This window comes from Alloyangia pacifica (genome assembly GCF_003111685.1).
GTDB lineage: Bacteria > Pseudomonadota > Alphaproteobacteria > Rhodobacterales > Rhodobacteraceae > Salipiger > Salipiger pacificus_A.
On the sequence record NZ_CP022189.1, the window covers coordinates 504,602 to 616,705 of the forward strand.

Consider the following 112,104-nt stretch of genomic DNA (forward strand, 5'->3'; position numbering starts at 1 on the left):
CGGCGAGGCCCATCTCGTGCAGATCGCCCGTGGACAGACCGAGGCGCCGAACCTCTGCCGCCTGCTCGAGGATCCACAGGTGCTGAAGCTCTTCCACTTCGGCCGCTTCGACATCGCCGCCATGTACCATGCCTTCGGCGCTCTGGCCGCACCGGTCTATTGCACCAAGATCGCCAGCCGGCTGGTGCGCACCTATACAGACCGCCACGGGCTGAAGAACCTCACGCATGAATTGCTCGGGGTCGACATCTCGAAGCAGCAGCAGTCGAGCGACTGGGGTGCCGCCGAGCTCAAGCCCGCGCAACTCGACTATGCCGCCTCGGACGTGCTGCACCTGCACCGCCTGCGCGCGGTTCTGGACGCGATGCTGGAGCGCGAGGGGCGCCGCGAGATCGCCCAGGCCTGTTTCGAGTTCCTGCCGACCCGTGCGAAGCTCGACCTCGCCGGCTGGCCGGACACTGACATCTTTGCCCATGTCTGACCGATGGTGCAGCGCGGGGACACATACTCACGGCTGATCGCCTGGCTGAAGCTGCTCCTTCCGCTGGTGGCGTTGGCGTCGCTTTCGACGCTGTTCCTGCTGTCGCGCGGCTCGCAGACTTCGCAGGATCTGCCCTTCGCCGAGGGCAGCGTGCCGGATTCGGAAGTGGTGATGGCGCCGCAATACGCCGGGACCACGGCGCGCGGCGATGCCATCACCATGACCGCACAGCGCCTCCGCCCAACGGGCAAACGCGAGGGTGAACTGGAGGCGGATGGCTTTTCCGCCACAATGGACATGACCGACGGCAGCCATCTGACGCTCGACGCCGACCTCGCCACGATCCGCGAGGAGGAGAAGGGCGCACTGCTGCAGAAGAGCGTCCGCATCACCAGTTCCGCGGGCTACGAGATGGTCACCGAGAAGATGCGCACGGCGCTCGACCGGATCGAGGCGGAGACGCTGGCTCCGGTCAGCGGAGAAGGGCCGGCCGGCCGTTTCACTGCCGGTCGGCTCAAAATCACCTCTTCCGGCGAAACCGATGACGTGCAACTGCTTTTCACCGATGGCGTGAAGCTGATATACGATCCGAAAAAGAAGTGAGATCCCGATGGTCCGCAGTGTCGCCCTGATGATTGCCCTCTTCGCCTGGAGCGGGCTTGCCGCTGCCCAGGGCACGCAGGTGGCCTTTGGCGGCATGACGCAGGACACCAGCGCGCCGGTCGAGGTCACCGCCGATCAGCTCGAGGTCAACCAGACCGACGGCACCGCGCTCTATACTGGCAATGTTGTCATCGGACAGGGCGAGATGCGCCTCGCCGCGCCGCGGGTGCTGGTGGTCTATGCCGAGGGACAGGACGGCGGCCAGGGTCGGATCCAGCGCATGGAGGCCAGCGGCGGTGTCACGCTGGTCAGCGGCGAGGAAGCCGCCGAGGCCGAACGCGCCGATTACGACATTGATGGCGGCACCGTGGTGATGTCCGGCAATGTCCTGCTGACACAGGGCGGCAACGCGCTGACGTCCGAGCGCATGGTGGTGAACCTGACAAACGGCACGGCGCAGATGGCCGGGCGGGTGAAGACGGTGATCAATCAGGACGGCAGCGGGCAGGGACAGAACTAATGGCCCGCCCGACGCTCACCGTCACCGAAGGCAGCCACGGCCTGCGGATCGATCACCTGCGCAAGAGCTACCGCAAGCGCACGGTCATCCGCGACGTCTCACTCAAGCTCGACCGCGGCGAGGTCGTCGCGCTGCTCGGGCCAAACGGCTCCGGCAAGACCACGACCTTTTATTCCATCGCCGGCCTTGTGAACCCCGAGGGCGGGCAGGTCACCATTGACGGGCGCGACGTGACCTACCTGCCGATGTACCGCCGCGCGCGGCTCGGCATCGGCTACCTGCCGCAGGAGAAGTCGATCTTCCGCGGCCTCTCGGTCGAGGACAACATCGCCGCGGTGCTCGATATCGCCGAGAGCGATCGCCACCGCCGTCGCGAGCGGCTCGAGGAGTTGCTCGGCAGTTTCTCGATCGAGCATCTGCGCCGCGCGCCGTCGCTGGCGCTGTCGGGCGGCGAGCGGCGCCGGGTCGAGATTGCCCGCTGCCTCGCAGCCAACCCCAAGTACCTGCTGCTCGACGAACCCTTCGCCGGTGTCGACCCGATCAGCGTCGGCGACATCCGGCATCTCGTGGCCGATCTGAAGAAGCGCGGCATTGGCGTGCTGATCACCGACCATAACGTTCGCGAGACGCTCGAGATCGTCGACCGGGCCTACATCCTGCACGACGGGCATGTGCTCATGTCGGGCACGCCGGCCGAGGTGGTGCAAAACGAAAACGTGCGCCGCGTTTACCTTGGTGAGAATTTCCGCATCAGCTGACGCGATTCTCCGAGCGAATCCGCCTATCATGGGCTCACCCGTTCGCGACAGATCATTGACAAATCGGGGGCTGCTGACCTCAAATGAGTGTATGACGCACCGTTATTCTGCAGCTCCGGAACTCGCGTCCCCTGAGGAGAGGGACCCCCGGATCCATTCTGCAGCGGGCTTGCGTCACCCCTGATCCGCACCACATCTGAGGCAGCCCTAGGGCTGGATGCGAACGGATCCAAAGAGAGAAGGAACAAAGATGCGCTATCAGATCACAGGAAAGCAGATCGATATCGGCGACGCACTTCAAACCCATGTCAAACAAGAGCTTGGCACGGTGTTTGGCAAGTACTCCGGGCGTCCGACCGATGCGACTATCACCTTTTCCAAGAGTGCGCATGAATATGTCTGCGAGGTCACGGTTCACCTCTCTACAGGGCTGACCACCTCGGCCAAGGACAAGGCGACCGAGATCTACTCTGCCTTCGACGGCTGCGGCGAAAAGATCGACAAGCAGCTGCGTCGCTACAAGCGGCGGCTGAAGGACCATCACAAGGATCGCGCGGAGCCCGTTGAACTCCACAACGCGGCCTCGTATATCCTCGCCCGCGAAGAGGACTCGCAGGACTACGACGAGCCCGACACGCTGCAGCCGATCATCGTGGCTGAGATGGAAACCAAGATTCCCTCTCTGACCGTCGGCGAAGCCGTTATGCAGATGGAACTGGCCGGAGCTCCCGTGCTGGTCTTCCGCAATGATAAGAAGGATGGCGTGAACGTCGTTTATCGGCGTGAAGACGGCAATATCGGCTGGATCGATCCGTAAGGGATGGGGCAGTCGGTGGATCGGCGCCTTCGAGCAGACAGTAAAGGGCGGTCAATGACCTTTCTTGAACTCCTGAAACCGCAGGCCGTGAAGGTCGTCGGGGCGGCAAGCAGCAAGAAGCGGCTGATGCATGACATCGCTGAGCTGGCCGAATCCGCCTATGGCATTCACGCGGCCTCGGCCGTGGAGGCTCTGATGGAGCGCGAAAGCCTCGGACCCACTGGTGTGGGCCACGGCGTGGCGCTGCCGCATGCCCGTATCACCGGTATCGACCGGGTGCACGGCGTGTTCATCCTGTTGGATAAACCCGTCGAATTCGAGGCGGTGGACCGGCAACCGGTGGACATCGTCTTTGCTCTCTTCGCGCCGGAAGACGCGGGCGTGGAGCACCTGAAGGCACTGGCGCTGGTGTCGCGTTCGCTGCGCGACGCGGCGCTCTGCACCAAGCTGCGGGCGAACCCCGATCCGTCGACGCTCTACGCTGTGCTGACCGAGGACCGCTCGTCGCAGGCGGCCTGAGCTGGACAGACAGGACATTCCAGAGGAGCGGGCCGAGAGGTCCGCTCCTTGTCTTTTCCGTGTCCGGTTCGGGGGAGACCGGTTCAACCCAGATCGCCAAAGCCGAACATCAGGTAGTCGCGCTGGTAAGCCTCGCGGGCGAGCTCTTCCAGAGAGGCGTCGTAGATGTCCGCCAGCGCGTAGGGCGCGGCATCCTGCTGCGACTCCGCCTCCGGTTCAGGGGGCGCGGCGTGGCCAACCTGCATCGCAAGAGCCGGCAGGTAGATGGCCATCTCTTCCTCGCGGACGATCATGTCGGGCAGGGTGAATTCGGCCATTCCCTGCAGGCATTGCGCCTGCGAAGCCCAATGGCCGTCGACCCGCACCGCGGTCTGCCCGGCGAGGTTGGCCTTGAGGAAGACCAGGAAGGCGGCAAAGGCGTCGCGGTGCTGGGCGAGGCTGTAGTCAGCACCGGGCGCACCCTCGGGCAGGGGCAGGCCATTGGCGCGGCGCAGGGTCTTGCGGATGCGCCCGAAGCTGCCGGGACCGGTCGACAGGATGCGGCTGCAGAAGGCCTCATGAGCGCGGGCGAGGGGATGGCGGATCACCGTGAAGCTGCGGTGCCCGGGACGCGCGCGTTTCCATTGGCGCAGGGACTTTTGGCTGAAGTCACCGGTGAGGGCCTCGTCCTCGACCAAGTCGAGGGCGCAGAGCCAGCGGCGCACGGCGCGGGTCGGGCCGGAGTGGATCGGCATGTAGAGCAGCGGCGTCTCGGCGGCAGCGACGTAGCCCGGCACCACCGGCCCGCGCCTCGGCTCGAAATTGGGGGTGCGGGACAAGTTGAACCGGTCGAGCCGGGTCAACGCCCGCTCCATCTCGCCAGCATTGGCGACCTTCTCGACCACCGGCTCGGGGTTCTGCCGCTTGAGCTTGCCGTCCAGCGACTCGAGCCGCGACGGGACGCCGAGCCATTTGGCCAGCCCGTTCATTACCTCGAGGCTCTGCAGGTCCTCGTAGCCCACGTAAAAGGCCGTCTGCCCGCTCACCTGCAGCGCGGTCATCAGCCTGAGCTGGAAGTCCTGTAGACGCGCCAGATGCGTTTCGAACTCCGCGCCGTCGAAGGTTACCTGCGCGTCCTTGCGCTTGCTGACGTTGGTCAGCTTCCACTGACCAGTGGTCTGGGCGATCTTCCAGCTGACGTAGCTTTCCACTGGGTTGCGGGTCAGCACGATCTTGGCGACGCGCTCGTCGTCCAGCAAAGGCTGCAACACCCGAGGGTCATGGTCGTGGAAGAAACGGAAACCGCCCATCCCGGGCGTCTCCTGCCGGATCGCTTGCAGGAGACGGACCGGATCGGCCTCGCGCTCGGGCTGGGTGATCCCGAGGATGTCGCTCGCGTTGGGATAGCCAATGAAATGCGGGTTGAAGGCCTCGCCGTGGCAGGTGACGCCGTCCAGCGCGTTGAGGTTGGCCTCGAGGAAATTCGAGCCGGTGCGCATCTCGGCAAAGACGACGAAACTGTCGAAACGATCGGACATGAAAACTCAGTTCTTCACGAGGTAGGACTTGCGGGTGGGTGCGGCGGTGGGGCGCAGGGCCGGCTCGACCGGGAAGTCGCCCATGAGGTAGGGGTGCATCCCTTGGTTCTTGAGGTTCTGCAGGAAGCGCCCGAAGCCGCCGAGGTCCCGCAGCACCGGTGCTTCGGCAAGCCGGCGCGGTTCCTTCTGGCCGATCTCATCGAGGATCAGCTGAAGCGGCTCCATCGGCGCCTCGATGAACTCGGCCATTGTCCAGATGCGGATGCGCGCCTTGGCCTCGGGCGAGCGCAGCTCGTCGAGCAGCAGGTGCTCGGCCCTCTGCAGCGCGGCCGCCTCGGCGCGGAGGGTGGAGAAATCCCCGCCCGCGCGGAACAGGGGCACGGCCCAGGCGCCCGAGATGACGCTGATCTGCGCATTGGGATCGCGTGCGAGGTCCCACATGATCTCGGGAGCATCGTGTGGGCCGAACTGGAAGCACTGGCGGGTGCCACGGGTGTTCCAGATGAGGTTGGTCAGGAAGGCCCGGTGGTTCCAGTCGCGCAGCGCGGCGCCGTCCGAAAGCGCGCCGCTCAGCACGGGCTGCCCTTCGGCGAACTCCGCCCGCTCGGGGGCGAAGAGGTGGCCATGCACCTGCGCCCCGGTAGCGCGGGCGAGCCAGGGCTCGAATTCCTCGAAGAGCTCGGAAAACCCCTGAAAGACCGAATACGGCCCGGCGGTCATCCCATTTTCCCAACCGAAGTTGGGGAAGCGCGACTGCATGTAAAGCCCGGCGCGGCCCCGGGTCCGCCGGTCCACCGCCTTGGCAAAGACGCGGTCGATCTTGCCCGGCTTCGGCTCTTGCCGGTTGGCGAGGCTTTCGGGGTGGTTGAGGAAGGCGTCATAGAGACGCCTCGCATGCGGCCAGATCTTGCGCGCCACGAAACAGTCGGAGCGGCGCAGGAGCTGCAAGTGGTCGTCGTAGAAGGTGTGCGGCTTGCCCTGGAAGTCGAACTTCGACAGCGTCAGCGACCGGCTCTCGATATTGCGCGAATGCAGGCGGGCGAGGGACTGGAAGTAGCTCTCGTCTGGGATCCAGACGCGGCGGAAATAGCGCTCGTGCCAGCGTCGCTCCGGCGAGGAGAGGATCGCCGACAGTGTGTGCCGGGTCAGACACCACCATTGGCTGCCCATGTGCGGCACCACGCCCCTGGGGATACGGCGGCTCACGCGGAGCACACGCTGCACCTCGACCAGCCGGTCGAAGAGATAGCGGTTTCGGCGCCAGGAGAAGGGGAAGAAGAGGGTGAAGCGCTCATGGTCCAGCCCGCCCACGGTCCAGGGCACATCGGCGGTGGTGGCGCTTTCGATGAAGTCGGTCTGCGGGCGCGCGTCGAGGTAGTCGATCAGCTCCTCCACCGGGCGAAGCGGCAGGCAGGAGCCCGAGGTTAGATAGACATGGCGCACGCCCTCGAAGCGCTCGAGCATCAGCTCGGCGGCGTCCTGGCTGGCGGCGACAAGCCCCCAGGTGCCCCAGTCGCAGCGATGGCGGCGCGAGAACAGTATCTGCGGCAGGTCCGACAGCGCCTCGGTGAAGGCGGTATAAGTCTTCTTTGCCACCTTCTCGTCGACATGGATCACCACGGGGCAGCCGGCCTTCGCCCAGTGCCGGGCCACCTGCTCGGCGCGGTCGAAGGCGGTGTGCACCAGCATGACGATCCCGACGCTCATGCCCAGTTGCCCTTGGACATGAGGCCGAGGATCTCGAGCTGGCGCCAGTTGATGTACTTCTCGGACCACTTGCACCAGAGATCCGGGTTGTCGCGGATGCCGTCCGCGTAGGCGATGTATTCGGTCGAGCCCGCGTAGTGCTGTTTGCGGCTCAGCTCTTCCTCGGCCTTGGCGTTGAACGTGTCGAGGAACTTGGTGTGCAGCAGCAGGCCCGAGGCCTTCTCTCCTCCCCATTCGTCGTAGACGAGGTTCAATCCGCGCGGCAGCAGCATGTGTGTAGAGCTGACGTAGGCGTAGCGCCGGTCCCATTTCACAAGCGGCACCTTGTTCAGCGCCGGGGCGCGCTCGGGCTGGTCCGGAAAGAACACCCGCGCCCTCGGCCCGCCCTGGATCCAGAGGTTTCCGAAGCGCTTGTTGCGCTTCACCGAGTAGTTGCCCGAGTCGAACCACGACGCGATCTCCAGCGGGTCCTGCCCAGCGGTGTAGGGCTGCGCGTCGAGCCGCCCCTTGGGATACATGTCGAGCAGCATGGCCGAGAAGCTCTTGATCGACGAGGCGTCGAGCCAGTCGGTCAGGGCACGCAGCGGGCGGGTGTCACAGAACGGGTAGAGGAAGAGCTCGTCGGGATCGACCACCAGCACCCAGTGCCCGTCACCATAGGTGCGCAGCAGCCAATTGATCCAGTCCATGCCGAAGCGCGCGCGCTTGTAGCTGGCCCGCGTGTGCCAGACCGACACGTCCTCCTGCCGGGCGAGATAGTCGAGCGAGCCATCGGTGCTGTCGTTGTCGACCATGACGAAATGGTTCACGCCCATGTCGCGATAGTACTTGAGGAACCACGGCAGGCGCACACCCTCGTTCCGGGCAGTGCAGAAGACAATAAGGTCAGAAGGACGGATGCGGTCGGTGCGGTCGGAGACGCAGCGCAGCTCGCGTCGCTTGCGCAACGCCCGGATCAGCCACCGCTTGCGCTGCAGCCGAAGCCTGTATGACTGCCATGCACCCACAACACTTCCCTCGTTCGGGGCAGGGCCCCGGAGCCGGCCCCCCGGCATCGGCTCGGGCACCGGCTATCAGATCAGGGTTAACACGGCTTTGAAATGGGAGTCCCACGTCGGCGGGAGATACCCTGCCTGCGTGGCATCCGCCTCGTCCGGTTGCGCCCGATACCCCTTGGCCATTTGCCTTATTCTTGAGGCCCAAAGATATCGGTCCGATTCGTCTGCGTAAATGGGTATATCGCCAAGCACTTCGCGCAGGACCGGAAGTGGCGCAGCGAGCACGGGCACGCCGAGCGCGGCGGCTTCGACCGGGGGCAGGCCGTAGCCTTCGGCATGGCTGGGGAACAGCAGCCCGGCGCTCCGGGCGAGCAGACCTGCGATCTCGGCGTCGTTGAGGCCCGGGAGCTCGTGCACATTCGTGATGCCGGCGTCGAGGGCGGCGAAGACCTCGGTATTGTTCCAGCCGCGTGCGCCGCAGATCAGCAAATGCGCGGGCGGCGTCAACTCGCGCCAGATATCCAGAAGTAGAGCGTGGTTCTTGCGCGGCTCGATTGTGCCGAGGACGACGAAGTAGGGCGCGTTGGCCCACGGCCCCTCGGGCGGAATGCCGATGGCCGGCGGCTGGACGCCCAGATGCGCGACGACAGTCTTGGGCAGAAGGGGTGGGCCAAGGTGCCGGGTCATGTCGGCGCGGGTCACCTCGGAATTGCAGATCACCAAATCGGCGTTTTCAGCGACACGTTGCAGGAAACCGGCGAAGCGCTGGGCGCTGCCCGCGTGCTGGAACTGCGGCCAGTCGAGCGGAATGGTGTCGTGCAGCAGCACCGCGATGCGGCTGTCCTCGACGCGGTTCAGCGCCGCGACGACCTGTTCCGAGAAGTTGGAGTGCCCGGTATTAAGATATACCGATCCCGCGGGCAGGTGGCGCCGGAGCATGCGTCCCAGCGTTGCGGGAATGGCGCGCGCAAGGGCGCTGGCTCGGAGCGCGGTCTCAGCTCCGGCGCGGCGAGGGTCTCTGCGCCGGGCAAGTCGGCCCAGCACGTCTGGTTCAGGCCAGTCCCCCGCATCCAGCCGCCGCTTCAGCGCGCGGCACCCTGCGCCGTCGAGCAGCAGGTAGCCCAGCGAGGTTCTCACCAGGCCAAAAAGCGGAACCGGCTCCTGAAGGAGCCGGTTCAGATAGGCGTATTCCACACGGTCCACCCCGGTTCTAACCCGGCCCGCGCGGCTGACCAGTCGGGTCAGGTCGAGCAGCCGGGCAGGGGGTGCGGTGTCAGTGATCGTAGTGCCCATTGAGATGCCAGTTCCAGGCATCGGCGATCATCTGCGGCATGGTCGAGCGCGACGGCTCCCAGCCCAGCTCGGCCAGCGCCCGCGTCGAGCCCGAGACCAGCTTGGTCGCATCCCCCGCGCGGCGCGGCCCTTCGGAGTGCGGCACCTCGCGGTTGGTCACCGCGCGCGACGCGTCGATCACTTCGCGCACCGAGAAGCCCTTGCCCGTGCCGAGGTTGAAGACCGAGGACGGCTTGCCCTGCTCGAGCCATTTCAGGCCCAGCACATGCGCGTCGACAAGGTCCATCACGTGCACGTAGTCGCGGATACAGGTGCCGTCGGGCGTGTCGTAGTCTGTGCCATGGATGGTCAGCGCCGGGCGCTTTCCGTCGATGGCCTCCAGCATGACCGGAATCAGGTGCGTTTCGGGGCGGTGGTGCTCGCCCACCTCGCCCTCGGGATCGGCGCCCGCGACGTTGAAGTAGCGAAAGATCACGTGGTTCAGCCCGTCAGAAGCGGCGAAGTCGCGCAGGATATTCTCCACCGCGCGCTTCGAGGCGCCATAGGCGTTGAGCGGGATCTGCGGCGTTTCCTCGTCGAGCACCACGTTGTCATGCTCGCCGTAGGTGGCGCAGGTCGAGGAGAAGACGAAACTCTTGCAGCCAGCGGCGCAGGCGGCCTCGATCAGCGTCAGCGAGCCCTCGACGTTGTTGCGCCAGTAGAGGCCGGGCTGGGACATCGCCTCGCCGACCTGGCTGAGCGCGGCGAAATGCATCACCGCGACCGGCTGGTACTTTGCGAAGACCTCGTCGAGCCGCGTGCGATCCGAAAGGCTGCCCTTTTCGAAGGGGCCGAATTTCACCGCCTGCTGCCAGCCGGTGACAAGATTGTCGTAAGCAACGGGCGTGTAGCCCGCCGCCTTGAGTGCCTTGCAGGCGTGCGAGCCGATGTAGCCCGCGCCGCCGGTAACCAGAACGTTTGTCATGAAATGCTCAGGTGTGCCTTATTATTGCGCGGCTTTTCGCGCGGACATGACCTCGTGCAGGTAGCCTTCGAGATCGTCGCGCAGTTCGTCGCGGCTGAGGCCGAAGGAAACGGTGGCCTGCAGGAAGCCGGCCTTGGAGCCGCAGTCGAAGCGCTGGCCGTTGAAGCGGAAGCCGTAGACGCCCTCGTCGGTGCCGATCTGCTTGGCGATGGCATCGGTCAGCTGAATCTCGCCGCCGGCGCCGACCTGCTTGTCCTCGAGGTTCTGCAGGACCTGCGGCGACAGGATGTAGCGGCCGATCACCGCCAGGTTCGACGGCGCCGTGCCGGGCGCGGGCTTTTCGACCATGCCTTTGACCGAGACCAGCGAGCCCATGTCTTCCTGCACGTCGAGGACGCCGTAGGACGAGGCCTTGTCGGCGGGCACTTCCATCGCGGCGACCATGTTGCCGCCCACTTCCTCGTAGGCCTCGACCATCTGCTGCAGGCAGGGCTTGTCGGCGGCGATCACGTCATCGGGCAGCATCACCGCGAAGGGCTCGTCGCCGATCAGCCGGCGCGCGCACCAGATCGCGTGGCCGAGGCCGAGCGCCTTATGCTGGCGGATGTAGGCGATCTCGCCCGAGTCCATGTTGGTGCCCTGCAGGATTTTCAGCAGCTTATCCTTGCCCTTGGCTTCAAGCTCGCGCTCGAGCTGCGGGGCGTGGTCGAAATAGTCCTCGAGCGCGCCCTTGCCGCGCGAGGTGACGAAGATGAATTCCTTGATGCCGGCGGCGCGCGCCTCGTCGATGGCGTATTGAACGAGCGGGCGGTCGACCAGGGTCATAATTTCCTTGGGCACCGACTTGGTTGCCGGAAGAAAACGGGTGCCGAGACCGGCGACGGGGAAAATGGCTTTGGTAACCTTGCGGGACATGGGAGGTGCTCCTGGTACTTTCTCTGGGCCTCGGGCCCGAGAGTGAATCAATTAATCAACAGCATATTGCTGCGATAGCGTAAAAGTAAATCTAGCGTCTATGGAAGAGCAAAGACCCGATTGAGCCACGGACTTTCTCGGTGCGAGAGATTTCTTTGCTCGTGCGGGATGCGAAACTCTGGAAACGGAGAATTTTTCCTGTCCTTTCGCTGCGCCCGAACAGCCCGCCGGCCTGTTCCCAGAATCCGCCGGGATGGAAGCGCAGTTGGTGGAAAATCGCCGTCCGCGAGAAACGGTAGACTGTGACAATGTGCTGCTCTTCGGCGTATTGTTTCGCCTGCATTCGCAGCGCCCGGCGCTGCGCTGCGCGGCCCGCGAGGGCGATGCGCTTTGCGGCGTGGCGCCCGGGGTAGGGCAGAAATGGCGCGACCGGGGCAGAGAGTGGCGTCATTGCGCTGCCCGCGGGACGCTGGGCGCCGTCCTGCCAACCACGGTCCAGTCCCCGCAGCAGCCGCGCCACGTCGTCCGCGCCGAGCGGGCCGCGCTGCATGCACCGCAGAAGACGCGCGCGCTGCGCTTCGCGGAGTCGCACCCAGGCGGCCCTGCGTTCGGCTTGCGGGCAATGCCGCTCGAGAAAGCAGCGAATCGAGGCGCCGATCTCGGTCAGGTCGCGCGGCGTGCGGTCCGCGCCCCGGCGCGGGCTTGCGGCGTAGCCGTGATGCACTTCGGCCAGCGGAGCGACGGCAACAAGATGGCCCGCCGCGGCATGGCGCAGGTCGAGGTCGGTTTCATCGAGGTAGAAGCGGAAGGCCGAATCGAAGCCCCCCAACGCGGCGAGCGGCGCGCGCCGGTGCGCCATGTTGGTGCCCTGCAGCTTCACCGTCTCGCCGGGCGGAAGTTCGGGCAGGTGCGGGCCGGGGGCGTCCAGCCCAAGGTCGCGCTCGCGCAGATCGCGCGTCACCGAACGGGCGCGCCACTGGAAAGAGATGCCGTTGCGCCCGCGCACGAAGCCGCCACAGGCGGCGACCCGCGGATCGCTGAAGGGGGCGCAGAGGTGATGCAGCCAGAGCGGCTCGGGCACCGCGTCGTCATCGAGGAAGGCGACGATCTCGCCCGCCGCCTGCGTGATGCCGAGATTTCGGGCCGCTGAGATGTTGCCCTCGTCGAACTGCACGAGCTTGATGTGCGGCCGGTCGGCCCGGGCCGCGACGACAGCGGCCCCGGCGGGGCAGGCGACCACCACCACCTCGAAGGCGGGGTGGTCGAGCTGCGAGATGCCGGTCAGGCAGAGATCGAGCGCCGCGGGGCGCCCGCGGCTCACGACAACCACGCTGACCGGCAGGGCGGTCATGCCCGCCTCAGCCCTCTTTCAGTGCGACGTCGGGCGAGTAGGCGATGAAGAACGGGTTGGCGAAGCCGGGCTTGCCGTAGGCCAGCGGGGTGTGATCGTCGAAACGCACCACGCGCCCGCCCGCGCCTTGCAGCACCGCCTGGCCGGCGGCGGTGTCCCATTCCATGGTCCGCCCGAGACGCGGGTAGATGTCCGCCTCGCCGGTGGCCACGAGGCAGAATTTCAGCGACGAGCCGGCGCTCTTCATGTCTGCGGTGCTGTACTTGTTGATGTAATCGTCGGTCGCCTGATCGCGGTGGGATTTCGAGGCGACGACCAGCAGAGCCGAATTGTCGGGGGTCGAGACCCTGATCGGCTTGGTCTCGCCGGGGGTCTCCTTGTCGAAGGGGCCCAGTTCCTCGACCGAGTTGCCGACGCTGTCGGTGTAGAACATGCGCTCCTTGGCCGGGGCGTAGACCACGCCGAAGGTCGGCACACCGTCCTGAACCAGCGCGATGTTCACGGTGAAATCGCCGCGGCGGTTGACAAATTCCTTGGTGCCGTCGAGCGGATCGACGATGAGGAAGGTCATCGCCTGCACGTCGTGGCTGTCGGCCTGTTCCTCGGTGACCAGAGGCATGTCGGGGAACGCCTCGCGCAGGCCGGCCGAGATCAGCGCGTCGGCGGCTTCATCGGCTTCGGTGACCGGGCTGGAGTCGGACTTGGACTTCACTTCAAAATCGTCGGAGTTGTAAATTTCCATGATCTTGTCCCCCGCTTCGAGCGCGAGACGACGGATCACGGCAACAAGATTTTCATAATTCAAAGAGCTACTCCTTTGCGCAGCGCGGATTTATTGATTTGAAGGCCTGCGACTCTTATGCTGCGCAGCGTGAAGATGGGCAAGCAGACCCGTCTGTTTGAGCCCGTACCGGAGCCGAGTTGCCATGTTTCAGTCCACAAAGCCGCGCTCCCGGCTCGGGTCCGCCGTCTACATTTGCGAGCTGATCTACCACAATTCGGTGCGCGCCGTGCGCAAGAGCCACGGAAATGCGTTCATCGCGATTTTCATGAACATGCTGCAGACGGTCATCTTCGTGCTCGCCTTCTACTTCATGTTCCATGTTTTGGGGATGCGCGGCTCGGCGATCCGCGGCGACTTCATGATTTACATCATGACCGGCGTCTTTCTCTACATGACCCATTCCAAGACCTTGGGGGCAGTCGCGGGCTCCGAGGGACCGGCGAGCCCGATGATGCAGCACGCGCCGATGAACACGGCGATCGCCATCGCCTCGGCCATGCTCTCGACGCTCTACATCCAGGTTCTGTCGCTCTTCGCGATCCTCTTCGTCTACGACGTGGCGTTCAATCCCTTCGTCATGAGCGAGGTTCACGATCCCATCGGCGCGTTGGGGATGCTGCTGCTGTCCTGGTTCTCCGGAGCGGCGATAGGCATGGTCCTGCTTGCGGCAAAGCCCTGGTTCCCGACGCCGGTGTCGATCGTCACCACGGTCTATCAGCGTGCAAACATGATCGCTTCGGGCAAGATGTTCGTGGCCAATTCGCTGACGCCGGGCATGCTGGCGATCTTCGACTGGAACCCGCTCTTCCACACCATCGACCAGTCGCGCGGCTATGCCTTCGCCAACTATTTCCCGCGCAACTCAAGCTGGGAATACGCGCTGTGGGTTTCGATCGTGCTGTTGATGATCGGGTTGATGGGCGAATTCTACACCCGCAAGCACGCCTCGGCCTCCTGGTCGGCGCGGCGATAGGCAGCGCTCCCAGGCGGTGCTGGACGCAGCGCGACCGTCTGCGCATGATGTGGGGTGATGGACCCCGGGAAGGAGCCTTTCATGCGCTATGTCATCACACTGACCGCCCTTTTGCTCACGACATCTGCCGCGGCCCAGGAGTTGCCCGCCTTCTACGCGGTCACCGGCGTTGCCCTGGATGACGTGTTGAACATCCGCGCGGCGCCCGATCCCACGGCGGCGGTGCTCGGAACCCTCGCGCCCACCTCGGTGGCGGTGCAGGTCGGCGCGCTGAACGAAGCGGGCACCTGGGGGCGGATCACCTCGGGAGAGGGCGTGGGCTGGGTCTCGATGGAGTTCCTCGCGCCAGAGGAAAACGGCAGCCTTCCACAGGTCGAGGGGCTGCGCTGCTTCGGCACCGAGCCCTTCTGGAGCTACGAGGTCCGGCAGGGCGAGACGGCGACCTGGACAACGCCCGAGGATCCCGAGGAGGTTCTGCTGGCCGGCACTTTCGGGACTGCCAGCGGTCAGCGCTGGCCGTTCAGCTCGGTGGCTGGAGCGGACCAACTGCAGGCGGTGCTGGTCACCAGCTCGGATGCACAGTGCAGCGACGGCATGTCCGACCAACTCTACGGGCTCTCGGCGGTTCTGGTGCTGACCGGCCGGGTCCATCGCACGCTGTCGGGGTGCTGCGAGTTGATGCGCTGAGCCTCAGGTGACCACACGCAGGGTGAGGTTGATCCGCCCGCCCTGCGGCAGCAGCGTCGACGAGCCGAAGCGGATGCGGTCGACGCCGTGGTGTTTCAGACGCGCCGCGCCGCCCATCACCACCACATCCCCGGACTTCAGCCAGACCGACTCGGTCTTACCGCCCCGCGTCTCGTTGCCCATGCGAAACAGACCCTCGTCGCCCAGCGAGACCGAAAGCACCGGGCAGGAGAAATCCGCCTCGTCCTTGTCCTGGTGCAGCCCCATGCGGGCGCCTTCGCCGTACCAGTTGATCAGGCAGCATTCGGGATCGCGCGCTACGCCCGAAAGCGCGCGCCAGATCGCCAGCACTTCTTCCGGGATCGGCGGCCAGTCCATGCCGCCGGGGTGGCGCGGCTCGTAGCGGTAGCCACGCCGGTCGGTGACCCAGCCGAAGCGGCCGGCCGCGCTCATCCGTACCGACATCTTCTGACCGCGCGGGGTGACCGGCTGATAGAGCGGCGCAACGCGCAGCAGATTGCGCAGCGCGTCGACAAGCGACTCCTGCGCCGGGCGGTCGAGGAAACCCTGGAAGAGCTGGAAGCCACGGATGTCGAGAGGGGCCGTCATGGCCTTCTTGTCGTGTATTCCGTGGCGACGCGCAAAGAAAATTGCCGGAAATGCAGGCAAAGCCCCGCCAAGGCCGCTTGCAGGGCTCAAACCCCCTCCTTATATACCCTCCGAACGCCGCGAGGCCCCCGCCGGACGGCTTCTTCAACAAGCGGGGCTGGATGCCGTAACGGGTCCGTATGCCTCGCGTCATCGCCTTGAATTGGAAAAGGGATCGAATCATGGGCAAAGTGATCGGTATCGACCTCGGCACCACGAACTCCTGCGTCGCCATCATGGACGGCAGCCAGGCTCGCGTGATCGAAAACGCCGAAGGCGCACGTACCACCCCGTCGATCGTCGCCTTCACCGACGACGAACGCCTCGTCGGCCAGCCCGCCAAGCGGCAGGCCGTGACCAACCCGGAAGCCACCATCTTCGCCGTTAAGCGTCTGATCGGTCGCCGCACCACCGATGCGGAAGTGACCAAGGACCAGAACATCGTCCCCTACAAGATCGTGGACGGCGGCAATGGCGATGCCTGGGTTGAAGCCAAGGGTGAGAAATACTCCCCGTCGCAAATCTCTGCCTTCATCCTCGGCAAGATGAAGGAAACCGCCGAGAGCTACCTCGGCGAGGAAGTGACCCAGGCCGTCATCACGGTCCCGGCCTACTTCAACGACGCCCAGCGTCAGGCCACCAAGGACGCCGGCAAGATCGCTGGCCTCGAAGTGCTGCGGATCATCAACGAGCCGACCGCGGCTGCGCTGGCCTACGGCCTCGACAAGAAAGAATCGAAGACCATCGCGGTCTATGACCTCGGCGGCGGCACCTTCGACGTGACCATCCTCGAGATCGACGATGGCCTCTTCGAGGTGAAGTCCACCAACGGCGACACGTTCCTCGGCGGTGAAGACTTCGACATGCGGATCGTTAACTACCTGGCGGACGAGTTCAAGAAAGAGCACCAGGTCGACCTGACCAAGGACAAGATGGCCCTGCAGCGTCTCAAGGAAGCTGCCGAGAAGGCCAAGATCGAGCTGTCCAGCTCGAGCCAGACCGAGATCAACCAGCCGTTCATCTCGATGGGCTCGAACGGCCAGCCGCTGCACATGGTCATGAAGCTGACCCGTGCCAAGCTGGAAAGCCTCGTGGGCGACCTGATCAAGGCCTCGCTGAAGCCCTGCGCCGCCGCGCTGAAGGATGCCGGCATTTCGAAGGAAGAGATCGACGAGGTCGTTCTGGTCGGCGGTCAGACCCGTATGCCGAAGGTCATCGAAGAGGTGACCAAGTTCTTCGGCAAGGAGCCGCACAAGGGCGTGAACCCGGACGAAGTGGTTGCCATGGGCGCCGCGATCCAGGCCGGTGTTCTGCAGGGTGACGTAAAGGACGTGGTCCTGCTCGATGTGACCCCGCTGTCGCTGGGCATCGAGACGCTGGGTGGCGTGTTCACCCGCCTGATCGACCGCAACACGACGATCCCGACCAAGAAGTCCCAGATCTTCTCGACCGCCGAGGACAACCAGGGCGCCGTGACGATCCGTGTCTTCCAGGGTGAGCGCGAGATGGCGGCCGACAACAAGCTGCTCGGCCAGTTCAACCTCGAGAACATCCCGCCGGCGCCGCGCGGCATGCCGCAGATCGAGGTGACCTTCGACATCGACGCCAACGGCATCGTTTCCGTGTCGGCCAAGGACAAGGGCACCGGCAAGGAACAGAAGATCACCATCCAGGCATCGGGTGGCCTCACCGACGCGGACATCGAGCGCATGGTCAAGGACGCCGAGGAGAACGCCGAGGCGGACGGCAAGCGCAAGGAGCTCGTCGAGGCCCGTAACCAGGCCGAGAGCCTCATCCACTCGACCGAAAAGTCGATCGAGGAGCATGGCGACAAGGTCGATCCGTCGACCATCGAAGCCATCGAGCTGGCGATTGCCGCGCTCAAGGATGATCTCGAGAAGGACGATGTCACCGGTGAGAAGCTGAAGTCCGGCATCCAGAACGTGACCGAAGTGGCCATGCGTCTGGGCGAGGCGATCTACAAGGCGCAGGCCGAGGCGGGCGACAGCGCTCCCGAAGCCGACACCGGCGACTCCGGCGACAAGTCGGGCCCGTCGGATGACGACAACATCGTGGACGCGGACTTCGAAGACCTCGACGACCGCAAGCGCAGCTAAGCCATAGCGGAACCAGACGGGGGCCGGTCCGGATGCCGGACCGGCCCTTTTCTGTTCCGGGCCAAGGAGGGCATGTATGTCCAAGCGTGACTATTACGAGCTGCTCGGCGTCGCCAAAGGGGCCTCCGCGGACGAGATCAAGAAGGGCTATCGCAAGAAAGCGAAGGAACTTCACCCCGACCGGAACGCGGACAACCCTGAGGCGGAAGCCCAGTTCAAGGAAATCAATGAGGCCTACGAGGTTCTCAAGGACGCCGACAAGAAGGCGGCCTATGACCGCTACGGCCACGCGGCCTTCGAAGGCGGCATGGGCGGCGGGGGACGTCCCGGCGGCGGCTTCGGCCAGCAGGGTGATTTCGCCTCGGCTTTCTCCGACGTCTTCGACGATCTCTTCGGCGACTTCATGGGCGGCGGCCGTGGTGGCGGCGGACGCCAGCGCGCGGCGCGCGGCGCGGACCTGCGCTACAATCTGCGCGTGACGCTGGAGGACGCTTACGGCGGCCTGCAGAAGACCATCAACGTGCCGACCTCGGTGCAATGCGGCGAGTGCCATGGTTCGGGTGCCGAGGGCGGCGCCGAGCCGGTGACCTGCCCGACCTGTTCGGGCATGGGCAAGGTCCGCGCAACGCAGGGCTTCTTCACAGTCGAGCGCACCTGTCCAACCTGTTCGGGTCTCGGCCAGATCATCAAGAACCCCTGTTCCTCCTGTGGCGGCCAAGGCCGTGTGCAGAAAGAGCGTTCGCTGTCGGTCAACATCCCTGCGGGGGTCGAAACCGGTACCCGCATCCGTCTGGCCGGTGAAGGCGAGGCGGGGATGCGCGGCGGTCCTCCGGGCGATCTCTACATCTTCATCGAGGTCAAGAAGCACGGCATCTTCGAGCGCGAGGGCACCGAGCTGCATTGCCGCGTGCCGGTATCGATGACCACCGCCGCACTTGGCGGCGACATCGAGGTGCCAACCATCGACGGCGGCCGCAGCCGGGTGAAAATCCCCTCTGGCAGCCAGTCCGGTCGCCAGATGCGCCTGCGTGGCAAGGGCATGCCCGCCCTGCGCGGCGGCCCGGCCGGGGATATGTTCATCGAGCTGGCGGTCGAGACCCCGGTAAACCTCACCTCGCGCCAGAAAGAACTTCTGCGCGAGTTCGAGGATCAGTCCGAGGACAACAACCCGGAATCGAAGAGCTTCTTCTCTTCGGTGAAGGGGTTCTGGGATTCGATGAAGGGCTGATCGGCCCTTTCACAAGGATCGGACACGGCGCGGGATGGTCCGCGCCGTTTTCTTTTGGGGCACTGCGGCCACGGGTGCGTTTCGGCCTGCGCTATGTCTCGCGCTTGGCTTAACGCTTTTCTAACCGTGATTCCGTCACCCTGACGCGATGTGCCCGCCCCGCCATTTCTCCGACATTCAGCCCTCGCTCTTTGCCGGCGACGAGGCACCGGTTCGCCCTGCGCCCGATGGGCGGCCGCTCCCGTCCTACATCCGCGATCACCGAAGGCGGCTGCGCGATCGCTTTCTCACCGGGGGGGCCGATGCCGTGCCCGACTACGAGCTGCTCGAGCTGCTGCTGTTTCGTGCCATCCCCCGGCAGGACATGAAGCCGCTCGCCCGCCGCCTGCTCGAGCATTTTGGCGATTTCAACGCCGTTGTCTCAGCCCCGCCCGCCCGGCTGCGCGACGTTGACGGGGTGGGGGAGGCCGTGGTGACGGAGCTGAAGATCGTCGAGGCGGCGGCGCATCGTTTGGCACGCAGCCGGGTGCTGCAGCGGCAGGTGGTCACCTCTTGGGAGGCGTTGCTGGACTATTGCCAGACGGCCATGGCGCATCGCGACACCGAGCAGTTCCGCGTGCTCTTCCTCGACCGCAAGAACGTGCTCATCGCCGACGAGCCGCAGGCGCGTGGCACGGTGGACCATGTCCCGGTCTATCCGCGCGAGGTGGTCAAACGGGCGCTGGAGCTGAACGCCAGCGCGCTCATTCTCGTGCACAACCATCCGTCGGGCGATCCCACGCCCAGCGGTGCCGACATCGAGATGACCGAGCAGATCCGGTTGGCGGCGGAAGCTCTGGGCATCACCTTGCACGACCATCTGGTGATCGGCCGCTCGCGCGAATTGAGCTTCCGGGCCGAGGGGCTGCTCTGAGCCCTAGCGCAGCCAGACCTCGACGCGGCGGTTTACCTGCCGGCCCCAGACCGTGTCGTCGCAGGCCATGGGCATGGCCTCGCCGAAGGCGTCGGTGAGCAGGGTAATGCCTGCAAGGTCATTGGCCTCGGCAGCCGCGATCACCGCGTCGCGGACCGAGGCGGCGCGCTCGGCGGCGATTTGCAGATTGCCCTCGCTTGGCCCCTCTCCGTCGGAGAAGCCGACGAAGACCAGCGTGCGCCCATCGTACTCGCCCAGCTCCAGCGCCCGGGCGAGCTGCTGAACATTCGAGCGGGACTGCGTGTCGAGCCCTGCCGAGCCCGCTTCGAAGCGGAAGGAGGTGGTCAGGCGCCGCATCGGCGCGAGCGCGGCCACGAGCCGTTTCAGTTCGCTCAGGCCCGCGTCGCCCTCGGCAATGGCAATGGCGTTGGCCAGCCGGTCTCCTTGCGCGTCGAGTGGTAGCTCTTCGGGGCTCTGGTCGACGAAGCCAGCGCGTCGGATGACGATCTGCGCGGGCGCCGAGCGGGTGAACTCGAGGAACTCGCGCGCCAGCTTGGGCAGGCGGCGGGCGGGCATGTAGACGAAGACCGGCATGGTGAGCGGGTAGTCCTCGGTCTTGATCGCCTGCCGCGTGCCACGCAGGTGGAAGCCGCAGCTGCCGGTGAGCACGACGGGGCGACTGTTGCCAACCTCTGCCGCGCTAACAAAGCCGAGCCCCAGAGCATCTTCGGAGACCGCCGCGGCGAGCGCCGAGGCGCTGTCATGTCGGACGGTTTCCGAGTTGCGCAGGGTTAGGGTGGGGGGCTGAAGGAGATGGTCTTCGAGCGCCTGCACCAGCCCCGACCCCTCGCGCGGGAGGTGCAGCACGATTGGCGCATCCGGGCCACCCAGGTCCTGCCAGTTGTCGATCTCGCCAGAGAGCACCGCCGCCAGGTTGGGCAGCGAGACCTTGGTGACCGGGTTGGCGGGGGCCACAACCGGTACCAGCGCGTCGAGCGCCAGCACGCGGCTGCGGTTGGGCTGCGTCAGATCGCCAAGCCCCGCCTGCCACGCAAGCTCCTGCTCGGCGGGACGGACCTCGCGCAGGGCGACGACGATATCGGCCTCGGCGGCGAGCAGGTCGGCAAAGCCCTCGTCGGTGCTGGAAGGGGTGATGTCAAAATGGCCGATCTCGCGCTCGCCGTCGGTCAGCGCGTAGCGTGTCCCGCCCCCGGCCAGCGTGCCCGGCTCGGCGCCGTAGCCATTGCGCTGCGCGAAGCTCTCGATCAGCGCAGGCATCAGCAGCGCGCCCAGGGAGGTGGCTCCGGAAATGCGCAGCTCGGCGACGAAATCGGTCAGCGAGGGGCAGCCGACGCCCTCGCAGAGCACGCCCGAGCTGTCGACGGTCAACTCGCCGTAGCGGCTGTCGATACGGTAGAACTCGCCGTCGAAGCCAAGCATGGTGCCGCTCAGCTCGATGCCGCCGTCGCGCGAGCGCAGAGTCACATCCTGAGCTTCGGCGCGTGTCGGCAAGAGGAGGCCTGAAAGGGCGCCCGGAATGAAAAGTGCGACGATGATCGCCGCACGGACCTGTCGCATCGGGGCCTCTTGACCGCTCGTTCTAGTTGGCGGCGATCTTCAGGTCTTCGAGCAGGTTTTTCAACACCAGAAAGTCACCGGTGGCGCTGCAATCTGGCATGGAAAGCGTGAGATCGCGGGCACGCAGGCTGCCGCCCAGGCGGAACTCCAGCGTCTGCGCCTCGATCCCTCGGCCGCAATTGGCCTTGGTGATCTCTGCCTCGATGGTGAGCGCGACCGCGCCGGCGGTCTTTGCCGCGGCGGCGGGGAAGGTGTAGACCTCGGCCATGCGCGCCTCGGGGCTGGCGGCATCGCCAAGGCGGGTCATGAACCCGCCCTCGCCGCGCGCGGTCCGGGTCAAATCTCCGGCGGCGGCCGCCCAGACGTGGCCCGCTTCGTCTCCGGCCGCGCCGAATTCATTGGCATGAAGGGCAAGCCCGCTCTCGCCACGCCATTGCAGCGCGACCCTGTCGTAGAAGGGCAGGGCCGGGACATCGGCCATGGCGGTCGCCCCCGCGCCAGTGGCGAAGGAGGCGATAAAGAGCGCCTTCTCCGCCAGCGCGGGCACCTCGACACGGAGTGTGCCGTCGGGCTGGGTGACCTCGGTGAACATCAGCCCGTTATGGTGGATCGTCACGCGCTCGGAAGCGAAGCAGGGGGCCACGATGTCGAGCGCGACCATCGCCCCGGCACCGGAACGCGCGGACATGGTGACCGAACAATCTGAGGCCGTGATCTCGGTCTCCTCGGGAAGGACCGCCGGGCGTGTCCCTGCCTCGGAGAGGGCGGCGGTGCGGATTTTCTGTGGCGCAGGCAGGCTGGCCTCGGCGGCGCGATCAGCGGGAAGCTCTGGAAGCCGGACCGAGGAGGTGTCCTCGATCTGGGCGATCTGCATGGCCCCGGCGCGTTGGCCGCGGGCGTCGAGCTGCTGCATCGCGAAGCCGATGATGACGGCCGCGCTGAGGGTCATAATTGCAAGTCTGTAGCTCTTGATCCGTCCCATGATCGTCCCCGACAACTGAACTCGTACCGGAAACAATCTGAGTCTCAAAAGAGGCATGGTTGCGGCAGTGCGGAGGAGTCATCGGGGCGGGCCCGGGGCATAGGCGCCCCGGGCCCGCCCCGGAAAGTCGGTCTGCGATGTCAGCGGCGCCTGATCAGGCGAGGCTACCATGGCAATGCTTGAACTTCTTGCCAGAGCCGCAGGGGCAGGGATCGTTGCGGCTCGGATTGCCCCAGGTTGCCGGCTCGTTCTCGTCGAAGCCGTCGACCAGAGGCTCGTGCGATTCCGGCACGGCCGCGTTCTCGCTCGGGCCGACCGCATGCGCCTGCTCGGCGAGCTTCTGCTGCTGCGCCTGTTGTTCGGCCATCTGCTGCAGCATCTTCTGCTGCTCTTCCTGGGTCATCGGGCGCACCCGGCCAAGCTGCTCGGTCACGCGCTCGCGCAGGGATTCCAGCATCGACTCGAAGAGCTGGAAGGCTTCGTTCTTATACTCGTTGAGCGGGTCACGCTGCGCATAGCCACGGAAGCCCACGACCGACCGCAGGTGCTCGAGCGTCAGAAGGTGCTCGCGCCACTTGGTGTCGATTGTCTGCAGCAGCACCTGCTTCTCGATCTGGCGCATGGTCTCGGGACCGAAGGCCTCGGCCTTCTCGGCCATCTGCTTGTCGGTGGCCTCTTCGATGCGCTCGCGGATGGTTTCTGCGTCGACGCCCTCTTCGTCGCCCCAGGCGATGACCGGCAGGTCGATGCCGAGCTTCTCGATGCACGCGGCGTAAAGACCCTGCATGTCCCACTGATCGGCATAAGCCTTCGCGGGCACATAGGTTTCGACCAACTCGTCGATCACCTCGTGGCGCATGTCCTCTGCGATCTCCGAGAGATCCTTGGCTTCCATGATTTCCAGACGCTGCGCGAAGATCACCTTGCGCTGGTCGTTCATCACGTCGTCGAATTTCAGCAGCTGCTTGCGGATGTCGAAGTTGCGGCCTTCGACCTTGGCCTGCGCGCGCTCCAGCGACTTGTTCACCCAAGGGTGGATGATCGCCTCGCCTTCCTTCATGCCGAGCTTGGTCAGCACCTTGTCGAGCCGCTCGGAGCCGAAGATGCGCATCAGGTCATCTTCGAGCGACAGGTAGAAGGAGCTGCGACCCGGGTCACCCTGGCGGCCCGAACGGCCGCGCAACTGGTTGTCGATGCGGCGGCTCTCGTGGCGCTCGGTGGCCAGCACGAAGAGACCGCCGGCCTCCTTCACCTCGGCCTCGGCCTTGGCGTGCTCGGTCTCGATGCGGGCGCGGATTTCTTCAGGGTCGGCCTCGGGATCGGCGGCGATGGCCTCCATCACGAGGAATTCGAAGTTGCCGCCCAGCTTGATGTCGGTGCCGCGGCCAGCCATGTTCGTCGCGATGGTGACCGCGCCCAGCTTGCCGGCGTCGGCGACGATCTGCGCTTCCTGCTCGTGCTGGCGGGCGTTGAGCACATTGTGCGTCAGCCCGGCCTTGCTCAGCAGCTGCGAGAGCAGCTCGGATTTCTCGATCGAGGTGGTGCCGACGAGGACCGGCTGGCCCTTCGCATGCGCCGTCTTGATCTCTTCGGTGATCGCCGCGTATTTCTCGGCGGTGGTGCGGTAGACCTTGTCGTCGTCGTCGATCCGCGCGATCGGCCGGTTGGTCGGCACTTCGACCACGCCCAGCTTGTAGATCTCGGCAAATTCCTCGGCCTCGGTCAGCGCGGTGCCGGTCATGCCCGACAGCTTGTCGTAAAGGCGGAAGTAGTTCTGGAAGGTCACGCTGGCGAGGGTGACGTTCTCGGGCTGGATCTGGCAGCCTTCCTTCGCCTCGATCGCCTGGTGCAGGCCATCCGACAGACGGCGGCCGGCCATCATCCGGCCGGTGAATTCGTCGATCAGCACGACCTGCCCGTCTCGGACGATGTAGTCCTTGTCACGGGTGTAAAGCTTGTGCGCGCGCAGGCCCTGGTTGACGTGGTGCACCACGGTGGTGCTTTCCGGGTCGTAGAGCGTCTGGCCCTCGGGCAGGATGCCGCGGCGGTGGAGCATGTCCTCGAGCGCCTCGTTGCCCTCGTCGGTGAAGGTGACGTTGCGGCTCTTTTCATCGAGCGTGTAGCCGTCCTCGGGCAGTTCGGGGATCAGCCGGTCGATGGCGACATAGAGGTCCGAGCGGTCCTGGCTGGGACCGGAGATGATCAGCGGGGTGCGCGCCTCGTCGATGAGGATCGAGTCCACCTCGTCGACCACGGCGAAGCCATGGCCGCGCTGCATCATCTGATCCAGTTCGGACTTCATGTTGTCGCGGAGGTAGTCGAAGCCCAGCTCGTTGTTGGTGGCATAGGTGATGTCGCAGGCATAGGCCTGCTTCTTCTCGTCCTCGGGCTGCTGCGGGTAGACCACGCCGGTGGTCATGCCGAGCGCGGCGAACACCTTGGACATCCACTCGGCGTCACGGCGGGCCAGGTAGTCGTTCACCGTCACCACGTGCACGCTCTTTCCGGAAAGGGCGTTGAGATACGACGGGAAGGTGGCGACCAGCGTTTTGCCCTCGCCGGTCTTCATCTCGGAGATGTTACCCTGGTGAAGGAAAATCCCGCCCATCAGCTGCACATCAAAGGCGCGCAGGCCGAGCGCGCGCTTGGCCGCCTCGCGGCAGTTGGCAAAGGCCTCGGGCAGCAGCGCGTCGAGGCTTTCGCCCTCGGCAAAGCGCTTGCGGAACTCCTTGGTTTTGGCGATCAGCGCGGCATCGTCCAGCGCCTCGTACTCGGGTTCCAGCGCGTTGATTTGAGCGATCAGAGGTCGGGTGGCCTTGATCTTGCGGTCGTTCGGGGTGCCGAACACCTTCCGCGCGAGTTTTCCCATTCCGAGCATGTGGCCTGCCTGTCCTGTCTGACAAAGTCGTGTTCCGCGTGAGGCATCCGCTTGCCCGCCTCGCACTCAACCCATATGACACAGGGGAACGACCGGCCTTGCAGAGCCTTGTGGCGATGTAAGCGGCAGGTTGGTAAGTGTCAACGCCGCCCGGTGGCGGGCGGCCAACTGGAAGGACGCCTAGATGCCCAAAACCCTCACCACACTGGGGGCGGCCGCGCTCGCCCTGACCCTCGCGCTGCCCCTTCACGCCCAGGATCAGGCTGCGGAGCAGACCGAGGCGCTGAGCGCCGACACCGTCGTGGCGACGGTGAACGGCACGGACATCACCCTCGGCGAGATGCTGGTCGTGCGCGCCAGCCTGCCCGAGCAGTACCAGCAGCTTGGCGATGACGTGCTCTGGGACGGCATCCTCGACCAGCTGGTTCAGCAGGAAGTGCTCGCACAGGACGAGAAGGCGGTCGAGACCAAGCGCGTGGACCTGTCGCTGAAGACCGAGCGCCGCACGCTGCTCGCCGCCGAGACCGTGTCGGCCGTGGCCGACGCCGCGGTGACCGACGAGGCGCTGCAGGCCGCCTATGACGCGCAGTTCGCCGATGCCGACCAGGGCCAGGAATACAACGCCTCGCACATCCTCGTGGAGAGCGAGGACGAGGCCAAGGCGATCATCGAAGAGCTGAACGGCGGCGCCGATTTCGCCACTGTGGCCAAGGAGAAATCCACCGGCCCGTCCGGCCCCAACGGCGGCGAACTCGGCTGGTTCAGCAAGGGCATGATGGTCGAGCCCTTCGAGACCGCGGTCGCGGACATGGAGCCGGGCGCGATCTCCGAAGCGCCGGTGCAGACCCAGTTCGGCTGGCATGTGATCAAGCTCAACGAGACTCGCGCCAAGGAAGCGCCGAAGCTCGACGAGGTGCGGGATCAGCTCGCCCAGCAGGTGCAGCAGGAAGCCGTCGCAGCCTATATGGACGACGCCGAGGCTGGCGCCGAGATCACCCGCAAGTCCTCGGGGGATATCGATCCCTCCATCCTGTCCAACCTGCAGCTGCTGGAGGACTGAGTGGCCAAGACCCTCGCCGTTTCCCCGCTAGCCCCTGCGGCCTTTCCCGTCCTGCCGGTGATCGACGGGGTGCGTTTTGCCTCTGTCGCGGCGGGGGTGCGCTACGCGGGGCGCACCGACGTCATGCTGGCCCTGCTCGACGCAGGCAGCACCATGGCGGGGGTCTTCACCCGCTCGGCCACGCGCTCGGCCCCCGTGCTCGACTGCCAGGCCAAGATCGGCGCCACCTCTGACGAGGGCGCGGCGATCATCGTCAACTCGGGCAATTCCAATGCCTTCACCGGCCGCAACGGCATCGAGTCCACCCGCGCGGTGACCTCGGCGGTGGCGGCGGCGACGGGCCTGCCCGAGGCGCGAGTCTTCTCCTCCTCGACAGGGGTGATCGGCGAGCCGCTGCCGCATGAGCGCATCACCGCCAAGGTGGACGAGCTGGTGAATGCGCTTGATGCCACCGGCATCTCCGGCGCGGCCAAGGCGATCATGACCACCGACACCTTCCCCAAGGGCTCGACCGTCACGGTCGACCTGCCGGGTGGGCCGGTGAAGATCGCCGGGATCGCCAAGGGCTCGGGGATGATCGCGCCCGACATGGCGACCATGCTGGTCTACATCTTCACCGACGCGAAGGTGCCGCAGACCCTGCTGCAGAAACTGGTCAGCCAGATCAACGACCGCAGCTTCAACTGCATCACCGTCGACAGCGACACCTCCACTTCCGACACGCTGCTCATGGGCGCCACCGGCGCCTCGGGCATCGAGGTGACCGAAGCGGACACGGCCTTCGCCGAGGCGCTCGAGACCGTCTTCCTCGATCTCGCGCACCAGGTGGTCAAGGACGGCGAGGGGGCGACCAAGTTCGTCACAGTCGAAGTGACCGGCGCCGCCAGTGACGCCGACGCGCGCACCCACGCCATGGCCATCGCCAACTCACCGCTGGTCAAAACCGCCATCGCCGGCGAGGACCCGAACTGGGGCCGCATCGTGATGGCGATCGGCAAGTCCGGCGCGGCGGCGGATCGTGACCTCCTGACGATCCGCTTTGGCGACGTGCTGGTGGCGGAAAAGGGCTGGCGCTCGCCGGACTACCGCGAAGAAGACGGCGCCCGGCTGATGAAGGCGCCCGAGATCACCGTCTCGGTCGATCTTGGTCTGGGGCAGGGCAAGGCCACCGTCTGGACCTGTGATCTGACCCACGGCTACATTTCGATCAACGCCGATTACCGGTCGTAACAGCCTTGCCCCTCTTTGTGGGGGCACATATCCCGGAGAGCGCGAGGGGCTCCGCCCCTCGCGTTTCTGCATCTACGGAAAGCCCCTCGCCATGAAAAACATCGTCCTCGTCTCTGCCGTTGCCCTCATCGACGTCGAGGGGCGCGTGCTTTTAGCGCAGCGGCCCGAGGGCAAGTCGATGGCCGGGCTCTGGGAATTCCCGGGTGGTAAGGTCGAGCCTGGGGAGACCCCCGAAGCGGCGCTCATCCGAGAACTGCACGAGGAGCTTGGGATCGAGACCTGGGACAGCTGCCTTGCGCCGCTGACCTTTGCCTCGCATGCCTATGACGATTTCCACCTGCTGATGCCGCTTTTTGCCTGTCGCAAATGGCAGGGCGTGCCCCAGGCGCGCGAGGGGCAGGTGCTGAAATGGGTGCGGGCGCGCGAGCTCACCGACTACCCTATGCCGCCCGCCGACGTGCCGCTGATACCGATTCTCAGGGATTTGCTCTGATCAAGGATTTCTTGATGCTTTGGGGCGTATGATCAGAAAATCATCGCAAAAACAGGCAGTTTTGCTCATTATTGAAACAGTTTTGTGCAAGATTTGTGTAGTTTTGGGCGGCCCACTGGCGTAATAATGGTTCGCACAGAGTTTTAGTTTAGGACACAACATGTTGCGCACCATCATCATGGGTAGCTGCATTTCGGTCCAGGGCTTTCTTGAGAAGACCCTTCCCGATGGGCGTCTCGTCGTCCGCGTCGGCCAGCAGGTTTTCACCGGGCGCCCGGTCTGATTGTACGCCCCGTAGAAGTCAACGACATGCGAGTCGCCTGAAAAGGCGGCTCGTATTTTTTTGCCCCAAGCTGACGTCGGCAAAGATCGCACGGTCCACGATGCAGGGAAGATGAACGCTCCAAGGGCAAGCCATAGGCCCAAGCAAAAAGGCCGGCGAGGTGATCGCCGGCCTTTTCAAATTTTGCTGCCGCAGGAGGGCAGGGCGATCAGAGCGACCGCTCGACTTCCTCGCGCTCGAAGATCTCGATGACATCGCCGGGGCGGATATCATCGTAGTTCTCGAAGGCCATGCCGCATTCCTGGCCGGATTGCACCTCGGCAACCTCGTCCTTGAAGCGCTTGAGGGTCTTCAGCGTGCCTTCGTGGATCACAACGTTGTCGCGCAGCAGGCGAACACCTGCGGAGCGGCGGGCGATGCCCTCGGTGACCAGGCAGCCGGCGACCTTGCCGACGTTGGACACCTTGAAGACTTCCTTGATCGCCGCGTAGCCAATGAAGTTCTCGCGGATTTCGTTCGACAGCAGGCCCGAGGCCGCCGCTCTCACATCGTCCACGAGGTCGTAGATCACCGAGTAGTAGCGGATCTCCACGCCCTTCTGGTTGGCCGCGTTGCGGGCCGGAGCGTTGGCACGGACGTTGAAGCCGATGACCGGGCAGCCCGAGGCTTCGGCGAGGCCGATGTCGGTCTCGGTGATCGCGCCCACACCGGAGTGGATGACGCGCACGCGGACCTCGTCGTTGCCCACCTTCTCGAGCGCCTGGACGATCGCTTCGGTCGAGCCCTGCACGTCCGCTTTCACGATGACGGGCAGTTCCGAGACGTTCTCGTCGTCCTTGGCCTTCTGCATCAGCTGTTCCAAGGTCGTCGCGGCACCGGCTGCGGCGCGCTTGTCCTTGGTCACATGTGCGCGGTACTCGGCGATCTCGCGAGCCTGCGCCTCGGTCTCGGTGACGTTGAGAACGTCGCCGGCCTCGGGCGTGCCGTTGAGACCCAGCACCTCGACAGGCACCGAGGGTCCAGCTTCCTGAACGCGCTCACCCTTGTCGTTGATCAGCGCACGGACTTTGCCGTACTGCTCGCCCACGACGAAGATGTCGCCCTGCTTGAGCGTGCCGTTCTGCACGAGCACCGTCGCCACCGGACCACGGCCCACGTCGAGCTGCGCTTCGATGACAGCACCCTGTGCGGCGCGGTTCGGGTTGGCCTTGAGCTCAAGGATTTCCGCCTGCAGCGCGATGGCTTCGAGCAGCGTGTCGAGACCCTGGCCGGTCTTGGCCGAAACCTCGACGTCCTGCACATCGCCCGACATCTCCTCGACGACGACTTCGTGCTGCAACAGGTCGGTGCGCACCTTGGTCGTGTTCGCGGACGGCTTGTCGACCTTGTTGATCGCCACGATCATCGGCACCTTGGCCGCTTTCGCGTGGCTGATCGCCTCGACCGTCTGCGGCATCACGGCGTCATCCGCGGCAACCACCAGCACGACGATGTCCGTCACCTGCGCGCCACGCGAGCGCATCGAGGTGAAGGCGGCGTGACCCGGGGTGTCGAGGAAGGACAGCACGTCGCCGTTCTTCGTCGTCACCTGGTAGGCGCCGATGTGCTGGGTGATGCCGCCGGCTTCGCCGGAGGTCACACTGGTGTTGCGGATCGCGTCGAGCAGCGAGGTCTTGCCGTGGTCGACGTGGCCCATGATCGTGATGACCGGCGGACGCGGCAGGAGGTCTTCCGGCTTGTCGTCCACGGTTTTGATCACGTCCTCGACGTCAGCATCGGACACGCGGGTCACGCGGTGGCCGAACTCCTCGATGATCAGTTCCGCCGTGTCGGCGTCAATGCTCTGGTTTTGCGTCGCCATGATGCCGCTCTGCATGAGCGACTTCACCACGTCAGCCACGCGCTCGGCCATACGGTTGGCGAGTTCCGCCACCGTGATCGCCTCGGGCAGCTGAACGTCGCGCACGACCTTCTCGCGCGACTGTGCACCGCCCATGGCCTTCTGACGCGCACGCTCCTGCTTGCGCTTCATCGCGGCCATGGATTTCTGCCGGCCACCTTCGCCGCCCAGAGCCTGGTTCAGCGTCAGTTTGCCGGAGCGGCGGTTGCCATCGTCGCGGGCACGCGCCGAGCGGCCACGCTCTTCGCGCTCGCGTTCGGCCTTGCGCTGCGGCTGAGCCGCCGGCTTGGCCCCGGGCGCACCGCCCGCGCGGGCCGGAGCCCCTGCAGCGCTGTCGTCCTTGGCCGCAGCAGCGGCTTTCTTGGGCGCGGCTTCTGCCTTCTTGGCCGCTTCCGCGGCCTCGGCAGCTTCGCGGGCCTTGCGCTGTTCTTCCTCGGCTTTCGCCTTGGCACGCTCTTCGGCCTCGCGCTGCTCGCGCTCTTTCTGTTCCTTTTCGGCGCGCATGCGCTCACGCTCCTCGGCGCGGGCCTTTTCCACGGCCTCGCGCTGAGCAGTCTCTTCGGCTTCGCGCGCCTTAGCGGCCTGCAGCGCGCGCAGCCGGCGTTCCATCTCCGAGTCGGTGATGCCCGCCGGGCGCTTGCCCGATCCGCCATGCGATCCGCCGCCCGAACCCTTTGCACCGCCTGCGGCGCCCGCTTTCGGGACCACGACGCGTTTGCGCTTGGTTTCTACCACGACGTTCTTTGTGCGGCCGTGGCTGAAGCTCTGCTTCACGTTCCCCGAGTGGGAGCCGCCGCGCAAACCCAAAGTCTTCTTGCCGTCGTTATCGCTCATTAAGATTCTCTTATCCTTTCCGGCGGCCCTTGCCGCCCGCGGCAGCCCCTGCTGCCGTTTTCGCGTCTGCCGATGCGACGCGCAGGCCCTTCAAACGTTGGGCCTCCTCTACAACACGTTTGGTGAGTCCACCAGCGCCAAGCGCTGCATGTATCACCTTTTCGCGTCCGAAGGCCAGCCCCAGCTCGTCCGCAGTGAGCCAGCCGATGTAGTTCCCCCCGTAGGGAGTACTCAATTTCGTCTTGCCGCGGGCCGATCCGTCCTCGGCCTGGATCAGGACGCGGGCTTCCTCTTTCGAAAGCCAGTCCTTCACCTTTTCATAACCCGAGACCGCGCCGCCGCCCTTGCGGGCGAGACTGATCAGCTCGACCACCCGTCGGGCAAGCATGCCCTCGATGAGGTCTGGCAGCCCTTCGGGAACCGTTACCGGCCCCTTGGCCGCGCGGGCAAAGAGGCCCTTGCCCGCCGCCTTTTCCAATGCCTTGCGATCGGCCGAGACCCAGATGCCCCGACCGGGCAGCTTGCCCGCGAGGTCAGGAACGACCTGACCCTCGGGCCCGACCACGAAACGGATCAAGCCGCCCTTGGGCTCCACGTCGCCAGTGGCGATGCAGCGCCGTTCGGGCCCGTCTGCCCCGTCCTTATCCTGACCTCCGCGGCTCATCTGGGACTCAGGCCTCCGCCTCGTCGGGCTCGCCGTCGAGCTCATCGCTCTCTGCCGCGCCGGACACGAGTTCCTCGGGGTCGACCCAGCCCAGCATCACGCGGGCGGTCATGATCATATTCTGCGCCTCTTCGAGGTCCACGCCGAATTTCTCGAGCAGACCGTCGTCCTTCTGGCGCTGGCCGTCGACCGTGGTCCAGCCACCGGCAAGTTCCCAGTCTGCGCAGGTGGCGAAGTCTTCGAGCGACTTGATGTCGTCCTGTGCCAGTGCCTCTACCATCTGGGGAGTGAGGCCCTCGAATTCAATGAGGCTCTCCTCAACGCCCAGCTCGCGCGCCTTCTCGAGCGCCTTGCGGGCCTGCTCTTCGATGAACTCGCGGGCACGGGTCTGCAGCTCCTCGGCGGTGCCTTCGTCGACGCCGTCGATCACCAGCAGCTCGTCGAGCTCGACGTAGGCCACTTCCTCGAGGTTGGTGAAGCCCTCGGCCACCAGCAGCTGCGCGAAGAACTCGTCGACGTCCAGCGTGTCCATGAAGAGCTTGGTGCGCTCTTCGAACTCGGCCTGGCGGCGCTTCGATTCTTCTTCCTCGGTCATGATATCGATGTCGAGGCCGGTCAGCTGCGAGGCGAGGCGCACGTTCTGGCCGCGGCGGCCGATGGCCAGCGACAGTTGTTCATCGGGCACGACGACCTCGATGCGCTCGGCGTCCTCGTCGAGAACCACCTTCGACACTTCGGCCGGCTGCAGCGCGTTCACGAGGAAGGTCGGCATGTCCTCGTTCCACGGGATGATGTCGATCTTCTCGCCCTGCAGTTCGTTCACGACGGCCTGCACGCGGCTGCCGCGCATACCGACGCAGGCGCCAACCGGGTCGATCGAGCCATCGTAGGACACGACGCCGATCTTGGCGCGCGAGCCCGGGTCACGGGCCACGGCCTTGATCTCGATGATGCCGTCGTAGATTTCCGGCACTTCCATCTTGAACAGCTCGGCCATGAATTCCGGCGCGGTGCGCGACAGGAAGATCTGCGGGCCGCGCGCTTCGCGGCGCACGTCCTTGACGTAGCAGCGGATGCGGTCGCCGGGGCGGTAGCTCTCGCGGCCGATCTTCTCGTTGCGACGCAGGATGGCTTCGCCACGGCCCACGTCGACGATGACGTTGCCGTATTCCTCGCGCTTGACCTGACCGTTGATGATCGTGCCCTGACGGTCCTTGAATTCCTCGTACTGGCGGTCACGCTCGGCTTCGCGCACCTTCTGCAGGATCACCTGCTTGGCGCTCTGCGCGGCGATACGGCCGAGGTCGACCGGCGGGACTTCCTCGACATAGGTGTCGCCGACCTTGGGCTCGGCCATGTACTGCTTGGCCTGCTGGACGGTCATCTCGGCCTGGTAGTTCTCAAGAAGGTCATCCTCGACCACGGTGCGCACGCGGGTGAAGCTGGCGCGACCGGTCTTGCGGTCGATCTTCACGCGGATGTCCATCTCCGAGCCGTAGCGGCTCTTGGCGGCGCGGGCGAGGCTCTCTTCCATCGCTTCGATCACCAGCGAGGGGTCGATCATCTTCTCGCGAGCGACGGCTTCTGCGGTCTGCAGAAGCTCGAGCTGGTTGGCAGAGGTGATGGCCATGGTCTTAGTCCTCCTGAGCGGCCGCGTCGTCGGCCTCGATGTCGTCGAATTTGGTTTCGTCCACTTCCTGCGCCTTGCGGGCACGAAGCATGTCTCGGATCAGATCGTCGGTGAGCACCAGCTTGGCGTCCGACAGCCAGTCGAATTGCAGGCCAATGGTTTGGTCTTCGCCGCCCTCCTCGATGTTGAGCAGCACTTCGCCGCCCTCGACCCCGGCGACCACGCCGCGCCAGCGCTTGCGGCCGTCGATCATCTCGGCGGTTTCGATCTTCACCTCGTAGCCCTCGAAGGTCTCAAAGTCCTTGAGGCGGGTGAGGGGGCGGTCGATCCCGGGCGAGGACACCTCGAGCGTGTACGCGTCGATGATCGGGTCCTCGACGTCGAGCACGGCGGAGACCGCGGTGGAGATGTCGGCGCATTCATCGACTTCGATGCCGCCCTCGGGGCGTTCGGCCATGATCTGCAGGGTGGCGGTCTTGCCCCCCATGAGACGGATGCGCACGAGTTCGAACCCCATGTCTTCGATGACGGGGCCGACGATCTCGGCGAGGCGCTTGTCGAGCGATGATTTGGCGATGAGGTCGGTCATGTTTCTCCGACTCCTTCGGAAACAAAAATACGGGCGCGCGGCCCGTCGGTGTTTCCCGGTGGAGCTTCGGTGCCAGGACCGACGCGCCGCTGTTGAAGGGGCATATACGTGTCTGCTGCGGATTTCGCAAGGGTGATTCACCCAAGGGCGGCTGTGGCTGCGCGCGCTTTGCCGCCGAGAACGCGCGCCACCGTCATCCGCCCCTCATGCAATCCCCTTTCCATGCGCCCTCTGATGGGGTTGATTGATGCATGGGAACGCATGGTCGCCCCGAGAAGTTACCGACTCGTACCCCGCACATGAGAATCCCAGATGCAAATCTTCCGCTGCCCCGCCTGCTCGAGCAGGGTCTACTTCCACAACCTCGCCTGCAGCTGCGGGCAGGAGGTCAGTTTCGATCCCGACGCGCAGGCCATGCTCGCGGGCGCCCGGCATTGCGCCAATCGCGACGACATCGCCTGTAACTGGGTGGCCGAAGAGGGCGATCTCTGCCGGTCCTGCGCAATGACCGAGACGGTGCCCGACCTGCGCGCCGAGCAGAACCTTCCGCTCTGGGCCGACAGCGAACTGGTCAAGCGCCAGATGCTCGCCGAGCTGTCGCGCTGGGGCTGGTTCACGCCCGCCGACATCGGCCCGCGCCCGGTCTTTCGCATGCTCTCGGAGGAGACGCTTCATGGCGAGGCGGACGTGGTCATGGGACATGCGAACGGGGTCATCACCATCAACGTCACCGAGGCGAGCGAGGCAGTCCTCGCGCGCCGGCAGGAGCAGTTCGACGAACTCTACCGCACGATGCTCGGGCACATGCGGCACGAGATGGCGCATTTCCTCTTCCTGCGGCTGGCCGAGGATCCGGCCTTTCTCGAAGATTTCCGGGCGCGCTTCGGGGACGAGCGCGCGGATTACGCGGAGGCCCTGGAGCAGCATTACAAGGCTCCGAAAGAGCGCGGCTCGGACTACATCACCACCTATGCCACCGCCCACCCACACGAGGACTGGGCCGAAACCCTCGCGCATCTGCAGCATCTCGTCTCGATGCTCGACAGCGGTCTGGCCAGCGGGTTGCGGCTGCCGGATTTCCCCGCGGAAGGCTACGACGCCTATCTTGAGACGGACACCGAGGCGCTGATCACCCGCGCCGTGAACCTGTCGATCGCGGTGAACCACGTGAACCGGGCGCTTGATCTGCCCGATCTCTACCCCTTCGTGCTGACCCACCCGGTGCGCGAGAAGATGACGCTCGCGCACCGCTGGCTGCAGCGTCTCTAAGGCACCTTTTCAGGGCGCCAGCGAGGCCGCGCTGCGCGCCGCATGGCGGAAGAGCTCGGCATCCGCCCCGATGGCGCGCCGCGCAAGGCGGCTGAGGGCGCCTTCGGCGCGAGCCGGGGTTTCTCGGATGCGTTCGAGCCGGGCCAGTGCTGCCTTGAGCGCGCGGCGTTCGGCGAGTGGCGTGGCGGGGTTTGCGAGGATTTCATGCGCCCGCAGCGTCGCATGGCCAAGATCAAGCAGCGCCAGCCCGCTGTCTAGTGCGCTGCGCTGCGCCCTTGCCGAGCGCCCGGTCAGCCGGAAGAGCCGCAGCATTCGGTGATAGAACCGGGCGCGCCAGACCGCGCGGTGGCGCAGCGCTTCGGCATCACCGGCCAACGCCGCCACATCGTGCAGCATCATCTTCGCCAGCGTGTCCTGCTTGCGGCGCAGGGTCGGCGGATAGACCGTGCGATACGTCACCAGTGCAGTGAGCGGCGCGGCAACAACGGCAAGGGCCATGAGCACAGAAGTGCCAAGATCGCCGGTGAGCGGCAGCGCCGGGTGCAGCAAGAGCAGCATCACCATGTTGACATCGAAGCTGACCCTCATGCCCCGGTCGTGCCCGCCGAGCAGGCCGCCAAGCAAGATGAACGGCAGCACCATCGCCACAAGCTGCCAATCCGCCCCCGCCTGCGGCCAGATCAGCCAGCGGATCGCCAGTGCCATGCCCGCGCCCATGAGCTGGCCGAGGAACACGTAGGGCAGCATGGCGATCGGGTTCTCGAAGGTGGTGAAGATCGAGATCATGATCGACATCCCGAGCAGCAGGAAGGCGCCGGCCGCGAAGCCGGTGATCTGCCAGATCAGGCCGAAGAGCAGCAGCGCACCGGTGGCGCGGATCGCTGCCTCGCGGGCGCCGATCCAGTCGCGGTGCAGCACCACGGGCAGGAGGTGCTCGGCACCCGGGGCCGAGCGGTTTTCGGGCGCGCGCCAGCGGGCGAGCGCCTGGGCCAGGGGTTTCAGTGTCTCGGCAGCGTCGGGATGGGCCGCGGCGCGCCCGAGCGCGGCGTGCGCCGCAGCGCTGTCTCCCCCGCGCAGGGCCTCGGCGGCCTCGTTCAGGGCCAAGCACGCGGCGTCGGGCAGGGTGTTTGCCTCTTGCCCGCGGTGCCAGAGCAGCACCGACAGCGCGGTCGACAGCAGCGCGCGGCTGGCGCGAGTCTCGCGGCGCGAGCGCAGCGAGCCCGCGGCATGCGGGTCGAGTGCCTCTTCGATGTCGGCCATGTCCGAGATCAGGCGCCGCGCCGCTTCGGGGTCGGAGCCAGGCCTCGAAAGCTGGTCGCAGAGGTCGGCCAGCATGCCACGGAAGCGCGAGCGCAACGCGTCGCCGTCGGCGGCGGGCGCAAAGAGCCAGCCCACCACCAGCGCGGCGAGCACGCCCACCAGCACCGTCGCCATCCGGTCGGCGCCGAGCGCCCAGACGGTCTCGGGGTGGCCGACGTCGAGCAGGGCGACCATCGCGGCGGTATAGCCCGCCAGCACCGTGCCATAGGCGAAAAAGCCGCGCAGGAGGTTGGCGATCCCGGTGCAGAGCCCGATCCAGAGTGCGAGCCCGATGACCAGCAGGGCCGGGTGGACCTGCATGGCCAGGATCAGCCCGACGCCGGCGACCGTTCCGATCACCGTGCCGGCGAAGCGGAAAAGGCCCTTTTCCAGCAATTGCCCCCGGACCGGCTGCGAGGCCGCCCAGACGGTCATCCCCGCCCATTGAGGGTGCTCCAGACCGAGCAGCCAGGCCGCCACCAGCGCCAGGCAGGCGGCAAAGGCGGTGCGCAGGGCAAAGATCAGCCGGGCCTTGTTGAAACCAAGGCTTTCCAGCGCGGCGCTCACGCCTCCGCCTCCTCGGTCAGCATGGCCTCGGCGCGGGCGGCGATGCGGGTGAAGGCGTCCAGCATGGCGCCTGTCTCGTCTTCGCTGATCTCGGCGAGGAGTTCACGCTCGGCCTGCAACAGCATGGCGCGGATGCGCGCGAGCTCTGTCCGCCCCTCCTCGGTCAGATGGATGCGGCGCGCGCGGCGGTCCGAGGAATCGACCCGCCGCTCGACGAGGCCGCGGGCCTCCAACAGGTCGAGCAGCCGCACCAACGTCGAGGTGTCGAGGCTGATCCGCGCCGCGAGATCGCGCTGGCTGATGCCGTCTCCGCCTTCGGCGAGGTGGACGAGCGGGCGCCAAGTGGCGTCGCTGAGGCCGGCTTCTGCAAGGCGCGTGTCGACCACCCGGTGCCATTGCCGGGCAAGGGTGATGAAGGCAAAGCCGAAGCGGTCGCGGGGCGAGGGAGTCTGTGTCATGAAATGCATGTATCTCAAAATGATTTGAACCACAAATCAAATACTGATGCCGGGAGAGCGGCAAATGGTTGCAACGCTCGACGTGCGTGCCGGCGGGGCATCGCGCTCGCCGCCCCGTGAACGGGGCGCGGATTGCGCCGGGGAGCGGCGCGGTCTAGTCTTCGCGCCAACCAATCAACAGGAGGCGGCATGTCGGGCAAGGCATTCGGGACACTTCGCGGCACGGTTCTCGCGCTTGCACTGATGGTGGCAGGGGCCGGGGCGGTTTCCGCCGACAGCCTGTCGGGCGACTACCTTGCCGCACGGCAGGCCAGCTTCGCCGGGGACTTCAAGGCGGCGGCCCGCTACTACGGCGAGGCGGTCAAGCATGACCCCGAGAACGCAGACCTGCTCGAGCGTGCCGCGCTGGCGAACATCGGCCTCGGCGATTTCGTCCGGGCCGAGGCGCTGGCCGAACGTCTCACGGCACTGGGCCACAGCAGTCAGATCGGCCAGCTTGCCGAGATTGCCGTGCTGGCCCACGAAGAGAACTACGCCGAGCTGCTGAAGCGGATCGAAGAAGGCCGCTCGGCGGGTTCGCTTGTCGACGGCCTGCTGAAGGCCTGGGCCGAGCTGGGCCGCGGCGACGTGAGTGCGGCGCTGGCCTCCTTCGATGCCGTGGCCGAAGAGCGTGGACTCGCCGGTTTCGCCGCCTATCACAAGGCCATGGCGCTGGCATCCGTCGGCGACTTCGAGGGGGCCGAGGCGATCTTTGCCGATCCCACGGGCGGCGGCATGCAGATGACCCGCAGCGCCGTGCTGGCGCGGATCCAGATCTTGTCGCAGATCAACCGCCAGTCTGATGCCGTGTCGCTCATCGACGAGGCCTTCGGTCAGCAGCTCGACCCCGGCATGGAGGATCTGCGTGCCAAGCTCGAGGCGGGCGAGACGCTGCCATTCGACATCGTCACCTCGGCCCGCGACGGCATTGCCGAGGTCTTCTTCACCATTGCCGGTGCGCTGGCCAATGAATCCGCCGAGGATTACACGCTGCTGCACGTGCGCGTGGCCGAGTACCTGCGCCCCGATCACGTCGGTGCGCTGCTGATGGCGGGTGAACTGCTGGAGAAGATGGGCCAGTACGAGCTCGCCGCCGCCACCTATCGCCGTGTGCCGCGCGAGGATGCCGCATACCACGTGGCCGAGCTGGGCCGGTCCGACGCGCTGCGCGCCGAGGGCAAGCTCGATGCCGCGGTCGAGGTGCTGGAACAGCTCGCCGACACGCATGGCAACCTGCCCGCGGTGCAATCGGCGCTTGGGGATCTGATGCGCCAGCTCGAGCGCTACGGGGAGGCGATCACCGCCTATGACCGGGCGCTGGCCACCTTCGCCGACCCCGATCCGGCGCAATGGTTCCTCTATTACGCCCGCGGGATCTGCAAGGAGCGGGACGGGAACTGGGAGGCCGCCGAAAAGGACTTCCGCGCCGCGCTGGAGTTCGTGCCGAACCAGCCGCAGGTGCTGAACTACCTCGGGTATTCCATGGTCGAGCACCACGTGAACCTCGACGAGGCCCTGGAGATGATCGAGCGCGCGGTCGAGGCAGAGCCGCAGAGCGGCTATATCGTCGACAGCCTTGGCTGGGCGCTCTACCGGCTGGGACGCTACGACGAGGCGGTGGGCCACATGGAGCGCGCTGCCGAGCTGATGGCGGTCGACCCGGTGGTCAACGACCACCTCGGCGACGTCTACTGGGCCGTCGGCCGCAAGACCGAGGCGCGCTTCCAGTGGCAGCGCGCGCTCTCCTTCGTCGGCTGGGAGGACGCCTCGGACGATGTCGAGCCAGAGCGCATCCGTCGCAAGCTGGCAGTTGGGCTCGATACCGTGCTTGCCGAAGAGGGCCGGCCGCCGCTGAAGGTGGCGCATGACGTGGAGTGACGTCTTCGCCCCGGCGAAGGTCAACCTGACCCTGCACATTACCGGCCAGCGCGACGACGGCTATCACCTGCTCGACTCGCTGGTCGCCTTCGCGCCGGTGGGCGACACGCTTCGCGTCGCGCCAGCCGAGGAGCTGACCCTTCGCCTCGAAGGGCCGGAGGCCGAGGGGCTGCCCGCCAATGGCGACAACCTCGCCCTGCGCGCCGCCGCCATGGTGGGGGAGGGGCAGGGCGCCGCGATCGTGCTGGAAAAGGTCCTGCCGGTGGCCTCGGGCATCGGCGGCGGTTCGGCGGACGCTGCGGCGGCGGCGCGTGCCATGCTGGCCGAGGCCGGGGCGTTGGATGCCGATGGTCTGGCGCGGGCGGAAACGGCGCTTCTGGCGCTTGGGGCAGACGTGCCGATGTGTCTTGCTTCGCGCACGGTACGGGTTCGCGGGATCGGCGAAGGTCTGACGCCCGTCAGCCTGCCCCCGCTGCCCGCCGTGCTGGTCAACCCGCGGGTGCCGGTCTCGACACCGCAGATTTTCCGCAGCCTCACCGCGCGCGACAATCCCCCGATGCCCGAGCACCTGCCGGAGTTCACCGAACCCGAGCCGCTGATCAACTGGCTGGCGGGCATGCGCAACGACATGGAGCCCGCGGCCATCGCGCTGGAGCCGGTGATCGGCACCCTGCTGGCGGAACTGGCCGCTCTGCCGGGCTGCCGGTTGGCGCGCATGTCGGGATCGGGGGCCACCTGCTTCGGGCTCTTCGCCACGATGGCAGAGGCAGGGGCGGGGGCAGAGGCCCTGCGCGCGGCCCGCCCGGAGTGGTGGATCGCCGAGGGGCTCTTGGGGGATCAGCAGGCGCGGGCGATGCCGCGCCGGGGCTGATCTTGGCCTCACCGCGACGGGCGCGGGCTCAGTAGAGCCGCGCCACCACGAAATCTGCCAACTCGATCATCACGTCGCGGAGTTCGGACTGGGGCAGCTGCGCCATCGCGGCCTTGGCCTTTTCCGACCAGCCGAGCGCATCCTCGCGCGTGGCGTCCAGAGCCCCGTGCTTGTGCAGCAGCTTGAGCGCGTAGTCGAGATCGCCCTCTTCCTGCTTGCCCTTCTCGATGGTGCGCTGCCAGAAGGCGCGCTCCTCGGAGTCGGCGGCCGCCACGGCCTTGATCACCGGCAGGGTCAGCTTTCGTTCGCGGAAGTCGTCGCCGACGTTCTTGCCGGTGGCCGCGCTTTCACCCATGTAATCGAGCAGGTCATCGGCGATCTGGAAGGCGATGCCAAGCGCGTCGCCATAATCGAAGAGCGCCTGCACCTGCGCCGGGTCAGCCCCGGAAATGACCCCGCCCACCTCGGTCGCGGCCGAGAAGAGCGCGGCGGTCTTGCCGCGCACGACCTGCAGGTAGATGTCCTCGGTGGTGCCGAGATCCTGCGCGGCGGTGAGTTGCAGCACCTCGCCCTCGGCGATGGTGGCAGAGGCGTTCGACAGGATTTCCAGCACGCGCAGGTTGCCGGTTTCGGTCATCAGCTGGAAGCTGCGGGCAAAGAGATAGTCGCCGACCAGCACCGAGGACTTGTTGTCCCACAGCAGGTTGGCGGTGGGCCGGCCGCGCCGCTGCGCGCTTTCGTCGACCACGTCGTCATGCAGCAGGGTCGCGGTATGGATGAACTCCACCGTCGCGGCCAGATGCACGTGGTAGGGGCCGTCGTAGCCGCAGATATTTGCCGCGGCGAGGGTGAGCATCGGGCGCAGGCGCTTGCCGCCCGCCTCGACCAGATGCGCGGTCACCTCCGGGATGCGCGGGGCATGTTTCGAGGCCATCCGCTCGCGGATCAGGGTGTTCACCGCACCCATCTCGTCGGACAGCATCGACGCCAGGCGGTCGTGCGGTTTCGCTTTTGCCGTATCCAAGCCCATCAGACCCCCGTCACAGGCTCGACAAGGCCGGGGCCCTGTCCTTACATCCCCAGTATGGAAGAACTTCTGCGCACAACCGACATCACCCTGATACCGCTCGCGAAGACCCTCCTTGATGGGCAGGGTATAGACAGCTTTGAGTTGGACGTAAATATGAGCGTCCTCGAGGGCTCCTTGGGTATACTTCCGCGCAGGCTGATGGTCCGCAGCGGCGAGCTCGAGGCGGCACGGCGGGTGCTGCGCGACTTCGGCATTTCTTTCGAGTCCGGCGCGTGAGACGCGACTTCTTTGCCGAGGAGGCGCTGCGCTGCGACGACTTCCTTGGCGGGCGCGCGAAGATATGGCAGCCGAAACAAGGTCTTGGATACCGCGCCGGGGTCGATCCCGTACTGCTGGCGGCGAGTGTCGAGGCGCGGCCCGGGCAGGAGGTGCTGGAGCTCGGCTGCGGCGCAGCCCCGGCGCTGGTCTGCCTTGGCGTGCGTGTTGGCGGGCTGCGGGTGGCCGGCGTGGAGCTTCAGCCGAGCTATGCCGCGCTCGCGCGGCGTAACATTGCCGAGAACGGTCTCGAGGGGGAGATCCTCGAAGCGGACCTCGCGCGGCCGCCCGCCGCGCTGAAGGCGCGCGTCTTCGATCACGTTTTTGCCAACCCGCCGTATTTCGAGCCGGGCAAGCGCAGCGTCTCGCCGGATGCGGGGATCGAGCTGGCGCAAGCCGGCGCGCTGCCGCTGGCTGACTGGGTGGCGCTGGCCGCGAAGCGTCTCAAGCCGCGCGGCACCGCGACCTTCGTGCAACGGGTGGAGCGGTTGCCGGAACTGCTGGCCGCGCTGAATGCGCATCTGGGCTCTGTCGAGGTGCTGCCACTGGCCCCGCGCGAGGGCCGAGCGCCCCGGCTGATTCTCGCGCGCGGACGCAAAGGAGGGCGGGCAGATTTCCGCCTTTGCCCGCCGCTCGTGCTTCACGCTGGCGCGTGCCACCTTGAAGACGGCGAAGATTATACAAATGTCGTTAAAGCAGCCTTGCGTGACGGAAAATCGATCATCTTTGGTGGGTGAGCGAAAGTCCGAGCATCGCCTTGAGCCTGCGCTAAGCAATGCTGCGGGTGCGGCGTGACAGAATGTAAAAGTTATGCTGCACTGTATGTGCCCAAAGCAAGAAGGAGGATATAATGAGCTTAACTTCTCACCTGCAGGAACTGAAGAAGAAGCACCAGAACCTCGCCACCACGGTGGAAGAAATGCAGCGTAGTCCGGGCGTGGACGACCTGCATGTTGCAGCCCTGAAGAAGCAGAAACTCCGGATCAAGGAAGAGATTAGCCGGCTCTCGGCAGAGGCCACCTAACCAGGCACGGGCAGGCAGCACCCGCGAGGGACAGCCACCTACCTGCCTCGAGAGTGGACGTGAGACACCGATCCAAGTGGCCGCCGCGCCTCAGGATCGCAGAGGTTCCGGGCCCGAATCTCCGGGCCCGGGCAGCAGGGCAAGGCGCCAACCGGCGCGCGACGATGCGGCAATTCAGAGCACGCCTTTCAACACGCATCCCTTTTCACCCTTGCAAGGATGGCCGCGGCCCGATTGGTCCGCGCATTCGGAAGGTCGTGCGTGCCGCGCCCTGTCAAAGAAAGCGCCCCCGGAGACCCAAACTCCGGGGGCGCTGCCTTGAGAGGGGGACCTTCCAGCCTGGGATCAATTGGTCCCGGAAGACATCAGTCGATGGGCTCGAGGGTCTTCTCGAGCTGCTCGCGCAGATGCGCGTGCTGACTCGGCAGCTTCAGCGCCTCGCCGAGGTGCGCGCGATCCTCGTCACGGTCGAAGCCGGGTTCGTTGGTCGCCACTTCGAAGAGAACGCCCCCGGGGCTTCGGAAGTAGATGGCATAGAAGTAATCCCGGTCGATCTGCGGCGTGATCTGGTAGCCCTGCTCGGTGAGCGCCTTGCGAACTTCGAGCTGTGCCGCGCGATCCTCCACCGCGAAGGCGATGTGATGGACGCTGCCGGCGCTCTGGGTTCCTTGGGGGGCGTCGACGGTTTCAATGTCGATGGTGCCCGCCCCATTATGCTCCGGCAACACCAGGCGCATCACGTTGGCCTGGCGGCACTCTTCCTTGTAGCCCATGGCGCCCAGCAACTCGGCGGTCGGCCCCGCGTCGCGCAGGCGCATCTGCACCGAGTGGAAGCCGCGGATCGCAATGTCCTCACCGACACTGCCACCGGTCCAGGGGAGACGGCTGTCTTCGGCCTCGACCAGTGCCAGCCCTTCGCCGTCCGGTCCCTCGAAGGCGAGGCGATGCTCGCCGTAGCGGTTGAGCCGGTCGATCCCGGTGACACCGGCCTTGGTCAGTCGCGCCTCCCAGGCGTCGAGCGACCCCTCGGGGACGGCGAAGGCGGTGGTCGCGACCTCGCCGGTGCCCCGGCGGCCGCGGGTGGCATGGGGGAAGGGGAAGTAGGTCATGACGCTGCCGGGAGTGCCCAGTTCGTCACCGTAGTAAAGGTGATAGACGTCGGGGGCGTCGAAGTTGACGGTCTTTTTGACCCGTCGCAGGCCAAGCGTGTGGGTGAAGAAGGTGTTGTTCCGAGACGCGCTGCTGGCCAGCGCGGTCACGTGATGCAGGCCCTTGATCTGTGTAAGCATGGTCTCTCTCCTGATGAAGAATTGATCCCCATATAGGCGCTAGAGGGTTTGCTGAAAACGAATATGGCCGCGCGAAAGGGCTGCATCAGTGCACAGCCGACGGCAAGGCGTTGACCGGATATACGGGTATACCAAAAGGCCCCGGCGCGGGCGCCCGGGGCCTGTCATTGATCATGCCTGCGCGGGCGTCAGACGAAGAACTGACCGCCGTTGGCCGAGATCGTCGAGCCATTCACGAAGCCAGCCTTCTCGTCGGCGAGGAAGACCACGCAGCGGGCGATCTCCTCGGGCTCGCCGAGGCGACCGGCGGGGATCTGCGCGATGATCTGCTCACGCACCTTCTCGGGCACGGCCATGACCATCTCGGTGGCGATGTAGCCCGGGCAGATGGCATTGGCGGTGATGCCGTAGCGTGCGCCTTCCTGCGCCAGAGACTTGATGATGCCTAGATCACCCGCCTTGGTTGCGGCGTAGTTCACTTGCGCGAACTGGCCCTTCTGGCCATTGATCGACGAGATCACGATGACCCTGCCGAACTTGCGCTCGCGCATGCCCGGCCAGAGCGGGTGCACGGTGTTGAACACGCCGGTGAGGTTGGTGTCGATGACCTCTTTCCATTGCTCGGGTGTCATCTTGTGGAAGGGCGCGTCGCGTGTGATGCCGGCATTGGCCACCACCACGTCGATCGGGCCGAGATCCGCCTCGACCTGCGCGATGCCCGCCTTGGATGCCTCGTAATCCGCGACGTTCCACTTGTAGGTCTTGATGCCCGTTTCCGCGGTGAAGGCCTGGGCCTTCTCGTCGTTGCCGGCGTATGTCGCTGCGACTTCGTAACCTTCGGCCTTGAGTGCCTTCGAGATCGCCTCCCCGATCCCGCGGCTGCCGCCGGTGACCAATGCAACTTTCGTCATTCTTCCCTCCAATTCGGAACCTCCGTAGTCCGGTAATGTTCTTAATCTGTTTAAAAATTTACAGCAATATTATTGCGCAGAGATTTTCCACGTGCGGCAATCCGCGCAAAGAAAAAGGGGCGCCGGGGCGCCCCTCTTCACGTCGTCAGTCTCGTTCGACACACAGGGCGACGCCCATACCGCCCCCGATGCAGAGCGTCGCGAGGCCCTTCTTGGCGTCGCGCCGCTTCATCTCGAAGAGCAGCGTGTTCAGAATGCGGGCGCCCGAGGCACCGATCGGGTGGCCGATGGCGATGGCGCCGCCGTTCACGTTCACGATCGCCGGATCCCAGCCCATGTCCTTGTTCACCGCGCAGGCCTGCGCGGCGAAGGCCTCGTTGGCCTCGACCAGATCGAGGTCCTCGGGCTTCCAGCCGGCTTTCTCCAGCGCCTTGCGCGAGGCGTGGATCGGTCCGACGCCCATGATCGACGGGTCGAGACCCGCGGTGGCGTAAGAGACGATGCGGGCGAGCGGCTCGATGCCGCGCTTTTCGGCATTGTCGGCGCTCATCAGCAGCACACCGGCGGCGCCGTCGTTGATGCCGCTCGCGTTGGCCGCGGTGACCGAGCCGTCCTTGGCGAAGGCCGGGCGGAGCTTCTGCATCGCCTCGATGGTGGCGCCGTGGCGGATGTACTCGTCCTTGTCGACGATGATCTCACCCTTGCGGGTCTTGACGGTGAAGGGGATCACCTCGTCGTCGAACTTGCCGGCCTTCTGTGCCGCCTCGGCTTTGTTCTGCGAGGCCAGCGCGAATTCGTCCTGCTGCTCGCGGCTGATCTGCCACTGCTGCGCGACGTTCTCGGCGGTCTGGCCCATGTGGTACCCGTTGAAGGCATCCCAGAGGCCGTCGCGGATCATCGTGTCGATGTAGCTCACATCGCCCATCTTGTGGCCGGCGCGCAGATGCGCGGCATGGGGCGCGAGGGTCATGTTCTCCTGACCGCCGGCGCAGACGATGTCGGCGTCGCCAAGCAGGATGTGCTGTGCGCCCAGCATCACGGTGCGCAGGCCCGAGCCGCAGACTTGGTTGATCGACCAGGCCGAGCTTTCCTTGGGCAGGCCGGCATTGATATGCGCCTGGCGCGCCGGGTTCTGGCCCTGGGCCGCGGTGAGCACCTGGCCGAGGATGGTCTCGGACACCTCGCCCTTGTCGATGCCGGCGCGGGCGACCAGCGCGTCGAGCATGGCCGCGCCGAGGTCATGGGCGGGGGTATTGGCGAAGGCGCCGCTGAAGCTGCCCACGGCGGTACGTGCCGCGGATGCGATTACGACATTGGTCATGAAATTCTCCCTCCAAGCAAACATGCGATCGGACCGCGTCCCCTCGCCCTCTTGGCGGGGGCAGTGGCTCCGCATCTGGCCTTGGTTCTTTTGATAACGCGGGGATCCGCAACTGCACAGAGGCGGCGGCGTCGATTCTCACCTGTTTGCGCAATTCGTCGCAGGCTGTGACGTCAGGCGGGAGAAAATCGTCCGCAGGGGGAGTTGCGCCGATTTTGCAGGAATTCACGGAGCGGAGACGTTTGGCGCCTAGCCTAGCGTCCCTGAGAGCACCATCGGCCCGGCTTGGTCGTATCCATCCAGGCAGGTGTCCTCGGCGGCCGTGGTGAGCTCTGACTTGGTCCGCGTCTCAATCGATTCGGCCGCGGTGACGCGCAGCAGCACCGCTTCGTCCGGGGCCCGGTCGATGCCGCGGATCACCTGTCTGCCGATCTCGAGGATGTCGAAGCCGAATCGCGTATACGGCCGAAGCGCGGTCATCGACCGCCGAAATCGTCCATCGCAAAGGTGGCGCGCACGGAGCTTCCCCCGCCCGCCTGCGCGACCGGCTGGAAGGCCGCCACCACCTGCTGGTGATGGACCGCGACGCGCACGCGCTGCAGGGTGTCGGTGTCGCGCGGGCCGAGCGCGCTGTCAGCTTGCAGGCACGAGGTTTAGCATTGGATCAAGCGCCGCCGGGCCAGGGAAGACAGGGTGCGCCTGCAAACAGCAGTTGACTCCCCCCGCGATCCCCATATAAGCGCCCGCTCATTGGTGTTGGTGGCCCCCGCAAGGGGATGCCTGTCGGCCTCCGGGCAGAAGGACAACGCCCTTCACAACTTATGAAGGAGATCAGCCGTGACCAAACGCACGTCTGCCAAGTACAAAATTGACCGCCGCATGGGCGAGAACATCTGGGGCCGTGCCAAGTCCCCGGTGAACAAGCGCGAATACGGCCCCGGCCAGCACGGCCAGCGCCGCAAGGGCAAGATGTCGGACTTCGGTCTGCAGCTCCGCGCCAAGCAGAAACTCAAGGGCTACTACGGTGACCTGACCGAGAAGCAGTTCCGTCGCATCTTCGGCGACGCGGAACGCCTCAAGGGTGACACCGGTGAGCTGCTCATCGGCCTGCTCGAGCGCCGCCTGGACGCCGTCGTCTACCGCGCCAAGTTCGTGCCGACCGTCTTCGCGGCCCGTCAGTTCGTGAACCACGGCCACGTGATGGTGAACGGCAAGCGCGTGAACATCCCCTCCTACCGCGTGAAGGAAGGCGACGTGATCGAGGTCCGCGAGAAGTCGAAGCAGATGGTTGTTCTGCTCGAGGCCGTCCAGCTCGCAGAGCGTGACGTTCCCGACTACATCGAGGCCGACCACTCCAAGATGACCGCGACCTTCGTGCGCACCCCCGGCCTCGCCGACGTGCCCTACGCGGTTCAGATGGAACCGAACCTCGTCATCGAATACTACGCGCAGAACTGATCCTTCTGTTCTTACGATCCTTGGAAGGCCGCGCAGCAATGCGCGGCCTTTCTGCGTTTCTGCCCGGGTTTTGAGCAATTTCCCCCGCGTCGGGCGCGGCAATTATTTTACCGATTGATAAAAAATTTGACCTGTGAGAGCGTTTCTCCATTGCGCAAGGCAGCGGGGAGGCGACCGATGGACGCAAGACAACTGGCAGGAGGGATCCGCGCGGGACGGCTTGAGCCGCAGGCGCTGGAAGAGGGGTTCTCGGACCTGCACCCACCATATGATGATCACGAGGCGTTGGTGGCGGCGGATCGCTGCTATTTCTGCCACGACGCGCCCTGCGCGACGGCATGCCCGACCTCGATCGACATTCCGCTCTTCATTCGGCAGATCGCCACCGGCACGCCCGAGGCGGCAGCCAAGACGATCCTGTCGCAGAACATCCTCGGCGGCATGTGCGCCCGGGTCTGCCCCACCGAGACGCTCTGCGAGGAGGTCTGCGTGCGCGAGGTGGCCGAGGGCAAGCCGGTCGAGATCGGTCGGCTGCAGCGCTACGCCACCGACCGCATCATGGCCCGCAACACCCACCCATTCGAGCGCGCCGCGCCGACGGGAAAGCGCGTTGCGGTGGTTGGGGCGGGGCCTGCGGGCCTGTCCTGCGCGCACCGTCTGGCGATGAAGGGTCATGACGTCGTGATCCTCGATGCGCGCGCCAAGCCCGGCGGCCTCAACGAGTTCGGCATCGCCGCCTACAAGAGCACAGACGATTTCGCCGCGCGCGAGGTGGACTGGCTGCTGGGAATCGGTGGCATCACCATCGAGACGGGCCGGATGCTCGGGCGTGATATTACGCTGGCAGAGCTGAGCTCGGATTATGACGCGGTGTTCCTCGGACTGGGCCTTGGCGGGGTCAATGCGCTGGGGATCGGCGGCGACGATCGCGAGGGCGTCACGAACGCGGTCGATTTCATTGCCGATCTGCGGCAGGCGGGTGATCTCGCTGCGCTGCCGGTGGGCCGCGATGTGGTGGTGATTGGCGGTGGCATGACCGCAGTCGATGCCGCCGTGCAGTCGAAGTTGCTGGGCGCGCTCAACGTGACCATCGTCTACCGCCGCTCGCAGGAGCGCATGGCGGCGAGCGCATTCGAGCAGGAACTGGCGCAGGCCAAGGGCGTGCGGATCATCTGCAATGCCACGCCGAAGGCGGTACACGGCAACGGCGCGGTGCGCGAGATCGAGTTCGAGTTCACCGACGACGATCTAACGCCCACGGGCGAGAGCTTCCGCCTGCCCGCCGATCAGGTCTTCCGGGCCATCGGCCAGAGCCTGGTTGCCGAGGGCTTGCCAGAGCTCGATGGCCGCAAGCTCGCGGTCGAGGGACCGGGGCGCACCTCCGTGCCCGGGGTCTGGGCCGGGGGCGACTGCGCCGCCGGGGGAGACGACCTGACCGTCACCGCCGTCGCCGAGGGCCGCGACGCGGCCGAAGACATTCACGCCACGTTGATGCGCTGAGGAGGGACCGACATGGCAAATCTGACGAGTGACTTCGTGGGCATCAAATCGCCCAACCCGTTCTGGCTGGCCTCCGCGCCGCCGACCGACAAGGAGTACAACGTCCGCCGCGCCTACGAGGCGGGCTGGGGCGGGGTGGTCTGGAAGACCCTCGGCGAGGAAGGCCCGCCGGTGGTCAACGTCAACGGCCCGCGCTACGGCGCGATCTGGGGGGCGGACCGGCGGCTTCTGGGGCTCAACAACATCGAACTGATCACAGACCGCCCGCTCGAGGTGAACCTGCGCGAGATCAAGGCGGTCAAGCGCGACTATCCCGATCGCGCGCTGGTGGTCTCGCTGATGGTCCCCTGCGAAGAGGCGGCGTGGAAGGCGATCCTGCCGCTGGTCGAGGAGACCGGCGCGGATGGCGTCGAGTTGAACTTCGGCTGCCCGCACGGCATGAGCGAGCGTGGCATGGGCTCGGCGGTGGGGCAGGTGCCCGAGTACATCGAGATGGTGACCCGCTGGGTGAAGCAGAACTCGCGCATGCCCTGCATCGTCAAGTTGACGCCCAACATCACCGACGTCCGCAAGCCCGCCGAGGCGGCCAAGCGCGGGGGCGCGGATGCGGTCAGCCTGATCAACACGATCAACTCGATCACCTCGGTCGATCTCGACCTCTTCGCTCCCGAGCCGACCATCGACGGAAAGGGCGCACACGGCGGCTATTGCGGTCCGGCGGTGAAGCCCATCGCGCTCAACATGGTGGCCGAGATCGCCCGCTCGCCGGAAACGCGCGGGATGCCGATCTCGGGCATCGGCGGGGTGACCACCTGGCGCGATGCGGCGGAGTTCATGGCGCTGGGGGCGGGCAACGTGCAGGTCTGCACGGCGGCGATGACCTATGGCTTCAAGGTCGTGCAGGAGATGATCTCGGGGCTGTCGCAGTATCTCGACGAAAAGGGCGTGGAGCTGTCCGACCTGGTAGGCCGCGCGGTGCCGAACGTGTCGGACTGGCAGAACCTGAACCTCAACGCCATCTCCAAGGCGAAGATCGACCAGGAACTCTGCATCTCTTGCGGGCGCTGCTATGCGGCCTGCGAGGACACCTCGCACCAGGCCATCGCCATGTCCGAGGACCGCGTGTTCACGGTCAAGGACGATGAATGCGTGGCTTGCAACCTCTGCGTCAACGTCTGCCCGGTCGAGGGCTGTATCAGCATGGAGCGGATGGACGTGGGCGCGACGGACCCGCGCACCGGCAAGGTGGTGCCCGCCGAGTTCGGCGACTGGACCACCCATCCCAACAACCCGATGGCCCGCGCGGCGGAGTGATCAAAGGGGCGGGGCCTATTGGCCCTGCCTTACCCCTTAGGCGTCAGGATCGCCCGGAAGATCGTTTCCACATGGGCATTGGCCGCCGTCCAGCCCGCCACGTCGTCGGCCACCAGCACCCGCACCTGCGTGTCGAAGTCGGCGAAATGCTGGGTCAGCGCCCAGATCGACATGATGAGCTGCTGCGGATCCTGCGGCGCCAGCTTGCCCGCCGCCATCCATCCCGCGATCAGCGCGCATTTCTCGTCGAAGAGCGGCTTCAGATCGCTCTCGAGGTGCGGCAGCATGCGCGGCGCGCCCTGGATGATCTCGATCGCGAAGAGCCGGCTCTCGCGCGGGAACTGGCGGCTCATCTCCATCTTGCGGCGCACGTAGCCGAGGATCTCCTCGAGCGGGTCGCCTTGCGCATCAAGCTCGCGCAGCGGGTCGAGCCATTCGGTCATCAGCGCGTTCAGCAGCGCGACGTGGATCGCCTCCTTGCCGTCGAAATAATAGATGAGGTTGGGCTTGGACATGCCTGCCGCCTCGGCGATCTGGTCGAGCGTCGCGCCGCGGAAGCCATGCTGCGAGAAGATATCGAGTGCTGCGTCCATGATCTTGCGGCGGTTGCGGATCTGGATTCGGCTGGGCTTCTTTTCGGGGCGGATTTCGGAGGGAGCGGGCATGGCATTCCTTGGCTGCTGCTTTTCCGGGCGGCGCTGCCCGCTCTATGCGCATCCGTTCCGGGAGCCAAGGCAGGGATTTCTTGACAGGTTCGGGGCGCATTGCAATCGTGGCTTTACCAAATGGTAAAAAACACGCGCGGCCCGCGCAAGCGCGACCGCGCAATGCAAGATGCAAAGCAAGGCAGCGAGGACAAAAAGATGGCGGCACCGGGCGAGAACCTCCGGATCGATGGCGACCGACTCTGGGACAGCCTGATGGAGATGGCCAAGATCGGCCCCGGCATCGCGGGGGGCAACAACCGCCAGACGCTCACCGACGAGGATGCCGAGGGGCGCGCGCTGTTCCAGAGCTGGTGCGAGGCCGCGGGCATGACCATGGGTGTTGACGCCATGGGCAGCATGTTCGCCACCCGCCCCGGTGAGGACCCGGACGCGCTGCCCGTCTACGTCGGCTCGCACCTCGATACCCAGCCAACCGGCGGCAAGTACGACGGGGTGCTGGGGGTGCTTGGCGCGCTCGAGGCGGTGCGCACGATGAACGATCTCGGCATCAAGACCAAGCACCCGATTGTGGTCACCAACTGGGCCAATGAGGAAGGCGCGCGCTTTGCCCCGGCCATGCTGGCTTCGGGGGTCTTCGCCGGGGTGCTTGACCTCGATTACGCCTACGGACGCAAGGATCTCGAGGGCAAGACCTACGGCGAAGAGCTCAAGCGCATCGGCTGGCTGGGCGAGGAAGAGGTCGGCGCGCGCAAGATGCACGCCTATTACGAACTGCACATCGAGCAAGGACCGATTCTCGAGGCCGAGGGCAAGGACATCGGCGTGGTGACCCATTGCCAGGGACTCTGGTGGCTCGAGTTTACCTTGACCGGCAAGGCCGCGCACACCGGCTCGACTCCGATGGACATGCGGGTGAACGCGGGTCTGGCAATGGGCCGTATCTTCGAGATGGTGCAGGAGGTGGCCATGGCCGCGCAGCCCGGCGCCGTCGGCGGGGTGGGGCAGGTGACCTTCTCGCCCAACTCGCGCAACGTGCTGCCCGGCAGCGTGGTCTTCACCGTCGACATTCGCTCGCCCGACCAGGCCAAGCTCGACGGCATGCGCGCCGAGATCGAGCAACGCGCCGCGGAAATCTGCACCGAGCTGGGCGTCGGCTGCGCGGTCGACCCGGTCGGGCACTTCGACCCGGTGACCTTTGCCCCCGAGCTGGTCGAGAACGTCCGCAATGCCGCCGAGCGTCTGGGCTACTCGCATATGAACCTCATCTCGGGCGCGGGCCACGATGCCTGCTGGGCCGCCAAGGTGGCGCCCGCGACCATGGTCATGTGCCCCTGCGTCGACGGCATCTCTCACAACGAGGCCGAGGAGATCTCGAAGGACTGGGCGGCGGCGGGCACAGACGTGCTGTTCCACGCGGTGCTCGAGACCGCGGAGATCGTCGCCTGAGGCCGGTGAAAGATAGGGGGCTCAGCCCCGTCCGCGGCCCGCGGGCCGCGGACCTCCCGGGATATTCTTGCCTAGAAGACATCCCGGACACGGACTTCCAAGGGAGGGAAACATGTCCACAGTGATCAAGGGCGGCACCATCGTCACCGCCGACCTGAGCTATGACGCAGACGTGCTGGTCGAAGGCGGCCGCATTGTCGAGATCGGCCAGAACCTCAAGGGCGACGAGGTGCTGGACGCCTCGGGCTGCTACGTGATGCCCGGCGGGATCGACCCGCACACCCATCTCGAGATGCCTTTCATGGGGACCTATTCGGCCGACAACTTCGACAGCGGCACCCGCGCGGCTCTGGCGGGGGGCACCACCATGGTGGTCGACTTCGCGCTGCCCTCGCCGGGGCAGGGGCTGCTCGACGCGCTGCAGATGTGGGACAACAAATCGACCCGCGCGCATTGCGACTATTCGTTCCACATGGCGGTCACATGGTGGAGCGAGCAGGTCTTCAACGAGATGCAGCAGGTCGTGGATCGCGGCATCACCACCTTCAAGCACTTCATGGCCTATAAAGGCGCGCTGATGGTGAACGACGACGAGCTCTTCGCCTCGTTCCAGCGCTGCGCCGAGCTGGGGGCGATCCCGCTGGTGCATGCCGAGAACGGCGACGTGGTGGCCGAGCTCTCCGCCAAGCTGCTCGCCGCCGGCAACAACGGCCCCGAGGCGCACGCCTACTCGCGCCCGCCGCAGGTCGAGGGCGAGGCCACGAACCGCGCCATCATGATCGCCGACATGGCCGGTGTGCCGCTCTACGTGGTGCATGTCAGCTGCGAGGAAAGCCACGAGGCGATCCGCCGCGCGCGGCAGGCGGGCAAGCGGGTCTGGGGCGAGCCGCTGATCCAGCACCTGACGCTCGACGAGAGCGAATACGCGAGCCCCGATTGGGACCATGCCGCGCGCCGCGTGATGTCGCCGCCGTTCCGCAACAAGGCGCATCAAGACAGCCTCTGGGCCGGGCTGGCCGCGGGCTCGCTCTCCTGCGTGGCCACGGACCACTGCGCGTTCACAACCGACCAGAAGCGCTACGGGGTCGGTGATTTCACCAAGATTCCGAATGGCACCGGCGGGCTCGAGGACCGACTGCCGATGCTCTGGACTCAGGGCGTGGGCACTGGCCGGCTGACGCCGCAGGAGTTCGTGGCGGTGACCTCGACCAACATCGCCAAGATCCTCAACATCTATCCGCGCAAGGGGGCGATCCTCGTGGGGGCCGATGCCGACATCGTCGTGCTCGACCCCAACCGTGAGAAGGTGATCTCGGCCAAGACCCAGCAGTCGGCGATCGACTACAACGTCTTCGAGGGGATGACGGTCAAGGGCCTGCCGCGATTCGTGCTGAGCCGCGGCAAGGTCTCGGTCACCGAAGGCGCGATGAGCTCCGAAGAGGGCCACGGCCAGTTCGTCGCCCGCCCGCCCGCCGGGCCGGTGAACAAGGCGCTGAGCTCGTGGAAGGAGCTGACCGCACCGCGCAAGGTGGAGCGCACGGGCATCCCGGCATCCGGGGTCTGATGCTGAAAACATGGACTGACGACGATTGAAGACGACCGGGGCAGGGGGCCAGAAGACGCCCCCGCCCCAAACAGGGAATGAAGATGATGACAGAACAAGCGGTCGCTCCAGCGGCCAGCGTCCTGCATGCTCCGACGGTGATCTCGGCCGAAGGGCTGAACCTCGTCTACGAGACGAACGACGGCCCGGTTCAGGCGCTTAAAGACGTGGACTTGAAGATCGGCAAGGGCGACTTCGTCTCCTTCATCGGTCCCTCGGGCTGTGGCAAGACCACCTTCCTGCGGGTGATGGCGGACCTCGAGACGCCGACCTCGGGCACGGTGCTGGTCAATGGCGTGACCCCCGAGGCCGCCCGCAAGGCGCGCGCCTATGGTTATGTCTTTCAGGCGGCGGGGCTCTACCCGTGGCGCACCATCGGTGGCAACATCCGCCTGCCGCTGGAGATCATGGGCTATTCAAAAGCCGAGCAGGCCGAGCGGGTGCAGCGCGTGCTCGACCTGGTGGAGCTGGCGGGCTTCGAGAAGAAGTACCCCTGGCAGCTTTCGGGCGGCATGCAGCAGCGAGCGTCGATCGCCCGGGCGCTGGCTTTCGATGCCGACATTCTGCTGATGGATGAGCCCTTCGGGGCGCTCGACGAGATCGTTCGCGATCACCTCAACGAGCAGCTTTTGGCGCTCTGGGCGCGCACCGAAAAGACCATCTGCTTCGTCACCCACTCGATCCCCGAAGCGGTGTACCTGTCGACCAGGATCGTCGTCATGTCGCCGCGCCCGGGGCGGATCACCGATATCATCGAGAGCCCGCTGCCGAAGGATCGCCCGCTCGAGATCCGCGACACGCCGGAATTCCTTGAGATCGCCCACCGCGTACGCGAGGGGCTGCGGGCGGGGCATGCCTATGACTGATCTGTCTGTCAGGCGCGCCGTGGACACCGACATTGGCGCCTGCGCGGCGGTGTTGAACGGCTGGATCGACGCCACCCCGTGGTTCCCGCGCGTGCATTCGGCCGAAGAGGTCGAGGGCTTCCTGCGGGACGCCTTCCCCGCGCGCGAGATCTGGGTGATCGGCAATCCGGTCGAGGGCTATCTCTCTGTCGATCCCGAGGCGGGCAAAATCGGTGCGCTCTACTGTGCGCGCAGCGGCGCGGGGCTTGGCAAGGCGCTGATGGACAAGGCGAAGGAGGGGCGCGATCGGCTCTTCCTGCACACCCACGTTGCCAACGAGGCGGCGCAGCGCTTTTACCGGCGCGAGGGCTTCGTCGGCGCGGGGGCGGTCGATCCGGAGCCGCCGCACGAGCTGCCCGAGCTGCGGATGGAGTGGGTGCGATGAGAAACGTGATCCCGGTCCTCACCGTCGTTCTGGCAATCCTGGTGATCTGGTACGGCGCCGCCGTTATGCTCAACAAGCAATGGGTTCTCGACCAGGCGGCGCGACAGGACCGTGTGCTGACCACGCCCGAGCTGATCGCCGAGACCTGGGCACAGGAGAAACCCAAGCTGCCCGCGCCGCACCAAGTGGCCACCGAGCTCTGGGACACGGTGGCGATGAAGAAGCCCACCTCGAAGCGCAGCCTCGTCTACCACGCCTGGGTGACCATGAGCGCCACGGTGCTGGGCTTCGGGCTCGGCACGCTGCTTGGTTTCGCGCTGGCGGTGGGCATCGTCTACAACCGGGTGATGGACAAATCGGTCATGCCTTGGGTGATCGCCAGCCAGACCATCCCCATCCTCGCCATAGCGCCGATGATCATCGTGGTGCTGAACGCCATCGGCATCTCGGGGCTGATGCCCAAGGCGATGATCTCGATGTACCTGTCGTTCTTCCCGGTGGTGGTGGGCATGGTGAAGGGGCTGCGCAGCCCGGACTCCATGCAGCTTGACCAGATGCGCACATGGAGCGCGACCCGGGCGCAGGAGTTCTGGCGGCTGCGGCTGCCGGCCTCGATGCCCTATCTCTTTGCCTCGATGAAGATCGCCATGGCGGCAAGCCTCGTTGGGGCCATCGTCGGCGAGCTGCCGACCGGCGCCGTGGCGGGGCTCGGCGCGCGGCTGCTGGCCGGAAGCTATTATGGGCAGACCATCCAGATCTGGTCGGCGCTGTTGATGGCGGCTGCTCTGGCAGCGGCGCTGGTGGGGCTGATCGGGCTCATTCAGCGTGTCACCCTCAAGCGGATGGGGATGGCATGAGCTGGATCGTTGCAGGGCTGATCATCTGGGCGCTGGGTCTCTGGGCCAACGTCCGGCTCTCGAAACGGAAGGGCCGGGTGGCGGCGCTGGCCGTGCCGGTGATCTTCGGGCTGGTGCTGGTCTTCGTCTGGGAGGCAGTGGTGCGCGGCTTCGGAATCTCGCCGGTGCTGCTGCCCGCGCCCTCGGTGATCGCGGCGCGCTTCGGGCAGTCGTCGAGCGTGCTCTGGCAGGACTTTGTGCAGACGGTGCTGAAGGGGGCGCTCACCGGCTACGTGCTGGGCTGCAGCGCGGCACTGCTGACGGCCATCGTGGTCGATCGCTTCGACTTTCTGCGGCGCGGGCTTCTGCCAGTGGGCAACTTCGTCGCGGCGCTGCCGATCATCGGCATCGCGCCCATTCTGGTCATGTGGTTCGGTTTCGACTGGCAGTCCAAGGCGGCGGTCGTGGTGGTCATGGTGTTCTTTCCGGTGCTGGTCAACGCGGTGCAGGGGCTTTCCGACACCAGTGCCATGCAGCGCGATCTCATGCGCACCTATGCCGCGGGCTATTGGACCAGCCTTTGGAAGCTGCGCCTGCCGGCGGCGCTGCCCTTCATCTTCAACGGGCTGAAGATCGCCTCCACCCTCGCGCTGATCGGCGCCATCGTCGCCGAGTTCTTCGGCTCGCCGATCACCGGAATGGGTTTTCGCATTTCCACCAGCGTCGGGCTCTTGCAGCTCGACCTCGTGTGGGCAGAGATCGTGGTGGCCGCGCTTGCGGGCTCGGCCTTCTACGGCGGCGTGGCGCTGATCGAACGCGCCGCGACCTTCTGGCACCCGTCGCAGCGGGGTCGGTGAAAAAGCAAACTGCGGCAAAAGACAAAGAAACGCGCAATGCAACAGGAGAGACAGATGACCAAGTTTACCGGATGGGGGATCGCCTCCGCGCTGCTGCTCGCCGCTGGCGGGGCACAGGCCGCGGACGAGCTGACGCTGCAGCTCAAATGGGTGACCCAGGCCCAGTTCGCCGGCTATTACGTGGCCGCCGAGAAGGGCTTTTACGAGGAAGAGGACCTCGACGTGACGATCAAGCCGGGCGGGCCGGACATCGCGCCGGTGCAGGTGCTGCTGGGCGGCGGCGCGGACGTGATGGTCGACTGGCTGCCCTCGGCGCTGGCCGCGCGAGAGAACGGCGCGCCGATCGTCAACATCGCCCAGCCCTTCAAATCCTCGGGGCTCATGCTGACCTGCCTCAAGGAGCACGGCATCGAGAGCCCCGAGGATTTTCCGGGCCACACGCTCGGCACCTGGTTCTTCGGCAACGAGCTGCCGCTCTATTCGTGGATGTCCAAGCTTGGTTACGCGACCGACGGCTCCGAGGGCGGGGTGACCATCCAGAAGATCAACTTCAACGTCGACCCGCTGCTGCAGAAGCAGGTCGAATGCGCCACCACCATGACTTACAACGAGTACTGGCAGGTGATCGACGCGGGGCTCACCCCCGAGGACCTGGTGGTCTTCAAGTACCAGGACGAGGGCATATCGACGCTCGAGGACGGTCTTTACACCACCGAGGAAAACCTCGCCGACCCCGAGATGACCGAAAAGTTGGTGCGCTTCGTGCGCGCCTCGATGAAGGGCTGGAAATATGCCGAGGAGAACCCGGATGAGGCCGCCGAGATCGTGCTCGAGAACGACGAGACCGGCGCCCAGACCGAGAAGCATCAGAAGCGCATGATGGGCGAGATCGCCAAGCTGACCGCCGGATCGAATGGCGCGCTGGACCCGGCCGATTTCACCCGCACCGTCGAGGTGCTGCTGAGTGCCGGCGCCGACCCGGTGATCACAAAGGACCCGGGCGAGGCCGCCTGGACCCATGCGATCACCGACGAAGCGCTGAAGTAAGCGCTCTCGGTCCTGCAAAGGAAAACGGGGGTGGCGCAAGCGCCACCCCCTTCTTCATTAAATCACTGCTATTTTGACCGGGGGCGCGGGGTAATCCGCAGGGGTACCACGGTACTCGCAAAGAACGCCCCGAGTCTTAGACCGCGCAGGTAACGCAGCGATGACAGCAGGGGGCGCGGCCCCGGCAGCCGTACCATTCAGCCCGCCCGTGCGCGGCTCAGAGTCAACAGGAGCTCGGCGCTGCTGAACGGGCGTTGAAGCACCTCGTAGGTGCAGGCGGGTCCCTGCTGCTCGGCGGCATCCCCGGCAAGCGCGATGCGGGTCCCGGCGGCGCTCAGCAACTGGCCGAGCGCGCTCTTGGGGACCTCTTCAGGGGCCATTTGCAGCAGCGCCACGCCGACATGTCCTTCGGACTGGACAAGCAGCAGCGCCGCCTCGGGGGTGCGCGCGCAGACAACGCGCGCCGTGGGGTCGTGCTCGGAAATGCTTCGTGCAACATCTTCGGCCACGAAGGGATCATTCAACAGCACCAGAAACCCCGGCCCAGCGTCGGGCATGTCATCGGGAATCATGCGCGGTCTCCTCTCGTTGCGCGCAGACTGGAACCAAACCGGCAGGGACGCATTAATCTGTGACATAGGAGGTCGAGATGCGTCAGATATCCTGCCAGAGCTGCCCTTTGCGCCGCAAGGCTCTGTTCCGGCCATTCGAGGAGGACGAGTTGGCCTTCATGGATCGCTTCAAGGTCGGAGAACTGAGCGTCGATCCCGGCACGCACCTGCTGATCGAGGGGGCGAATTCACCGCAGATCTTCACCGTCCTGGAGGGTATGGGCCTGCGTTACAAGACACTCGAGAACGGGCGGCGGCAGGTGATCAACTTCCTGCTGCCCGGCGATCTGACCGGGCTTCAGGCAGGGCTTCTGGGCGAGATGAAGCACTCTGTGCAGGCGACCAGCGCCATGCGCCTTTGCGTGTTCAACCGCTCGGACCTCTGGTCGCTCTACCGCAAGCAGCCGTCATTGGCCTATGATGTGACGTGGATTGCCGCCTCGGAGGAGCATTTCCTCGGCGAGACACTGGCCACCGTCGGCCAGCGCGACGCGGCGGAGCGCGTGGCCTGGGCGCTGCTGAAGATCTTCCGGCGGCTCTCCGAGATGGGGATCGGGCAGGGACCGCGTGTGCCGTTGCCCTACCGCCAGCAGGACCTTGCGGATGCGCTCGGCCTGTCGCTGGTCCACACCAACAAGACGCTGGCGCGGTTGCGGGCGCGGGGCCTGGCGGAATGGGCGGACGGTGAACTGCATGTCAGCGATGTTGACGGCATGGCCGAACTGGCCATGGCCGACGCCGACGAGCCCTCGGTACGTCCGCTTCTCTGAGCGCGGCGCGCCGGATCAGCGGCGCAGCGTGTCGCCGTAGGCGATCTTCGGGGTCAGTTCGACGATGCGCTCGTAATCCGCGTCGGGATTCTCGACCCGCGCCGCGATGATCTGGGCGGCCTTGCGACCGATCTCGGCCCGGTGCGCATCCATGGTCGCCAGCTGCCGCGGCAGCCCTTGCAGCAATTCGACTCCGTTAAAGCCGGCAAGGCCGATCTCGCCGGGGATGTCGCGGCCCTGTTCCATCAGGTAGAGCAGCCCGCCCGCGCCGATCATGTCGTTGGAGTAGTAGAGGAAATCGATCTCCGGCTCGCGCTCGAGGATGGCCTGCGTCATCTCGCGGCCCTTCTTCAGAGCCGAACCGCCGGAGTAGAACTCCTGATCCACCACCTCGACACCGCTTTTCGCCAGCGCTTCGGTGAAGCCCTCGAAGCGTTTCCGGGCGCGGTGGTCCAGCGGCATCTTGGTGCCGAGGAAGCCGATCTTCTGGTAGCCTGCGCGCAGGATCGCCTTGGCCATCTCGCGTCCGGCGCGGCGGTGCGAGATGCCGACGGCGCAATCGACCGGCGTGCCGTCGATGTCCATGATCTCGACCACGGGAATGCCGCTGGCCTTCATCATCGCCTTTGCGGCTTCGGTGTGCTCGAGCCCGGCGATGATCACACCCGAGGGGCGCCACGAGAGCATCTCGTAGAGCACCCGCTCTTCTTTTTCCGGCATGTAGTCGGTGATGCCGACCACCGGCTGCAGCTCTGTCTCCTCGAGCACCGAGGCAATGCCCGCCATGACCTCGGGGAAGACCATGTTGCGCATCGACGGAATGATCACCGCGACGAGGTTCACCCGCTGGCTCGCCAGCGCCCCGGCGATCTTGTTGGGCACGTAGCCAAGCGTCTTGGCCGCTTCGAGCACCTTTGCCCGCGTGGCCTCGGACACGTCGCCCCGGTTGCGCAACACCCGGCTCACGGTCATCTCGGACACGCCGGAGGCCTCGGAGACGTCTCTGAGGGTGAGGGGGCGGGGATCGGTGTCGGCCACGGGCGGCTCCTTCGAAGCACTAAATACCTGAATGTTAGCCTTTCTGCCCCGCCGTACAAGCCAAAGCCGCGGCGCGGCGAATTTTCCGCTTGCCGGGTGACAACCGGGTGAACGCGCGCTATTGGAAGGCCGTCGGTCCCGTGGCTCAACTGGATAGAGCAGCCCCCTCCTAAGGGGCAGGTTGCAGGTTCGAATCCTGCCGGGATCGCCAGCTTTCCTTGTCCCAATGTCTGCGGAGCCTACGGCATCGCGCGTTCATTGAGGGGGCCGACGAGGCGTGAGGCGGTCGGGATATCCGGCTCCGGGTCTCCAGTCGGCGCCGTTCCCTAGGGGCGCGGCATCTCGTTCACCGGGTGGTGCTCTGCCTGGAGCTGCTTGACCAGGTAGGGTTTCAGCAGGTCGCCCATGTATCTTGCCCCTTCCGGCGTGAGGTGCGTGCCGTCGAACGTCAGCGGAGAGCCCGAGGGATCGGCGTTGGCGCAGGTCTCGTAGCTGCCGCACAGAAGCCTCTGAAGATCGACGTATTCGGCCAGCTTGGGGATCGTTTCGCTCATTTCGAGGCTGACCGCGGAAGGGTCTTCGGGAACCGGACGCCTGCCGATCAGTGCGTCAATGCCATCGGCAAAGACGCGATAGGTCAGCCGGTCTCCGAAATGCTTGCGCCCGAAGACGACGATCTTGGCGTCGGTGTCCGCCGAGAGCGCTTCGAGAGATTTGGGCAGCAGCGGCGCGGTCCAGGGGTTCCAGGACGACACCAGCCAGAGCTGATCGGCTTCGCGGAGCCGGGCTTGAAGCTTCGGGTCCTGGTAGCCGGGCAACCTGGCGCATTCCTCGCGGTTTTCGCGGTTCCGGTACTTGTCCAAGTTGTCGATCATCAGATTCCCGCACCGCCCGGGGATATGGTAGGTCGAGAGATCGAAGTCCCGGTCCATTCCCGTCTCGTAGAGCGCGTTCACCAGGTCCTGCCCGTAGGAGTCTCCGATGATCAGCACTTTCGGAAGGTCGCCCTCGCCGCTGAACGCGCGGCCCCTGAGCGCGTCGAAGCGCGTTGGCACATAGTCGTCGGCCTCGACGAAGCTTCTGAGAATGCGTTGCTCTTCGGGGCTGTACCGGCGCTCCCAGCCGGTGTCGGCGGTCAGGGCTAGGCCGAGAACGGCGAAAAGGCTGAGCGCGGCGAAGGAGGAGGTCAGCACCCGTTTTGCGGGGACTCCCGGTGTCCGCCTCCGGAAAGGCTGCTCGATAAATTTCCAGGTCAGCCAGGCGAGAGGGAAGGTCAGAAGCGCGCATATCGCGACGCCGAGCTTATCGTCGGGAAAGGCGTGCCGGAAAAAGGTCATGAGCGGCTGGTGCCAAAGGTAGGCGCTATAGGAGATCAATCCGATCAGCACGATCCAGCGCGTTGTCAGAATGCGGTGCACCATCGTTCCGGGCTTTGTATAGAGGATGACCAGCGCGGCGCCCAGACAGGCGGGCAGCGCATAAAGGCCGCTCGACAGTCGGGTTTCATCGACGATGGCATAACTGATCAGGATCGCCGCGAAGCCGGCCAGCGACAGGAGGCCGTAGAGAGATGGGCGGGGAGAGACTTCGGTTCTGGCGAAGGACAGCGACGCGAGCGCGCCGATCAGAAGCTCCCATGCGCGCATCGGGAAGAGGTAGAAGGCATACTTGGGGTCCGATGCGACCGAGTTCATCACCAGCACCAGGCTCAGCAGACCGGCGGCGATCAAGGCATGGACCAGGTAGCGCCGGGCCTTGCGATAGATGAGCGCCAGGAAGATCGGATAGACGATGTAGAATTGCTCCTCGACCGCGAGACTCCAAGTATGGAGGAGGGGATTCAGCTCTGCATGGGTATGGAAATAATTGATTTCCTTCAGGAAGAAGATATTCGACAGAAAGGTCATCGCGGCCACCACGCTCTTTCCGAACGTTTGCAGGTCGCTAGGGGGAAGAAAGATCAATGCGGCGGGAATGGTGCATGCAATGATGAAGATCAAGGCCGGCAGAATACGCCTTGCGCGCCTCTCGTAGAAATCGACAATACTGAATCTGCCGGATTTCAGGTCAGACATCAGAAGGGACGTGATTAGAAACCCGCTTATGACGAAAAAGACATCAACCCCGATGAAGCCGCCGGGGACTGCAGTGTGAGACGCGTGAAAGGCAATAACTGGAACGACAGCAAAGGCGCGCAAGCCATCAATATGTGCTTTGTGATTCACTAAGCGGCTCCAAATATTCAAAAAAATTTTGGGACAAATGAAGCATGGGCCGGGGAGGAAACGGACCCAAGTTGTGTCCCTCCATGAATGCTAGTGCATGGGTGGCACTCGATCCACCACGTTGAACCTCGCCGCGGCTCCCTCCCCAAGAGCGCATTCCCGCCATCTTGCCTCGAGAGGCGCCCCATGCTGCGCAACGCCAAATTGTTGGAAGAGATAGCAGGCACATAGCGCCGACGAAGCGGTTAGACGCCTGCCGCGCGCCGAGTTCGCCTCGGTGGCGCCTTTTCCGTGCAGGAGGCAGATGTCTGCCGATCGCCTTTTCATTCGGCAGTAGGTTCCAGGCTTTCGTCGGAGCGCCGAGGCGGGGGTGATTCTCGCCCCCCCGGCCTCCGAGACCCTCCGTGCGCGCGGTATGCGGGCCGGATCAGAGGCGGGCGGGGCCTGGATTGCGCCCGCTGGTCATTGCCGAGACACCCGGTGCGTATCTGCATAAAATCTCAAATAACTTGCGTGGTCTGTGAGGCGATCTTCTCGGTCCCCTCCGCGCCACATTTCATGGTCCCAAATATTCCAAACTCGCGTACAACATTCTGCCGCGACTGTTTGCCTCACCTCCGTTTCGGTGTTCCACAGATGCTCCGGGACAGCGCACATGTCTGATCATGCAGAATTCGGAATTTCGACGATGCCGAGCCTTCTCGATTGCGAGTTGGCCGGCAGGGCGGTTCCCATCGCGGAGCCTGAGGCTTTCCGGCTGACAATGCCTCATATGGGCGCTTCGGGTGTCCGGCGTTCCTGGCTGCTCAGCGAGGCTTGTCATCGGCATTGGCTCTCGATTGCTGCACAGGTCGGCAGACCCGCCTCGGGATTCCGGGATATTTCCGGCGCACGTGTTTTCGCCTCGGTCGTCGCCTGTACGCTCGACGGGGACGCGGCGGGATTTCGCGAAGACGACGTGTGCGAGCTCCACATGAGCGAGGTCCCGAGCGCGCAGAACGGATGGCGCAGCCTGTTCGCGCTCCTTTCTGGCACCAGGACGCTTGCTGCCAAGATCCTCACGGGCTTTGCAAGACGGAATGGACGGTCGACCGCGAGGTGGCACGCGCCCAGGCGATCCGGCATTGCCCTTGCCGATCTCGCGGGCGATCATGATCGAAACCGTGTGTTTCTATAGGTCTTCATGATCGCCAAGCTGGAAATGTTCATTGCGCTTGCTCGGGAGAAGCATTTTGGTCGGGCGGCGCTCAGCCTCGGCATCACCCAGCCGACGCTCTCCACCGGCATCCGCCAGCTCGAGGAGCAGCTTGGCGTCAAGCTGGTGCAGCGCGGTTCGCGCTTTGGCGGGCTGACGCCCGAGGGCCAGCGCGCGCTGGTCTGGGCGCGTCAAATCGTCGGAGACACGCGGCGGCTGCGCGATGAGATGCGTGCGTCGCGCGAGGGTCTGGCCGGTCACCTGCGGCTTGCGGTGATCCCCACCGCGTTGACGTGGGCCTCGACGCTCACGGCGCGCTTCATCGAGCGTCACCCGCGGGTCACCTTCACCGTGCTCTCGCGCGCCTCGGCGGAGATCCTCTCGATGCTTGACGATCTCGAGATTGACGCCGGCATCTCCTACCTCGACAACGAGCCGCTGGGCCGGGTCACCACCCGCCCGCTCTACCGAGAGGCTTACCAACTCGTCTGCCGCAAGGATCATCCGTTGGCCGGGCAAAAGATGCTGGACTGGGCCGAGCTCGGAAGCCTGAAGCTCTGCCTGCTGACCCCCGAGATGCAGAACCGCCGGATCATCAACCGGCAGTTCATGGAGGCCGGGGTCGCGCCGGTCTCGGCCATTGAATCAAACTCCACGGTTGTACTGGTGAGCAACGTGCTGACAGGCGACTGGGTCACGATCCTGCCGACCGACCTCGCGAAGTTCCTTGCCGAAGGCAAGCCGCTCTCGCTGGTGCCGCTTGCGACGGACAGCCGCGCGCATGAGGTCGGGCTTATCGCACCTTGGCAGGAGCCCTACACGCCGGTCCTGCAGGCTCTGCTCGACGAGGCAAAGGCCCTTGCGCGCCCCGGCTGACGCCGAAGCATTTGATCCGGCTCAAATCAGGCCGCGCCTCGCTGCCCTAGGGTGGCTAAAGAGGAGGGCATGCCATGTCGCATCCGCCGCCGATCTACCGTGTCGAAGGGCTCACCCGTGTCTACGGCGAGGGGGCGTCGGCTGTGCATGCGCTGCGCGGGGTCGACCTGGAGCTGCCGCCGGGCGAGATCACAGTCCTGCTCGGTCCGTCGGGCAGCGGCAAGTCGACCTTGCTCAGCATTCTCGGCGGGCTCGACCGGCCGAGCGACGGCCGTGCCTGGTTTCGGGGTGACGAGCTGACCGCCATGTCGGACCGGGCACTCACCCGCTACCGGCGCGACAACCTCGGCTTCGTCTTCCAGTTCTACAATCTCATGCCCTCGCTCACTGCAGAGGAAAACGTCGAGCTCGTCACCGAGATTGCCCGCGATCCGATGGACCCCGAGGAGGCACTGGCGCTGGTTGGCCTCGGCAGCCGAAAAGATCACTTTCCGAGCCAGCTTTCGGGGGGCGAGCAGCAACGCGTCGCAATTGCTCGTGCGGTGGCTAAGCAGCCCGACGTGCTGCTCTGCGACGAGCCGACCGGGGCGCTCGACAGCGCCACCGGTCGCGAGGTGCTGGGGGTGCTGCAGCATCTCAACCGCAGCCTCGGGACCACGGTGATGATCGTCACCCATGCCGCCGCGACCGCCGAGATGGCTGACCGGGTGATCCGCTTCGCGGACGGCGCGATCCGCACGGTCGAGCAGAACGATGCGCCCCGCGCCGCCGCCGAGATCGAGTGGTGAGCGCATGAGTAGCCTCGACCGCAAGCTCCAGCGCGACCTGTGGCGGATGAAGGGGCAGGCGGCGGCGATTGCCGTCGTCATGGCGCTGGGCGTGATGATGCAGGTGATGATGGCCGGGCTCGTCGTGACGCTCGACGAGACCCGCCGGGGCTACTACGAGCGCTACCGCTTCGCCGAGGTCTTCGCACCGGTGACCCGCGCGCCGGGTCACCTGCTGCACCAGGTTGCGGCACTTCCAGGCGTGGCGCGGGCCGAGGGGCGCATCTCCGGCGCGGCGCGGATCGAGCTGCCGGACCACGCGGTCCCGGTGGCGGCCCGGGCCCTGTCCTTGCCCGACCACGCCGAACCCGCGCTCAACGCCATCAGGGTGCAGCAGGGGCGGCTCTTCAACCCCGGCGCGCCCGAGGAGGTGGTCCTGCTCGATACGTTCGCCGCCGCGCATGGAATGCGGCCCGGAGACAGCCTGCAGGTGGTCATGAACGGCGCGCGACGCAGTCTGCGGATCACCGGGCTCGCCCGCGCGCCGGAATTCCTCTACGCCGCAGCGCCGGGGGAGATGGTACCGGATGACGCGCGCTTCGCCGTGCTTTGGATGTCGCAGACCTCGCTTGCCGCCGCCTTCGACATGAGGGGCGCCTATTCCGAGTTCCTCGTGACGCTGACCCGGGGCACCGATCCGCGCGGGGTGATCGCGGCGCTCGATCACCTTCTCAAGCCTTGGGGCGCGGCGGGGGCCTATGACCGCGAGGACCAGTTCTCGCACCGCTTCGTCTCGGAGGAGATCAGCGGGCTGCGCGACACGGCAGCGGCGATCCCGCCGGTGTTCCTCGGCATCGCCGCCTTTCTGCTGAACATCGTCATCGCCCGGATGGTGCAGGCCGAACGCGAGGAGATCGGCCTGCTCAAGGCCTTCGGCTACCGCGGCGCCGAGATCGGCGGGCACTACCTCAAGCTGGTGCTGGCGATCGCCGTGGCCGGAGCGCTGCTGGGCGCGCTGCTTGGCATCCTCGCGGGGCGCGGGATGGTGCAGCTCTACCTGCAGTTCTACAAGTTCCCCTTCCTTGTCTTCCGGCTCGACCCGGGCGCGCTGGCGCTGGGCCTGGTGGTGAGCGTGCTGGCGGCGGCGGCGGGAGGGGCGGTGGTGCTGCGCCGCATCTTCGCGCTGCAACCGGCCGAGGCGATGCGCCCGCCCACCCCCGCCGACTACCGCCGCGCCGGCCGCTGGGCGCGGGCGGTGAAGTCGCTTGACCAGCCCACCCGCATGGTGCTGCGCCGCTTCACCCGCACGCCCTTTCGCATGCTCGGTGCCGTGGTGGGGATCACCTTCGGCATGGGGCTCTCTGTCGGGATGCTGACCATCCACGCGGGGTTCAATCAAGCGGTGGCGCTCAGCTTCGACGTGCTCGATCGCTCCGAGGCGAGCGTAACCTTTACCCATGCCGTGTCGCAGAAGACCCTGCTCGAGCTGGCGCGCCACCCCGGCGTGCTGCAGGCCGAGGGCTCACGTGCGGTGGCGGTGGTGCTGCGCAATGGACGCCTGACCCACCGGGGAGCGATCACCGGGCTGCCGCCGAAGTACGAGTTGGTCCGCGCATTGACACCCGACTTCGTCCCTCTCGCGCTCGACGGCTCGGGGCTGGTGCTGAGCACGGCACTGGCGCGCAAGCTGAAGGCGCGCGCGGGGGACGTGCTGACCGTCGAGGTGCGCGAAGGCGCGCAGCCAGTACTGCGCCTGCCGGTTACAGGCGTTTCGGAGACCGTGCTCGGCGCCCCTGCCTATATGGCGCTGGCGGCGCTGGACCGGGCGCTCTTTGAGCCGGGCCGGATTTCCAGCGCCGCCCTGAGGCTCGACCCGGCGCAGGCCGAGGCGGTGCAGGTCTGGCTGCGCGACCAGCCGGTGGTGGCCGGGGTGAGCCTCAAGTCCGAGGCGCGCGCGGCCTTCGAGCGGGTGATGAACCAGGGCACCGGCGCGACGCGCTTCATCATGGCGGCGGTGGCCTTCACCATCACCTTCGGCATCATCTACAACGCCGCGCGCATCGCGCTCGCCGAACGCGCCCACGACCTCGCCAGCCTGCGTGTCATCGGCTTTTCCAAAGGCGAGGCTGCCTATGTGCTGCTTGGTGAACTCGGGCTGGTGACGCTGCTGGCGCTGCCCTGCGGCGCTCTGCTCGGCTGGGGCATCGCGCATATGCTGGCCGCCGCCTATTCCTCGGACCTCTACACGATCACGGTGGTGTTCCGGCCCGCCGCCTTCGGATTCGCCGCGCTGGTGGTGATCGCGGGCGCGGTCCTCTCGGGGCTGCTGGTAAAACGCGACGTGGACCGCGCCGACCTCGTCGCCGCGCTCAAGACACGGGATTGATCTCATGGCTCTCAACCGACCCCGCAACCGCACCCGGCTGGTCCTTGGCCTCGGTCTTGCGCTGCTGCTCGTTCTGGCGCTGGCCGCCGCCTTCTGGCCACGTTCCGAGCTCGTCGATCTCGGGCAGGTGACGCGCGGGCCTCTGGTGGTGACCATCGACGAGGAGGGCAAGACCGAGGTGCGCGACGTCTACGTGGTGACAACGCCCGTCGCCGGGCGGCTCTTGCGGGTGCAGGCCATCGATGGTGACGCGGTGACGCAGGGCGACGTGGTGGCGCACATGCGCCCCGCCGCGCCCTCGGTGCTCGACCTGCGCACCCGCGAGCAGGCGCGGGCGGTGGTGGCGGCGGCGCAGGCGGCCTTGCTGCAGGCCAAGGCCGAGGTGAACGTGGCGCAGGCGGACGTGGAGCTGGCGGTCTCGGACCATGACCGGGCCAAGGCGCTGGCGGCACGGGGCACGATCTCGACCGCGGCGCTTGATCAGGCGCGGACCGCGGCGCTGGCGTCGCAGGCCCGGCTCGAGACGGCGCGCGCGGCGGTGGCCATGCGCGAGGCGGAGCTGGCCAACGCGCAGGCCCAGCTCATCGGCTTCGACGATCAGGGCCTGGCCGAGGCGCTGGCCGAGGTCGGGGCCTCGGACATCCCGCTGCGCGCCCCGGTCGACGGGCGTATCCTGCGGGTGGTCGAGGAGTCCGAGACCACGCTGGCGGCGGGGGCGCCGGTGCTCGAGATCGGCAATATCGTGCAGGACTTGCAGGTGGCCGTGGACCTCATTTCCTCGGACGCGGTGCAGGTGGTGCCGGGTGCGCGTGTGATGCTGGAAGACTGGGGCGGGCCAGGCGCGTTGGAGGCGCAGGTCGAGCGGATCGCGCCGCTTGGCACCACCGAGGTCTCGGCGCTGGGGGTCGAAGAGCAGCGGGTGCGGGTGATCCTGCGGTTCATGGCGTCCCCCGAGGCCCGCGCGGCGCTGGGGCATGGTTACCGCGTGCTGGCGAGGATTGTGATCTGGGAGGAGGCGGACACGCTGCAGATCCCGCAGAGCGCGGCCTTCCGCGAGGGGGCGGGCTGGGCGGTGTTCCGTGTCGAAGACGGGCGCGCGGCGAAGCTGCCGGTCACGCTCGGGCAGGGGAATGGGCGGCAGGTACAGGTGCTCGAGGGGCTGGAGGAGGGCGATCAGATCGTGCTCTACCCGCCCGCGGATCTGTTGGATGGCGGACTCGTGGCGCAGCGGCGGGCCGGATGAAACGTAGGCGACCCGGGGCTGGTCGCCCCGGGCCCGCGACTGGGCCCGGGGAATGGGAACGAGGATCAGGCGCGCCGACCGCTCCGGGTCAGCCCTGACCTTTTTCCAGCGCGTCGAGGCGCGCCTTGAGCGCCTCGTTCTCTTCGCGGGCCTTCTGCGCCATGGCGCGGACCGCGTCGAATTCCTCGCGGGTCACGAAATCGCGATCGGCCAGCCACCGGTCGATCATCGATTTCATCGCCGTTTCGGCCTCATCCTTCGCGCCCTGCGCCACGCCCATGGCGTTGGTCATGAGCTGCGACAGATCTTCGAATACCTTGTTGCGCGTCTGCATTGGGCTCTCCGTCATATGCTTGTCTCCTATATGGGCCGAGAGCCCCCGGGTCACAAGGTTGACTTCCCCCGGAAACTCCCGTCACTCATCGCGCATGAAAGCCGCCATTCCTTTTCCGCCCCTGTCCTCCGAGGTCTTCTCGATCTCGGTCTTCGGCACGGATTTCGCCCTGCGCTGGTACGCGCTTGCCTATATCGCGGGCATCATCATCGGCTGGCGCATCGCCGTCGCCGCGGTGAAACGCGTCCACCTCTGGCCGGGCGACCAGCCGCCGATGAGCCCGGCGCAGGTCGAGCAGCTGCTGACCTGGGTGATCCTCGGTATCATCCTCGGCGGGCGGCTCGGTTTCGTGCTGTTCTACCAGCCCGCCTACTACCTGAGCCACCCGGCCGAGATCCTGATGGTCTGGCATGGCGGCATGTCCTTCCATGGCGGCTTCCTGGGGGTGCTGATTGGCTTCCTCGGTTTCTGCCTGAAGAACCGCATCCGGATCGGGTCCACTGCCGATATGCTGGCGATCGCCGTGCCGCCGGGACTGCTGCTTGGCCGCATCGCCAATTTCGTCAACGCCGAGCTCTGGGGCCGCCCGACCGAGCTGCCCTGGGGGGTGATCTTCCCCGGCGAGGCGGCGCAGGCGTGCGGGCAGGCGGTGGGCGAGTTTTGCGCCCGCCACCCGTCGCAGCTCTACGAAGCGGCGCTCGAGGGTATATTGCTCGGCGGTCTTCTGCTTTGGCTGGCGCTTCGCAAGGGCGGGCTGAAGACGCCGTGGCAGATGGCGGGCGTGTTCCTCGCCGGCTACGGCATCGCGCGCTTCCTCGTGGAATTCGTGCGCCAGCCCGACGCGCAGTTCGTCTCGCCCGGCAATCCCCTGGGACTGGCCTGGCATCTTGGGGGCTACGGGCTCACCATGGGACAGATGCTGTCGCTGCCGATGGTGCTTGTCGGACTCGGCCTGATCCTCTGGGCGCGGCGCCGCGCATGAGCGCGCTGCTCCCATTGCTCGAGGCGCGCATCGCGGCCGAGGGGCCGATGAGCGTTGCCGAATACATGACGTGGTGTCTGCTGCATCCGCAGCACGGCTATTACACCACCCGCGATCCACTTGGGGCCAAGGGCGATTTCACCACCGCGCCGGAGATCAGCCAGATGTTCGGCGAGTTGCTGGGCCTGGCGCTGGCGCAGTCCTGGGTGGATCAGGGGTGCCCGGAGCGGATCATCCTCGCCGAGCTGGGGCCGGGGCGTGGCACGCTGATGGCCGACGCGCTGCGCGCCATGCGCGCGGTGCCCGAACTGATCGCGGCAGCGGAGCTGCATCTCGTCGAGGCCTCCCCCGCACTTCGTGCCGAACAGGCCAAGCGGCTCGGGGGCTTTGCGCCCAGATGGCACGACAGCCTGGCCGACCTGCCCGAGGGGCCGCTCTTCCTGCTCGCCAACGAGTTCTTCGACGTGCTGCCGGTGCGCCAGTTCCTGCGCGACGGAGAGGGCTGGCGCGAGCGCGTGGTGGGCTGGCACGAGGGGCATCTGTCCTTCGGGCTCACCGACATCGCGCCACAGGCCGCGCTCGAGCACCGGCTGGCCGACACCGAGCAGGGCGACATGGTCGAAATCTGCGCCCCCGCCGAGGCCCTCGTGCAAGAGGTCGGACGGCGAATCGCGGCCCATGGCGGCGCCGCGCTGGTCATCGATTACGGCAGCTGGGGCAGCCTGGGCGACACGCTTCAGGCGGTGCGGTCGCATGAAAGAACGGCACCGCTGGACACCCCCGGAGAGGCCGATCTGACCGCCCATGTGAACTTTCGCGCACTGGCACAGGCGGCTGCCCCGGCAGCCCACGCGCCATTGACCGCGCAGGGCGTCTTCCTCGAACGGCTCGGCATCACCGAGCGCGCTCGCGCGCTCGCGGCCCGGTTGCAGGGTGCGGCACTGGAAAGCCACATCGCCGCACATCGCCGGTTGACGCACCCCGGTGAAATGGGAAGTTTGTTCAAGGTTCTGGCGCTGCACGCGCCGCACTCACCGCCGCCGCCCGGATTGGATACATGACGCTGGAAATCATCACCGCCGAGTCACTCAGCCCCCTCCGGCACGGGTTCTTCACCCGCAAAGGAGGCGCGTCCTCGGGGGTGTTTTCCGGTCTCAACTGCGGGCCGGGCTCGTCGGACCAGCGCGAGATCGTTGCGATCAACCGCGCCCGGGTGGCGCAGGCGATGGAAGTTCCGAACGAGGCGCTGGTCACGGTCAGCCAGGTGCATTCCTCCAAAGTGGTCACGGTGACCGGGCCGGTATCCGACCCGCGTCCCGAGGCCGACGGGCTTGTGACCCGCGAGCCGGGCATCGCGCTCGCGGTGCTCACCGCCGACTGCCAGCCGGTGCTCTTTGCCGACTCCGAGGCTGGGGTGATCGGCGCCGCCCACGCGGGCTGGCGCGGCGCGCAGGCCGGCGTGCTGGAAGAGACGATCGACGCGATGATCGCCCTCGGCGCCAGCCGCGATGGCATCCGCGCGGTGATCGGGCCGACCATCAGCCAGCGCGCCTACGAGGTCGGGCCGGAATTCCTCGAGGAGTTCATGGCGGAAGACCCGGGCAACGGTCGTTTCTTCGCGGGCGGGCAGGGCAATCGCGCGCAGTTCGACCTGCCGGCCTATGGGCTGCACCGGCTGCGCAGCGCGGGGGTCGCGGCAGAATGGACCCGCCACTGCACCTATTCCGACCCGGACCGCTTCTACTCCTTCCGCCGGGCGACCCACCTGCGCGAGGCCGACTACGGTCGGCTGATCTCGGCGATCCGTCTCTGACGCAGCCGCCGTTCCGGAGCGAGGCCGCTGCCACGATTCGTCCGCGTGTTGGGCAAAATATGGCAAGGTGGTTCTCGTATCTCGGACAATCCCTTTCTGCAGTCGCGATTGAGCGAATAAGTCGCTGTCAATTCATCGAAATTTTGACAGAAATGCCCGAATTCGGCCAGATCGTGTCAGTCGATTAGACGTCCTTCTGTCGTTGTTGGTGGGGGCCAGCACGGATGTGACAGCCTGCCAAGGGATGTTGTTATGACCAGTTTTCATCACGTGGCCCGCGGCCACGACGGTGTCGTTTCGCAAGATACTCCGCGGCCTCCGGCTTCTCTCCGGAACGGGCGGCCTCGTCGCGCCACTTCTCTCATGCGCAAGTACGAGGTCGCTGCCCTGTCGCCCGATCTCTCGATCTCGATGAAACAGCAGGTGGCGCCGGCGCTGCCGCTGTTCGAAGAGGCCTGCTCTGCCTTTGCGCGCGGCACCTTGATCCAGACCCTGCGCGGCCCCGTGGCCGTCGAGGATCTTCTGCCGGGTGATTACATCGAGACCAGCCGGGGCACCCAGTCGATCACCTGGATCGGCTCGACCACCTATGTGCCGGGGGTGCATTCCGACGAGAGTGCGCTCGGCTCGCTCATCCGGGTCACCGCGGAGGCCTTCGGTCTCGGCCGTCCCGGCGTCGACCTTCTGCTTGGCCCGGCAGCCCGCATGGTCGTCACGCGCGCTCGCTTCCGGGCGCTGCTCGGGCAGGACAGCGTGCTGGTGCCGGTCATCGACGAGGCGGATTGGGATCGCATCGTGCCGGTGACCCCGGCGGGCGGGGTGCAACTCTACCACCTGATGGTACAGCGCCACGCGACAATCAGGGTCGGCGGGCTCGAGATGGAGACATACCACCCGGGCAAGATGCTGCACAGCTTGACCAGCCCGAACATGCGCGCGCTGTTCCTGTCGATTTTCGACAACCTGTCGGAGCTTCAGGACTTTGGCGAGCTGTCTATGACCCGTTCGTCGCGCGAGGCGGTCGATAGCCTGTTGGCCAGCTGAGCGGATCGTAAAGCCGGCACCGGCCCGCCGTCAGGCGGTCCGGTTCAGCCGTTCCTCGAGCACGTCAAAGGGCACGCCCGGCTCGTCCTTGGCGCCGCGGATGACCAGCGAGGTCTTGACCGAGGCGACGTTCGGCGCGGTCAGCAGCTTCTCGGTCAGAAAGGCCTGGAAGGTCGATAGATCGGGCGCCACGCACTTGAGGATGAAGTCCACCTCGCCGTTGAGCATGTGGCACTCGCGCACCAGCGGCCAGCTGCGGCAGCGGTCCTCGAAGGCGCGCAGGTCGGCCTCGGCCTGGCTCTGCAAACCGACGCTGGCGAAAACCTGCACCTCGAAGCCGAGTTCGCGGGAATCGACTTCGGCGTGGTAGCCCTTGATGAAGCCCTGCTCCTCGAGTGTGCGCACGCGGCGGAGGCAGGGCGGGGCCGAAATGCCCACGCGGCGGGCAAGTTCGACGTTGGTCATGCGGCCATCGGCCTGCAGTTCTGCCAGAATCTTACGATCGATGGGATCAAGCCTGTGGGCGGGCATGCGTCTTCCTTGAGCTTTTCGCGATTATTATACCAGACGGAACGTTAGCGCAATAATCTTTCATATTCGTGAAAGATTATTAACTGGACGAGATTCCGGGGGACATGGCGGAGGCACGGGGTTTGCGTCGCCGCCGCGCGTGGCTATATGCAATTCCCAAACCGAATGCCATAGCTCGCGAGAGGCACGATATGTCTGACACCCGCCACACACGGCTCCTCATCATCGGCTCCGGCCCGGCCGGCTACACCGCGGGAGTCTACGCCTCGCGCGCCATGCTTTCCCCGCTGCTCGTGCAGGGCCTCGAGCCCGGCGGCCAGCTGACCACCACCACCGAGGTCGAGAACTGGCCCGGCGAAACCGAGATTCAAGGCCCCGACCTGATGGTGAAGATGGAAGCCCATGCCCGCGCCATGGGGTGCGAGATCGTCGGCGACATCATCACCGATCTCGACCTCGGCCAGCGCCCCTTCGTTGCGAAGGGCGACAGCGGCACCACCTACACCGCCGACGCGGTGGTGCTCGCGACCGGCGCGCGGGCGAAGTGGCTGGGCCTGCCGACCGAGGACGAATTCAAGGGCTTCGGCGTTTCCGCCTGCGCGACCTGTGACGGCTTCTTCTACCGCGGGCAGGAGATCGTGGTGATCGGCGGCGGCAACACCGCCGTGGAAGAGGCGCTGTTTCTGACCAACTTCGCCTCGAAGGTCACGCTGATCCACCGCCGCGACGAGCTGCGCGCCGAGAAGATCCTGCAGGAACGCCTGTTCAACCACCCCAAGATCGAGACCCTCTGGCACCATCAGCTCGAGGAAGTGGTCGGCGAGGACATGCCCAAGGGCGTCACCGGCGTAAAGGTCAAGCACGTGACCACGGGCGAGATCACCGAGATCCCCGCGAAGGGTGTCTTCGTCGCCATCGGGCATGCGCCCGCATCGGAGCTGGTGAAGGACCAGCTCGAGACCCACATGGGCGGCTACGTGGTGACCAAGCCCGGCACCACCGAGACCTCGATCCCCGGCGTCTTTGCCGCGGGGGACCTGACCGACCACACCTACCGCCAGGCGGTGACCTCGGCGGGCATGGGCTGCATGGCGGCGCTGGAAGCCGAGCGTTGGCTGGCCGAGCAGGGGCTCGACGTGGGCAAGGACACCTCCGAGCCGCTCGGCTACGGGGCGCCGGTCGAACAGGCCTCCTGAGCCTCGGCGACAGTGTACGACGCGAGCGCGATGCCGGGACCCGGCGTCGCGCTTTTTCTTTGCCGGCGCTGAAAGCGCGGGACATCTGCGCGGAGACAGTGCGACGCTGCGTCTCTCGCGCGAAATTGAGCGCAGATGCGGCGCCGAGGACTTTGCTGCCAAATCTCTGCCGCTTATGTCTGGGCCAAGCCACAAGATCACCAGACCTCGCCCCAGCGCCGCCTCGCGGCGCACGGCTGCAAACCTCCAGCCCGGCCCCATGTCGCCCTGACCTCTCCCCCGGAGGACGCCATGAAGACCGCACTTCTGATGCGCAGGCTTGCGCTGCTGACCTGTCTTCTGCCCGCCGCGCCCGCGCTGGCGGCGGACCAGTTGCGAACGGCTTATCGCAGCAGCGTCTCGACCACCCTCAACGCCTCGGTCGGGGCCTTCGACAGCGTCCTGGGTCATGCGCTGAACGGCTATGGCAAGGTGCGGCTGAACAGCAAGGGGCTGTTCCTGGCGACGCCGGGACCGGGACCTGCGCCGCGCATGTGGTGGGCCTTCGAGGCCCGCGAGTACCATGGCAGCACCTTCGGCCGAAAATTCGACATGCTGCTGGGGATCGAGAAGCCGATCGGAACGGGCACGCGGCTGGGTTTTGCCACCGGCTACGGGGTGGCCGACCTTGATACCGGGCGTGACATCCGCACCCAGACCTTCAGTTTCGCGCCCTACGTGCAAACCGCGCTGACAGACCACATCGGACTCAAGGCCTGGGCGGCGCTGGCGCGGCCCGACTACCGGCTCGGCAACTCGCCGCGCAGCGCCTGGCGCACCGCCGCGGGGCTCAACGCGAATGGCAGCTACGAGCTTCGGCGCATGGAACTTTCGGGGGCGGCCGGCCTGTCGCTGTCGCAGCAGACCAGCAGTGGCATCGGGGATCTCTCGACCTGGCAGGTGGGCAAGCTCTCGGCCTCGCTGCGCACCCGCGCCACGCTGCGGCTCGAGCGCAACTTCCGCCCCTATTTCGAGCTGGGCTACAACTATGGCAGCTGGATCGATGCGGGCAAGTCCGGCGAGACCCATGCCCCCAGCCTCAAGACCGGCCTGAGCTGGACCCACAAGAAGCGCAGCTTCACGCTGAGCCTGATCGGCACACAGGTTTTTGACCCGGTGCAGCCGCTTGTGCTCAACACGCGCTACAGCATCCGCTTCTGAGCAAGGAGGGGCGTCGGCTCAGAGGTGGATCTCGCCCGAGATCAGCACATGCGCCTGCCCGCCGACCCGCACGCCGGTGATCGCCTCGGGTGGGCCGAGCACCTCGACCTGCGCCTGGCCCGGGCGGCCCATGCCATGGCCCTGCTCAGCTGTGAAGACGGGGGCTGCGATCAGCCCCTTCGACCAGAGATAGGCCGCCATGGCGCCGGTGGCCGAGCCGGTGAAGGGATCTTCGGGCGGGTTCGGAGGCGGAAGCAGCAATCGCGCATAGGTGGCGCCGGCATCTGTCGCGCCTTCGAGGGTGACGAGGAAGGGCTCGGCGAACTCTGCCTCGCCCCTACCGAGCGCCACGTGGAGGCGGCTCAGCGCCTCGGGGTCCAGCAGGGCGCGGTCGAGCGCCGCGCGGTCTTTCAGCACGGTCACGCAGCAGGGTAGGCCGGTCGAAACCAGTTGCGGCTGGCCGAGAATGTCGGACGGCGAGAGAGAGACCGCGTCGGCCACCAGCGCCTTGTCGGGGCAAGGACCGAACTCCGGGGATTTCTGGGTCATCACGATGCGCGGCGGGCTCACCGAGCGGTCGATCTCGATTGGGATGAGCCCGGCCAGGGTCTCGAGGGTCAGCCGGTCGCCCGTGACCAGTCCCCGGTGCACCAGCGCCGCGACGGTGGCGATGGTGGGGTGGCCGGCAAAGGGAATCTCGCCGCTGGCGAGGAAGTAGCGCACCCGCACGTCCGCCACCTCGGAGGGGCCAGTGAAGGTGCATTCGACCAGTGATGTCTCGCGCACGACGCGGATGCAGGTCTCGTCGTCCAGCGCCGCCCCGCCATGCAGGACGGCGCAGCCGTTGCCGCCAAAGGGCACGTCCGTGAAGGCGTCGGCCCAGTCAAGCGGCAGCTTGGTCATGCGGTGCTCTCCGGGCGCGCCCCTAGTGGACGGTGACAGGGGCGAGGTCGTTCTGCCGGGCCAGCGCAAAGGCGAGGCCGCGATCGCGGACCAGCGCCAGCCGCTCGCCATCGGCGCGGTGCACCGCATAGAGGCGGGTCTGGTCACCGACCTGTTCCTGCACGTCCTCGGGCAACTCGCTCACCTCGACCGAGCGGACGTAGACGATACGATCTGCGTCAAACTCGGAGAAATCATACTTCGTGTTCATGGCTCAACCCTTTCTGATGTTGATGGTCTGCACCACCGTCTCGGGACGGGACATGGTCAGATCCACGTGCAGCAGACCGTTTTCCATGACCGCTTCCCCCACCTCGACGCCATCGGCCAGCACGAAGCTGCGCTGGAACTGCCGCGCCGCGATGCCGCGGTGCAGGAAGATCCGGTCGGATCCGTCGTCGCGCTGCCGTCCGCGGATCACCAACTGGCGGTCCTCGACGGTGATGGCGAGATCGGCCTCCGAGAAGCCGGCCACGGCGAGCGTGATCCGGTAGGAGTGATCCGACGTCTGTTCGATGTTGAAGGGGGGGTATCCCTCGCTCGACTTGGCCGTGCGCTCGAGCAGGCGCTCGAGTTGCTCGAAGCCGAGCATGTGCGGATAGGAACCCAGGGTCAGTTTGCTCATGACATGTCCTTGACAGGGAAGCGACCGTCCGCCGGGCCCCGTGAGCGGCAACCCGACATCAGGGAATATGGGAAGGGCCGAAGGGCAGTGCAAGGGCTTTGCGGGCGCGGCAAGACTTGGTAGTCTGATGTTTCCCGTGACGTCGAAGGACAGACCCTCATGAATGCGCCGCAAGACATCTCGATGAAGACGGAAGAGGTGTTGCGTGTTGAGCTGGAAGTCTTCCGGCGCGAGCACCGCGATCTCGACGAGGCAATCCTTGCCTTGCAGGAGCGCGGCACCGCCGATCAGCTGACCCTGCAGCGGCTGAAGAAAAAGAAGCTCTTCCTCAAGGACAAGATCGCGATGATCGAGGACCGGCTGACCCCCGACATCATCGCCTGACCCTGCGCGGGTTCGCGCCGGGCACTCCGCACCCGGCGCCGGTGTCATCTTGGTGCCCGCCCCCTGTGGGATCGCGGGCTATGCTATGGCGTGCGAAGGCCCGCTTTGCGGGCGATTTTCCTTCGTGGAGCAAAACTGCAGCCCACTTTTCCGCCTTTTGGACCGGGGCGTTGCGCGATCTGGTTTGCCCGCGTATCACAGCCACGATGTCGACAGGAGGGATCGCCATGAAGGACGGTGAGCTGGCGCAGCGCGGTTTGGTGTTGCTGGGATGCGGGAAGATGGGATCGGCCATGCTCGAGGGCTGGCTGGGACGGGGGCTGCCGCCCGCGTCGGTCTGGGTCAACGACCCGAACCCCTCGGAGTGGCTGCAGGCGCAGGGCGTGCATCTCAACGAGGTGCTGCCCGAAAGCCCGGCGATCGTGCTCATCGCGGTCAAGCCGCAGATGATGGCCGATGCGCTGCCGGTGCTGGCGAGCTACGGCAATGCCGACACGGTCTTCCTGTCGGTGGCGGCGGGCGTGACCATCGCCACCTACGAGCGGATGCTCGGCGACAAAACCCCGATCATCCGCGCCATGCCCAACACCCCCGCCGCCGTGGGGCAGGGGATCACGGCCATCTCCGGCAACACCAACGCGCGCACCGAGGACATGGCCATGGCCGAGGAGCTGCTCTCGGCAGTGGGTGAGGTCGTGCGGCTCGAGGGCGAGGGCCAGATGGACGCGGTCACCGGCGTCAGCGGCTCGGGCCCGGCTTACGTCTTTCACATGATCGAATGCCTCGCCAAGGCCGGCGAAGCCGAGGGTCTGGCCCCCGAACTCGCCATGCAACTCGCCAAGGCCACCGTCGCGGGGGCCGGCGCGCTGGCGATGCAGGCGGCCGAGGATCCGGCGCAGCTGCGCAAGAACGTGACCTCGCCCAACGGCACAACACAGGCCGGGCTCGACGTGCTGATGGACGACGACAAGGGCCTGCCGTCGCTGATCCGCGCCACGGTCTCTGCCGCCGTGCGGCGCTCGCAAGAGCTGGCAAATGGCTGAGATCAGCTACGACGACTTCCTCAAGGTCGATATCCGCGTGGGCCGGGTGACCCGCGCGGAGCCCTTCCCCGAGGCCCGCAAGCCTGCCATCAAGCTCTGGATCGATTTCGGCCCCGAGGTCGGCGAGAAGAAAAGCTCGGCGCAGATCACCGTCCATTATGCGCCCGAGGCGCTGGTGGGCAAATCGGTCATGGCTGTGGTGAATTTCCCGCCGCGGCAGATTGGCCCCTTCATGTCCGAGGTTCTTGTTCTAGGTTTCTCCGACGAGACCGGGGCGATCGTGCTTGCGACCCCCGACAAGACCGTACCGCCGGGAGGACGCCTGCATTGACCAAGATCCTGATCGCCCGAAACCTGCCCGAGAGCGTCGTCGCCGAGGCCCGCGCCGCGTTCGACGTGACCTATCGCGACCGGCCCGACCCGATGAGCCGCGACGAGATGCTGGCCTCGCTGTCGGACTACGACGGCGTGCTGATGACGCTGGGCGACCAGTACACCGCCGAGGTCTTCGCCGCCGCCGGGGTGCCGCGGGCCAGGATCCTTGCCAACTTCGGGGTGGGCTTCAACCACATCGACGTCGAGGTGGCCAAGCATGCCGGGATTACCGTGACGAACACGCCCGGCGCTGTCACAGATGCCACCGCCGACATTGCGATGACGCTGATCCTGATGTCCTGCCGCCGCGCGGGCGAGGGCGAGCGGCTGGTGCGCATGGGCAATTGGCGGGGCTGGCACCCGGTGCAGATGCTCGGCCTGCACGTGACCGGCAAGACCGTCGGGATCCTCGGCATGGGGCGCATCGGCCAGGCCATCGCCCGGCGCTGCCACTACGGCTTTGGCATGGAGGTGGCCTACATGAGCCGCTCCGAGAAAACGCTCGATCATCCGGCCACGCGCTACGACACGCCCGAGGACCTTGCGGCCAATGTCGACATCCTTGTCACCGCCCTGCCAGGCGGCGCCCAGACGCATCACACGGTGAACGAAAGCGTGCTGGCGGCGATGCGCCCGCATGCGCATTTCGTCAACATCGCGCGCGGCGACGTGGTCGACGAGGCGGCGCTGATCGCGGCGTTGCAGGAGAAGCGGATCGCCGGCGCCGGGCTCGACGTCTACGAGTTCGAACCCCGGGTGCCCGACGCTCTACGCGATCTCGAGAGTGTGGTGCTGCTGCCGCATCTCGGCACGGCGGCGCTGGAAGTGCGCGAGGACATGGGGCGCATGGCCGTGGCCAACCTGCGGGCCTTCTTCGCCGGTGAGCCTGTACCGAACCCGGTCTGAGACCCGCAGACCCGGGCGGTCCCCGCCCGGGACCTGCTCAGGCGGGGGTGTCGCCCATCGCCGCGCGCCAGTGCTTGCGGCAGAGCGAGACATAGGTCTCGTTGCCGCCGATCTGCACCTGCGCACCATCGCTGAGCGCCTTGCCGGTCTCGTCCTGCCGGATCACCATGGTCGCCTTCCGCCCGCAATGGCAGATGGTGCGCACCTCGCGCAGCGAATCTGCGAGCGCCAGCAACGCCGCCGAGCCGGGAAAGAGCTGACCGCGGAAATCCACCCGCAGCCCATAGGCCATGACCGGCAGCCCAAGATCGTCCACCACCCGCGCCAGCTGCCAGACCTGCTTGTCGGTGAGGAACTGCGCCTCGTCGATGAACACGCAGGCGAGCGGGGTCTTGCCGTGCGCTGCGGCGATCACCGCGAAGAGATCGTCCTCGCCGCCGAAGGTCTCGGCATCCTGTCCCAGACCGATGCGCGAGCCGATGCGGCCATGCCCGGCGCGCGTGTCGAGCCGCGCGGTCAGGAGGAAGACCTCCATGCCCCGTTCGCGGTAGTTGTGCGCCGCCTGCAGCAGCAGGGTCGATTTGCCGGCGTTCATGGTGGAGTAGTGGAAATGAAGCTTGGCCATGGCGGTTTCTTGCACCAGCCCGGAAGGGGGAGCAAGGCTCAGGGAGCTGCGCGCTCCGCCTGACCGAAGATCAAGTCCAGCTGCTTCTCGGGGGGCACGCGTTTCAGCGAGAGCTTCTGCATCGGCGCATCGAGCAGGCTGAGCAGCTCTTGGTCGGTCATCCGCGCGTAGTCACGCTTCCAGTGCCGCACCATGAGGTGCCGGTAGGAGGGGCGTTTCGGCACCTCGGCCCAGGCGGTGCGGAAGGGCTCGCTCCGGTGCAGCTGCAAATCGAACAAGTAGTGCGGCCAGAAATAAGGATGCACCGGGCGATCGGCGCCGCCGCCGGGCTGCACAGACCACAGGCGGTCCTTCGGCTCGATCACCCGCTTGCGCGTCTCGGCGCCGCGCATCCCGGCAAGCCGGCAGGCGAGCGCCCCCTTGCCGCCGCGATCAAGTTCGCGCCGGGCGCTCTGTGCGCGGCGGGGGCGGTCCCAATAGCTTCGCATCGCCTCGAGCCACCCGCGGGTGATCGCATGGCCGGGCTCGGAGACAAGGAACCAGTTCTCCACCGGTCGGTGCCGGTAGGGGTCGTGGAACGCAAAGAAGCCAGCATGGGTCAGCGGCTCCAGCCACGCGTCGAGCGGCGCGCAGGGGATGGTGCCGCAATCGACATAGACGCCGCCGTTGCGGTCGAGATCTTGCACGCGGAAGATGTCGCCGCGGCCCTGCAGCGTGGTGGGGACATGCGTGAGCCCAAGATCGCGAAACGACGCCTCGGCGTGGCTTTCGTCGGCGATCTCCAGCGACCAGCCCGGGTTGAGCCGCGCCCAGGCGTCCCAACAGCGTTTCACCAGGTCGGGGGCGGCGGCTTCGCCTTGCGCCCAGAACATCGAAATGCGCCTTGGTATCATGCCTGCCTCGTGGTCCTGACGTCCGCCCTGTTGCGCAGACTGCGCAACTTGGTCAAAAGGAAACGCACCTGGCTTAGCCCGGGCACCGGCCCCGCGCAAGCGGCGGATCCCCGGCCGCAACGAATGGAGAACAGCCTTGTCCCTCGCCCTAATGAAGCTGCGCACCATCGTGAAGTACCGCCGGATGACCCGCGCCCTGCGCAAAACCGTGCGCCGCATCGAGCATGACAGCAGCGGCATCTCCAACGAGTTCGACCGCGCGCCGCTGCAGCGCGAGGCCCTGCTGCCGCTGATCGGCGGCGCGCCGGTGCATGCGGGCGAGAGCAGCGAGATGGCGGTCTACTCGACCTACTGCGGCCCGCTCGGCAGCTTCACCTACGACAAGAACAACCGGCCCAAGACCTGGCCTCATTACTTCGTGTCGAACAACCGAAGCGCGCTTGAGATCGTCGAGGGGCTGGGGTGGAAGCCGATCTTCCTCGACCTGCCGGTGTCGAAGAACCCGGTGCTGAGCGCGCATCAGGCCAAGGTGGCCAAGGCGTTGCCGCATCTTTTCCCCGATCTCGCGCGGCACCGCTTCCTGACTTACATGGACGACAAGCGGCGTATCCCGCACGGCGATCTCGAAGGCATCCGCGACCAGCTGGTCGAGGCGGGCGGCGCCATGGCGCTGCGGCTGAGCCCGCATATCGAGGGCAATATCCTCTGGGAGTTCACCGACTCGCTGTTCCAGGACCGCTATCGCGAGCAGGCGCACCAGATGCTGCGCTACACGCTGGCGCAGATCGAGGCTGGCAAGACGCTGGAGACAGACCGGCTCTTCACCACCAACTTCATCCTGCGCGACATGGCAGACCCGCGGATCGCGGCGCTGAACGAGCGCTGGTACGACGATATCCTTGCCTGCGGCATCGACTGTCAGCTGGCCTTTGCCTTCCTCGCGCAGGGCGAGCCGGCGATCGTCGACCTGCCGGCACCGCCGCGCAAGAAGTATCTCGGCAAAACGATTGCCGCGCCCGAAGGCGCGGCCTGAGCCTCAGACCAGCCGGCCCCAGAGGTCGTACTCGCCGGCCTCGTCCACCTCGACGGTGACCATGTCGCCGGGCTTGAGGTGTTCGAAGCCCTCGTCGATGAAGAGGTTGCCGTCGATCTCCGGCGCATCGGCCTTGGTGCGGCAGGTGGCGGCCTCCTCGTCGACCTCGTCCACGAGCACCTGCATCGTCGCGCCGACCTTGGCCGCGAGCTTGGCTTCCGAGATGGCCTGCGCCTTCTCCATGAATCGCTCCCAGCGCTCCTGCTTGATCTCTTCGGGCAGGTGATCGGGCAGCGCGTTGGAGCGCGCGCCGTCGACATTCTCGTACTTGAAGCAGCCGACTCGGTCGAGCTGGGCCTCGTCCATCCAGTCGAGCAGGGTCTGGAACTCATCCTCGGTCTCGCCGGGGTAGCCGACGATGAAGGTCGATCGCAGGGTGATGTCCGGGCAGTCCGACCGCCAGGCGGCGATCTCGTCGAGCGTGCGCGCTGCGGCGGCGGGGCGGGCCATGCGCTTCAGCGTCTCGGGATGGGCGTGCTGGAAGGGGATGTCGAGATAGGGGAGCACCAGCCCTTCGGCCATCGCCGGAATGAGCTCGCGGACATGCGGGTACGGATAGACGTAATGCATCCGCACCCAGGCGCCGAGCTGGCCGAGCTCACGCGCCAGCGAGAGGATCGGGAACTTCTCGTCCCGGTCCTTCCAATCGGTGCCATAGGCCGAGGTGTCTTGCGAGATCACCAGCAGCTCCTTCACGCCCGCCTCGACCAGCTTCTCGGCCTCGCGCAGAACAGCGCGCTGCGGCCGCGAGGTCAGCAGGCCGCGCATGTCGGGGATGATGCAGAACTTGCACTTGTGGTTACAGCCCTCGGAGATCTTCAGGTAGCTGTAGTGGCGCGGCGTGAGTTTCACGCCCGAGGCGGGCAGCAGGTCGACAAAGGGATCGGGAACCGGCGGCACGGCGCCATGCACCGCGTCGAGCACCTGCTCGTATTGATGCGGGCCGGTCACCGCGAGCACCTTGGGGTGCACGCCGGTGATATACTCGGGTTCGGCGCCGAGACAGCCGGTGACGATGACCCGGCCGTTTTCCTTCAAAGCCTCGCCGATCGCCTCTAGGCTTTCGGCCTTGGCGCTGTCGAGAAACCCGCAGGTGTTGACGATCACCGCGTCGGCGCCGGCGTAGTCGGCCGAGATGCCATAGCCCTCGGCGCGCAGCCGGGTGAGGATGCGTTCGCTGTCGACCAGCGCCTTTGGGCAGCCAAGCGAGACCATGCCGATGGTCGGCTGGCCATCGCGGCGGGTTTCCATGACGCGGGCGCGGGCAAGGTCGGGGCGAAGATCGGGCGGATTCTGCATGGGCGGCATATACGCGCTCTCTCGCTCTGCGAAAAGGGTCGTCGCACGCGGCGCGTCAATCCGCGGCGCCGTGCGTTTGGGGGCGGACGGGCAGGCGTACTTGGAGCGGCGAAGAAGTCCCCAGTGCCCCCCGAAACTTCTTCTCTTTTCAGTCACGCAGGGGGTGAGGCGCGCAGCGCCGGAGGGGCACCGCCCCCTCGCTGCCTCAGCCGAAGAGCCAGAGGATCCCGCCGCAGGCGGCCAGCGCGGCGACGAGGTTCATCGCCAGCCCGATCTTCAGGAAGTCGGAGAATCGGTAGTTCCCGGCGCCGTAGACCAACGTGTTGGTCTGGTAGCCGATGGGCGTGGCGAAGCTGGCCGAGGCGCCGAACATCACCGCCATCGTCAGCGCGCGGGGATCGAGCCCGGTGCTCTCGGCGAGTCCGATGGCAATCGGGGTGAAGACCACGGCGACGGCATTGTTGGTGACGGTCTCGGTGAGCAGCGAGGCCAGCAGGTAGACCGCCAGCAGCGCGAAGAAGGGCGGCAGCCCAGAAATCGGCGGCGCCAGCCAGCTGACCAGCAGGTCCATCGCGCCGGTGTTCTGCAGCCCGAGGCCGACCACAAGCATCGCGAAGATCAGCACCAGCACCGAGCCATCAATCGCCCCCCAGGCCTCATCGGCATCGATACAGCGCAACAGGAGGATCGCCGCGACCGCGATGATCGAGAGCGTCGCGATGTCCATCAGCCCGAGGGCGCCAAGGGCTACGACGGCGGCCAGCGCCGCCAGCACCAGCGGCGCGCGGCCGCGGCGGAAAGCCCGGCCGGTGGGGCGGCTGACCGAGACAAGCTGCGCCTCGTCCTCCAGCGTCTGGAAGGCGGTGGCGGGCCCCTCGAGCAGCAGCTTGTCGGCCGGGCGCAGCTGGACGGAGCCGAGGTCGGGGCCCGGGTTGTGCTCGTGGCGATGCGCCCCCAGCACCCGAACGCCGAAGCGCCGTCCCAGCGACATGCTGCGCAGGCTGCGGCCGAGCGAGGACTTGCGCGGTGAGACGACCACCTCGACGGTCACCAGCTCGCCCTCGGGCGGCTCGCCGCGGCGCAGGCCGATTTTCAACCCCGGATCGTCGTGCAGGGTCAGCAGCTCGGAAGTGGGCGCGCGCAGGATCACCGTGTCGCCTTTCTGCAGCACCTGCTCTTCGAGGGGGGCGGGCAGGGGACTGCCCTTGCGCCGCAGACCGGTCACCCGCACCCCGCCGCGCGCAAGCGGTGCGATCTCGGAGAGCGGCTTGCCCGCGTAGGTGTCATCGGCCAGCGCCGCTTCCGACAGGAAGGTGGTCTCTCCCAGCATCTGCTCGGGATCGCTCGCCTCTCGGTCCGGCAACAGGAGCGGTCCGAGCAGGGCGAGAGTGGCGCCGCCGGCGAGGGCCACGATCAGCCCCACCGGGGTGATCTCGAAGATGCCGAAGGGCGCGAGCCCCTGGCCGCGCGCCACGCCGTCGACCAGCAGGTTGGTCGAGGTGCCGATCAGCGTGCAGGTGCCGCCGAGAATCGCCACGTAGCTCAGCGGTATCAGCAGCCGGGTCGGCGCTTTGCCGAGCGCGGCGGCAAGGCGGATCACCACCGGGATCAGCACCAGGACCACCGGCGTGTTGTTGACGAAGCCCGAGGCGAACAGGGTCACGCTCAGGATCACCCCCAACGCGAGACCGGGGCGTTCCTTCGCCTGGCTGATCACCAGATCCGAGATCGCTTCGAGCACCCCTGTGCGTACCAGCGCGCCGGACAGCACGAACATCGCCGCGATGGTCAACGGCGCTGGATTGGAGAAGACGGAAAGGAGTTGGTCCGACGTGACGTAGCCGAAGGCCACGAACAAGGCTGCGAGCCCGGCGGCGGGCACCTCGGGCGGATAGAGCTCGAGCATGAAGATAACGAAGAGACCGACGATCAACCCCAATGCGATCATGGCGTCATAGTCGGCGATCAGCGAAAAATAGTCTGTCATCTCTGCTCACTCTTGCGTCTCGTATAACGCTGGAGTGCGCGAGTAGGTTGCGCAACCCCCTGCCGTTCGGGGAAAAATCGCTCGGGCAGACGATATTGCGCGGGGAGGGCGGGGAAGCGGCAAAGAAAAACCGCCCGGGCCGGGAGGCTCGGGCGGTTGATGGTCTTGCGGAGCGGCTCAGCGGCGGCGGTCGCGGCGCGAGGACATCGGCTGGAAGGCCACGCCCACATGCGCCTCGCAGTAGGGTTTGCCCTGCTGCACAGGCAGGCCGCAGAACCAGAAGTCGTCGGTCGCGGGGTCGCCCACGGGCCACTTGCAGGTCCGCTCTGTGAGATCCATCAGCGAGAGCTTCTTCGCCTTCTTCTCGATCTCGCTGACCTTGGCCAGTGCCTCGGGGCTGATCTCGTTGGCCGAGGGCTGCGGCGGCAGCGGCTGGCCCGCGGGCACGATCGGCTTGCGCGACGGGCCGAGCGGGGCCGGGCGCGTCTCGACCGCCGTGGCGGTCTCGCGCGCGGGTTCGGAGGCTGCGGCCGGTTCGGGTTTCGGGGCGGGCTTGGCCTTGGCCTCTTTCGGCGCAGGCTTGGCTTCCTTGGCAGGGGCCGCCGGGGCGGCAGGGGCCGCCGCGCCCGCAGGGGCGGTGCGGTTCGACAGGCCGAGCCGGTGCACCTTGCCGATCACCGCGTTGCGGGTGACGCCGCCAAGTTCCTTGGCGATCTGGCTGGCCGACTGGCCCTCGGCCCACATCTTCTTGAGAAGCTCGACGCGCTCATCCGTCCAGGACATGTCCGATCCTTGCTTGAGAAAAAGCGGCCCGTGATCCAGGGCCGCCTGAAAATTCCATCAGGGGGCCTATTGTAGTCATCAACCGGCGAGTTACAAGCCGGACCCAGACGGAAAGGAGACCTTATGGACAGCCAACCCCGCCATGAGCCCGGAGCGCGCCGGTTCGGTGCCGTGAACTGGCTCGGACTCGCCACCCTCTGCCGCAGGGAAACCCAGCGCTTCCTCGCGGTCTGGACCCAGACCCTGCTGGCGCCGCTGGTCACTGCGGGGCTGTTCCTGGTGATCTTCACCATTGCGATAGGCCCGAGCCGCGGCGAGGTGATGGGGGTGCCCTTCACCCGCTTCATCGCGCCGGGCATCCTGATGATGACGGTGATCCAGAACGCCTTTGCCAATACCTCCTCGTCGATCGTGATCTCCAAGGTGCAGGGCAATATCGTCGACACGCTGATGCCGCCGCTCGCGCCCTTCGAGTTGGTGATCGGCTATCTCGCGGGCGGAGTCGCGCGCGGGCTGGTGGTGGCCTGCGCGATCCTGGTGGGGCTCTGGGTGACCACCGGGCTGGTGCCGGCGCATCCGCTGATCGTGCTGGGCTTCGTCCTCCTTGGCGGGGCCTTCCTGTCGGCGGTGGGCATCGTCGCGGGGCTCTTTGCCAACAAGTTCGACCAGATGGCCGCGATCACCAACTTCATTGTCACGCCGCTCGCCTTCCTGTCGGGCACCTTCTACTCGGTCGAGGCGTTGCCCCGGGGGCTCTACGAGATCACCCATTTTAACCCCGTTTTCTACCTGATCGACGGGGCACGCTATGGCGTGCTGGGTGTCTCCGACGCCAATCCGGCGCTCGGCGCCGCGGTGGCGATTTTCGCCACGCTGCTGGTCTCGCTGATGGCGTGGGGACTGTTCCGCACCGGCTGGCGGCTCAAGGCCTGAGCCGACTGCGGGATGCAGGCGATGAAAAGGGGGCCTTGGCCCCCTTTTTTTATTCGTGTGCTCTCTCGGAAAAGACGCCTCGTCAGGCGCGCTTCGCTTCAGCCTGCGGCACGACCTGCTGCGCGATACCGGCGAACAGCAGGTAGACCGAGGTGACAACGAGGCCCCAGTGCGCCCAGCTCTGCGGGTGGAAATCGACCCAGGCGGCCCAGCCGGCGAAGAACGTCCAGGCAATGGCGATGGGCAGCGACAGCGGGCGCCAGCGCTCGGTGCGCACGGGGTGGATAAACTTCAGCGGCAGGAACATCGCCACGGCAAGCAGGCTCACCAGCGCGAGGATCACCCAGAAGTTCGGCTGCAGCGCGAAGAGCACCAGCACCAGCATGTTCCAGCAGCCCGGAAAGCCGTGGAAGGAATTGTCCGAAGTCTTCATTCTGCAGTCGGCGAAGTACATCGCCGAGGCGAAGGTGATGATGATGATCGCGATCCAGCCGGTCCAGCCAGGCAGCAGGCCCGAATGGAAAAGCGCGAAGGCCGGGATGAAGACGTAAGTCAGATAGTCGATGATCAGGTCGAGCAGCACGCCATCAAAGCGCGGCGCGTTCGACTTCACGTCGTACTTGCGGGCCAGCGGTCCGTCGACGCCGTCGACGAAGAAGGCCACGACCAGCCAGAGGAACATGATCGACCATTGCTCCTGCGCGGCGGCAAGCATGGCGAGCATGGCGAAGACCGCGCCGGTGGCGGTCAGCAGGTGAACGATGAGAGCACGAGTTTTCAGGGTCATGCCGCCTGACATGACCGATCTGCGCGCGCCTTGCAATCATCACGCCTCGTCTGGCGGAGGATCCTGCATGAGCGTGGCCAGCCCGCCGAGCTCCTGGCCGAAGCCCGTCTCGATGTGTTCGGCGGCGGAGATGCGCATCTGCGCTGTCTTGTTCTGCGAGAGCTTCCAGGTGCTGTCGATCTCGTCGATGTGCAGGCGGAAAGGCAGGATCATGCGCTGAAGCCTGCTGCGGACCTGAGGATCCATCTTGTCCATGGTCCAGGGGGTCTTGGGGGCAAGCCTGCTTTCGAAGTCGGCGCTTTGCGCGGCGAGCAGCAGGTCGACCTGCTCGTGCGGCAGCGGTGCAAGGCGGCCGATGAGGTGGACAGCGACGTAGTTCCAGGTCGGCACCTGTCCGGGATCGCCGTACCAGTCGGGCGAAATGTAGCCATCAGGACCGCTCACCGCGAGCCTGGCCGGGATTCCCTCGCGGGCAGCGCGGCAGATCGGGTTCGATCGAACGAGGTGCAGATCGGCGTAGGAGCCATCCTCGGACAGCAGGAAGGGCACATGTGATAAAAGCGGCGCGCCCTCGGTGCTGACCGCCAGCGTGCCGAAGGCCCGGTCTCGCACCAGCTCGAGGCTCTGGGCCTTCTCAGTGCGGCGAAAGACCGAGTTTGGGTGCACCGGCTCAGGCCGCCGTCAGCTGGGTGCCGCGGATGCCGGTGATCGCCGCGGTGACGATGGCACCTTCGGTCTGCGGACTGTCGAAGAGCACCTCGGTGAACTGTTCGGTGCGGCCCATCTCCGGGCTCTCCATCAGGATGTGATGGGTGCGTCCGGGCTGGGCGGCGAGGTGGCGCTCTACGGCAGCATCCCCGGCGGCGCGCAGGCGGGCGGCGCGCTCCTTGATCACGGTGCCATTCACCTTGCTCGGGATGCGTGCGGCGGGGGTGCCGGGGCGCGAGGAGTAGGGGAAGACGTGCAGCCAGGTCAGGTCGCAGTCCTCGACCAGCTTCAGCGAGTTGGCGAAATGCTCTTCGGTCTCGGTGGGGAAGCCGGCGATGATGTCGGCGCCAAAGGTCATCTCGGGGCGCAGCTTGCGCGCCTCCTCGCAGAATCGGATGGCATCGTCGCGCAAGTGGCGGCGCTTCATGCGCTTGAGGATCAGGTTGTCGCCGTGCTGCAGCGAAAGGTGCAGGTGGGGCATCAGCCGCGGTTCGGTGGCGATGGCCTGCATCAGGTTCTCGTCGGCCTCGATGGAATCGATCGACGAGATGCGCAAGCGCGGCAGATCGGGGATCAGCTTGAGGATGCGCATGACCAGATCGCCAAGCCGCGGCGTCCCCGGCAGGTCGGCACCCCAAGAAGTGAGATCAACCCCGGTCAGCACCACCTCGTTGTAGCCCTGCTGCACCAGCCGCTTGATCTGGTCCACGACCACGCCGGCGGGGACCGAGCGGGAATTGCCGCGGCCATAGGGGATGATGCAGAAGGTGCAGCGGTGATCGCAGCCGTTCTGCACCTGCACGTAGGCGCGGCTGCGGGTGCCGAAGCCGTCGATCAGGTGGCCGGCGGTTTCGGTCACCGACATGATGTCGTTGACCATGACCCGCTCGGTCTCGCCGATAAAGCCGTTCGACAGCCGCGACCAAGTTTCGGGGGCCATCTTCTCGGTGTTGCCGATGACCGCGTCGACTTCTGTCATGGCCGCAAAGCTGTCGGGGTCGATCTGCGCGGCGCAGCCGGTGACGATGACCTTGGCGTCGGGGTTCTCGCGGCGGAGGCGGCGGATCTCCTGCCGCGCCTTGCGCACCGCCTCGGAGGTCACGGCGCAGGTGTTCACGATCACCGCGTTTTCCATGCCGGCCTGGGCGGCAAGATCCTTCATCGCCTCGGTCTCATAGGCATTGAGACGGCAGCCGAGGGTGGTGAACTTGGGTGCGCCTGTCACGAGACCATCTCCAGCCAGTCGTGGGTGAAATGCCCGTCAAAGACGTGGGCGGTTGGGCCGGTCATCCAGACGCCATCCTCGCGCCAGTCGACCTGCAGCGTGCCACCGTCGAGCTCGATGGTCACGCGGCGCCCGGTGAGGCCGCGGCGTGCCGCGGCAACGGCGGTGGCGCAGGAGGACGAGCCCGAGGCCAGCGTGAGCCCTGCGCCGCGCTCCCACACGCGCATCCGCAGGTGGTCAGGGCCGATCAGGCTCGCAACCTGCACGTTGGTGCGCTGCGGGTAGAGCGGGTGATGTTCATGCGCCGGGCCGAAGCTCTCGATGTCCACCGACCCGGCATCCTCGACGAAGAAGGTGCAATGCGGGTTGCCCATGCCGGTGGCGGTTGGCTTGCCCTCGATCGGCAGCTCCAGCGTGTCCATTTCGGAGGCGAGGGGGATCTCGTGCCACTCGAGCTGCGGCGGGCCCATGTTCACAGACGTCAACCCCTCGCCTGCGTCGCGGGCCAGGAGCGTGCCACGCTCGGTGGTGAGGGTGAGCTCGGATTTGCCGGTCTCGTCCATCAGGAAGCGCGCGATGCAGCGCGTGGCGTTGCCACAAGCGCCCGCGGTCGAGCCGTCGGCGTTATAGAAGGTCAGATGCGCATCGCCGCTGTCCTGCTCGATCAGCGCCAGTTGGTCGAAGCCGACGCCGCGGTGCCGGTCGGCGATCGCCATGGCGAGGGCAGGGGTCATGACGACGGAGCGCGCACGCGCGTCCAGCACGACGAAGTCGTTTCCGAGCCCGTGCATCTTCATGAAGGGCAAATTTTGTGCGCGCGTGTGTTTCATCCGGGCGCATATACGCTTCTTGAGGGTACGTTTCCAGCCTACGTTGCGGGGGGCAGCCTTGCTGCGAATGCATGCGCCGGCGAAGGGCGGGGCCAGGGCCGCGGGAGAAGTTCGGCAGGATTGTCATTTTTCCGCTTGACCCCCCACGCCACAGTTCCTAGAAGCCGCCCACACACAGTGGGCCGTTAGCTCAGTTGGTAGAGCAACTGACTTTTAATCAGTGGGTCGCAGGTTCGAATCCTGCACGGCTCACCACTGTGTCAAAGTCCCGAGAGAGTGGGCCGTTAGCTCAGTTGGTAGAGCAACTGACTTTTAATCAGTGGGTCGCAGGTTCGAATCCTGCACGGCTCACCACTCTGGCAAGTTTCCTGATATGAAAAAGACTTGGCGCTTGCCCCGGTGGGGTCTTGCGGCTTGATCGGACCCGCGGGGGCCGCGCGCGAAACCGTCGCCGTTTACTGCGCGCCGCTGGCGTGGCTCAGCGGGCACCGCGCAATGGCCACGGCTGAACATTCCCTTGGCTTCCTGGACCGGCGGGGGTGATGGCGGCCGCGTCCGTGCTCGCCGGGCGCCGCAGAATCGGTCAGCGGGTCCGGACGCGAGAGGGCTCGACCAAGCGGCGGGTCCTGAACTGGAGTGATGGGTGATCGGCGTAGATGCAGCGGATGATCATCAGCGACTCGGCGGCGAGCGAGACCACATACCAGAGGAATCGCGGGATTCCGTCCTGAAGAAAGGTCATTGCCGCCAGATAGCCGACGAAGGCGGCGCAGAAGGCGACCAGCCGCCTTGCCATCAGCTCGTCCCCGACGCTGCGCGCGAGCGCGGCGCCTCGGAAGAAACTGACAGCGCCGAAGGCGGCGAAGCCGAGAAAGACCATCAGCCCGATCAGTCCCTGCTCGGTGAGGAACTCGAGGTAAAGACTGTGAGTCGCCCGGGCCTCGCCGCGGAAGATCAGCCCGTCCTCAAGCGCGTTGTTCTGATAGTGGACCTTGAAGTTGCCTACGCCGACTCCGAGCCAAGGATGCTCGTTGAAGAGGTTGTAAGCCACCGTCCAGCTCGCAAGGCGGCCTTCGGTGCTGGTGTCCTGCGCCGCCCCCGCGGCGGCGGTGTCGAATATGCTGGTGAATCGGTCGATGAAGCGGTCGCCGGCGAAAACACCGGCCAAGACCACCACCAGCCCGCCGATCGCCGCAGCGGCGACGAACTGCTTGCGGGTGAAGCTGGTGCTCAGAACCACCAGTCCGAGGGCAAGCCCGATCAACGCGCCGCGGGACTGCGTGGCGAGCAGCCCGGCGATCAGGATGCCGCAGGCCAGGGTCCAGAGCAACATCTCGGTGGGGCCGCGCGCGTTGAGCAGGTGGAACAGTCCCAGCGGCAGGACGAAGACCACGATCGCACCGAAGAAGTTGGGGTCGAACAGCATCCCCGAGAACCGGCCGGACCCATAGGTGAACCGCGAGAAGCCGAAAAAGCCGGAGGGCGAATAGTCGACCAGCAGCTGGTAAAGGCCAAGCCCGCAGATCAATACGATGGGCAGCACTGCGGACAGCGCCACGGTCTCGAAGCCGCGCTTGTTGTTCATGAAGGCAAGGGCCAGGATCGCCACTGCGGCTTCCTTGAGGAAGTCGATCGAGAGCGCGATGCTCAGCTCCCAGCGCAGGGCGTAGGTCGCGCTCAGCATCTTCATGGCAAAGATTATCGATAGGAAGATGATCGCGATGCGCGGGATATAGGGCTGCTCGCGGTAGACCGCGTAGCGCGCGGCCAGCAGCACGAAGAGACCGGGTGCGGTGATCTTCGCGAGCGAAGGGGCCCCGAAGGACTCGATGAGATTGTCGGACATGTTGGTCATGATCAGGACCAGAAGACCCGCCAGCGCGATCATCGGAAAGCGGATGCCGACGGCAAAGATCAGCAGAGCGAAGGGGAAAGCGATCAGCAGGGTGTCACGGCCGAGGAGTACGAAGCTGGCCGCCATGGCAAAGAGACCGCAGGCCAGGATTATCGCCGAACCGCGCCAGTCAAAGCCCTTGCGTGGGGAGAGGGTGGCGTCGCTCATTCCGGCCTCCGCGCGCGGGTCCGGCCTTTGGAGGGGGCTGGTGTGGCTGCGCCGCGCCGCGCGCGGGCGTTTCCGAGAATCTCTCGCATGGCATGGTGAAGGGGCACCCAGCCGGCATGGTCGCGCCGGCCCTGCCCGGGGCGGGAGCTGGCAAAACTCGAAGGGGCCTGGACTGCGGCCCCGGGCTGTCTCGGCGGTGTCATGCGCGCCTCCGCTTCAGGATGAAGCGATGCCCGGCCGCGAAGGCTCCCGGCAGCATCAGCCGGAGCGCGACGAGATAGACCGCCGCGAAGGCCGCGGCTCCGGCCATCAGGCGCAGCAGCTCGGAGCCGGTGTGCATCTGAAGCGCCAGAAACGCGGCCAGCGAGGCGCTGGCGGCGCAGACCAGCGCGGGGCGCAGCGCGGCGAATATCTTGGCAATCGTCACGTTCATCACCCGCTTGGTGGCCAAGTAGATCGGGATGAAGCGGATGAAGGCCATCGCGAGCTGCGCCGCGGCGACCGCGGTGATGCCGAAAGGGATCGCTCCGGCCAGCAGCAGGATGAAGATTGGCAGGTTGAACAGCGCGGCGCGGAACATGAGGTCGGTGCGGCTCACCGCTTTGAGCAGCTCGCCGGGCACCATGTTCAGCGTGCTGACGGCGAGGGCGGCCGCGATGAACTGCATCGGCGCGACCATGCCGTACCATTTCTCGTTGTAGAGCACATGCACGGTGGGCTCGGCGAGCACAGCGATCGCCGCGCCGATGCCGAACATCAGCAGCGCGCAGTAGCGCAGCGCCTGGTAGTAGTATTTCGCCAGATCCTCGGGGTGGGTCTGCATTTTCGACATCACGGGGTGGAGCACCGTGCCCGCGACAGAGGTGAAGCTCTTGATCGCCAGCTCGGGGATTCGATAGGCGATGGCGTAGATCCCCAGCGCCGCCGGCCCTAGGAACTTGCCGACAAGTAGGTTGTCGAGCAGCCGCGGCGTGGCGTTGATGGTCTCGGCGCCGATCAGGTAGGAGCCGAAGCTCATCACGTAACGCACGGTTGGCCAGTCTGGGAGGGCGCTGGGCTTCCAGGGTCGGATCCAGAAGAGCAGCAGCGTCGAGACCAACGCTCCGGCGACGTAGCCGATCACCAGTGACCACACCCCGTATCCCAGAATCGCGAGGGCGATCGAGATCAGCCCCTTTGCCAGGCCCTGCGCCACGTCGGGCACCAGCTTTTTGCGCAGGTTGAGCTCGCGGAACAGCAGGCTGTAGTGCACCGAGCCGAGCGCGCGGATCACCAGCACCAGGCAGACGGTGCCCAGAAGTGGCTCCAGTTCGGGCGATTCGAAGAGCCCGGCGATTGCGCCCGAGCCCCACCAGAGCAACAGCGCCATGAGGGTCGAGGTGAAGATCGCGCAGAAGAAGACCGCGTTGGCGGTCTCCTCTTGCCGATCCTTGACCGAGATCAGCGCCGCGCCGAGGCCGAACTTCGAGATGATCTCGAAATAGCCCATGATCGCGAGGCAGATCGCCATCAGGCCGAATTCGACCGGATCGACGTAGCGGGCAATGATGATGACCGCGACGAAGTTCAGAAGCTTGGTGGAGATGAAAGAGAGGTAGGCCCAGAACAGGTTCTTGGAGGTGGCCTTGCCGGGAGAGAATGCCATGCAGCAAATCCTCGAAAACATGAGGAGAAAAATGAAAAATCCGACCTGAAAAATGCGGTGGCCGGGCGTGAGAATCGAGATCAGTCTAAGGGCATCCCCGCGCAGGGCAAAGCTTTAAACCGCCTTGGACGGACCGCTGCCCAAGATTGCCGCGTTCGGACCCAAAGGGCGCTCACTTGCGCGTGAACTCTGCCGCAAGCCGTTCGAAATATTGCCGCAGGGCGGCGCGAGTGCTACAGTCATTCCCCGGAAGACTACATTTTTGATCTATTTCTATTTCTTTTTTACCGACGCCGCATGGTGTCCATGGATTGGTTTGACCGTGAAACGCATCATTCTTGCTATTGTCGTGTTCGGCGCAACTCTCACCCCCATGCTTTTCGCCATCAAGGAGTCGACCCCCACGTTCGAGGCGCGGTCGCTGGTGTCCTTCGCTCTCGGGCGCGAATATGTCTACGTGCCAGACCCCAGCCTCACGGATATCCGTGCGCCCAACGCCGGGGACTTCCAGGGCTTCGTGAACGCCGAGATGCTGCTTCTCGACAACCCCAAGCTGGTGCGAAAGGCGATCGAGAAGGTGGGTCTGAATCGTGTGTACCCCAACATGCCCGACACCGCGGAGGGACTCGTCGAGGCGACGATTTGGCTTGATGAAAGCACGATGATCGAGCTGATCACCGGATCCTACGTGGTGAAGGTGTCGGTCTTTCACAGCAATCCGGTGATCGCGGCGGAACTGGTGAACGCGCTGGTCGAGGCCTTCCTCGATCACCGCCGGGTCATGTACACAGAGCGCGAGCTTTCCACGATCACGGCGCGGTTGGACAAGGCGCAGCAGGAAGCCGAAGAGATTGACGCGGCGCTGATCGCTCTGCTCGGCGCACCCGATGCGACCGGTCTGCAGATCGAATACGAGAACGCGGTGCGCGACGAGGTCGCGCTCAATGCCGAGTTGCGCGAGGCGCGGCTGAACATGATCTCGCTGCAACAGCGCAAGGCATCTTTGGAAAACCGGCTGGGCTTCGAGGCGGATGCGCTGGAAGCGGAGACGGAGATCGAGGAGGCGCAGAGCCGGATCAGCTATCTCGAGCAGGAGTTCCAGAACACCCAATCTCATATTTCGGGCCTGTCAGAGGTGATGCCGAAGGCGCGGCTCCTGCAGGCACGTCAGGAAGCGCAGACCGAAAGGATCGCCGAGCTTGACCTGCGGTTGCGCGATGCGCGGGCGGTGGAGGTCTCGGGCTTTGATAACGTGCGGGTCATCGAAGAGGGCACGCCGCCGATCAACCCGGTCAGCCTGTCGCCAAAGGCGCAGTTCGCCATCGCGATCATCGTTGCGGGGATCGCTGCCTTCGCAGCCTACATGATCGCCTTCCTGCTGGCCTCGCGGCCCAAGAAGACCCGAGAGGAAGATCTGCATGCGCCCGGGGTGACAGTGATGAAGCAATCTCCGCGCGGCGACGACCGTCCGGCGCATCTGGCGCGCTGAGCAAGACGCGCGCGACCGGGTCCGGCCGCGCGTTGCCTCCCTTATGCAAGGCGGACTTTCCCATGAAGGCTGCGAAGATTGATCTGCAAGGCCATGCGCTTGCCGTGGACGATCCGGCGCCGTTGCGCCTCGGCTACATGATCGACACCCTGTTAACTGGCGGCGCCGAGCGGCTTGTGCTTACCTTTGCCGAAGCGGTGCGCGGGCGGGCGGACATGAGCCTCACGGTGTTCGTGCTGAGCGATCTCGAGACGCCGTTCCTCCAGCGGCTGAGGGACACGGGCACCAGGGTGGTGTTGCTGCCGGGGCGCAATCTCGTGGACCTCGGGCGCTTCCGGCGGCTGGTCACGGCGCTGCGGGCCCACCGGATCGAATATCTGCACGCGCATCTCGCCTCATCGAGCACGCTCGGGGCCTATGCCGCGCGTCTGCTGGGGATCCCCTTCATCACCACGATCCACAATGTGAAACCCTCGGTGCGAAGAATTCGCCCCGGCCGTCGCCTGTTGCAGGGCATCGCCATGCGCCTGCCCGGAGTCAACAAGATCGCTGTCGGCGAGGCCGTCGCCGTGGCCGCGGCGGGCGATATCGGGCCGGCTGGCTGCCGGGTGGTGCCGAATGCGGTCTCCGAAAACGTGGTGGCCCCCTTTGGCGCGCGCGCGCGGCTTCGCCGCGAGCTTGGCCTCGGCGACGAGCAAGTCGCGCTTGTCTGCGTCGGCGCCATCATCGGCCAGAAGGCGCATGAGGTGCTTCTGGATGCCTTCGCCGCGATTCGCGCGCGGGCACCGCAGGCGGTTCTGCTGCTTGTCGGCGACGCCCGCGACGCCCCGCGCTTCGAAGCCCTTCTCGCGCAAGCGGGACAACTCGGCCTTGGCGACGAGCTGCGCTTCCTGGGCATGCGCAGCGACATCCCCGAAGTGCTGGCGGCCAGCGACATTTTCGTCAGCGCGTCGCATTGGGAAGGGGCGCCGGTCTCCCTGCTCGAGGCCATGGCCAACGGGCTGCCGCCAGTGGTGACCGATGTGGGCGAGAACGCGCTGGTTCTGGAGGGGACCGGCGCCATTCTCGTGCGGCCACGCGATCCGGAGGCACTGGCGCGGGGCGTTCTCGAGATGATCGAGACGAAGGGCCTGGCGGAGCGCACCGCCCATGCGGTCCGCGAGCGGGCGCTCGGGCGTTACGGCGTGGCCACCTGGGTTGAGCGGCTCTTGGCGATCTACGCCGAGACCGGTCGCCGCAGCGACTGGCACAGGGCGCGGCCGGATGTTCCCGCGCCCCGCCTGCAACCTCGGCGGGTGCCGCGGTGACGGGCAGAACGGTCACTCTTCGGTGTGGCTCGCGGCGCGCAGGTCTTAATTCCTTGACGCGTCTTCCGGCGGTTGCGTATCGTCGGGGTATAGTAACGCGCAACGGGTCCGCCGCTGGTTTTGGTCCGGGTCCATATTTTTGGAATTTGTCCCAAATGTTTAGGGGGACCAAGTGTCGGTCATCATTGCCAACCCGGCTGAAACACCTTCGGATCTTCTCCGATTGGTCAGGATTGGAAGATGCCACTCAACACTCTAGAAAGGAGGCTACGTGTCACGCGCGGTCGCGGTTCTGCCGACCCGTCGCAAACATCGCCCATGGACAAGCAGGCTGAACGGCCGCCGCGGCGAGACCGCCAGTATGTCCGGCAGGCGATACTCATTATTTCTTGTGCGCTAACCGCAATTTTTTACGCTTGGCTTATTTCATTCATCGTTGGTTTCAGCCTTGGGGCGGTTGCCTGGATCGGGATTGCATTTTTGGGCGCTCTTGCCGGGTTCTTTCTGTCGATCATCCTCTGATCGTCTGACCCGGGCGCTCCGAACGGCCCCGCAAATCGGCCAATTTATGGCCTCGATCCGTGCGATCATCCCGAAATTCACTCTGGCGCCGCTGCGGCGCCGTGGCCCGAGGCGACCGGCGACGCAGTAGGAGACGCTGCCTGTGTCGACGCATTCCCTTCCGTCTGATCCCCAACCAGTATCTCGGGCGGACCTCTTTCCGCCCGCCGCCTACCTGATCGGCGCGCCGAAATGCGGCACGACGGCGCTGGGACACTATCTTGCGGGGCACCCGGGGGTGGGCTTCAGCAACCCCAAGGAGCCGCACTACTTTTCGCGCGACCTGCGCGGGCTGTGCCTGTGCGATGACTTTGAAGCCTATCGCGCGACCTTCGCGCCGGGTCCGCAGGCCGAGGTGCTGATGGAAGGATCGGTCTGGTATCTCTATTCGGACAGCGCGATCACCGAGATCCTCAAGGCGCGGCCCGATGCGAAATTCATCGTCATGTTGCGCAATCCGGTGAAGATGCTGGCCTCGCTGCATCGGCAGCTGATCCATGCGCTCGACGAGAACGAAGAGGACTTCCGCACGGCCTGGGACCTCTCGGATGCGCGCGCGGCGGGCAAGAATATCCCCCGCAGTTGTCGCGCCCCGTCGACGCTGCTCTACAAGCGCACCGCCGCTTTCGGAGAAATGCTCTCGCGGCTCTACGCCCGGGTGCCGCGCGATCGGGTCTTGGTGCTGTTCCAAGAGGACATGCGGGCGGACACGCCCGGCATCTACCGCCGGACTCTGGCGTTCCTCGGTCTCGAGGACGACGGGCGGCGGGACTTCCCCTCGATCAACGAGGCCAAGCGAGCGCGCTCGAAGCTGGTGCGCTACGTGGTGACGCGGGCCGGTCCCGCGCGCCAGCTCGTGTCACGACCGATCAAGCGCGCCTTCGGGCTCGAGTCGCTGGGACTGCTGAAAAAACTGGATGCGCTCAATACCGCCAAGCTCGCCAAGGTGCCGGTCCCCGCCGACCTCGCCGAGGAGATCGCGGCAACCTACGCCGAGGACATGCTGCTGCTCCAGCTGCTTGTCGGACGTGACCTCGCCGATCTGGGCTGGCCGATGCCGGACCCGGCGCGGCCCAAATCCGCCGCGGTGGGATGATCCCCTCGGCAACATGTTTTTTGTGACTGATTTGATTCATTTTTTGAAAAGGAAGCACCATGTTGAAGCGCAATTACGACAGTCGAAAGCGCATCCTCGTCACTGGAGGGGCGGGTTTTCTGGGCTCGCATCTGTGCGACCGGCTGCTGGAACGCGGGGCAGAGGTCCTGTGCGTCGACAACCTGTTCACCGGCACGAAACGCAATATCGAGCATCTGCTCGGCAATCCGCGTTTCGAGTTCCTGCGCCATGACGTGACCATCCCTCTCTATGTCGAGGTGGACGAGATCTATAATCTCGCCTGTCCGGCCTCGCCGATCCACTACCAGCACGACCCGGTGCAGACGACCAAGACCTCGGTGCACGGCGCGATCAATATGCTGGGGCTGGCGCGGCGGCTGAAATGCCCGATCCTGCAGGCTTCGACCTCTGAAGTTTACGGTGACGCGCTGGTCAGCCCGCAGGCCGAGGGCTACTGGGGCAATGTGAACCCGATCGGCGTGCGCTCCTGCTACGACGAGGGCAAGCGCTGCGCCGAGACGCTGTTCTTCGACTACAACCGCCAGCACGGTCTGCCGATCAAGGTGGTACGCATCTTCAACACCTACGGTCCGCGCATGCACCCGCAGGATGGCCGCGTGGTGTCGAACTTCATCCGGCAGGCGCTCTACGACGAGGACATTACCATCTACGGCGATGGCAGCCAGACCCGGTCGTTCTGCTACATGGATGAGTTGATCGAGGGCATGATGCGCATGATGGCCACCGACGAAGGCTTCACCGGCCCGGTGAATCTTGGCAACCCGCAGGAATGCACCGTGAAGCAGCTTGCGGAGATGATCGTGGCGCAAACCGGCTCGAAGTCGAAGCTGGTGTCGCGGGAACTGCCCAGCGACGATCCGGTGCAGCGCCGCCCCGACATCACCCTCGCGCGCAAGCATCTCGGCTGGAGCCCTTCGATCGAGCTTTCCGAGGGCATCGCCAAGACCATCGCCTATTTCGAGGACCTGCTCGGCAAGAAGTCCCGCCAGATGCAGACGACCTCCTGAGCAGAAGGCGCGCGCCGCGGGCGGCGCGTGCTCCGACCGACCCTAGTGAGCCCGGTCGCTCCGGCGTCCGGGTGTGACGTTGTTATTCATGGGAGCAGGTGATGACCCTTTTTGTGTCTCCTCGGCGCCGTATGGTGCTGGCATGTTTCATTCTCTCGACCGCTTTGGCGGGATTTTCGCTGCCCGTCGACCTCGTCTGGGCGGATACCGCCTCCTCGGCGGATGACCCAGAGCAGGTTGGTTTCGGCGCCCTGACCCGTGGCGGCGGCGATGGCCGCACCATCCACGTGACCACGCTGGCCGACGACGGGCCGGGCAGTCTCCGCTGGGCCGCCGAACAGGAGCAGGGGCCGCGCATCATCCACTTCGATGTCGGGGGGACCATAGATCTGTCGCAGCAGATCCAGATCGGACCGGACGTCACGCTTGATGGTCGCAGCGCGCCGGAGGGGATCACCCTCACCGGCGGACGGCTGCGGGTGGTAGGCAGCAACGTGATCGTGCGCGGGATGCACCTGCGCCCGGGCGACGGTCCGGGCGATGCGCCCGACAACCGCGACGGGCTGTCGATCGGGGACGGATCCAAGCCGATCCGCAACGTGCTGATCGAGGGCAATTCGATCAGTTGGGCGGTCGACGAGAACCTCGCGGTCTGGGGCAACGTGGCCGATGTCACCATCTCCAACAACATCATCGCCGAGGCGCTCGACCAGTCGATCCATCCCAAGGGGCGGCACAGCATGGGGCTTCTTATCGGCGGCGGCTCGGCCAAGCGCATCACCGTGATCGGCAATCTTCTTGCGCATAACCGGCATCGCAACCCCAACATCAAGGATGACAGCCGGCAGATCGAATTCATCAACAACCTGGTGTATAACTGGGGCCCGAGCGGCTTTCAGGGCACCGGTTCGACGGTCAATATCATCGGCAATGTCTACATCCCCGGACCGAACAGCGTCGAGCGGCCGCCACTTCACCTGCAGGACGCGGGGCGTCCCGGCCCGAACTTCTACGTGTCGGACACCGATGGCGAGATCCGCGCCGATGCGGAGGTCGCGCTCTCGAAAGCCCCGGCGTTCGCAGGCAGCGGAGCGCCGGTGATCCCCTCGGCGCAGGTCGAGGACGCCGTGCTCGCCAACGCGGGCGCGCGCCACCCTCAGGTTGATGCCACTGATCTTCGGCTCCTCGAAGAGGTGAGGGGGCGCACCGGGTACATCATCGATTCGCCCCGGCAGGTGATCCAGGGCCGCCTGCCGAGAAAGGCGGGAGGAAATGCGGGCGAGGCGGGACAAAGTTCGAACTAAGCCCTCGCCATTAAAGGCGAAACCTGGGAAAAAATGGGGCTGGAAAGCGAGGCGCCTGATTTGGTGCGAGAAGCTATTGTTGCGATGTGCTGCACAGTGTCCGTGCAACCTTTGCGTGACAAGCCCACGAAGTCCCTAGTTGTTCCGCGTTTGCGGTCTAGGTCCCAAAAAACAGCTTTGCACCGCTGGCCCATAAAGTTAGTATTTTCGACAGAATGATGCGCTTTAATTAACATACAAAACGATCTGTCCCCGTATTGGTCAGGGGACATTTGAGGCAGTTTCTGGCCGAAGTCCGAGCATCACGAAGGTTTTCATGATCGCCGCGCGTCTATGCGGCACCGTTTGCATTTTGCTTTTTGGCTAGGGTTTTTCCCAGGCTCCTTGAGTTTTCCGAGGATATTTCCGATGAATTTTTCAACGCAAAAAGAACTAGAAAAACCGCATACATACAGAACTTTAGACGACTCCTCCCCCCGCTTCACCGATTTCCAATCCTCCCACTACCGCACGGAGCTCTCCTCCCAATCCGCGCGCGACACTGGCTATGCGAGCGGCGCGGTCGCCGGAGCCGAGGCGTGGCCCTCGGGCGGCCGGCGCGCCATTTGGCCGCGGTTCTCGGTCGGCTTCCAGCCGCGCTCGCGGTTTGTTTACCGGGCTTACAATTTCGCCATCGCTATGACGCTCTTTCTGATGGTCCTGCCGCTGTTCCTGGTGATCACCGCGCTTCTCGCCCTCACCCAAGGTGCACCGATTTTCTACCGCGGCCCGCGTATCGGCGAGAACGGCGAGCTCTTCGACGTTTTCAAGTTCCGCAGCCTCGACAGCAACAAGGCGGCGATGATCACCAAGGACAAGGTGCTGCCCAAGGGGTCGGGCATCGAAACCCCGATGGGACTGTTCCTGCGTGAAACCCGTCTCGACGAGATTCCGCAGCTTCTGAACGTGATCAAGGGCGACATGAACATGTGCGGCCCGCGACCCGTGCGCCCGGAGATCGCGGCACAATACGCCGCCACGATCCCCGACTACGAACGCCGGTTCCGGGTCAAGCCCGGGATGATAGGCCCGGCCCAGGCTTTCATGAGCCACGGGACCTCCAAGGCGATCCGCTCGCGGCTGAACAACAAGCTGTGCCGCACCGAGGTGTCTTATTTCGGCGAGATCTCCCTCGTGTTCATCGTCGGGGCCTGCGTGGTTGCGCGGACAGTGTCCCGGATCGGCACCACGGTCTTCGGTCGCCGGTCAGAACGTATCGAGGCCGCGCGTGCGCGGGTCTACGACATGCGCTTCGTTTCTGATGACGGCCAGTCGCGGGCGGTGTTCTGGGTCGACGAGGACCAGCTTATCCTCGACCAGGGGAACGCGCTGAACGTGCCGCTCTTGGGTCGGCTGACCATGCTCCTTCCGGACGGTCAGACCCGCAATGCGGCGGTGGAACTGAGCACGGTCCAGGCGACGGCGCCGAACGGCCGGGTGCAGGTCAGTTACAAGCCGAAAAGCGAATACGCCGAACACATCCTAAGCCGCTACCTGTTCCAGGCAGTTGTCGTGCCACACCGTTCCGAGTTCCTTTCCGCAAAGCTGCGACGCGCGCTCACCCGCTCGACCGCGGCATGATGCCGGACGGGGCTTAGCCCCTCCGGCAATTGCGAGTTCCTCTGCCACGGCGCAGGCCAAAAAAACCGTAATTAATTAAAAACAAAAAATAAAAACTGATTTCATAGTTGATTTTACCCCTCTCGTCAGAGGACTCTATTATGCCCGATACCATTACATTCGGTGTCACTGATCTTTCCGGGGAACAGAGCACCAACCCGACGGCGCTGGATTTCAGCGAAACGGGAAATCCGGTGCTTTTTGTCGCCCAGCAAAATGGCACCATCTATCGCTACGAAATTGAACGGCAGCCGGATGGGGCGGATGCCGACACGAGCCCCGACTTCGTCGTGACCTCGTCGACGGCGATTGGCGTCATTCCGGCCGAAACCCAGAACTTCAACGATGACGGGACCCTGAACTCCAAGACGTTCCGCCAGATGACCGGCCTCGTCGCGACCACCGACGCGGAGGGCAACGACGTGCTCTACGTCACCTCCTCCGACTGGCGCATCTCGGTGGGTGAAGACAGCGGGCTTGACACCAACTCGAGCCAGATTCATCGGCTCGTGCTGGATCCTGACACCGGCGAGGTGCTTTCCAATGTCGCCATCGTGCGCGGCCTGCCGCGTTCGGAAGAGAACCATTCGATCAATGGGCTCGACCTGTCGGTGGACCCCGACACCGGCGATACCTTCCTGTGGGTCGCGATAGGCGGCAATACCAACAAGGGCGCGCCTGGCAATAACTTTGCTGGGACGGTGGATTTCGCCTACTCGGCCTCGGTCATCAAGATCAACCTGACCGACCTGGAGTCCTATGACATTCGCACGGACGCCAGCGGGAACCTTTTCATTCTGGACATGCCGACGCTCGACGATCCGTCGCGTCCGAACGTCGATCTCACCACGCTGGACATCGAGAACCTGAATCTCGATCCCAACTTCACGCTCGACAACAACGGCAGCAGCGGCGGTGTTCTGCGGCCCGATTGGGCGGGAGGGAACAATGGCCTCAACATGGCCAAGATCACCGACTACGTGCTGGTCAGCGAGGATGGGCAGCTCAAGCTGGTCGACAACCCGCTGACCATCCATTCGCCGGGATTCCGCAATCCCTTTGACGTGCTGGTGACCGAGGACGGCCAGGTCTACACCTTTGACAACGGTCCCAACGGTGGCTGGGGTGGCCAAGCAGTCTCGTACTCCGATGGCGCGATCATTGACGACTGGACCTCGGAATTCGCCACCAACCATTTCAGCGAAGACGGCAGCAAGGGCTACGGCGACCAGCTGCATTATCTTGGCGAGATCACCGACGAATACGGCCCCTACGGCGGCCATGCCAACCCGATCCGCGCCGCGGCCGAAGCGCTGTCGCTGGCCTTCAAGAGCGACGGGACCTATGCCGGGGCGACCTCCGGATCGCCGATCATGGCCTATGGTGCGGTGCTCTTTGCCAATGAGGCGCAGGCGCGCGATTTCCTGTCCGAGCTGCTGATCATCTACGCGCAGGATTCCGCGGGAAGCTGGGTCGATACGACGTCGCTCACCGGTCTGCCGGATGATTTCTTCGACGTGGTCTCGGGCTACGACTGGGAGCATCCCGGAAGTTCGATCGCCAACGTGCTGGATTTCTTCGACGGCACCTCGGTGATGGATGGCACGGCGCATTCGCCCGAAGCCCAGCTGCTAGATTACACCCAAGACGGATCGCTGCTCACGCTGCCGGAATCCACCAACGGGCTCGAGGAGTACACCGCGAGCTTCTTCGGCGGGGCGCTGCAGAACACCGTCGTCGCAGCCAGCTTCGACGGCACGCTCTATTTCGTCAAGGTCGAGGACACCGACGGTGACGGCCGCACGGATTCCGCCTCGGTGGTCTACGAGCTGGGCAACTTCGGCTCGCAGCCGCTGGCCGTGACGGCGCTGGGGGACGACGGGCTCGGGGTCTTCATCGACAATGACGGGGATGGGCTGGACGATTTCGCCGGGCTCATCGTCAGCGGTGTCTACGGCAAGGACAATATCGCCATCTTCATCCCCGGCGGCGAGCCGCTCGATCCGAGCGACGATCTCGACCTCGACGGGGTGGATAACATCCTCGACAGCCATGTCGGCGACCCGACCGATGGCACCGGCGTCAACGTGGGGCCGAATTCGACGGCCAAGTGGGACTTCGAGCTGAACAACCCCGCCTCGACTCCGCCCGGCGCCGTGCCAAGCGGCGACAGCATCGCGGGCGGGATAGGCGTCAACGCGGTGTGGCGCAACAACGTGCTTCCGGCAACCGACAATGCCGGCGATCCGACGCAGGGTCTCTATAATGGCGGCGTGTTCAATCTTGGTGGCGCCTCGAGCTTTGTCAGCATCGACGAGGCCTATGCGGGCACCGCCGTCGGCGCGGCGAACACTCAGCAGGACGTGCTTGGCATCGGCTTCATGTCCTCGGGGGCGCAGCAGCTCGCGATCACCAGCGAGATGGTCAACATCTTCACCTATTCGCTCAACAAGGACGCGCCGGCCAAGACCTGGGACGGCGGCGAGAAAGTCGGCCTGATGGTCGGGCCGGGCGATCAGGACACCTTCGTCGAGGCCACGATCGCCGTGGTCGATGACGGCGGCACGATCAAATACGGCGTGCAGCTGATCGTCGAGGAGAACAACAGCTTCGTCAGCAGCTTCGTCGAGGTGCCGGGGATCGAGGATCCGGACATCCTCGGTGTGGGCGATCCGAACTTCGAGGTGGCGATCGACCTCGACATGACCTCCGGGGCCGAGACCGCCACTGCGCGGGCGCGCTACGTGAACAATGGCGTCTACACGGACTGGGTGCCGACCGCGACGCTGGCGCTTCCGGCGGCCGTCGTCGAGGCGGTGAAGGGTGAGTATGACAACCTCGGCTCGGTCACCGGCGCAGTGGTCGGCATGGTTGCCTCGACCACCGCCGGGGACGACAGCTTTGCCGCCTCGTGGGACTGGATCGAGGTCACCAACACGTCGGAGGGCGAGATCGTGCACCGATGGGTCGGCGGCAATACCGACGTGGCGGCCAGCGATGGCGGCATGGACTGGAGCAGCTCGACCTCGGTGCTGGTGGCCGGCACCACGTCGGTGTCGACGTTCAACCTCGCAACGCTTGACAGCTCGGTGCCCTCGAGCACCCCGCTCGGGGTATTCGCGCAGGAACGCTGGGCGCAGCCCACCGGCCAGGGCATGCAGTATGAGTTCGCCGTGAATCCGGGCAGCTACGCGATCCGCCTCTACATGGGCAACGGCTACAACGGCACCGACCAGGTCGGTGAGCGGATCTTCGACGTGTCTATCGAGGGCTCACTCTTCTTGAACGACTTCGACCTCGTGGCGGCTTTCGGCAGCGGCGTCGGCGGTATGGTGCAATGGACCGGCCAGATCATTGATGGGATCGCCGACATCGACTTCGCGTCGGTGCTGGAGAATCCGCTGATCAACGCCATCGAGATCATCGCCATCGACGACGTCGCGCCGGGGCCGTCGATCTCGGTCGGCGACGCGATTGCCGGCGAGGCCGACGGCTCGGTCACCGTCGCGCTCTCGGCGAGCAACTACGTGCCTTCCGAGAGCACCGTGCTCGTGCAGTTCGAGGTGCGTCCGCTCACCGCGACGGCGGGCAGCGACTACACCGTGGCCAATGCGACGCTGAACGCCGCGACCGGCGTCTACAGCGGCAGCCGGCAGATCGCGGGCGGCGCGGCGGATACCAGCGTGCTGATCAATATTCTGAACGACACGCTGGTCGAGGGGGCCGAGAGGTTCGAGGTGGTGATCACCGGGGTCAGCGGAGCCAATGCAACCATCGGGGAGGACACCGGCTTGGTAACGATTCTTGACAACGACAGCGGCACGCCCGGGTCAGGGGGTGGCGCGGTCACACTGGCGATCACCCCGACGGCCGACAACGTACAGAAGTCGAACTACGACTCCGGCTCCTTCGTGCTCAGCAATACCGGCACCAAGGTGGTCACCAAGGTCGAGATCGACGTCTCGGGGGCGGTGCTGAAGGACGCGGTCTTCGATCCTTTCGGCCTCGCCGGGGACACCGTCGCCAAGGCGCTGACCATCAACAGCGGAGGCAACACCGGCGTGGTCGCGCCGAACAACAATGCCAGCGATCCGAACAATGCGACCTACGTCGGCGCTGGCGGCACTGCTGGCTACGAAGGCATCGTTTTGACCTTCAACCAGGCGACTGCGGGTGGCTTCCAGTCCGGCGAGACGGTGACCTTCTCGGTCGACATGGATCCCAACTCAATCGCCGGCGCAAAGAAGTCGACGCTCGATGCGGGCACGTCTCCCAATTGGGACGTGGGCGGGGTCTCGGGGGCCGAGCTGATCGGCTCGAGCTTCACCGTGACCTATGCCGACGGCACCACCAGCACGGGATACTTGCAGGGCACAGACACGCAAGCGGGCGCCAAGGGGCTTTCGTCGCAGTCTGCGGCCGGCACCGAGGCCAGCATCGTGGTCAACGGGCTTATCGAGGGTGGCGTCGGGACCTACAGCGACAGCGACTTCAGCATGATGGTCAGCGGCCCGGCCGGGGCGACCATGCGGGTCGTGCTGATGAAGGGCATGATCCAGCCCACCACCAACGCCTTCTCGACCGGCACCAGCACGGAGCAGGCTTATGCGCCGCAGCTCGATGCGCAGCTGGCAGCGCTGGCGGCATCGGACTTCCCGGCCAATAACGCCGTGGAATTCCAGACCGTTGACGTTACCCTGACAGGCGGCGTGCAGGACATCTCGTCGATGTTCGACCTCTCGGGGGTGGCGGCCTATGACTTCACCGGCGAGAACCAGCTCCCGCTCGGCATCGTCGCGGCGGTGATCGACCCGAGCAACGGCAACCTGCCTGTGGGCCCGACCACGTCGCCGATCTACCTGACCTACGACGCCGACAGCTCGAGCGGCGGCGGCAATGGCGGCGGCGGCAATGGAGGCGGCGGCACGCCCATCGGCGATCCGTTCATCGTCGAGGCCGAGGACATGACTCTCGTGCAGGGCTTCGCGGTCTTCGGCAACCCGCACGCCTCGGGCGACCAGCTGATCCAGGCCACCGACCCGGGCACGCAGATCGCCAATTACACCGTGGCCACGGCCGGGACCTTCGACATCAAGATCGGCTATTTCGACGAATCCGATGGTCAATCGGTGCTGAACGTGCTGGTCAACGGCACGGTGATCGACAGCTTTACCTGGGATCTCGATGCGGCCGAGACGACGGTTACCCCGTCCTCCTTTGCCGAGCACATCATCTCGGGCGTAGAGTTGAAGGTGGGCGACACCCTGCAGCTGTCGGGCGTGTCCGACGGCGGCGAGCCGCTGCGCATCGACTTTGCCGAGTTCACGCCTGCCGAGGGTAGTTCCGGCGGCGGTGGCACTGGCGGCACCGGGGGTGGCGGCACGGGCGGAGGCTCTAGCTCGGGCGAGACCTTCCGCGTCGAGGCCGAGAGCCTCAGCCTCGTGCAAGGTTTCGCGGTCTTCGGCAACCCGCATGCTTCGGGCGATCAGCTCATCCAGGCCACGGATCCGGGCACGCAGATTGCCAGCTACAGCGTGACACAGGCCGGCAGCTTCGATCTCACCCTCGGGTATTTTGATGAATCCGACGGGCAGTCGGTGCTGAACGTGGTGCTCAATGGCTCGGTGATCGACAGTTTCACCTGGGATCTCGATGCGGACGGGACGACGGTCACACCGGGCGCCCTTGCCGAACACACCATTTCGGGACTCGATCTGGTGGCCGGCGATATCCTGGAGCTGTCGGGCGTCTCCAACGGCGGTGAGCCACTGCGCATAGACTACCTCGACTTCACTCCGCTCGACGGCGGCTCGGGCGGCGGCAGTGCGCCTGCCAACCCGGGCGAGTTGGTGCGCCTCGAGGCCGAGACTTTCTCGCTAGACCAAGGTTTCATCATCAGCAGCAATGGCCATGCATCCGGGGATCAATTGATCAGGGCGGGCAACGCGGGCGTGCAGAGCGCAAGCTTCGTCTTTGCGGATGCGGCCGGAACCTATAACCTTACCTTGGGTCACTTCGACGAGTCCGATGGTCAGTCGCAACTCGACATAGAGGTGAACGGCGTGGTGGTGGACAGCTTCGTCTGGAACCTCGATGCGGGCGATGCGATCGTGAACGGCACATCCTTTGCCGAGCACAGCACCTTCGGGGTCGAACTCGCGGCGGGCGACGTGGTCAGTCTCACCGGTATTTCGGACGGCGGCGAGCCGCTCAGAATTGATTATCTGGACTACATTTACGTGGATGGGATCATTGGGTGAGATGAAGGATTTTTCAATGGTTGGTCCCGCACGGTCGCGGGGATTGTTCGTGATCCGCGGGAGCTTCTCGCACATCAATGCCCAGCTCGAGGCGGCCCTGCGCAGGGTCCGCCCCGAGATCGATCTCGATGTCATCGACGTAGGAAAAGAGTTCAAGGAGAACATGCTGAGCCAGCTGCGGTGCCTCCTCGGGGTGCAGCGCGAGTACGGGCTGTCCAGCTGGAGTTCCAAGGACATGCTGCGCTACCGCCTGGCGCGCTCGCGGACGTACTACCAGGCGGTGAGCGAGATGGTGCGGGATCGGTTCGATCCCGCCGACTACGACTTCACCCTGCAGACCCAGTCGCTGTTCAACGCGGCGCTGCCCGGCATCCCCAACTTCGTCTATACCGACCATGTGGCGCGGGCGGGGATGTCGAGCCTGCAGGGCCTCTTCGGGGCGCCCAGCGACGGTTGGTTCGCCTGCGAGAGCGAAATCTACACTCAGGCCCGGCATGTCTTCACCTTCGGGCCCAAGATTCGCCGGATGCTCACCGAGCAATACCGCATCGCGCCGGAAAAGAGCTCGGCCATCGGGGCAGGGGCCTCGGTGCTTCCCAAGCGGCCGGTGGATCTGAGCACCGAGCGTTTCGCCCGACGCCGCATCCTCTTTGTCGGGGTCGACTGGGAGCGCAAGGGAGGGCCCGAGCTGGTCGATGCCTTCAAGCTGCTCCGCACGCGGCTGCCGGATGCGACACTCACCGTGATCGGCTGCAGCCCCGAGTTGCAGGTCGAGGGGGTCGAGGTGTTGGGGCGCCTGCCTCTGGAGGAGGTCGCCGAACATTTCCACGAGGCTTCCTGCTTCTGCATGCCCTCGCGGCTCGAGCCCTTCGGCGTGGTCTTCTGCGAGGCCATGCAGTTCGGCCTGCCGGTGGTCTCGACCGACGTGGGCGACATTGGCTCCATCGTTGTCGAGGGCGAGACCGGCCACGTGGTCCCGGGGCGCAACCCCGAGGCGCTTTCCGAAGCGCTCTTTCAGACGCTCGCCATGCCCGACCGCGCCCTGCGCCTCGGCACGGCGGCCAAGGCACGTGCAACGCAGTTCACTTGGGACGCGGTGGCGGAACGGATCGCCGCGCATTTTCCGGGCGAGCCCGCCATGCCGCGCGCCGAACTGGAGGTGGCCTGGTGAGCAAGCGCATCCTTTACGTAATCGACAGCCTCAAGTTCGGCGGCGCCGAGATGCTGCTGCTGGGACTGCTGGATGCGGCGCGGGACCGCGGCTGCGAGGCGCATGTGGCCTATTTCACGCCTGGCCCGCTCGAGGCGCGTGTGGCCGAGCGCGACGTCGGCATGACCCGGCTGAGCACCAGAGGGCTCCGCGATCCGCGCGCGCTCGCACGCTGCATGAAGCTGATCCGCGACTGGCGGCCCGACATCGTGCACAGCCACCTGATCAAGAGCGATCTCGTCGGCCAGACGGCCGCGCGCCTATCGGGCGTGCCGCGCATCATAACCTTGCACAACACCGATCCTTGGCGCGAGAAGAAGGCCAAGAGCCTGATGTATCGGACAATCACAGCCGGGGCCGACGCCTGTATCGGCGTGTCGGATCGGGTGGCCAACCACGTGGCCCGCACCGGCGGGTTTCGCGCCGATCGCATCGAGACCATCGTCAATGGCATCGACCTGCATCACTTCGACCCGGCGCGCACCCAGCCGCTCGATCTGTCCCGCTACGGCGTGCAACCCGGGGCGAAGGTCGTGGCGGTGATCGGCAGCCTTACGCCGCAGAAGGACCACGAGAATTTCCTGCGCAGCGCCGCCATCCTCGCGCAGC

General features: G+C 65.8%; 102 protein-coding genes and 3 tRNA genes (2 of these 105 only partly in view). 62 read left to right on the top strand and 43 right to left on the bottom strand.

The features are described from left to right. From CEW88_RS02460 to CEW88_RS02485, 6 genes are all read left to right on the top strand, one after another. Positions 1-481 carry the 3' portion of a ribonuclease D gene (locus tag CEW88_RS02460; protein WP_108964522.1) on the top strand. The gene continues 134 nt to the left of window position 1, outside the view, so 481 of the gene's 615 nt are visible here — the last part of the coding sequence; the start codon falls outside the window, past its left edge; the stop codon is at positions 479-481. A gap of 3 nt (positions 482-484) precedes the next feature. Further along, positions 485-1,084, top strand: a complete 600-nt coding sequence (gene lptC, locus CEW88_RS02465; protein WP_108964523.1) for an LPS export ABC transporter periplasmic protein LptC — start codon at positions 485-487, stop codon at positions 1,082-1,084. Positions 1,085-1,091: 7 nt separating this feature from the next. Then, positions 1,092-1,604 (top strand): LptA/OstA family protein, encoded by a 513-nt coding sequence (locus CEW88_RS02470; protein ID WP_108964524.1) that lies wholly within the window; start codon positions 1,092-1,094, stop codon positions 1,602-1,604. Then, the gene (gene lptB, locus CEW88_RS02475; RefSeq protein ID WP_108964525.1) at positions 1,604-2,362 is read left to right on the top strand and encodes an LPS export ABC transporter ATP-binding protein; all 759 of its coding nucleotides are present in this window, start codon (positions 1,604-1,606) and stop codon (positions 2,360-2,362) included. Before CEW88_RS02470 ends, lptB begins: the two co-directional genes overlap by 1 nt. Before the next feature lie 250 nt (positions 2,363-2,612). After that, complete coding sequence (gene hpf / locus CEW88_RS02480; protein WP_108964526.1) at positions 2,613-3,179, top strand: ribosome hibernation-promoting factor, HPF/YfiA family; 567 nt, start codon at positions 2,613-2,615, stop codon at positions 3,177-3,179. A gap of 54 nt (positions 3,180-3,233) precedes the next feature. Then, a complete protein-coding gene (locus CEW88_RS02485; protein ID WP_108964527.1) occupies positions 3,234-3,698 on the top strand; it encodes a PTS sugar transporter subunit IIA in 465 nt (154 codons plus the stop codon). Between the two features lie 83 nt (positions 3,699-3,781). Here CEW88_RS02485 and CEW88_RS02490 read toward each other — a convergent pair whose 3' ends face one another. The 8 genes from CEW88_RS02490 to cysQ form a co-directional block, all read right to left on the bottom strand. Further along, entirely contained in the window at positions 3,782-5,215 is a 1,434-nt protein-coding gene (locus CEW88_RS02490) for a sulfotransferase family 2 domain-containing protein (RefSeq protein WP_108964528.1), read from the bottom strand. Between the two features lie 6 nt (positions 5,216-5,221). Then, positions 5,222-6,922 (bottom strand): DUF5927 domain-containing protein, encoded by a 1,701-nt coding sequence (locus CEW88_RS02495; protein WP_108964529.1) that lies wholly within the window; start codon positions 6,920-6,922, stop codon positions 5,222-5,224. Next, positions 6,919-7,929: a glycosyltransferase family 2 protein gene (locus CEW88_RS02500; RefSeq protein ID WP_108964530.1), complete on the bottom strand. Its 1,011-nt coding sequence runs from the start codon at positions 7,927-7,929 to the stop codon at positions 6,919-6,921. Before CEW88_RS02500 ends, CEW88_RS02495 begins: the two co-directional genes overlap by 4 nt. Positions 7,930-7,995: 66 nt before the next feature. After that, positions 7,996-9,213, bottom strand: a complete 1,218-nt coding sequence (locus CEW88_RS02505) for a glycosyltransferase family 4 protein (RefSeq protein WP_108964531.1) — start codon at positions 9,211-9,213, stop codon at positions 7,996-7,998. Then, positions 9,194-10,177, bottom strand: coding sequence for a UDP-glucose 4-epimerase GalE (gene galE, locus CEW88_RS02510; RefSeq protein ID WP_108964532.1), 984 nt, complete (start codon positions 10,175-10,177; stop codon positions 9,194-9,196). The genes CEW88_RS02505 and galE overlap by 20 nt, the downstream gene beginning before the upstream one ends. Positions 10,178-10,198: 21 nt before the next feature. Next, positions 10,199-11,092, bottom strand: a complete 894-nt coding sequence (gene galU, locus CEW88_RS02515) for a UTP--glucose-1-phosphate uridylyltransferase GalU (protein ID WP_108964533.1) — start codon at positions 11,090-11,092, stop codon at positions 10,199-10,201. Between the two features lie 91 nt (positions 11,093-11,183). Beyond that, positions 11,184-12,443 (bottom strand): glycosyltransferase family 2 protein, encoded by a 1,260-nt coding sequence (locus CEW88_RS02520; protein ID WP_108964534.1) that lies wholly within the window; start codon positions 12,441-12,443, stop codon positions 11,184-11,186. Between the two features lie 7 nt (positions 12,444-12,450). After that, positions 12,451-13,248, bottom strand: coding sequence for a 3'(2'),5'-bisphosphate nucleotidase CysQ (cysQ, locus tag CEW88_RS02525; RefSeq protein WP_108964535.1), 798 nt, complete (start codon positions 13,246-13,248; stop codon positions 12,451-12,453). Between the two features lie 121 nt (positions 13,249-13,369). Here cysQ and CEW88_RS02530 point away from each other — a divergent pair, with 121 nt between their 5' ends. Together CEW88_RS02530 and CEW88_RS02535 are read left to right on the top strand one after the other, a co-directional pair. Continuing rightward, on the top strand, positions 13,370-14,200 hold the full coding sequence (locus CEW88_RS02530; RefSeq protein ID WP_108964536.1) for an ABC transporter permease: 831 nt from the start codon (positions 13,370-13,372) through the stop codon (positions 14,198-14,200). Positions 14,201-14,281: 81 nt separating this feature from the next. Further along, positions 14,282-14,887, top strand: a complete 606-nt coding sequence (locus tag CEW88_RS02535) for a COG3650 family protein (RefSeq protein ID WP_108964537.1) — start codon at positions 14,282-14,284, stop codon at positions 14,885-14,887. Positions 14,888-14,890: 3 nt separating this feature from the next. On the opposite strand, the gene CEW88_RS02540 is transcribed toward CEW88_RS02535, so the two are convergent. Further along, complete coding sequence (locus tag CEW88_RS02540; RefSeq protein ID WP_108964538.1) at positions 14,891-15,496, bottom strand: alpha-ketoglutarate-dependent dioxygenase AlkB family protein; 606 nt, start codon at positions 15,494-15,496, stop codon at positions 14,891-14,893. A gap of 221 nt (positions 15,497-15,717) precedes the next feature. On the opposite strand from CEW88_RS02540, the gene dnaK reads away from it, so the two are divergent. The 3 genes from dnaK to radC all read left to right on the top strand — a co-directional run bounded on the left by dnaK (position 15,718) and on the right by radC (position 19,793). Continuing rightward, the gene (gene dnaK, locus CEW88_RS02545; RefSeq protein WP_108964539.1) at positions 15,718-17,652 is read left to right on the top strand and encodes a molecular chaperone DnaK; all 1,935 of its coding nucleotides are present in this window, start codon (positions 15,718-15,720) and stop codon (positions 17,650-17,652) included. A gap of 76 nt (positions 17,653-17,728) precedes the next feature. After that, a complete protein-coding gene (gene dnaJ / locus CEW88_RS02550) occupies positions 17,729-18,880 on the top strand; it encodes a molecular chaperone DnaJ (protein ID WP_108964540.1) in 1,152 nt (383 codons plus the stop codon). A gap of 148 nt (positions 18,881-19,028) precedes the next feature. After that, complete coding sequence (radC, locus tag CEW88_RS02555) at positions 19,029-19,793, top strand: RadC family protein (RefSeq protein ID WP_108964541.1); 765 nt, start codon at positions 19,029-19,031, stop codon at positions 19,791-19,793. Positions 19,794-19,796: 3 nt separating this feature from the next. On the opposite strand, the gene CEW88_RS02560 is transcribed toward radC, so the two are convergent. From CEW88_RS02560 to secA, 3 genes are all read right to left on the bottom strand, one after another. Then, positions 19,797-21,371, bottom strand: a complete 1,575-nt coding sequence (locus CEW88_RS02560; protein ID WP_108964542.1) for a phosphate ABC transporter substrate-binding/OmpA family protein — start codon at positions 21,369-21,371, stop codon at positions 19,797-19,799. 22 nt (positions 21,372-21,393) lie between these two features. Further along, complete coding sequence (locus tag CEW88_RS02565; RefSeq protein ID WP_108964543.1) at positions 21,394-22,353, bottom strand: translocase; 960 nt, start codon at positions 22,351-22,353, stop codon at positions 21,394-21,396. A 154-nt stretch (positions 22,354-22,507) separates the two neighbouring features. Beyond that, on the bottom strand, positions 22,508-25,231 hold the full coding sequence (secA, locus tag CEW88_RS02570; RefSeq protein ID WP_108964544.1) for a preprotein translocase subunit SecA: 2,724 nt from the start codon (positions 25,229-25,231) through the stop codon (positions 22,508-22,510). A gap of 184 nt (positions 25,232-25,415) precedes the next feature. Here secA and CEW88_RS02575 point away from each other — a divergent pair, with 184 nt between their 5' ends. The 4 genes from CEW88_RS02575 (at position 25,416) to CEW88_RS25090 (ending at position 28,297) form a co-directional block, all read left to right on the top strand. Then, a complete protein-coding gene (locus tag CEW88_RS02575; protein WP_108964545.1) occupies positions 25,416-26,291 on the top strand; it encodes a peptidylprolyl isomerase in 876 nt (291 codons plus the stop codon). After that, positions 26,292-27,521 carry a bifunctional glutamate N-acetyltransferase/amino-acid acetyltransferase ArgJ gene (gene argJ, locus CEW88_RS02580; protein ID WP_108964546.1) on the top strand — a complete coding sequence of 410 codons (1,230 nt, stop codon included), beginning with the start codon at positions 26,292-26,294 and terminating at the stop codon, positions 27,519-27,521. A gap of 91 nt (positions 27,522-27,612) precedes the next feature. Beyond that, positions 27,613-28,014, top strand: a complete 402-nt coding sequence (gene mutT, locus CEW88_RS02585; protein WP_108964547.1) for an 8-oxo-dGTP diphosphatase MutT — start codon at positions 27,613-27,615, stop codon at positions 28,012-28,014. A 160-nt stretch (positions 28,015-28,174) separates the two neighbouring features. Next, positions 28,175-28,297: a hypothetical protein gene (locus tag CEW88_RS25090; RefSeq protein ID WP_095882083.1), complete on the top strand. Its 123-nt coding sequence runs from the start codon at positions 28,175-28,177 to the stop codon at positions 28,295-28,297. 208 nt (positions 28,298-28,505) lie between these two features. Here CEW88_RS25090 and infB read toward each other — a convergent pair whose 3' ends face one another. The 4 genes from infB to rimP are packed head-to-tail and all read right to left on the bottom strand — an operon-like array spanning position 28,506 to position 33,914. Further along, positions 28,506-31,031, bottom strand: coding sequence for a translation initiation factor IF-2 (infB, locus tag CEW88_RS02590; protein WP_108964548.1), 2,526 nt, complete (start codon positions 31,029-31,031; stop codon positions 28,506-28,508). 10 nt (positions 31,032-31,041) lie between these two features. Next, positions 31,042-31,695, bottom strand: a complete 654-nt coding sequence (locus CEW88_RS02595) for an RNA-binding protein (RefSeq protein WP_108964549.1) — start codon at positions 31,693-31,695, stop codon at positions 31,042-31,044. Positions 31,696-31,702: 7 nt separating this feature from the next. After that, positions 31,703-33,325 (bottom strand): transcription termination factor NusA, encoded by a 1,623-nt coding sequence (gene nusA / locus CEW88_RS02600; protein ID WP_108964550.1) that lies wholly within the window; start codon positions 33,323-33,325, stop codon positions 31,703-31,705. Positions 33,326-33,329: 4 nt separating this feature from the next. Further along, positions 33,330-33,914 carry a ribosome maturation factor RimP gene (rimP, locus tag CEW88_RS02605; protein WP_108964551.1) on the bottom strand — a complete coding sequence of 195 codons (585 nt, stop codon included), beginning with the start codon at positions 33,912-33,914 and terminating at the stop codon, positions 33,330-33,332. A gap of 312 nt (positions 33,915-34,226) precedes the next feature. Here rimP and CEW88_RS02610 point away from each other — a divergent pair, with 312 nt between their 5' ends. Beyond that, positions 34,227-35,183, top strand: coding sequence for a zinc-binding metallopeptidase family protein (locus CEW88_RS02610; protein ID WP_108964552.1), 957 nt, complete (start codon positions 34,227-34,229; stop codon positions 35,181-35,183). 9 nt (positions 35,184-35,192) lie between these two features. On the opposite strand, the gene CEW88_RS02615 is transcribed toward CEW88_RS02610, so the two are convergent. Both CEW88_RS02615 and CEW88_RS02620 read right to left on the bottom strand, forming a co-directional pair. Continuing rightward, on the bottom strand, positions 35,193-37,049 hold the full coding sequence (locus CEW88_RS02615; protein ID WP_108964553.1) for an FUSC family protein: 1,857 nt from the start codon (positions 37,047-37,049) through the stop codon (positions 35,193-35,195). Next, positions 37,046-37,507: a MarR family winged helix-turn-helix transcriptional regulator gene (locus CEW88_RS02620; protein ID WP_108967497.1), complete on the bottom strand. Its 462-nt coding sequence runs from the start codon at positions 37,505-37,507 to the stop codon at positions 37,046-37,048. The genes CEW88_RS02615 and CEW88_RS02620 overlap by 4 nt, the downstream gene beginning before the upstream one ends. 189 nt (positions 37,508-37,696) lie before the next feature. Here CEW88_RS02620 and CEW88_RS02625 point away from each other — a divergent pair, with 189 nt between their 5' ends. Then, positions 37,697-39,424, top strand: a complete 1,728-nt coding sequence (locus CEW88_RS02625; protein WP_108964554.1) for a tetratricopeptide repeat protein — start codon at positions 37,697-37,699, stop codon at positions 39,422-39,424. Further along, on the top strand, positions 39,411-40,295 hold the full coding sequence (locus tag CEW88_RS02630; protein ID WP_108964555.1) for a 4-(cytidine 5'-diphospho)-2-C-methyl-D-erythritol kinase: 885 nt from the start codon (positions 39,411-39,413) through the stop codon (positions 40,293-40,295). Before CEW88_RS02625 ends, CEW88_RS02630 begins: the two co-directional genes overlap by 14 nt. Before the next feature lie 28 nt (positions 40,296-40,323). Here CEW88_RS02630 and CEW88_RS02635 read toward each other — a convergent pair whose 3' ends face one another. Next, a complete protein-coding gene (locus CEW88_RS02635) occupies positions 40,324-41,325 on the bottom strand; it encodes a polyprenyl synthetase family protein (protein WP_108964556.1) in 1,002 nt (333 codons plus the stop codon). A 54-nt stretch (positions 41,326-41,379) separates the two neighbouring features. Between CEW88_RS02635 and CEW88_RS02640 the strand changes: the two genes are divergently transcribed. The 3 genes from CEW88_RS02640 to CEW88_RS02650 all read left to right on the top strand — a co-directional run bounded on the left by CEW88_RS02640 (position 41,380) and on the right by CEW88_RS02650 (position 42,664). Then, on the top strand, positions 41,380-41,601 hold the full coding sequence (locus CEW88_RS02640; protein ID WP_108964557.1) for a putative signal transducing protein: 222 nt from the start codon (positions 41,380-41,382) through the stop codon (positions 41,599-41,601). After that, entirely contained in the window at positions 41,598-42,377 is a 780-nt protein-coding gene (locus tag CEW88_RS02645; protein ID WP_108964558.1) for a tRNA1(Val) (adenine(37)-N6)-methyltransferase, read from the top strand. Before CEW88_RS02640 ends, CEW88_RS02645 begins: the two co-directional genes overlap by 4 nt. A gap of 113 nt (positions 42,378-42,490) precedes the next feature. Then, a complete protein-coding gene (locus tag CEW88_RS02650; protein ID WP_095881329.1) occupies positions 42,491-42,664 on the top strand; it encodes a YdcH family protein in 174 nt (57 codons plus the stop codon). Positions 42,665-43,029: 365 nt separating this feature from the next. Here the strand turns inward: CEW88_RS02650 and CEW88_RS02655 are convergent, their stop codons facing one another. From CEW88_RS02655 to CEW88_RS02670, 4 genes are all read right to left on the bottom strand, one after another. Further along, positions 43,030-43,953, bottom strand: coding sequence for a VOC family protein (locus CEW88_RS02655; protein ID WP_108964559.1), 924 nt, complete (start codon positions 43,951-43,953; stop codon positions 43,030-43,032). A 188-nt stretch (positions 43,954-44,141) separates the two neighbouring features. Further along, positions 44,142-44,864: an acetoacetyl-CoA reductase gene (gene phbB, locus CEW88_RS02660; RefSeq protein ID WP_108964560.1), complete on the bottom strand. Its 723-nt coding sequence runs from the start codon at positions 44,862-44,864 to the stop codon at positions 44,142-44,144. 145 nt (positions 44,865-45,009) lie between these two features. Further along, positions 45,010-46,185, bottom strand: coding sequence for an acetyl-CoA C-acetyltransferase (locus tag CEW88_RS02665; RefSeq protein WP_108964561.1), 1,176 nt, complete (start codon positions 46,183-46,185; stop codon positions 45,010-45,012). A 249-nt stretch (positions 46,186-46,434) separates the two neighbouring features. Beyond that, on the bottom strand, positions 46,435-46,665 hold the full coding sequence (locus CEW88_RS02670; protein WP_108964562.1) for a hypothetical protein: 231 nt from the start codon (positions 46,663-46,665) through the stop codon (positions 46,435-46,437). Between the two features lie 357 nt (positions 46,666-47,022). On the opposite strand from CEW88_RS02670, the gene rpsD reads away from it, so the two are divergent. The 3 genes from rpsD (at position 47,023) to preA (ending at position 50,457) form a co-directional block, all read left to right on the top strand. Next, on the top strand, positions 47,023-47,643 hold the full coding sequence (rpsD, locus tag CEW88_RS02675) for a 30S ribosomal protein S4 (protein WP_108964563.1): 621 nt from the start codon (positions 47,023-47,025) through the stop codon (positions 47,641-47,643). Positions 47,644-47,820: 177 nt separating this feature from the next. After that, positions 47,821-49,143, top strand: coding sequence for an NAD(P)-dependent oxidoreductase (locus tag CEW88_RS02680; RefSeq protein WP_108964564.1), 1,323 nt, complete (start codon positions 47,821-47,823; stop codon positions 49,141-49,143). A gap of 12 nt (positions 49,144-49,155) precedes the next feature. Continuing rightward, on the top strand, positions 49,156-50,457 hold the full coding sequence (preA, locus tag CEW88_RS02685; protein WP_108964565.1) for an NAD-dependent dihydropyrimidine dehydrogenase subunit PreA: 1,302 nt from the start codon (positions 49,156-49,158) through the stop codon (positions 50,455-50,457). A gap of 29 nt (positions 50,458-50,486) precedes the next feature. Here the strand turns inward: preA and CEW88_RS02690 are convergent, their stop codons facing one another. Then, a complete protein-coding gene (locus tag CEW88_RS02690; protein ID WP_108964566.1) occupies positions 50,487-51,122 on the bottom strand; it encodes a TetR family transcriptional regulator C-terminal domain-containing protein in 636 nt (211 codons plus the stop codon). Positions 51,123-51,320: 198 nt separating this feature from the next. Here CEW88_RS02690 and CEW88_RS02695 point away from each other — a divergent pair, with 198 nt between their 5' ends. The 7 genes from CEW88_RS02695 (at position 51,321) to CEW88_RS02725 (ending at position 58,204) form a co-directional block, all read left to right on the top strand. Next, the gene (locus CEW88_RS02695) at positions 51,321-52,571 is read left to right on the top strand and encodes a Zn-dependent hydrolase (protein WP_108967498.1); all 1,251 of its coding nucleotides are present in this window, start codon (positions 51,321-51,323) and stop codon (positions 52,569-52,571) included. A gap of 112 nt (positions 52,572-52,683) precedes the next feature. Beyond that, complete coding sequence (gene hydA, locus CEW88_RS02700) at positions 52,684-54,135, top strand: dihydropyrimidinase (protein WP_108964567.1); 1,452 nt, start codon at positions 52,684-52,686, stop codon at positions 54,133-54,135. An 86-nt stretch (positions 54,136-54,221) separates the two neighbouring features. After that, the gene (locus tag CEW88_RS02705; protein ID WP_193989063.1) at positions 54,222-55,040 is read left to right on the top strand and encodes an ABC transporter ATP-binding protein; all 819 of its coding nucleotides are present in this window, start codon (positions 54,222-54,224) and stop codon (positions 55,038-55,040) included. Beyond that, complete coding sequence (locus CEW88_RS02710; RefSeq protein ID WP_108964568.1) at positions 55,033-55,464, top strand: GNAT family N-acetyltransferase; 432 nt, start codon at positions 55,033-55,035, stop codon at positions 55,462-55,464. The genes CEW88_RS02705 and CEW88_RS02710 overlap by 8 nt, the downstream gene beginning before the upstream one ends. Next, positions 55,461-56,321, top strand: a complete 861-nt coding sequence (locus CEW88_RS02715; protein WP_108964569.1) for an ABC transporter permease — start codon at positions 55,461-55,463, stop codon at positions 56,319-56,321. Before CEW88_RS02710 ends, CEW88_RS02715 begins: the two co-directional genes overlap by 4 nt. Next, positions 56,318-57,157, top strand: a complete 840-nt coding sequence (locus CEW88_RS02720) for an ABC transporter permease (protein ID WP_108964570.1) — start codon at positions 56,318-56,320, stop codon at positions 57,155-57,157. Before CEW88_RS02715 ends, CEW88_RS02720 begins: the two co-directional genes overlap by 4 nt. 54 nt (positions 57,158-57,211) lie before the next feature. Beyond that, positions 57,212-58,204 (top strand): ABC transporter substrate-binding protein, encoded by a 993-nt coding sequence (locus tag CEW88_RS02725; RefSeq protein WP_108964571.1) that lies wholly within the window; start codon positions 57,212-57,214, stop codon positions 58,202-58,204. 197 nt (positions 58,205-58,401) lie between these two features. Here the strand turns inward: CEW88_RS02725 and CEW88_RS02730 are convergent, their stop codons facing one another. After that, on the bottom strand, positions 58,402-58,776 hold the full coding sequence (locus tag CEW88_RS02730; protein WP_108964572.1) for a hypothetical protein: 375 nt from the start codon (positions 58,774-58,776) through the stop codon (positions 58,402-58,404). 77 nt (positions 58,777-58,853) lie between these two features. On the opposite strand from CEW88_RS02730, the gene CEW88_RS02735 reads away from it, so the two are divergent. Then, entirely contained in the window at positions 58,854-59,585 is a 732-nt protein-coding gene (locus tag CEW88_RS02735) for a Crp/Fnr family transcriptional regulator (protein ID WP_108964573.1), read from the top strand. 15 nt (positions 59,586-59,600) lie between these two features. Here the strand turns inward: CEW88_RS02735 and CEW88_RS02740 are convergent, their stop codons facing one another. Next, a complete protein-coding gene (locus CEW88_RS02740) occupies positions 59,601-60,623 on the bottom strand; it encodes a LacI family DNA-binding transcriptional regulator (RefSeq protein WP_108964574.1) in 1,023 nt (340 codons plus the stop codon). 134 nt (positions 60,624-60,757) lie between these two features. Between CEW88_RS02740 and CEW88_RS02745 the strand changes: the two genes are divergently transcribed. Then, positions 60,758-60,834, top strand: a tRNA-Arg gene (locus tag CEW88_RS02745). 115 nt (positions 60,835-60,949) lie between these two features. Here the strand turns inward: CEW88_RS02745 and CEW88_RS02750 are convergent. Next, a complete protein-coding gene (locus CEW88_RS02750) occupies positions 60,950-62,848 on the bottom strand; it encodes an acyltransferase family protein (RefSeq protein ID WP_159099532.1) in 1,899 nt (632 codons plus the stop codon). Positions 62,849-63,503: 655 nt separating this feature from the next. Between CEW88_RS02750 and CEW88_RS02755 the strand changes: the two genes are divergently transcribed. The 5 genes from CEW88_RS02755 to CEW88_RS02775 all read left to right on the top strand — a co-directional run bounded on the left by CEW88_RS02755 (position 63,504) and on the right by CEW88_RS02775 (position 69,315). Then, positions 63,504-64,025, top strand: coding sequence for a hypothetical protein (locus tag CEW88_RS02755; protein WP_108964576.1), 522 nt, complete (start codon positions 63,504-63,506; stop codon positions 64,023-64,025). A gap of 6 nt (positions 64,026-64,031) precedes the next feature. Then, a complete protein-coding gene (locus tag CEW88_RS02760; RefSeq protein ID WP_108964577.1) occupies positions 64,032-64,919 on the top strand; it encodes a LysR family transcriptional regulator in 888 nt (295 codons plus the stop codon). Positions 64,920-64,993: 74 nt separating this feature from the next. Beyond that, the gene (locus CEW88_RS02765; protein WP_108964578.1) at positions 64,994-65,707 is read left to right on the top strand and encodes an ABC transporter ATP-binding protein; all 714 of its coding nucleotides are present in this window, start codon (positions 64,994-64,996) and stop codon (positions 65,705-65,707) included. 4 nt (positions 65,708-65,711) lie between these two features. Further along, positions 65,712-68,072, top strand: a complete 2,361-nt coding sequence (locus tag CEW88_RS02770; protein WP_108964579.1) for an ABC transporter permease — start codon at positions 65,712-65,714, stop codon at positions 68,070-68,072. Positions 68,073-68,076: 4 nt separating this feature from the next. After that, positions 68,077-69,315, top strand: a complete 1,239-nt coding sequence (locus CEW88_RS02775) for an efflux RND transporter periplasmic adaptor subunit (RefSeq protein WP_108964580.1) — start codon at positions 68,077-68,079, stop codon at positions 69,313-69,315. An 88-nt stretch (positions 69,316-69,403) separates the two neighbouring features. On the opposite strand, the gene CEW88_RS02780 is transcribed toward CEW88_RS02775, so the two are convergent. Then, the gene (locus tag CEW88_RS02780; RefSeq protein ID WP_066104340.1) at positions 69,404-69,649 is read right to left on the bottom strand and encodes an accessory factor UbiK family protein; all 246 of its coding nucleotides are present in this window, start codon (positions 69,647-69,649) and stop codon (positions 69,404-69,406) included. Positions 69,650-69,743: 94 nt separating this feature from the next. Here CEW88_RS02780 and lgt point away from each other — a divergent pair, with 94 nt between their 5' ends. The 4 genes from lgt to CEW88_RS02800 all read left to right on the top strand — a co-directional run bounded on the left by lgt (position 69,744) and on the right by CEW88_RS02800 (position 73,488). Beyond that, positions 69,744-70,631 (top strand): prolipoprotein diacylglyceryl transferase, encoded by an 888-nt coding sequence (gene lgt / locus CEW88_RS02785; protein WP_108964581.1) that lies wholly within the window; start codon positions 69,744-69,746, stop codon positions 70,629-70,631. Beyond that, positions 70,628-71,692, top strand: coding sequence for a class I SAM-dependent methyltransferase (locus tag CEW88_RS02790; protein WP_108964582.1), 1,065 nt, complete (start codon positions 70,628-70,630; stop codon positions 71,690-71,692). The genes lgt and CEW88_RS02790 overlap by 4 nt, the downstream gene beginning before the upstream one ends. Beyond that, positions 71,689-72,444, top strand: coding sequence for a peptidoglycan editing factor PgeF (pgeF, locus tag CEW88_RS02795; protein ID WP_108964583.1), 756 nt, complete (start codon positions 71,689-71,691; stop codon positions 72,442-72,444). Before CEW88_RS02790 ends, pgeF begins: the two co-directional genes overlap by 4 nt. Positions 72,445-72,807: 363 nt before the next feature. Next, the gene (locus tag CEW88_RS02800) at positions 72,808-73,488 is read left to right on the top strand and encodes a Hint domain-containing protein (RefSeq protein WP_108964584.1); all 681 of its coding nucleotides are present in this window, start codon (positions 72,808-72,810) and stop codon (positions 73,486-73,488) included. 30 nt (positions 73,489-73,518) lie between these two features. Here the strand turns inward: CEW88_RS02800 and CEW88_RS02805 are convergent, their stop codons facing one another. Next, positions 73,519-74,019: an Lrp/AsnC family transcriptional regulator gene (locus CEW88_RS02805; RefSeq protein ID WP_095881146.1), complete on the bottom strand. Its 501-nt coding sequence runs from the start codon at positions 74,017-74,019 to the stop codon at positions 73,519-73,521. A gap of 191 nt (positions 74,020-74,210) precedes the next feature. On the opposite strand from CEW88_RS02805, the gene trxB reads away from it, so the two are divergent. Then, positions 74,211-75,215 carry a thioredoxin-disulfide reductase gene (gene trxB, locus CEW88_RS02810; RefSeq protein WP_108964585.1) on the top strand — a complete coding sequence of 335 codons (1,005 nt, stop codon included), beginning with the start codon at positions 74,211-74,213 and terminating at the stop codon, positions 75,213-75,215. A 291-nt stretch (positions 75,216-75,506) separates the two neighbouring features. Beyond that, complete coding sequence (locus CEW88_RS02815) at positions 75,507-76,415, top strand: autotransporter domain-containing protein (protein ID WP_108964586.1); 909 nt, start codon at positions 75,507-75,509, stop codon at positions 76,413-76,415. A gap of 18 nt (positions 76,416-76,433) precedes the next feature. Here the strand turns inward: CEW88_RS02815 and CEW88_RS02820 are convergent, their stop codons facing one another. Genes CEW88_RS02820 through CEW88_RS02830 form a run of 3 tightly spaced genes read right to left on the bottom strand, consistent with a single transcriptional unit; the run spans position 76,434 to position 77,982 of the window. After that, entirely contained in the window at positions 76,434-77,318 is an 885-nt protein-coding gene (locus tag CEW88_RS02820; protein WP_108964587.1) for a PhzF family phenazine biosynthesis protein, read from the bottom strand. Between the two features lie 22 nt (positions 77,319-77,340). Continuing rightward, on the bottom strand, positions 77,341-77,568 hold the full coding sequence (locus CEW88_RS02825) for a DUF1150 family protein (RefSeq protein WP_108964588.1): 228 nt from the start codon (positions 77,566-77,568) through the stop codon (positions 77,341-77,343). Positions 77,569-77,571: 3 nt separating this feature from the next. Next, the gene (locus CEW88_RS02830) at positions 77,572-77,982 is read right to left on the bottom strand and encodes an Hsp20 family protein (protein ID WP_066104369.1); all 411 of its coding nucleotides are present in this window, start codon (positions 77,980-77,982) and stop codon (positions 77,572-77,574) included. A gap of 159 nt (positions 77,983-78,141) precedes the next feature. Between CEW88_RS02830 and CEW88_RS02835 the strand changes: the two genes are divergently transcribed. The 4 genes from CEW88_RS02835 to CEW88_RS02850 all read left to right on the top strand — a co-directional run bounded on the left by CEW88_RS02835 (position 78,142) and on the right by CEW88_RS02850 (position 80,690). Next, positions 78,142-78,366, top strand: a complete 225-nt coding sequence (locus CEW88_RS02835; protein WP_092423670.1) for a YdcH family protein — start codon at positions 78,142-78,144, stop codon at positions 78,364-78,366. Between the two features lie 227 nt (positions 78,367-78,593). After that, positions 78,594-79,409: a pyrroline-5-carboxylate reductase gene (gene proC / locus CEW88_RS02840; protein WP_108964589.1), complete on the top strand. Its 816-nt coding sequence runs from the start codon at positions 78,594-78,596 to the stop codon at positions 79,407-79,409. After that, entirely contained in the window at positions 79,402-79,740 is a 339-nt protein-coding gene (locus CEW88_RS02845) for a tRNA-binding protein (RefSeq protein ID WP_108964590.1), read from the top strand. The genes proC and CEW88_RS02845 overlap by 8 nt, the downstream gene beginning before the upstream one ends. Further along, a complete protein-coding gene (locus CEW88_RS02850) occupies positions 79,737-80,690 on the top strand; it encodes a 2-hydroxyacid dehydrogenase (RefSeq protein WP_108964591.1) in 954 nt (317 codons plus the stop codon). The genes CEW88_RS02845 and CEW88_RS02850 overlap by 4 nt, the downstream gene beginning before the upstream one ends. 37 nt (positions 80,691-80,727) lie before the next feature. Here the strand turns inward: CEW88_RS02850 and CEW88_RS02855 are convergent, their stop codons facing one another. Together CEW88_RS02855 and CEW88_RS02860 are read right to left on the bottom strand one after the other, a co-directional pair. Beyond that, a complete protein-coding gene (locus tag CEW88_RS02855) occupies positions 80,728-81,315 on the bottom strand; it encodes a thymidine kinase (RefSeq protein ID WP_108964592.1) in 588 nt (195 codons plus the stop codon). Positions 81,316-81,353: 38 nt separating this feature from the next. Then, entirely contained in the window at positions 81,354-82,187 is an 834-nt protein-coding gene (locus CEW88_RS02860; RefSeq protein ID WP_159099533.1) for a capsular polysaccharide synthesis protein, read from the bottom strand. 157 nt (positions 82,188-82,344) lie between these two features. Between CEW88_RS02860 and CEW88_RS02865 the strand changes: the two genes are divergently transcribed. Beyond that, positions 82,345-83,241: a hypothetical protein gene (locus CEW88_RS02865; protein ID WP_159099534.1), complete on the top strand. Its 897-nt coding sequence runs from the start codon at positions 82,345-82,347 to the stop codon at positions 83,239-83,241. Between the two features lie 3 nt (positions 83,242-83,244). On the opposite strand, the gene rimO is transcribed toward CEW88_RS02865, so the two are convergent. The 3 genes from rimO to CEW88_RS02880 all read right to left on the bottom strand — a co-directional run bounded on the left by rimO (position 83,245) and on the right by CEW88_RS02880 (position 87,370). After that, positions 83,245-84,609 carry a 30S ribosomal protein S12 methylthiotransferase RimO gene (rimO, locus tag CEW88_RS02870; RefSeq protein ID WP_108964595.1) on the bottom strand — a complete coding sequence of 455 codons (1,365 nt, stop codon included), beginning with the start codon at positions 84,607-84,609 and terminating at the stop codon, positions 83,245-83,247. A gap of 196 nt (positions 84,610-84,805) precedes the next feature. Beyond that, positions 84,806-86,587, bottom strand: a complete 1,782-nt coding sequence (locus CEW88_RS02875) for an SLC13 family permease (protein WP_108964596.1) — start codon at positions 86,585-86,587, stop codon at positions 84,806-84,808. Positions 86,588-86,764: 177 nt separating this feature from the next. Continuing rightward, positions 86,765-87,370 (bottom strand): GcrA family cell cycle regulator, encoded by a 606-nt coding sequence (locus CEW88_RS02880; protein ID WP_108964597.1) that lies wholly within the window; start codon positions 87,368-87,370, stop codon positions 86,765-86,767. Positions 87,371-87,493: 123 nt separating this feature from the next. Between CEW88_RS02880 and CEW88_RS02885 the strand changes: the two genes are divergently transcribed. Further along, entirely contained in the window at positions 87,494-88,303 is an 810-nt protein-coding gene (locus CEW88_RS02885; protein ID WP_108964598.1) for an ABC transporter permease, read from the top strand. Between the two features lie 82 nt (positions 88,304-88,385). Here the strand turns inward: CEW88_RS02885 and CEW88_RS02890 are convergent, their stop codons facing one another. From CEW88_RS02890 to dapF, 4 genes are read right to left on the bottom strand one after another with little or no spacing between them, the layout of a single operon-like run. After that, positions 88,386-89,090, bottom strand: a complete 705-nt coding sequence (locus tag CEW88_RS02890) for a CDP-alcohol phosphatidyltransferase family protein (RefSeq protein WP_108967501.1) — start codon at positions 89,088-89,090, stop codon at positions 88,386-88,388. Between the two features lie 39 nt (positions 89,091-89,129). Beyond that, positions 89,130-89,756 (bottom strand): FMN-binding negative transcriptional regulator, encoded by a 627-nt coding sequence (locus CEW88_RS02895; RefSeq protein WP_108964599.1) that lies wholly within the window; start codon positions 89,754-89,756, stop codon positions 89,130-89,132. A 4-nt stretch (positions 89,757-89,760) separates the two neighbouring features. After that, entirely contained in the window at positions 89,761-91,023 is a 1,263-nt protein-coding gene (mtaB, locus tag CEW88_RS02900; protein WP_108964600.1) for a tRNA (N(6)-L-threonylcarbamoyladenosine(37)-C(2))-methylthiotransferase MtaB, read from the bottom strand. Next, the gene (dapF, locus tag CEW88_RS02905) at positions 91,020-91,853 is read right to left on the bottom strand and encodes a diaminopimelate epimerase (RefSeq protein ID WP_108964601.1); all 834 of its coding nucleotides are present in this window, start codon (positions 91,851-91,853) and stop codon (positions 91,020-91,022) included. Before dapF ends, mtaB begins: the two co-directional genes overlap by 4 nt. A gap of 179 nt (positions 91,854-92,032) precedes the next feature. Here dapF and CEW88_RS02910 point away from each other — a divergent pair. Continuing rightward, positions 92,033-92,108 (top strand) — tRNA-Lys (locus tag CEW88_RS02910). A gap of 23 nt (positions 92,109-92,131) precedes the next feature. After that, positions 92,132-92,207 (top strand) — tRNA-Lys (locus tag CEW88_RS02915). A gap of 229 nt (positions 92,208-92,436) precedes the next feature. Here CEW88_RS02915 and CEW88_RS02920 read toward each other — a convergent pair. Next, positions 92,437-93,915: an O-antigen ligase family protein gene (locus tag CEW88_RS02920; RefSeq protein WP_108964602.1), complete on the bottom strand. Its 1,479-nt coding sequence runs from the start codon at positions 93,913-93,915 to the stop codon at positions 92,437-92,439. Between the two features lie 199 nt (positions 93,916-94,114). Further along, a complete protein-coding gene (locus tag CEW88_RS02925) occupies positions 94,115-95,560 on the bottom strand; it encodes a lipopolysaccharide biosynthesis protein (protein WP_159099535.1) in 1,446 nt (481 codons plus the stop codon). A 322-nt stretch (positions 95,561-95,882) separates the two neighbouring features. Between CEW88_RS02925 and CEW88_RS02930 the strand changes: the two genes are divergently transcribed. The 10 genes from CEW88_RS02930 to CEW88_RS02975 form a co-directional block, all read left to right on the top strand. Next, the gene (locus CEW88_RS02930; RefSeq protein WP_159099536.1) at positions 95,883-97,049 is read left to right on the top strand and encodes a hypothetical protein; all 1,167 of its coding nucleotides are present in this window, start codon (positions 95,883-95,885) and stop codon (positions 97,047-97,049) included. Positions 97,050-97,111: 62 nt separating this feature from the next. Further along, positions 97,112-98,356 carry a glycosyltransferase gene (locus CEW88_RS02935; RefSeq protein WP_108964605.1) on the top strand — a complete coding sequence of 415 codons (1,245 nt, stop codon included), beginning with the start codon at positions 97,112-97,114 and terminating at the stop codon, positions 98,354-98,356. Between the two features lie 240 nt (positions 98,357-98,596). Next, the gene (locus CEW88_RS02940; protein ID WP_159099537.1) at positions 98,597-98,878 is read left to right on the top strand and encodes a hypothetical protein; all 282 of its coding nucleotides are present in this window, start codon (positions 98,597-98,599) and stop codon (positions 98,876-98,878) included. Positions 98,879-99,020: 142 nt separating this feature from the next. Continuing rightward, complete coding sequence (locus tag CEW88_RS02945) at positions 99,021-100,013, top strand: sulfotransferase family protein (RefSeq protein WP_159099538.1); 993 nt, start codon at positions 99,021-99,023, stop codon at positions 100,011-100,013. A gap of 59 nt (positions 100,014-100,072) precedes the next feature. Continuing rightward, complete coding sequence (locus tag CEW88_RS02950) at positions 100,073-101,062, top strand: UDP-glucuronic acid decarboxylase family protein (protein ID WP_203595009.1); 990 nt, start codon at positions 100,073-100,075, stop codon at positions 101,060-101,062. 101 nt (positions 101,063-101,163) lie between these two features. Beyond that, positions 101,164-102,366 (top strand): pectate lyase family protein, encoded by a 1,203-nt coding sequence (locus CEW88_RS02955; protein ID WP_108964608.1) that lies wholly within the window; start codon positions 101,164-101,166, stop codon positions 102,364-102,366. A 678-nt stretch (positions 102,367-103,044) separates the two neighbouring features. Further along, positions 103,045-103,986 (top strand): sugar transferase, encoded by a 942-nt coding sequence (locus CEW88_RS02960; RefSeq protein WP_159099539.1) that lies wholly within the window; start codon positions 103,045-103,047, stop codon positions 103,984-103,986. A 140-nt stretch (positions 103,987-104,126) separates the two neighbouring features. Next, complete coding sequence (locus CEW88_RS02965) at positions 104,127-110,285, top strand: malectin domain-containing carbohydrate-binding protein (RefSeq protein WP_108964610.1); 6,159 nt, start codon at positions 104,127-104,129, stop codon at positions 110,283-110,285. A gap of 49 nt (positions 110,286-110,334) precedes the next feature. Continuing rightward, a complete protein-coding gene (locus tag CEW88_RS02970) occupies positions 110,335-111,456 on the top strand; it encodes a glycosyltransferase family 4 protein (protein WP_159099540.1) in 1,122 nt (373 codons plus the stop codon). Next, positions 111,453-112,104: the 5' portion of a glycosyltransferase gene (locus tag CEW88_RS02975; protein WP_108964612.1), read on the top strand. The gene runs 509 nt beyond the window's last position; 652 of the gene's 1,161 nt are visible here — the first part of the coding sequence; it begins with the start codon at positions 111,453-111,455; its stop codon lies beyond the right edge, outside the window. Before CEW88_RS02970 ends, CEW88_RS02975 begins: the two co-directional genes overlap by 4 nt.

What these genes read in the sequence shown, in the direction of transcription:
- CEW88_RS02800 (WP_108964584.1), top strand. Translation starts at nt 72,808, where the DNA reads ATGCGCAAGTACGAGGTCGCTGCCCTGTCGCCCGATCTCTCGATCTCG.
- CEW88_RS02765 (WP_108964578.1), top strand. Translation starts at nt 64,994, where the DNA reads ATGTCGCATCCGCCGCCGATCTACCGTGTCGAAGGGCTCACCCGTGTC.
- CEW88_RS02885 (WP_108964598.1), top strand. Translation starts at nt 87,494, where the DNA reads ATGGACAGCCAACCCCGCCATGAGCCCGGAGCGCGCCGGTTCGGTGCC.
- secA (WP_108964544.1), bottom strand. Translation starts at nt 25,231, where the DNA reads ATGCTCGGAATGGGAAAACTCGCGCGGAAGGTGTTCGGCACCCCGAAC.
- CEW88_RS02705 (WP_193989063.1), top strand. Translation starts at nt 54,222, where the DNA reads ATGACAGAACAAGCGGTCGCTCCAGCGGCCAGCGTCCTGCATGCTCCG.
- CEW88_RS02940 (WP_159099537.1), top strand. Translation starts at nt 98,597, where the DNA reads ATGCCACTCAACACTCTAGAAAGGAGGCTACGTGTCACGCGCGGTCGC.
- CEW88_RS02470 (WP_108964524.1), top strand. Translation starts at nt 1,092, where the DNA reads ATGGTCCGCAGTGTCGCCCTGATGATTGCCCTCTTCGCCTGGAGCGGG.
- CEW88_RS02925 (WP_159099535.1), bottom strand. Translation starts at nt 95,560, where the DNA reads ATGGCATTCTCTCCCGGCAAGGCCACCTCCAAGAACCTGTTCTGGGCC.
- CEW88_RS02535 (WP_108964537.1), top strand. Translation starts at nt 14,282, where the DNA reads ATGCGCTATGTCATCACACTGACCGCCCTTTTGCTCACGACATCTGCC.
- trxB (WP_108964585.1), top strand. Translation starts at nt 74,211, where the DNA reads ATGTCTGACACCCGCCACACACGGCTCCTCATCATCGGCTCCGGCCCG.
- CEW88_RS02495 (WP_108964529.1), bottom strand. Translation starts at nt 6,922, where the DNA reads ATGAGCGTCGGGATCGTCATGCTGGTGCACACCGCCTTCGACCGCGCC.
- CEW88_RS02845 (WP_108964590.1), top strand. Translation starts at nt 79,402, where the DNA reads ATGGCTGAGATCAGCTACGACGACTTCCTCAAGGTCGATATCCGCGTG.
- CEW88_RS02815 (WP_108964586.1), top strand. Translation starts at nt 75,507, where the DNA reads ATGAAGACCGCACTTCTGATGCGCAGGCTTGCGCTGCTGACCTGTCTT.
- CEW88_RS02695 (WP_108967498.1), top strand. Translation starts at nt 51,321, where the DNA reads ATGGCGGCACCGGGCGAGAACCTCCGGATCGATGGCGACCGACTCTGG.
- CEW88_RS02575 (WP_108964545.1), top strand. Translation starts at nt 25,416, where the DNA reads ATGCCCAAAACCCTCACCACACTGGGGGCGGCCGCGCTCGCCCTGACC.
- CEW88_RS02520 (WP_108964534.1), bottom strand. Translation starts at nt 12,443, where the DNA reads ATGACCGCCCTGCCGGTCAGCGTGGTTGTCGTGAGCCGCGGGCGCCCC.
- CEW88_RS02670 (WP_108964562.1), bottom strand. Translation starts at nt 46,665, where the DNA reads ATGACCGCGCTTCGGCCGTATACGCGATTCGGCTTCGACATCCTCGAG.
- proC (WP_108964589.1), top strand. Translation starts at nt 78,594, where the DNA reads ATGAAGGACGGTGAGCTGGCGCAGCGCGGTTTGGTGTTGCTGGGATGC.
- CEW88_RS02775 (WP_108964580.1), top strand. Translation starts at nt 68,077, where the DNA reads ATGGCTCTCAACCGACCCCGCAACCGCACCCGGCTGGTCCTTGGCCTC.
- dapF (WP_108964601.1), bottom strand. Translation starts at nt 91,853, where the DNA reads ATGAAACACACGCGCGCACAAAATTTGCCCTTCATGAAGATGCACGGG.
- CEW88_RS02650 (WP_095881329.1), top strand. Translation starts at nt 42,491, where the DNA reads ATGAGCTTAACTTCTCACCTGCAGGAACTGAAGAAGAAGCACCAGAAC.
- CEW88_RS02825 (WP_108964588.1), bottom strand. Translation starts at nt 77,568, where the DNA reads ATGAACACGAAGTATGATTTCTCCGAGTTTGACGCAGATCGTATCGTC.
- CEW88_RS02490 (WP_108964528.1), bottom strand. Translation starts at nt 5,215, where the DNA reads ATGTCCGATCGTTTCGACAGTTTCGTCGTCTTTGCCGAGATGCGCACC.
- rimP (WP_108964551.1), bottom strand. Translation starts at nt 33,914, where the DNA reads ATGACCGACCTCATCGCCAAATCATCGCTCGACAAGCGCCTCGCCGAG.
- CEW88_RS02690 (WP_108964566.1), bottom strand. Translation starts at nt 51,122, where the DNA reads ATGCCCGCTCCCTCCGAAATCCGCCCCGAAAAGAAGCCCAGCCGAATC.
- CEW88_RS02780 (WP_066104340.1), bottom strand. Translation starts at nt 69,649, where the DNA reads ATGCAGACGCGCAACAAGGTATTCGAAGATCTGTCGCAGCTCATGACC.
- rimO (WP_108964595.1), bottom strand. Translation starts at nt 84,609, where the DNA reads ATGCCGCCCATGCAGAATCCGCCCGATCTTCGCCCCGACCTTGCCCGC.
- CEW88_RS02640 (WP_108964557.1), top strand. Translation starts at nt 41,380, where the DNA reads ATGGAAGAACTTCTGCGCACAACCGACATCACCCTGATACCGCTCGCG.
- mutT (WP_108964547.1), top strand. Translation starts at nt 27,613, where the DNA reads ATGAAAAACATCGTCCTCGTCTCTGCCGTTGCCCTCATCGACGTCGAG.
- CEW88_RS02920 (WP_108964602.1), bottom strand. Translation starts at nt 93,915, where the DNA reads ATGAGCGACGCCACCCTCTCCCCACGCAAGGGCTTTGACTGGCGCGGT.
- CEW88_RS02935 (WP_108964605.1), top strand. Translation starts at nt 97,112, where the DNA reads ATGAAGGCTGCGAAGATTGATCTGCAAGGCCATGCGCTTGCCGTGGAC.
- CEW88_RS02760 (WP_108964577.1), top strand. Translation starts at nt 64,032, where the DNA reads ATGATCGCCAAGCTGGAAATGTTCATTGCGCTTGCTCGGGAGAAGCAT.
- CEW88_RS02530 (WP_108964536.1), top strand. Translation starts at nt 13,370, where the DNA reads ATGTTTCAGTCCACAAAGCCGCGCTCCCGGCTCGGGTCCGCCGTCTAC.
- CEW88_RS02540 (WP_108964538.1), bottom strand. Translation starts at nt 15,496, where the DNA reads ATGACGGCCCCTCTCGACATCCGTGGCTTCCAGCTCTTCCAGGGTTTC.
- hydA (WP_108964567.1), top strand. Translation starts at nt 52,684, where the DNA reads ATGTCCACAGTGATCAAGGGCGGCACCATCGTCACCGCCGACCTGAGC.
- CEW88_RS02610 (WP_108964552.1), top strand. Translation starts at nt 34,227, where the DNA reads ATGCAAATCTTCCGCTGCCCCGCCTGCTCGAGCAGGGTCTACTTCCAC.
- lptC (WP_108964523.1), top strand. Translation starts at nt 485, where the DNA reads ATGGTGCAGCGCGGGGACACATACTCACGGCTGATCGCCTGGCTGAAG.
- CEW88_RS02560 (WP_108964542.1), bottom strand. Translation starts at nt 21,371, where the DNA reads ATGCGACAGGTCCGTGCGGCGATCATCGTCGCACTTTTCATTCCGGGC.
- galE (WP_108964532.1), bottom strand. Translation starts at nt 10,177, where the DNA reads ATGACAAACGTTCTGGTTACCGGCGGCGCGGGCTACATCGGCTCGCAC.
- CEW88_RS02655 (WP_108964559.1), bottom strand. Translation starts at nt 43,953, where the DNA reads ATGCTTACACAGATCAAGGGCCTGCATCACGTGACCGCGCTGGCCAGC.
- phbB (WP_108964560.1), bottom strand. Translation starts at nt 44,864, where the DNA reads ATGACGAAAGTTGCATTGGTCACCGGCGGCAGCCGCGGGATCGGGGAG.
- CEW88_RS02505 (WP_108964531.1), bottom strand. Translation starts at nt 9,213, where the DNA reads ATGGGCACTACGATCACTGACACCGCACCCCCTGCCCGGCTGCTCGAC.
- hpf (WP_108964526.1), top strand. Translation starts at nt 2,613, where the DNA reads ATGCGCTATCAGATCACAGGAAAGCAGATCGATATCGGCGACGCACTT.
- CEW88_RS02730 (WP_108964572.1), bottom strand. Translation starts at nt 58,776, where the DNA reads ATGATTCCCGATGACATGCCCGACGCTGGGCCGGGGTTTCTGGTGCTG.
- CEW88_RS02620 (WP_108967497.1), bottom strand. Translation starts at nt 37,507, where the DNA reads ATGACACAGACTCCCTCGCCCCGCGACCGCTTCGGCTTTGCCTTCATC.
- CEW88_RS25090 (WP_095882083.1), top strand. Translation starts at nt 28,175, where the DNA reads ATGTTGCGCACCATCATCATGGGTAGCTGCATTTCGGTCCAGGGCTTT.
- CEW88_RS02955 (WP_108964608.1), top strand. Translation starts at nt 101,164, where the DNA reads ATGACCCTTTTTGTGTCTCCTCGGCGCCGTATGGTGCTGGCATGTTTC.
- CEW88_RS02565 (WP_108964543.1), bottom strand. Translation starts at nt 22,353, where the DNA reads ATGGGACGGATCAAGAGCTACAGACTTGCAATTATGACCCTCAGCGCG.
- lgt (WP_108964581.1), top strand. Translation starts at nt 69,744, where the DNA reads ATGAAAGCCGCCATTCCTTTTCCGCCCCTGTCCTCCGAGGTCTTCTCG.
- CEW88_RS02755 (WP_108964576.1), top strand. Translation starts at nt 63,504, where the DNA reads ATGTCTGATCATGCAGAATTCGGAATTTCGACGATGCCGAGCCTTCTC.
- CEW88_RS02830 (WP_066104369.1), bottom strand. Translation starts at nt 77,982, where the DNA reads ATGAGCAAACTGACCCTGGGTTCCTATCCGCACATGCTCGGCTTCGAG.
- CEW88_RS02595 (WP_108964549.1), bottom strand. Translation starts at nt 31,695, where the DNA reads ATGAGCCGCGGAGGTCAGGATAAGGACGGGGCAGACGGGCCCGAACGG.
- dnaJ (WP_108964540.1), top strand. Translation starts at nt 17,729, where the DNA reads ATGTCCAAGCGTGACTATTACGAGCTGCTCGGCGTCGCCAAAGGGGCC.
- galU (WP_108964533.1), bottom strand. Translation starts at nt 11,092, where the DNA reads ATGTCCCGCAAGGTTACCAAAGCCATTTTCCCCGTCGCCGGTCTCGGC.
- CEW88_RS02665 (WP_108964561.1), bottom strand. Translation starts at nt 46,185, where the DNA reads ATGACCAATGTCGTAATCGCATCCGCGGCACGTACCGCCGTGGGCAGC.
- lptB (WP_108964525.1), top strand. Translation starts at nt 1,604, where the DNA reads ATGGCCCGCCCGACGCTCACCGTCACCGAAGGCAGCCACGGCCTGCGG.
- CEW88_RS02720 (WP_108964570.1), top strand. Translation starts at nt 56,318, where the DNA reads ATGAGCTGGATCGTTGCAGGGCTGATCATCTGGGCGCTGGGTCTCTGG.
- CEW88_RS02960 (WP_159099539.1), top strand. Translation starts at nt 103,045, where the DNA reads ATGACGCTCTTTCTGATGGTCCTGCCGCTGTTCCTGGTGATCACCGCG.
- preA (WP_108964565.1), top strand. Translation starts at nt 49,156, where the DNA reads ATGGCAAATCTGACGAGTGACTTCGTGGGCATCAAATCGCCCAACCCG.
- CEW88_RS02625 (WP_108964554.1), top strand. Translation starts at nt 37,697, where the DNA reads ATGTCGGGCAAGGCATTCGGGACACTTCGCGGCACGGTTCTCGCGCTT.
- CEW88_RS02790 (WP_108964582.1), top strand. Translation starts at nt 70,628, where the DNA reads ATGAGCGCGCTGCTCCCATTGCTCGAGGCGCGCATCGCGGCCGAGGGG.
- CEW88_RS02875 (WP_108964596.1), bottom strand. Translation starts at nt 86,587, where the DNA reads ATGACAGACTATTTTTCGCTGATCGCCGACTATGACGCCATGATCGCA.
- radC (WP_108964541.1), top strand. Translation starts at nt 19,029, where the DNA reads ATGTGCCCGCCCCGCCATTTCTCCGACATTCAGCCCTCGCTCTTTGCC.
- CEW88_RS02860 (WP_159099533.1), bottom strand. Translation starts at nt 82,187, where the DNA reads ATGTTCTGGGCGCAAGGCGAAGCCGCCGCCCCCGACCTGGTGAAACGC.
- CEW88_RS02805 (WP_095881146.1), bottom strand. Translation starts at nt 74,019, where the DNA reads ATGCCCGCCCACAGGCTTGATCCCATCGATCGTAAGATTCTGGCAGAA.
- CEW88_RS02950 (WP_203595009.1), top strand. Translation starts at nt 100,073, where the DNA reads ATGTTGAAGCGCAATTACGACAGTCGAAAGCGCATCCTCGTCACTGGA.
- nusA (WP_108964550.1), bottom strand. Translation starts at nt 33,325, where the DNA reads ATGGCCATCACCTCTGCCAACCAGCTCGAGCTTCTGCAGACCGCAGAA.
- dnaK (WP_108964539.1), top strand. Translation starts at nt 15,718, where the DNA reads ATGGGCAAAGTGATCGGTATCGACCTCGGCACCACGAACTCCTGCGTC.
- CEW88_RS02485 (WP_108964527.1), top strand. Translation starts at nt 3,234, where the DNA reads ATGACCTTTCTTGAACTCCTGAAACCGCAGGCCGTGAAGGTCGTCGGG.
- pgeF (WP_108964583.1), top strand. Translation starts at nt 71,689, where the DNA reads ATGACGCTGGAAATCATCACCGCCGAGTCACTCAGCCCCCTCCGGCAC.
- CEW88_RS02855 (WP_108964592.1), bottom strand. Translation starts at nt 81,315, where the DNA reads ATGGCCAAGCTTCATTTCCACTACTCCACCATGAACGCCGGCAAATCG.
- CEW88_RS02630 (WP_108964555.1), top strand. Translation starts at nt 39,411, where the DNA reads ATGACGTGGAGTGACGTCTTCGCCCCGGCGAAGGTCAACCTGACCCTG.
- CEW88_RS02820 (WP_108964587.1), bottom strand. Translation starts at nt 77,318, where the DNA reads ATGACCAAGCTGCCGCTTGACTGGGCCGACGCCTTCACGGACGTGCCC.
- CEW88_RS02890 (WP_108967501.1), bottom strand. Translation starts at nt 89,090, where the DNA reads ATGACCCTGAAAACTCGTGCTCTCATCGTTCACCTGCTGACCGCCACC.
- CEW88_RS02770 (WP_108964579.1), top strand. Translation starts at nt 65,712, where the DNA reads ATGAGTAGCCTCGACCGCAAGCTCCAGCGCGACCTGTGGCGGATGAAG.
- infB (WP_108964548.1), bottom strand. Translation starts at nt 31,031, where the DNA reads ATGAGCGATAACGACGGCAAGAAGACTTTGGGTTTGCGCGGCGGCTCC.
- CEW88_RS02680 (WP_108964564.1), top strand. Translation starts at nt 47,821, where the DNA reads ATGGACGCAAGACAACTGGCAGGAGGGATCCGCGCGGGACGGCTTGAG.
- CEW88_RS02965 (WP_108964610.1), top strand. Translation starts at nt 104,127, where the DNA reads ATGCCCGATACCATTACATTCGGTGTCACTGATCTTTCCGGGGAACAG.
- CEW88_RS02880 (WP_108964597.1), bottom strand. Translation starts at nt 87,370, where the DNA reads ATGTCCTGGACGGATGAGCGCGTCGAGCTTCTCAAGAAGATGTGGGCC.
- CEW88_RS02835 (WP_092423670.1), top strand. Translation starts at nt 78,142, where the DNA reads ATGAATGCGCCGCAAGACATCTCGATGAAGACGGAAGAGGTGTTGCGT.
- CEW88_RS02735 (WP_108964573.1), top strand. Translation starts at nt 58,854, where the DNA reads ATGCGTCAGATATCCTGCCAGAGCTGCCCTTTGCGCCGCAAGGCTCTG.
- CEW88_RS02635 (WP_108964556.1), bottom strand. Translation starts at nt 41,325, where the DNA reads ATGGGCTTGGATACGGCAAAAGCGAAACCGCACGACCGCCTGGCGTCG.
- CEW88_RS02725 (WP_108964571.1), top strand. Translation starts at nt 57,212, where the DNA reads ATGACCAAGTTTACCGGATGGGGGATCGCCTCCGCGCTGCTGCTCGCC.
- CEW88_RS02710 (WP_108964568.1), top strand. Translation starts at nt 55,033, where the DNA reads ATGACTGATCTGTCTGTCAGGCGCGCCGTGGACACCGACATTGGCGCC.
- CEW88_RS02715 (WP_108964569.1), top strand. Translation starts at nt 55,461, where the DNA reads ATGAGAAACGTGATCCCGGTCCTCACCGTCGTTCTGGCAATCCTGGTG.